At 63.9% G+C, this 114,576-nt stretch carries 99 protein-coding genes, 2 pseudogenes and 1 riboswitch (2 of these 102 cut by a window edge); of the genes and pseudogenes, 54 read left to right on the top strand and 47 right to left on the bottom strand.

The window, feature by feature from the left end; genetic code table 11:
* A protein-coding gene (gene hppD, locus F6X62_RS12665) for a 4-hydroxyphenylpyruvate dioxygenase (protein WP_063544992.1) crosses the window boundary here: on the bottom strand, window positions 1-1,050 show its 5' portion. It extends 27 nt beyond the left edge of the window; 1,050 of the gene's 1,077 nt are visible here — the first part of the coding sequence; it begins with the start codon at window positions 1,048-1,050; its stop codon lies beyond the left edge, outside the window.
* A 308-nt stretch (window positions 1,051-1,358) separates the two neighbouring features.
* On the opposite strand from hppD, the gene F6X62_RS12670 reads away from it, so the two are divergent.
* Window positions 1,359-2,945 carry an EAL domain-containing protein gene (locus tag F6X62_RS12670; protein WP_153773713.1) on the top strand — a complete coding sequence of 529 codons (1,587 nt, stop codon included), beginning with the start codon at window positions 1,359-1,361 and terminating at the stop codon, window positions 2,943-2,945.
* A gap of 33 nt (window positions 2,946-2,978) precedes the next feature.
* On the top strand, window positions 2,979-3,866 hold the full coding sequence (gene rarD, locus F6X62_RS12675) for an EamA family transporter RarD (protein ID WP_153773714.1): 888 nt from the start codon (window positions 2,979-2,981) through the stop codon (window positions 3,864-3,866).
* Here the strand turns inward: rarD and F6X62_RS12680 are convergent.
* The gene (locus F6X62_RS12680; RefSeq protein ID WP_153773715.1) at window positions 3,829-5,400 is read right to left on the bottom strand and encodes a TerC family protein; all 1,572 of its coding nucleotides are present in this window, start codon (window positions 5,398-5,400) and stop codon (window positions 3,829-3,831) included. The two genes, rarD and F6X62_RS12680, sit on opposite strands and share 38 nt — an antisense overlap.
* A gap of 262 nt (window positions 5,401-5,662) precedes the next feature.
* On the opposite strand from F6X62_RS12680, the gene F6X62_RS12685 reads away from it, so the two are divergent.
* Window positions 5,663-6,247, top strand: a complete 585-nt coding sequence (locus F6X62_RS12685; protein WP_153773716.1) for a LysE family translocator — start codon at window positions 5,663-5,665, stop codon at window positions 6,245-6,247.
* 5 nt (window positions 6,248-6,252) lie between these two features.
* Here the strand turns inward: F6X62_RS12685 and F6X62_RS12690 are convergent, their stop codons facing one another.
* A complete protein-coding gene (locus F6X62_RS12690) occupies window positions 6,253-7,032 on the bottom strand; it encodes an AraC family transcriptional regulator (RefSeq protein WP_153773717.1) in 780 nt (259 codons plus the stop codon).
* Window positions 7,033-7,042: 10 nt separating this feature from the next.
* Window positions 7,043-7,585, bottom strand: a complete 543-nt coding sequence (locus F6X62_RS12695) for a helix-turn-helix domain-containing protein (protein WP_065863688.1) — start codon at window positions 7,583-7,585, stop codon at window positions 7,043-7,045.
* Window positions 7,586-7,736: 151 nt separating this feature from the next.
* Between F6X62_RS12695 and F6X62_RS12700 the strand changes: the two genes are divergently transcribed.
* From F6X62_RS12700 to F6X62_RS12710, 3 genes are all read left to right on the top strand, one after another.
* The gene (locus tag F6X62_RS12700) at window positions 7,737-8,519 is read left to right on the top strand and encodes an aldolase (RefSeq protein ID WP_153773718.1); all 783 of its coding nucleotides are present in this window, start codon (window positions 7,737-7,739) and stop codon (window positions 8,517-8,519) included.
* 33 nt (window positions 8,520-8,552) lie between these two features.
* Window positions 8,553-9,443, top strand: a complete 891-nt coding sequence (locus tag F6X62_RS12705; protein WP_153773719.1) for a dihydrodipicolinate synthase family protein — start codon at window positions 8,553-8,555, stop codon at window positions 9,441-9,443.
* 135 nt (window positions 9,444-9,578) lie between these two features.
* Complete coding sequence (locus F6X62_RS12710; protein WP_153773720.1) at window positions 9,579-11,333, top strand: hypothetical protein; 1,755 nt, start codon at window positions 9,579-9,581, stop codon at window positions 11,331-11,333.
* Between the two features lie 27 nt (window positions 11,334-11,360).
* Here the strand turns inward: F6X62_RS12710 and F6X62_RS12715 are convergent, their stop codons facing one another.
* On the bottom strand, window positions 11,361-11,537 hold the full coding sequence (locus F6X62_RS12715) for a hypothetical protein (RefSeq protein ID WP_153773721.1): 177 nt from the start codon (window positions 11,535-11,537) through the stop codon (window positions 11,361-11,363).
* Between the two features lie 192 nt (window positions 11,538-11,729).
* On the opposite strand from F6X62_RS12715, the gene F6X62_RS12720 reads away from it, so the two are divergent.
* Window positions 11,730-12,506, top strand: coding sequence for a hypothetical protein (locus F6X62_RS12720; protein ID WP_153773722.1), 777 nt, complete (start codon window positions 11,730-11,732; stop codon window positions 12,504-12,506).
* A 22-nt stretch (window positions 12,507-12,528) separates the two neighbouring features.
* Here the strand turns inward: F6X62_RS12720 and F6X62_RS12725 are convergent, their stop codons facing one another.
* The 4 genes from F6X62_RS12725 to F6X62_RS12740 are packed head-to-tail and all read right to left on the bottom strand — an operon-like array spanning window position 12,529 to window position 15,368.
* The gene (locus F6X62_RS12725; RefSeq protein ID WP_112898343.1) at window positions 12,529-13,263 is read right to left on the bottom strand and encodes an amino acid ABC transporter ATP-binding protein; all 735 of its coding nucleotides are present in this window, start codon (window positions 13,261-13,263) and stop codon (window positions 12,529-12,531) included.
* Window positions 13,250-13,897: an amino acid ABC transporter permease gene (locus F6X62_RS12730; protein WP_054890698.1), complete on the bottom strand. Its 648-nt coding sequence runs from the start codon at window positions 13,895-13,897 to the stop codon at window positions 13,250-13,252. Before F6X62_RS12730 ends, F6X62_RS12725 begins: the two co-directional genes overlap by 14 nt.
* Window positions 13,898-14,563 carry an amino acid ABC transporter permease gene (locus F6X62_RS12735; RefSeq protein ID WP_054890699.1) on the bottom strand — a complete coding sequence of 222 codons (666 nt, stop codon included), beginning with the start codon at window positions 14,561-14,563 and terminating at the stop codon, window positions 13,898-13,900.
* A 22-nt stretch (window positions 14,564-14,585) separates the two neighbouring features.
* A complete protein-coding gene (locus F6X62_RS12740; RefSeq protein ID WP_153773723.1) occupies window positions 14,586-15,368 on the bottom strand; it encodes a transporter substrate-binding domain-containing protein in 783 nt (260 codons plus the stop codon).
* Window positions 15,369-15,646: 278 nt separating this feature from the next.
* Here F6X62_RS12740 and F6X62_RS12745 point away from each other — a divergent pair, with 278 nt between their 5' ends.
* Entirely contained in the window at window positions 15,647-16,330 is a 684-nt protein-coding gene (locus F6X62_RS12745) for a FadR/GntR family transcriptional regulator (RefSeq protein WP_054890701.1), read from the top strand.
* 177 nt (window positions 16,331-16,507) lie between these two features.
* Window positions 16,508-17,830, top strand: coding sequence for an MFS transporter (locus F6X62_RS12750; protein ID WP_063545000.1), 1,323 nt, complete (start codon window positions 16,508-16,510; stop codon window positions 17,828-17,830).
* A gap of 27 nt (window positions 17,831-17,857) precedes the next feature.
* Here F6X62_RS12750 and F6X62_RS12755 read toward each other — a convergent pair whose 3' ends face one another.
* Genes F6X62_RS12755 through F6X62_RS12765 form a run of 3 tightly spaced genes read right to left on the bottom strand, consistent with a single transcriptional unit; the run spans window position 17,858 to window position 23,483 of the window.
* Window positions 17,858-20,989: an efflux RND transporter permease subunit gene (locus F6X62_RS12755; protein ID WP_153773724.1), complete on the bottom strand. Its 3,132-nt coding sequence runs from the start codon at window positions 20,987-20,989 to the stop codon at window positions 17,858-17,860.
* Window positions 20,990-21,003: 14 nt separating this feature from the next.
* The gene (locus F6X62_RS12760) at window positions 21,004-22,209 is read right to left on the bottom strand and encodes an efflux RND transporter periplasmic adaptor subunit (RefSeq protein ID WP_153773725.1); all 1,206 of its coding nucleotides are present in this window, start codon (window positions 22,207-22,209) and stop codon (window positions 21,004-21,006) included.
* A gap of 47 nt (window positions 22,210-22,256) precedes the next feature.
* The gene (locus tag F6X62_RS12765; protein WP_153773726.1) at window positions 22,257-23,483 is read right to left on the bottom strand and encodes a TolC family protein; all 1,227 of its coding nucleotides are present in this window, start codon (window positions 23,481-23,483) and stop codon (window positions 22,257-22,259) included.
* A 216-nt stretch (window positions 23,484-23,699) separates the two neighbouring features.
* Between F6X62_RS12765 and aroQ the strand changes: the two genes are divergently transcribed.
* Complete coding sequence (gene aroQ, locus F6X62_RS12770) at window positions 23,700-24,149, top strand: type II 3-dehydroquinate dehydratase (protein WP_153773727.1); 450 nt, start codon at window positions 23,700-23,702, stop codon at window positions 24,147-24,149.
* Complete coding sequence (locus tag F6X62_RS12775) at window positions 24,146-24,994, top strand: shikimate dehydrogenase (protein WP_153773728.1); 849 nt, start codon at window positions 24,146-24,148, stop codon at window positions 24,992-24,994. The genes aroQ and F6X62_RS12775 overlap by 4 nt, the downstream gene beginning before the upstream one ends.
* 30 nt (window positions 24,995-25,024) lie before the next feature.
* Here F6X62_RS12775 and F6X62_RS12780 read toward each other — a convergent pair whose 3' ends face one another.
* Entirely contained in the window at window positions 25,025-25,594 is a 570-nt protein-coding gene (locus F6X62_RS12780; RefSeq protein WP_125929988.1) for a thioredoxin family protein, read from the bottom strand.
* The gene (locus F6X62_RS12785; RefSeq protein ID WP_153773729.1) at window positions 25,584-25,859 is read right to left on the bottom strand and encodes a DUF2790 domain-containing protein; all 276 of its coding nucleotides are present in this window, start codon (window positions 25,857-25,859) and stop codon (window positions 25,584-25,586) included. The genes F6X62_RS12780 and F6X62_RS12785 overlap by 11 nt, the downstream gene beginning before the upstream one ends.
* A gap of 217 nt (window positions 25,860-26,076) precedes the next feature.
* On the opposite strand from F6X62_RS12785, the gene F6X62_RS12790 reads away from it, so the two are divergent.
* The 4 genes from F6X62_RS12790 (at window position 26,077) to F6X62_RS12805 (ending at window position 29,444) form a co-directional block, all read left to right on the top strand.
* Window positions 26,077-26,817, top strand: a complete 741-nt coding sequence (locus tag F6X62_RS12790; RefSeq protein ID WP_054890710.1) for a response regulator — start codon at window positions 26,077-26,079, stop codon at window positions 26,815-26,817.
* A complete protein-coding gene (locus F6X62_RS12795) occupies window positions 26,814-28,115 on the top strand; it encodes a HAMP domain-containing sensor histidine kinase (RefSeq protein ID WP_153773730.1) in 1,302 nt (433 codons plus the stop codon). The genes F6X62_RS12790 and F6X62_RS12795 overlap by 4 nt, the downstream gene beginning before the upstream one ends.
* A 192-nt stretch (window positions 28,116-28,307) precedes the next feature.
* The gene (locus F6X62_RS12800) at window positions 28,308-28,934 is read left to right on the top strand and encodes a ferric reductase-like transmembrane domain-containing protein (RefSeq protein ID WP_054890712.1); all 627 of its coding nucleotides are present in this window, start codon (window positions 28,308-28,310) and stop codon (window positions 28,932-28,934) included.
* 15 nt (window positions 28,935-28,949) lie between these two features.
* On the top strand, window positions 28,950-29,444 hold the full coding sequence (locus F6X62_RS12805) for a DoxX family protein (protein ID WP_153773731.1): 495 nt from the start codon (window positions 28,950-28,952) through the stop codon (window positions 29,442-29,444).
* 124 nt (window positions 29,445-29,568) lie between these two features.
* On the opposite strand, the gene F6X62_RS12810 is transcribed toward F6X62_RS12805, so the two are convergent.
* The 5 genes from F6X62_RS12810 to F6X62_RS12830 form a co-directional block, all read right to left on the bottom strand.
* Window positions 29,569-30,273 (bottom strand): DUF2063 domain-containing protein, encoded by a 705-nt coding sequence (locus F6X62_RS12810; RefSeq protein ID WP_153773732.1) that lies wholly within the window; start codon window positions 30,271-30,273, stop codon window positions 29,569-29,571.
* Window positions 30,266-31,099 (bottom strand): DUF692 domain-containing protein, encoded by an 834-nt coding sequence (locus tag F6X62_RS12815; RefSeq protein WP_153773733.1) that lies wholly within the window; start codon window positions 31,097-31,099, stop codon window positions 30,266-30,268. Before F6X62_RS12815 ends, F6X62_RS12810 begins: the two co-directional genes overlap by 8 nt.
* Before the next feature lie 315 nt (window positions 31,100-31,414).
* On the bottom strand, window positions 31,415-31,975 hold the full coding sequence (locus F6X62_RS12820) for a DUF4174 domain-containing protein (RefSeq protein ID WP_153773734.1): 561 nt from the start codon (window positions 31,973-31,975) through the stop codon (window positions 31,415-31,417).
* 201 nt (window positions 31,976-32,176) lie between these two features.
* Window positions 32,177-37,063, bottom strand: coding sequence for an NEL-type E3 ubiquitin ligase domain-containing protein (locus tag F6X62_RS12825; RefSeq protein ID WP_178117549.1), 4,887 nt, complete (start codon window positions 37,061-37,063; stop codon window positions 32,177-32,179).
* Between the two features lie 109 nt (window positions 37,064-37,172).
* Window positions 37,173-39,533: a DNA polymerase II gene (locus F6X62_RS12830; RefSeq protein ID WP_153773736.1), complete on the bottom strand. Its 2,361-nt coding sequence runs from the start codon at window positions 39,531-39,533 to the stop codon at window positions 37,173-37,175.
* Window positions 39,534-39,731: 198 nt separating this feature from the next.
* Here F6X62_RS12830 and F6X62_RS12835 point away from each other — a divergent pair, with 198 nt between their 5' ends.
* Window positions 39,732-41,885, top strand: a complete 2,154-nt coding sequence (locus tag F6X62_RS12835) for a TonB-dependent siderophore receptor (protein WP_153773737.1) — start codon at window positions 39,732-39,734, stop codon at window positions 41,883-41,885.
* A 27-nt stretch (window positions 41,886-41,912) separates the two neighbouring features.
* Here F6X62_RS12835 and F6X62_RS12840 read toward each other — a convergent pair whose 3' ends face one another.
* Window positions 41,913-42,392, bottom strand: a complete 480-nt coding sequence (locus F6X62_RS12840) for a VOC family protein (RefSeq protein WP_153773738.1) — start codon at window positions 42,390-42,392, stop codon at window positions 41,913-41,915.
* Window positions 42,393-42,607: 215 nt separating this feature from the next.
* On the opposite strand from F6X62_RS12840, the gene F6X62_RS12845 reads away from it, so the two are divergent.
* The 3 genes from F6X62_RS12845 (at window position 42,608) to F6X62_RS12855 (ending at window position 45,198) form a co-directional block, all read left to right on the top strand.
* Window positions 42,608-43,177 (top strand): ComF family protein, encoded by a 570-nt coding sequence (locus tag F6X62_RS12845; protein WP_153773739.1) that lies wholly within the window; start codon window positions 42,608-42,610, stop codon window positions 43,175-43,177.
* Complete coding sequence (locus F6X62_RS12850; RefSeq protein WP_178117550.1) at window positions 43,177-43,851, top strand: hypothetical protein; 675 nt, start codon at window positions 43,177-43,179, stop codon at window positions 43,849-43,851. Before F6X62_RS12845 ends, F6X62_RS12850 begins: the two co-directional genes overlap by 1 nt.
* A gap of 144 nt (window positions 43,852-43,995) precedes the next feature.
* On the top strand, window positions 43,996-45,198 hold the full coding sequence (locus F6X62_RS12855; protein WP_153773740.1) for an MFS transporter: 1,203 nt from the start codon (window positions 43,996-43,998) through the stop codon (window positions 45,196-45,198).
* Window positions 45,199-45,202: 4 nt separating this feature from the next.
* On the opposite strand, the gene F6X62_RS12860 is transcribed toward F6X62_RS12855, so the two are convergent.
* Both F6X62_RS12860 and F6X62_RS12865 read right to left on the bottom strand, forming a co-directional pair.
* Window positions 45,203-45,826 carry a LysE family translocator gene (locus F6X62_RS12860; protein WP_153773741.1) on the bottom strand — a complete coding sequence of 208 codons (624 nt, stop codon included), beginning with the start codon at window positions 45,824-45,826 and terminating at the stop codon, window positions 45,203-45,205.
* A 118-nt stretch (window positions 45,827-45,944) separates the two neighbouring features.
* Window positions 45,945-52,292 (bottom strand): non-ribosomal peptide synthetase, encoded by a 6,348-nt coding sequence (locus F6X62_RS12865; RefSeq protein ID WP_153773742.1) that lies wholly within the window; start codon window positions 52,290-52,292, stop codon window positions 45,945-45,947.
* A 416-nt stretch (window positions 52,293-52,708) separates the two neighbouring features.
* Between F6X62_RS12865 and F6X62_RS12870 the strand changes: the two genes are divergently transcribed.
* Window positions 52,709-53,473 (top strand): helix-turn-helix transcriptional regulator, encoded by a 765-nt coding sequence (locus F6X62_RS12870; protein ID WP_153773743.1) that lies wholly within the window; start codon window positions 52,709-52,711, stop codon window positions 53,471-53,473.
* Between the two features lie 16 nt (window positions 53,474-53,489).
* Window positions 53,490-54,884 carry an efflux transporter outer membrane subunit gene (locus F6X62_RS12875; RefSeq protein WP_153773744.1) on the top strand — a complete coding sequence of 465 codons (1,395 nt, stop codon included), beginning with the start codon at window positions 53,490-53,492 and terminating at the stop codon, window positions 54,882-54,884.
* 51 nt (window positions 54,885-54,935) lie between these two features.
* Here F6X62_RS12875 and F6X62_RS12880 read toward each other — a convergent pair whose 3' ends face one another.
* The 4 genes from F6X62_RS12880 to F6X62_RS12895 all read right to left on the bottom strand — a co-directional run bounded on the left by F6X62_RS12880 (window position 54,936) and on the right by F6X62_RS12895 (window position 58,762).
* Window positions 54,936-55,916, bottom strand: a complete 981-nt coding sequence (locus tag F6X62_RS12880) for an LLM class flavin-dependent oxidoreductase (protein ID WP_153773745.1) — start codon at window positions 55,914-55,916, stop codon at window positions 54,936-54,938.
* A gap of 104 nt (window positions 55,917-56,020) precedes the next feature.
* Window positions 56,021-56,932: a LysR family transcriptional regulator gene (locus F6X62_RS12885; RefSeq protein ID WP_125929999.1), complete on the bottom strand. Its 912-nt coding sequence runs from the start codon at window positions 56,930-56,932 to the stop codon at window positions 56,021-56,023.
* 28 nt (window positions 56,933-56,960) lie between these two features.
* A complete protein-coding gene (locus F6X62_RS12890) occupies window positions 56,961-57,728 on the bottom strand; it encodes a TraX family protein (RefSeq protein WP_256674033.1) in 768 nt (255 codons plus the stop codon).
* Window positions 57,677-58,762 (bottom strand): metal-dependent hydrolase, encoded by a 1,086-nt coding sequence (locus tag F6X62_RS12895; protein ID WP_153773746.1) that lies wholly within the window; start codon window positions 58,760-58,762, stop codon window positions 57,677-57,679. Before F6X62_RS12895 ends, F6X62_RS12890 begins: the two co-directional genes overlap by 52 nt.
* 191 nt (window positions 58,763-58,953) lie before the next feature.
* On the opposite strand from F6X62_RS12895, the gene F6X62_RS12900 reads away from it, so the two are divergent.
* The gene (locus F6X62_RS12900; RefSeq protein WP_054890732.1) at window positions 58,954-59,838 is read left to right on the top strand and encodes an alpha/beta hydrolase; all 885 of its coding nucleotides are present in this window, start codon (window positions 58,954-58,956) and stop codon (window positions 59,836-59,838) included.
* Window positions 59,839-59,853: 15 nt separating this feature from the next.
* On the opposite strand, the gene F6X62_RS12905 is transcribed toward F6X62_RS12900, so the two are convergent.
* Window positions 59,854-60,585 (bottom strand): hypothetical protein, encoded by a 732-nt coding sequence (locus F6X62_RS12905; protein ID WP_054890733.1) that lies wholly within the window; start codon window positions 60,583-60,585, stop codon window positions 59,854-59,856.
* 169 nt (window positions 60,586-60,754) lie between these two features.
* A riboswitch (cobalamin riboswitch) is annotated at window positions 60,755-60,978 on the top strand.
* A gap of 98 nt (window positions 60,979-61,076) precedes the next feature.
* Here F6X62_RS12905 and F6X62_RS12910 point away from each other — a divergent pair.
* The 7 genes from F6X62_RS12910 to F6X62_RS12940 all read left to right on the top strand — a co-directional run bounded on the left by F6X62_RS12910 (window position 61,077) and on the right by F6X62_RS12940 (window position 67,579).
* On the top strand, window positions 61,077-61,262 hold the full coding sequence (locus F6X62_RS12910; protein ID WP_063545029.1) for a CbtB-domain containing protein: 186 nt from the start codon (window positions 61,077-61,079) through the stop codon (window positions 61,260-61,262).
* A gap of 10 nt (window positions 61,263-61,272) precedes the next feature.
* Entirely contained in the window at window positions 61,273-61,962 is a 690-nt protein-coding gene (locus tag F6X62_RS12915) for a CbtA family protein (RefSeq protein WP_054890887.1), read from the top strand.
* On the top strand, window positions 61,962-62,357 hold the full coding sequence (locus F6X62_RS12920) for a cobalamin biosynthesis protein (RefSeq protein ID WP_153773747.1): 396 nt from the start codon (window positions 61,962-61,964) through the stop codon (window positions 62,355-62,357). Before F6X62_RS12915 ends, F6X62_RS12920 begins: the two co-directional genes overlap by 1 nt.
* Window positions 62,358-62,388: 31 nt before the next feature.
* The gene (gene cobM, locus F6X62_RS12925; protein WP_153773748.1) at window positions 62,389-63,141 is read left to right on the top strand and encodes a precorrin-4 C(11)-methyltransferase; all 753 of its coding nucleotides are present in this window, start codon (window positions 62,389-62,391) and stop codon (window positions 63,139-63,141) included.
* A 63-nt stretch (window positions 63,142-63,204) separates the two neighbouring features.
* Window positions 63,205-63,456: a DUF1272 domain-containing protein gene (locus F6X62_RS12930; protein WP_153773749.1), complete on the top strand. Its 252-nt coding sequence runs from the start codon at window positions 63,205-63,207 to the stop codon at window positions 63,454-63,456.
* A gap of 221 nt (window positions 63,457-63,677) precedes the next feature.
* On the top strand, window positions 63,678-64,292 hold the full coding sequence (locus tag F6X62_RS12935) for a response regulator transcription factor (protein ID WP_054890738.1): 615 nt from the start codon (window positions 63,678-63,680) through the stop codon (window positions 64,290-64,292).
* 11 nt (window positions 64,293-64,303) lie between these two features.
* A complete protein-coding gene (locus F6X62_RS12940) occupies window positions 64,304-67,579 on the top strand; it encodes a transporter substrate-binding domain-containing protein (RefSeq protein WP_153773750.1) in 3,276 nt (1,091 codons plus the stop codon).
* On the opposite strand, the gene F6X62_RS25650 is transcribed toward F6X62_RS12940, so the two are convergent.
* The 3 genes and pseudogenes from F6X62_RS25650 to F6X62_RS12950 form a co-directional block, all read right to left on the bottom strand.
* On the bottom strand, window positions 67,554-68,048 hold the full coding sequence (locus F6X62_RS25650; protein ID WP_370672098.1) for a methyl-accepting chemotaxis protein: 495 nt from the start codon (window positions 68,046-68,048) through the stop codon (window positions 67,554-67,556). The two genes, F6X62_RS12940 and F6X62_RS25650, sit on opposite strands and share 26 nt — an antisense overlap.
* A gap of 42 nt (window positions 68,049-68,090) precedes the next feature.
* Window positions 68,091-68,873: pseudogene (locus tag F6X62_RS25655) on the bottom strand (PAS domain-containing protein); the annotation flags it as partial.
* Between the two features lie 127 nt (window positions 68,874-69,000).
* A complete protein-coding gene (locus tag F6X62_RS12950; RefSeq protein WP_153773752.1) occupies window positions 69,001-70,020 on the bottom strand; it encodes a LacI family DNA-binding transcriptional regulator in 1,020 nt (339 codons plus the stop codon).
* Between the two features lie 195 nt (window positions 70,021-70,215).
* Between F6X62_RS12950 and F6X62_RS12955 the strand changes: the two genes are divergently transcribed.
* From F6X62_RS12955 to F6X62_RS12965, 3 genes are all read left to right on the top strand, one after another.
* A complete protein-coding gene (locus F6X62_RS12955; protein WP_054890742.1) occupies window positions 70,216-70,755 on the top strand; it encodes a gluconokinase in 540 nt (179 codons plus the stop codon).
* A gap of 111 nt (window positions 70,756-70,866) precedes the next feature.
* Window positions 70,867-72,219: a GntP family permease gene (locus F6X62_RS12960; RefSeq protein ID WP_065863646.1), complete on the top strand. Its 1,353-nt coding sequence runs from the start codon at window positions 70,867-70,869 to the stop codon at window positions 72,217-72,219.
* Between the two features lie 85 nt (window positions 72,220-72,304).
* Window positions 72,305-72,604 (top strand): hypothetical protein, encoded by a 300-nt coding sequence (locus tag F6X62_RS12965; RefSeq protein ID WP_112898371.1) that lies wholly within the window; start codon window positions 72,305-72,307, stop codon window positions 72,602-72,604.
* 3 nt (window positions 72,605-72,607) lie between these two features.
* On the opposite strand, the pseudogene F6X62_RS12970 reads toward F6X62_RS12965, so the two are convergent.
* Window positions 72,608-72,802: pseudogene (locus F6X62_RS12970) on the bottom strand (helix-turn-helix domain-containing protein); the annotation flags it as partial.
* Window positions 72,803-72,906: 104 nt separating this feature from the next.
* Entirely contained in the window at window positions 72,907-73,803 is an 897-nt protein-coding gene (locus F6X62_RS12975; protein WP_054890745.1) for a LysR family transcriptional regulator, read from the bottom strand.
* A gap of 112 nt (window positions 73,804-73,915) precedes the next feature.
* On the opposite strand from F6X62_RS12975, the gene F6X62_RS12980 reads away from it, so the two are divergent.
* From F6X62_RS12980 to F6X62_RS12990, 3 genes are all read left to right on the top strand, one after another.
* A complete protein-coding gene (locus tag F6X62_RS12980) occupies window positions 73,916-74,311 on the top strand; it encodes a RidA family protein (RefSeq protein ID WP_153773753.1) in 396 nt (131 codons plus the stop codon).
* A 295-nt stretch (window positions 74,312-74,606) separates the two neighbouring features.
* Window positions 74,607-75,704 (top strand): carboxynorspermidine decarboxylase, encoded by a 1,098-nt coding sequence (locus F6X62_RS12985; protein WP_054890747.1) that lies wholly within the window; start codon window positions 74,607-74,609, stop codon window positions 75,702-75,704.
* Between the two features lie 31 nt (window positions 75,705-75,735).
* Window positions 75,736-76,980, top strand: a complete 1,245-nt coding sequence (locus tag F6X62_RS12990) for a saccharopine dehydrogenase family protein (protein ID WP_153773754.1) — start codon at window positions 75,736-75,738, stop codon at window positions 76,978-76,980.
* Between the two features lie 42 nt (window positions 76,981-77,022).
* Here F6X62_RS12990 and F6X62_RS12995 read toward each other — a convergent pair whose 3' ends face one another.
* Both F6X62_RS12995 and mqo read right to left on the bottom strand, forming a co-directional pair.
* Window positions 77,023-77,421 (bottom strand): RidA family protein, encoded by a 399-nt coding sequence (locus tag F6X62_RS12995; protein ID WP_153773755.1) that lies wholly within the window; start codon window positions 77,419-77,421, stop codon window positions 77,023-77,025.
* Between the two features lie 134 nt (window positions 77,422-77,555).
* Complete coding sequence (mqo, locus tag F6X62_RS13000) at window positions 77,556-79,130, bottom strand: malate dehydrogenase (quinone) (RefSeq protein ID WP_153773756.1); 1,575 nt, start codon at window positions 79,128-79,130, stop codon at window positions 77,556-77,558.
* Window positions 79,131-79,385: 255 nt separating this feature from the next.
* Between mqo and F6X62_RS13005 the strand changes: the two genes are divergently transcribed.
* From F6X62_RS13005 to F6X62_RS13015, 3 genes are read left to right on the top strand one after another with little or no spacing between them, the layout of a single operon-like run.
* On the top strand, window positions 79,386-80,606 hold the full coding sequence (locus F6X62_RS13005) for a putative DNA modification/repair radical SAM protein (RefSeq protein ID WP_153773757.1): 1,221 nt from the start codon (window positions 79,386-79,388) through the stop codon (window positions 80,604-80,606).
* On the top strand, window positions 80,597-81,430 hold the full coding sequence (locus tag F6X62_RS13010) for a TIGR03915 family putative DNA repair protein (RefSeq protein WP_153773758.1): 834 nt from the start codon (window positions 80,597-80,599) through the stop codon (window positions 81,428-81,430). Before F6X62_RS13005 ends, F6X62_RS13010 begins: the two co-directional genes overlap by 10 nt.
* Window positions 81,431-81,483: 53 nt before the next feature.
* Window positions 81,484-81,702, top strand: a complete 219-nt coding sequence (locus F6X62_RS13015; RefSeq protein WP_054890753.1) for a DUF2970 domain-containing protein — start codon at window positions 81,484-81,486, stop codon at window positions 81,700-81,702.
* A 293-nt stretch (window positions 81,703-81,995) separates the two neighbouring features.
* Here F6X62_RS13015 and F6X62_RS13020 read toward each other — a convergent pair whose 3' ends face one another.
* Window positions 81,996-83,075, bottom strand: coding sequence for an ABC transporter substrate-binding protein (locus F6X62_RS13020; RefSeq protein WP_153773759.1), 1,080 nt, complete (start codon window positions 83,073-83,075; stop codon window positions 81,996-81,998).
* A 214-nt stretch (window positions 83,076-83,289) separates the two neighbouring features.
* Here F6X62_RS13020 and F6X62_RS13025 point away from each other — a divergent pair, with 214 nt between their 5' ends.
* The 3 genes from F6X62_RS13025 to F6X62_RS13035 all read left to right on the top strand — a co-directional run bounded on the left by F6X62_RS13025 (window position 83,290) and on the right by F6X62_RS13035 (window position 87,124).
* On the top strand, window positions 83,290-84,942 hold the full coding sequence (locus F6X62_RS13025) for a nitrite/sulfite reductase (protein WP_054890755.1): 1,653 nt from the start codon (window positions 83,290-83,292) through the stop codon (window positions 84,940-84,942).
* Window positions 84,926-85,420 (top strand): DUF934 domain-containing protein, encoded by a 495-nt coding sequence (locus F6X62_RS13030; protein ID WP_054890756.1) that lies wholly within the window; start codon window positions 84,926-84,928, stop codon window positions 85,418-85,420. Before F6X62_RS13025 ends, F6X62_RS13030 begins: the two co-directional genes overlap by 17 nt.
* A 126-nt stretch (window positions 85,421-85,546) precedes the next feature.
* Window positions 85,547-87,124, top strand: coding sequence for a hypothetical protein (locus F6X62_RS13035; protein ID WP_153773760.1), 1,578 nt, complete (start codon window positions 85,547-85,549; stop codon window positions 87,122-87,124).
* Window positions 87,125-87,188: 64 nt separating this feature from the next.
* Here the strand turns inward: F6X62_RS13035 and ureG are convergent, their stop codons facing one another.
* From ureG to F6X62_RS13075, 8 genes are read right to left on the bottom strand one after another with little or no spacing between them, the layout of a single operon-like run.
* Entirely contained in the window at window positions 87,189-87,812 is a 624-nt protein-coding gene (ureG, locus tag F6X62_RS13040) for an urease accessory protein UreG (protein WP_054890758.1), read from the bottom strand.
* A gap of 11 nt (window positions 87,813-87,823) precedes the next feature.
* The gene (locus F6X62_RS13045) at window positions 87,824-88,498 is read right to left on the bottom strand and encodes an urease accessory protein UreF (RefSeq protein ID WP_054890759.1); all 675 of its coding nucleotides are present in this window, start codon (window positions 88,496-88,498) and stop codon (window positions 87,824-87,826) included.
* Entirely contained in the window at window positions 88,498-89,043 is a 546-nt protein-coding gene (locus F6X62_RS13050) for a HupE/UreJ family protein (RefSeq protein ID WP_063545045.1), read from the bottom strand. The genes F6X62_RS13045 and F6X62_RS13050 overlap by 1 nt, the downstream gene beginning before the upstream one ends.
* Window positions 89,044-89,070: 27 nt before the next feature.
* Window positions 89,071-89,538 (bottom strand): urease accessory protein UreE, encoded by a 468-nt coding sequence (gene ureE, locus F6X62_RS13055; protein ID WP_153773761.1) that lies wholly within the window; start codon window positions 89,536-89,538, stop codon window positions 89,071-89,073.
* Window positions 89,539-89,548: 10 nt separating this feature from the next.
* Window positions 89,549-91,252, bottom strand: a complete 1,704-nt coding sequence (ureC, locus tag F6X62_RS13060) for an urease subunit alpha (RefSeq protein WP_153773762.1) — start codon at window positions 91,250-91,252, stop codon at window positions 89,549-89,551.
* Window positions 91,249-91,566, bottom strand: coding sequence for an urease subunit beta (locus F6X62_RS13065; RefSeq protein ID WP_054890763.1), 318 nt, complete (start codon window positions 91,564-91,566; stop codon window positions 91,249-91,251). The genes ureC and F6X62_RS13065 overlap by 4 nt, the downstream gene beginning before the upstream one ends.
* A gap of 19 nt (window positions 91,567-91,585) precedes the next feature.
* Window positions 91,586-91,888 (bottom strand): urease subunit gamma, encoded by a 303-nt coding sequence (locus tag F6X62_RS13070; RefSeq protein ID WP_054890764.1) that lies wholly within the window; start codon window positions 91,886-91,888, stop codon window positions 91,586-91,588.
* A gap of 11 nt (window positions 91,889-91,899) precedes the next feature.
* Window positions 91,900-92,733: an urease accessory protein UreD gene (locus F6X62_RS13075; protein ID WP_153773763.1), complete on the bottom strand. Its 834-nt coding sequence runs from the start codon at window positions 92,731-92,733 to the stop codon at window positions 91,900-91,902.
* Between the two features lie 370 nt (window positions 92,734-93,103).
* On the opposite strand from F6X62_RS13075, the gene F6X62_RS13080 reads away from it, so the two are divergent.
* Together F6X62_RS13080 and F6X62_RS13085 are read left to right on the top strand one after the other, a co-directional pair.
* Window positions 93,104-93,514 carry a DUF2946 domain-containing protein gene (locus F6X62_RS13080; RefSeq protein ID WP_153773764.1) on the top strand — a complete coding sequence of 137 codons (411 nt, stop codon included), beginning with the start codon at window positions 93,104-93,106 and terminating at the stop codon, window positions 93,512-93,514.
* A 62-nt stretch (window positions 93,515-93,576) separates the two neighbouring features.
* A complete protein-coding gene (locus F6X62_RS13085) occupies window positions 93,577-95,730 on the top strand; it encodes a TonB-dependent siderophore receptor (protein ID WP_153773765.1) in 2,154 nt (717 codons plus the stop codon).
* 86 nt (window positions 95,731-95,816) lie between these two features.
* Here the strand turns inward: F6X62_RS13085 and F6X62_RS13090 are convergent, their stop codons facing one another.
* Window positions 95,817-96,857, bottom strand: coding sequence for an Ldh family oxidoreductase (locus tag F6X62_RS13090; protein WP_153773766.1), 1,041 nt, complete (start codon window positions 96,855-96,857; stop codon window positions 95,817-95,819).
* 416 nt (window positions 96,858-97,273) lie between these two features.
* Here F6X62_RS13090 and F6X62_RS13095 point away from each other — a divergent pair, with 416 nt between their 5' ends.
* The 5 genes from F6X62_RS13095 to F6X62_RS13115 all read left to right on the top strand — a co-directional run bounded on the left by F6X62_RS13095 (window position 97,274) and on the right by F6X62_RS13115 (window position 104,229).
* Entirely contained in the window at window positions 97,274-98,086 is an 813-nt protein-coding gene (locus F6X62_RS13095; RefSeq protein WP_153773767.1) for a gamma-glutamyl-gamma-aminobutyrate hydrolase family protein, read from the top strand.
* Between the two features lie 402 nt (window positions 98,087-98,488).
* Entirely contained in the window at window positions 98,489-99,400 is a 912-nt protein-coding gene (gene kdgD, locus F6X62_RS13100) for a 5-dehydro-4-deoxyglucarate dehydratase (protein WP_054890769.1), read from the top strand.
* A gap of 103 nt (window positions 99,401-99,503) precedes the next feature.
* Entirely contained in the window at window positions 99,504-100,859 is a 1,356-nt protein-coding gene (locus F6X62_RS13105) for an MFS transporter (protein ID WP_054890770.1), read from the top strand.
* Window positions 100,860-100,938: 79 nt separating this feature from the next.
* A complete protein-coding gene (garD, locus tag F6X62_RS13110; protein WP_125930023.1) occupies window positions 100,939-102,492 on the top strand; it encodes a galactarate dehydratase in 1,554 nt (517 codons plus the stop codon).
* Window positions 102,493-102,648: 156 nt separating this feature from the next.
* On the top strand, window positions 102,649-104,229 hold the full coding sequence (locus F6X62_RS13115) for an aldehyde dehydrogenase (NADP(+)) (RefSeq protein ID WP_054890772.1): 1,581 nt from the start codon (window positions 102,649-102,651) through the stop codon (window positions 104,227-104,229).
* A gap of 207 nt (window positions 104,230-104,436) precedes the next feature.
* On the opposite strand, the gene F6X62_RS13120 is transcribed toward F6X62_RS13115, so the two are convergent.
* From F6X62_RS13120 to F6X62_RS13130, 3 genes are all read right to left on the bottom strand, one after another.
* Window positions 104,437-106,491, bottom strand: a complete 2,055-nt coding sequence (locus F6X62_RS13120) for a pyridoxamine 5'-phosphate oxidase family protein (protein ID WP_153773768.1) — start codon at window positions 106,489-106,491, stop codon at window positions 104,437-104,439.
* Between the two features lie 165 nt (window positions 106,492-106,656).
* Window positions 106,657-107,406: a FadR/GntR family transcriptional regulator gene (locus F6X62_RS13125; RefSeq protein ID WP_054890774.1), complete on the bottom strand. Its 750-nt coding sequence runs from the start codon at window positions 107,404-107,406 to the stop codon at window positions 106,657-106,659.
* A gap of 80 nt (window positions 107,407-107,486) precedes the next feature.
* Window positions 107,487-108,266 (bottom strand): helix-turn-helix domain-containing protein, encoded by a 780-nt coding sequence (locus F6X62_RS13130; RefSeq protein ID WP_151924562.1) that lies wholly within the window; start codon window positions 108,264-108,266, stop codon window positions 107,487-107,489.
* A 108-nt stretch (window positions 108,267-108,374) separates the two neighbouring features.
* Between F6X62_RS13130 and F6X62_RS13135 the strand changes: the two genes are divergently transcribed.
* From F6X62_RS13135 to F6X62_RS13160, 6 genes are all read left to right on the top strand, one after another.
* Window positions 108,375-109,190, top strand: coding sequence for a sulfite exporter TauE/SafE family protein (locus tag F6X62_RS13135; protein ID WP_218572553.1), 816 nt, complete (start codon window positions 108,375-108,377; stop codon window positions 109,188-109,190).
* A 92-nt stretch (window positions 109,191-109,282) separates the two neighbouring features.
* The gene (locus F6X62_RS13140; RefSeq protein ID WP_153773769.1) at window positions 109,283-109,933 is read left to right on the top strand and encodes a DUF998 domain-containing protein; all 651 of its coding nucleotides are present in this window, start codon (window positions 109,283-109,285) and stop codon (window positions 109,931-109,933) included.
* 74 nt (window positions 109,934-110,007) lie between these two features.
* On the top strand, window positions 110,008-110,337 hold the full coding sequence (locus tag F6X62_RS13145; protein WP_054890776.1) for a hypothetical protein: 330 nt from the start codon (window positions 110,008-110,010) through the stop codon (window positions 110,335-110,337).
* A gap of 332 nt (window positions 110,338-110,669) precedes the next feature.
* Window positions 110,670-111,137 (top strand): (2Fe-2S)-binding protein, encoded by a 468-nt coding sequence (locus F6X62_RS13150; protein ID WP_153773770.1) that lies wholly within the window; start codon window positions 110,670-110,672, stop codon window positions 111,135-111,137.
* Window positions 111,137-113,386 carry a molybdopterin cofactor-binding domain-containing protein gene (locus tag F6X62_RS13155; protein WP_153773771.1) on the top strand — a complete coding sequence of 750 codons (2,250 nt, stop codon included), beginning with the start codon at window positions 111,137-111,139 and terminating at the stop codon, window positions 113,384-113,386. Before F6X62_RS13150 ends, F6X62_RS13155 begins: the two co-directional genes overlap by 1 nt.
* A gap of 13 nt (window positions 113,387-113,399) precedes the next feature.
* Window positions 113,400-114,576: the 5' portion of a cytochrome c gene (locus F6X62_RS13160; protein WP_153773772.1), read on the top strand. The gene runs 167 nt beyond the window's last position; only the first 1,177 of its 1,344 coding nucleotides appear in the window; the start codon lies at window positions 113,400-113,402; its stop codon lies off the right edge, out of view.

The following is a 114,576-nucleotide window of genomic DNA, read 5'->3' on the forward strand; positions in this document are numbered from 1 at the left end:
AACCTGATCGCGCTCAATGGACTCGAACAGCGCCTTGAAATTACCTTCGCCAAAGCCATCATCGCCCTTGCGCTGGATGAACTCGAAGAATACCGGCCCCAGCAGGGTTTCCGAGAAGATCTGCAGCAACAGGCGTTTGTCGCCAGGCGCGGACGCACCATCGAGCAGAATACCCCGAGCCTGTAGCTGATCGACGGGCTCGCCATGCCCCGGCAGGCGCTCTTCGAGCATCTCGTAGTAGGTCTGTGGCGGCGGGGTCATGAAACGCGTGCCGATGGCCTTGAGAGCATCCCAGGTCTTGAGCAGGTCGTCGGTCAGGAAGGCCACGTGCTGAATACCTTCTCCATTGAACTGCATCAGGAACTCTTCGATCTGGCCCGAGCCCTTGGACGATTCCTCGTTCAGCGGAATACGGATCATGCCGTCCGGCGCAGTCATGGCGCGCGAGGTCAGCCCGGTGTACTCGCCCTTGATGTCGAAATAGCGGATCTCGCGGAAATTGAACAACTTCTCGTAAAAGCCTGCCCAATAGCTCATTCGCCCACGGTAGACGTTGTGCGTGAGGTGATCGATGATTTTCAGCCCCGCGCCTGCCGGATTGCGGTCAACGCCTTCGATAAAGTTGAAGTCGATGTCATAGATCGAGCTGCCTTCCTCGAAACGATCGATCAGGTACAGCGGCGCACCGCCGATGCCCTTGATCGCTGGCAGCCGCAGCTCCATCGGGCCCGTTTCGATTTCGACCGGCTGAGCCCCCAACTCCAGCGCGCGGGCATAGGCTTCATGCGCATTGCGCACGCGGAATGCCATACCGCAAACGGACGGACCATGCTCGGCAGCAAAGTAGGAAGCGATGCTCTTGGGCTCGTTGTTCAGGATCAGGTTGATGCCACCCTGGCGATAGAGGTGGACATCCTTGGAGCGGTGAGTGGCCACCTTTGTGAAGCCCAATGCCTGGAATACCGGTTCCAGCACGCCAGGAGTGGGTGAAGCGAACTCGATGAACTCAAAGCCCATCAGGCCCATCGGGTTGTCGAAGATATCAGCCATGTTCGTGTCCTCATCTACAGCAAAAAAAACGGTGTCAAACGCTTGGGATGTCGGACAGATGAGGTGGCGAGCAGGGAATACCCCTCACGCTGCGGGAGAGGAAATCGCCATAGAGAAGCTTGAACCCGTGATATGCCATATGAACCTGGTCTCGGCTGGGTCGGCTTTCCAGAAGGGAAAGACCTTATTCTTGTATTCGTAAACTGATTCTACAGTGCGTAATTTCCTTTGTCGCGCATTAGTTCGGTACTCCGCCGAAGGTCCGAGCTATCCTTGTGCAACCACCAGTCATACAAGTCTAGACCCGCATGCCTCTAACGGTTAAACGCCAAGCTCGCTGGAGCTGGCGCCGCCTGCTGCCCTGGGCGGTCGGCACACTGCCAATACTGTGCGGCCTGGCGATCATGCACTGGCAGATCGAACGCGATCTGCGAGACAACAGCCAGGCCACCGTCCAGCAGGTCGTCAACCATGTGGAGCGTATCCTGGATGGTGTCTCCAAGGCGGCGCAAGCGCTGTTGCCTCTGGCCGGACGCCCGTGTAGCGAAGTCACACTGGCTTTGCGCGAGCAAGTGACGCGCAATGCGTTCGTACGCTCTACCAACCTGTTTGACCACGACACCCTGTATTGCTCCTCGCTGTTGGGCGATTACGACGAACCGGTCAACCCCCTCGACTACACCGAAGGTCAGCTGTGGCTGATGGATGGCAATTCGATCACGCCCGGCCATCCCCTATTGGTGTATCGCACCGGTCAGGAGGGCCGCGGAGCCATCGCCACGGTCGATGGCGACCACCTGCTCACGGCCCTGCGCTTGATTGCCGATGACGAAACGCTAGGGGTTCAGATCGGCAGGCACTGGTTGGGTGCCGACGGCCTCGTGCATACCGGCACCCCTCCGACAGCCGCCAGCGCACACGCCTCTCAATACTCGGCACGCTACCCGTTCAGCGTCCACGGTGGCTATGGTCCGGACAAACCGATGGAAGTGCTGCGCAGCCAGTACCCGGCGCTGCTGGGCCTTCTATTGGTCATTGGCGCGTTGATCGGTCTGGCCTGTCGTTGGCAACTGCGACGTGCCTCGTCGTCAAGGGCCGAGTTGAACCGGGCGCTGGAGGCGAACGAGTTCATCCCATACTTTCAGCCGGTGGTGCGCAAGGGTGACTACCGCTGGGCCGGCGCCGAGATACTGATGCGCTGGCAACACCCGCACGAGGGATTGGTGCGCCCCGACCTGTTCATCCCCTACGCCGAGCACAGTGGGCAGATCGTGCCCATGACCCGTGCCCTGATGCTGCTTACCGCCCAAGGCCTGGCGCCCTATTCGGCGCTGATGGAGGACGGCTTCCACATCGGCATCAACATCACCGCCGACCACTGCCGCGACCTGGGACTGCTTGACGATTGCCGCACCTTTCTCCAGCACTTTCCACCTGGCCGAGTGATCCTGACCCTGGAGTTGACCGAACGCAAACTGATCGAAGCGACGCCGATCACCCTGGAGCTGTTCGAAAAGCTTCACCAGATGGGCGTGATGATTGCCCTGGACGACTTCGGCACCGGCCAGTCCAGCCTCAACTACCTGCGGCAGTTCAAGATCGATTACCTGAAGATCGACCAGAGTTTCGTCGCCATGATCGGCAGCGATGCACTGTCACAGCACATCCTCGACACCATCATCGACCTGTCGACCAAGCTGGGGCTGGGCATTGTCGCCGAGGGCGTGGAAACCGACGTTCAGCGTGATTACCTTGCGCGACAACAGGTGGATTTCCAGCAAGGCTACCTTTACGCCCGGCCAATGCCGCTGGAAGAATTCCTTCAGGCGCTCGCTGCACAGCCTGCCAGCTTGCGGTTGCCCCAGGGCGTCCCCCCTGAGATCATGCCCGGCTGATTCGTCCGTTTACTTTCTGCAACCGAGGCTTTCGTGTCAAAAGGCATCATCTCGTCTGTCATGGCATCCTGTCTGTTCGCCGTGATGTACTTCTATACCTCCATGCTCGCACCGCTCGACGGCGAGGAGATCTTCGGCTGGCGCACCCTGCTGACCCTCCCGTGCCTCACCCTGTTCATGCTGCTCAGCAAGGACTGGAAGCATGTCGGCGAGCTGCTGGCGCGCGTTCGCCAGACCCCTCGCCTGTTACTGGGCATGGTCGGCACGTCATGGCTGCTGGGTGTCCAGCTATGGCTGTTCCTCTGGGCGCCGCTGCACGGGCGTAGCCTTGAGGTGTCGATGGGGTATTTCCTGCTGCCGCTAGCCATGGTCCTGACCGGCAGAGTGGCCTATGGCGAGCGCCTGTCACGCTTGCAGAAGCTGGCGGTAGGCTGCGCCGCGCTTGGCGTTGGTCACGAGCTGTACCAGCATGGCAGTTTCGCCTGGGAGACGCTGGTGGTTGTGATCGGCTATCCGATCTATTTCGTGCTGCGCCGACGCTGCCGCACCGACCACCTGGGCGGCTTGTGGTGCGACATGTGCCTGTTGCTGCCATGGGCCTTGTACTTCGTGATCCAAGGCCCGCTGTCGAGTGCCGACCTGGCTGCACATCCAGGTCTGTACGCCCTGATCCCGCTGCTGGGAGCGATCAGCGCTTCGGCGCTGATCGTCTACGTGCCCGCCAGTCGCCTGCTGCCGTTCGGTCTGTTCGGCCTGCTCAGCTACGTCGAACCGGTGCTGCTGGTCGGCGTAGCCCTGCTACTGGGCGAGAGCATCGCGCCTGACCAGTGGCTGACCTACCTGCCGATCTGGGCTGCGGTGCTGGTGCTGGTGCTCGAAGGCATCAAGCACCTGCTGCGTCAGCGTCGTCGGTCGGTGTAAGACGCACCTGGCGCACCCGCCTCTCCTCCACCGCCACCACCGTCATGGTCCAGCCGTTCCAGGCCAGTTGATCGCCTACCACCGGCAGGCGATCCAGCAGGCTCATCACCAAGCCCGCCAGGGTCTGGTAATCCTCGGTGGCGCGGGCGACGAAGCCGGTACGCGCCTGAACCTGGCTCAGGTTCAGGGCACCACTGACCACGAAACCGCCCGACTCCTCGACGATCCCCGGTCCTTCCACCTCACTGGCGTCTGGTAATTCGCCAGCAATGGACTCGAGGATGTCGGTCATGGTCAGTACGCCGGTGAAGTCACCAAATTCGTTGACCACGAAGGCAATGTGGGTGGACTGGCCACGCATCTGCTCCAGCGCGTTGAGAATACTGAAACTCTCCAGCAGGTTCAGCGGTGTACGCACCATGCTTTCAAGGTCTGGCTGGTTGCCCGAAAGCAATTCCTTGAGCAACTCCTTCTTGTGCACAAAGCCCAGTGGCTCGTCGATACGACCGTCACGAATCAACGGCAGTCGCGAGTATGGCGAGTTGACCAAGACCTGCGTAATGGCTTCATCCGACAGCGCCAGATCAATGGCATCCACCTCGGCACGCACGGTCATCACGGTGCGTATCGGTCGCTCGGCCAGGTTCAGCACACCGCTGATCATCACCCGCTCGCGGCGGTCGAACAGCACATGCTCTTCCCCCCCTTCGACCAGGTCGGCGATCTCCTCGCCCACTTCATCGGCCTCGATGCGTCGCCCACCCAGCAAGCGCAGTACAGCATGCGCGGTGCGCTCGCGCAGCGGCTTGTGCTGCTGCAGGCTGCGTTTGCGGCGGGCCCGTGCCACCTGGTTGAACAGCTCGATCAGGATCGAGAAACCGATAGCCGCATACAGATAGCCTTTAGGGATATGGAAGCCCAGGCCTTCGGCAGTCAGGCTGAAACCGATCATCATCAGGAAGCCCAGGCACAGCATGATCACCGTCGGGTGGGCGTTGACGAAACGGGTCAGCGGCTTGCTGGCAACGATCATGATACCGATGGAGAAGATCACTGCGATCATCATCACCGAGAGCTGCTCGACCATGCCAACGGCAGTGATAACCGCATCCAGCGAGAACACCGCATCGAGTACGACGATCTGCGCGACGATGGGCCAGAAGGCAGCGTGACGCACAGCGCCGGTGCTCTGGGCCACATGCCCTTCCAGGCGCTCGTGCAACTCCATGGTGGCCTTGAACAACAGGAACACACCACCGAACAGCATGATCAGGTCACGGCCAGAGAAGCTCTTGCCCCAGACCTCGAACAACGGCGCGGTCAGGGTCACCATCCACGAGATGGAGGCCAACAGGCCCAGGCGCATCAGCAATGCCAAGGTCAAACCGATCACCCGGGCACGGTCGCGCTGATGCGGCGGCAACTTGTCGGCGAGGATGGCGATGAAGACCAGGTTGTCGATACCCAGCACCAGCTCGAGGACGATAAGCGTCAACAGGCCTAGCCAGGCCGTGGGGTCAGCTAGCCATTCCATTAGCGGGTACTCTCGGGAGAAACGTCACGAAGACGCGGAAAGGATGGCCAGGACGGCCGAAGACTGGGGGGCTCCGCGAAGGTGCTCATAAATACCTTGATAGAAATTTGGGAAGGTGATCCTACAATCGAAGCAGGTTTTCCTGACAGTGTGAAACTATTACAAAAGCTGTAACAGCTCCGTTTGAGCACTTTCGTTCAATACCAGGGCCTCAAAGGTGAGCCAGGATGCGTGACCTCATTCGACATCAAGGAAGCCTTTCATGAGCCTGTCACTGTCCATGGCCGCCTTCGCCTTGGCGGCCTCGATTTCTCCTGGCCCTGTGAATATAGTCGCCCTCGGCAGTGGTGCACGTCATGGGCTGCGTGCCAGCCTGGGCCATGCTGCCGGCGCCAGCCTGGGGTTCTGCCTGCTGCTGGTACTGATCGGCCTGGGGCTGCATGAAGTGCTGCTGCGCTGGCCAGTGTTAAGCCGCCTGCTGCATTGGGGTGGGGTGCTGTTCCTGTTGTACATGGCCTGGAAGCTGTCCAGCGACAACGGCCAGCTGAACGCCAGCCATCAGACGCAGGCGCCCTCGTTCTGGCACGGTGCTGTGATGCAGTGGCTCAACCCCAAGGCCTGGCTGGCTTCAGTGGCCGGAATCGGCGCCTATACCGGCGGCGACCAGCAACTGCTGTGGCTGTTCACCTGGCTGTATGCACCCATCTGCTTCGTCTCAGTGGCCAGCTGGGCGTGGGCTGGCAGCGTGATCAGTCAGTACCTGGGTAACCCACGTCGCATGCGTCTGTTCAATCGCGGGTTGGCGGTACTGCTGGTCGCCAGCGCGGTGTACCTGGTACTGGGCTAACGCGCTCAACCGCCGCTGCGGTAATGCCCTGGCGTGGCGGCCAGATGCTGCTTGAAAGCCCGCTGCAGATGCGCCTGATCGGCAAAGCCCGCCTCCAGCGCCACCTCGGCGATCCCGCGTCCGCGACGCAATTGCGCCCGGGCGTGCTGTACCCGCTGGTCGACCAGATACCCATGGGGCGTCAAGCCAAAGCGTCGACGGAACGCGCGAATCAGATACGCCCGCGACAACCCCGCGGCGGCGCAGATATCGTCAAGGCTCAAAGGGTCGAGGCGATGGGCACGAATGAAGGCCGCTGCCGTCTCCAGACGCGGATGTGCCTGCGAATGCACGCCGGGCGCTGCCTCTAGGTATCCCGGCAGTGCCTTGAAGAACGCCTTCAGCATCGTTTCACTGACGTCGGTATCGCCATCGAACAGCCCGGCGAAGAGCTGCAACAGACGCGCATAGAGCGCTGGCGACTCGCTGTAGGTTGCCTGGGGCAGGACGAAGCCCTGCGCCTCAAGCCAGGGCAGGTCGACGTACAACATCAGGTACGACCAGACCTCACCCTCGATCGGATTGCACGCATGTACCACACCGGGGTTCATCAGCACCGTAGCGCCGGCCGCAAGCTCGCGCCAGGTACCGCCGGACAGATAGCTGCTGCGCCCGCCCGTCACCACACCCACGGAAAAACCTTCATGCGAATGCGGGCCATAGCAGACCTGGCGCCCATCTCCCACCCGCCGCGCCTCGACGAAGGGCAGCGCTGGATCGCGCCAGAACCGCGACACCTCGATCATCGTCCGCGCCTCACGCCTCACCGCCTTGTACCACGACCAGCAACTGCGCCTGGCATTCACCGACCGAGCGCAGCCGATGCGGTGTCTGCGCGTTGAAATGCAGGGCATCGCCCTGCTCCAGCAACACCCGCTCAGACATGAAATCGACCTCGACCTGGCCCGCATGGACGAACAGAAATTCCTCGCCCTGGTGCTCCTTGAACGTGGGATCACTGAAATCGCGGGGTGGCTGAACAAGAAAGGGTAACAGGCTGCGCTGCCCGATCTGTGACGTCAGCACCGTATAACCCGGGCCAGCACCATCACCCACCAGGGCCTGGCGCTCACCGCTGCGCACCAGGCTGTAGCGCGCCTGGAGGTTGTGATCTTCGGCAAACAATTCTTCGACATTGACGTTCAATGCCCTGGCCAGCTTCAACGCCGCCGCGATCGAAGGGGTGTTCAACCCACGCTCGACCTTCGACAGGTAGCTCTTGGTCATGCCGGATTTCTCAGCCAGCACCTCCAGGGTAATGCCCAGTTTCTTTCTCAGCAGTTTCAAGCGGATAGACATGCGGCGCGGTTTTCCCGTGTGAACGGCCTTGCTAATGACACTTTGTGTCATGTAGATTGTTTTGTGTCATGTGATTGACCGCCCCTCTCCCGATCAAAGCAGCGGGGCGGGCAAGCACTGGCATCATCAGCACGCCACAGAGGATATCCCCATGGCCAACACCCTGACACTCGGCAAAGAGCAACTGGTGCACAAAGCGCTGGCACAGATGCAAGGCTCACTCGCCGATAATACGTGGACTGTACGCGAAAAGCTGGCCCTGGCCTGTCGAATTCTCTTCGACCATGGCCATGATTCAGGCCTGGCCGGGCAGATCAGCGCCCGTGGCCCGCAACCCGGCACGTTCTACACCCAGCAACTGGGCCTGGGCTTCGACGAGATCAGTGCCAGCAACCTGCTGCTGGTCAACGAAGACCTGGAGGTGCTCGAAGGCCAAGGCATGCCCAACCCCGCCAACCGCTTTCACAGCTGGGTGTACCGCGCCCGGCCAGATGTGAACTGCATCATCCACACCCACCCCACCCACGTTGCCGCCCTGTCGATGCTGGAGGTGCCGCTGCAGGTCTCACACATGGACCTGTGCCCGCTGTACGACGATTGCGCGTTCCTCGGCGCCTGGCCTGGCGTACCGGTGGGCAACGAAGAAGGCGAGATCATCAGCCAGGCCCTGGGTGACAAGCGCGCCATCCTGCTTTCGCACCACGGCCAGCTGTCCACCGGCACCAGTATCGAGCAGGCTTGCGTCTATGCCCAATTGATCGAACGCGCCGCGCGCCTTCAGTTGCTGGCGATGTCCGCCGGCAGCATCAAATCCATCGACCCGCAGCTTGGTCGTGAAGCCCACGACTGGATCGACCGCCCCAAGCGCCACGGCGCCTCGTTCAACTACTTCGCCCGGCAGAGCCTGCGCAAACACGCCAACTGCCTTGACTGACCCCTGAATGCCTTGCTTGCGGAGCCACCCATCATGACCACAGAATTCCACGGCATCATCGGCTACACCATCACCCCATTCAGCCAGGACGGCGAACAGCTCGACCTGCCTGCCCTGGGCCAGTCCATCGATCGCCTCATCGACAGCGGCGTACACGCAATCGCCCCGTTGGGCAGCACCGGTGAGGGCGCCTACCTGAGCGACAGTGAATGGCATCAAGTCGCTCAATACAGCCTCGAACGCATTGCCAAGCGCGTGCCCAGCATCGTCAGCGTCTCCGACCTGACCACCGCTGGCGCGATCCGCCGCGCCCGCTTCGCCCGGCAGCACGGTGCCGATGCGGTGATGGTGCTGCCGTCAGCCTACTGGAAGCTCAGTGCAGCCGAGATCCTCACGCACTACCGCAGCATCGGCGCTGCGGTCGACCTGCCGATCATGCTCTACAACAACCCCGCCACCAGCGGCACTGATATGCCGGTGGAACTGATCCTGCGCATTGTCCGCGAGGTGGACAACGTCACCATGGTCAAAGAGAGTACTGGCGACATCCAGCGCATGCACAGGCTGCAGTTGCTCGGAGAAGGCCAGGTGCCGTTCTACAACGGCTGCAATCCGCTGGCGCTGGAGGCTTTCGTGGCCGGAGCAAAAGGCTGGTGCACTGCAGCGGCCAATCTCATTCCACAACTGAACCTGCAGCTGTACCAGGCGGTACTCGACGCCGACCTCAAGCAAGCACAGGCGTTGTTCTACCACCAATTGCCATTGCTGGACTTCATTCTCAAAGGCGGCTTGCCAGCGACCATCAAGGCCGGATTGGCCATGACCGGGCTGCCGGTGGGTGAACCACGTCGACCGGTGTTCGGGCTCGATGAGCAAACTCGCGACACCTTGGAGCGCCTGCTGCACGACCTGCGCAGCCATTGAAGGCCTGGAGATCACTGCACGCCATACGATTGATAGGTGTGACTCCCCCCTACAACTGACAAATTTGCCAGTTGTAGGGGCGAGAAAGCCGAGCTTAAATTCCGCCCAACATCCAACAAGATGAAGGGGCGCGACATGCCAGGCAAGGCTCGAGTCTTTGTATATTGCTGTGCCATTTTTGGCGTATTTGGCCAACTGCCCTCCTTCGCCGCCGCCCCCCCTAATGAACAGCAGGGCGAGCAAGGACCCAGCCAGGCGGCGCCCGCCACGATCCTGGACCAGTCCACGCTGCAGATCGCCGAGCAACCATCGCTGATCGACCGGCTCAACCTGCGCTACAACAATGTAGTGGAGCACTGCGATGACGGTGCTTCGGCCTTGCACTGCAGCGGTATCATCCTGCGCCGCTCCACCTTCAACCCCAACTTCAGCTTCTGGACTCACAGCCCTGCGGCCAAAGCACTCGGTTCGGTGACTTTTTCCTGGTTGCGTGCCGACGGCACCAGCAACAGCAACGACTTGTCCAGCGGTTTCATATTCATGGATAACAGCACCGCGCGTGCTGCTGGCTATGCACTGCAGACGCCGCGTTGCATCTACCCGTTCATGGCTGGCACCCAAGGGGCCGCCGCGGGTCGATGGCTGCATGGGTGCGGCCCGACCAAAACCGAGATCTGGCAACACAAGGACGGAAGTTCCTGCATGATCAAGGCCACACCCGCGACCGACCCAGACGGTTGGGCTGCCGATTTCAAAGGCGGCGGGTTGGATCGCAGCAAACAGTGCTCTCTAAGTGTCCAGGTACCGGAACAACTGATCACCAGCCTGAAGGTGCGGGCGTCTCACAGTGACATTGCCAAGGCCTATGGCAACGAACTGCTGATTCCCACATGGGACGAAAATTACTCAAAACAGCTGCCGATCGAGGCGTTTTTCTACAACACCGCCAAAAGCGGAGCCTTCGAAAATTCCCTCAACTTGCGCGATGCCTTCTACAAGGAAACCTTCCGCCTGGTCCCCATCGTAGGGCTGGACCTTGGCGCCACTGACAAGCAAGTTTTCAAACCGCTCAGCCGCGATCAGCAAGGCATAGCAACTGCCAATGGCCTGAACCTGCGTTATGCCAACACACTAAACGATTGCGAATTCAAGGCGCCACTCTACTGCGCCGGCGTGATCCTGCGCACCACGACATTCTCCCCCAACTTCCGAGCATGGAATCCAAGCCAGAAATCCGTAGACAGCGGCGCAGTGTCGTTCTCGTACCTGAGAACGGATCTGGGTATCACGACGCTTGCATGGAACACGCTGAACCAAGGGCTGATCTTCAACGAGCTCGACGCCGTCAAGCAACCGCGCATGTATCCGATCACACCGCTGTGCATGTACCCCACCGATGCCGCAAGTTGGAATCGAGGTGCGAATGGCTGTGGCATTCATAGTCAATATGGCGCGATCAGCGACAAATGCGCACCGCAGAATATTACAAACCTGGAACAACTTCAGCGTCACTTCCATTCGGTAGCCGACAACGGTGCCTACTTCAACGAGCGCAACAAACATCAATGCAGCCTTGCCATCAACCTAACTGAATTCAATCTCGCGTCGGTATCGCGCAAGTCCATGCTCAATGCCCAACAGCAACTTCACCATAACGAGCTGATCGTGGGGACCTGGCCGCAAAACATTCCTGACCTGCTGCCGCTTGAGGCGTTCTTCTATCAGTACAAGGATGACAATACCGCCAAACCAGCCATTGAGCAGGCCAAGGGCATGCAACAGGACTTGCTGACCACTGCCAACGGCCTGTGGAAGCCCGTGATCCGCCTCAATCTGGCAGCCCCAAGCGGTGGTGCGTTCGCGACATACCGGGCACAAGATCAGAACTGATCGTTCCTCGCCTGTCCCGGACTTGCTTCATACCGACGCCGTCATCCCGATGAAGTTCGCCAGCTCTGCCGTGCGCGGAGCGGCGAACAGTGCGTTCGGCTCCCCCACTTCATGGTTGAGCTGATCCTGCCAGTGGGCGAGCCGCGGCGGCCAGTGTTCGGGCTGGATGAGCAGGGTCGTGGCGTGCTGAAGGATCTGCTGCACGACTTGCAGGATCGTTGAAAGCCCAAAAGCTTGATGGTTGTGCCATGATTCTCGTGGCTGCGGGCTCGGAAGGGCCCGCAACACCCTGAAAAATCTTCGCCAGCCCTGAATTTTGCCTCAGCTCGTCCGTTCGATATGCTGCCCCTCCAAAACGGACCATGACGGTTCCGTCCTGCTATCAAGGATGTGTTCGTGCCAGATCCACGCTTGTCCCTTGCATTGCTCGGCCTTGCCACTATCCTGCTGCTCGGTGGCTGCCAGAGCGGGCCCAAGGCCGACGCTGCGCCACCTGTCGACCCCAAAGCTCGCCAGGCCTTCATCGAGCAGACCATGGGCATGCTGCACCACGACATGCTGGCTGCCACCGGCGGCCAGATGGCTGGAGTGCTCAACCTGAAAGTCACCCTGGATCGCGACGGCCGCCCGATCGCCTGCAGCACCCATCGCGCCAAGACGAGCCTGGCCATGCAGTTCCCTCAAGACATGACCGCCACCGACCGCAAACTCTTGGCCAGTACCGTCCAGAGCCAGTGCTGGAAAACTGTCTATCCCAAAGTGCCCGCCGGGATGCAGGGTGACAAGGGAGAGGCGCAACTGGTCGCGCCGTTGGTCCTGCTCAGGCCGCCCTATGTGTCGGAACTTGAGCAGCAACGACGCCAGCAGCATGCCGATAATCAGTTTCTGTGGCGGACGCTGATGCGCGATGAACCAGTCGACAGCGTAGGTCTGGCCCTGATCCGCTACCAGGCAGATGCGGCAGGCCGGGTAACAGGCTGCCTGGTTGAGCTTGCTCCGCACCCGGTGCGCAAGGACGCGTTTCGCATGGACGGAGCCCTCCAGGCACGGCTCAACCGGCAGTGCCTGAACCTCGACCTGGGGCAGATGCCAGGGTTCGCGCCAGACGCGCATGGCAATTTCGCCGGTAACGGGCTGCTCCAGTACGCGCCCTGGAAAGTCGGCCGTGATTAGGCTGTGTCTGGTCCCGAGGCATTCAGGTCGGTACCGTCATGCCAATGAAGTTCGCCAGCTCCGCGGTACGCGGAGCGGCGAACAGCTCGCCGGGATCGCCCACCTCATGCACCTTGCCCTGATGCATGAACACTAGCTTGTCGCCCACCTCACGGGCGAAGCGCATTTCGTGGGTGACCATGATCAAGGTCATGCCTTCGCTGGCCAGTTGCCGCACCACGCCCAACACCTCATTGACCAGCTCCGGATCCAGCGCCGAGGTAATCTCGTCGCACAGCAAGACCTTGGGCGACATCGCCAGGGCGCGGGCTATCGCCACCCGCTGCTGCTGCCCGCCCGAGAGGCGATCCGGGTAGGCGTCGAATTTCTCCGCCAGCCCAACCCTGGCCAGCATGCGCTCGGCCAACTCACGCGCCTGCGCCTTGCCGGTGTTCTTCACCACCTGCGGCGCCAGCATCACGTTCTCGCCCACGGTCAGGTGCGGGAACAGATTGAACTGCTGGAAAACCATCCCGACCTTCTGCCGCAAGGCGCGCAAATCGGCACGGCTGGCGTCGAGGTATTCACCGTCCACCTCGATCACCCCGTCGCTGATCGACTCAAGGCCGTTCAGCGTGCGCAGGAAGGTGCTCTTGCCCGAGCCACTGCGGCCGATGATGGCGACCACTTCGCCCTCTTCGATGCTCAGGTCGACGCCCTTGAGCACGTGATTGTCGCCGTAGTACTTGTGCAGCGCGGACACTCTAAGCAGGGGCATGCAGCCTCCTTTCCAGATAACGGGCGCTCAGCGAGAGCGGATAACAGAGGATGAAATAGCCCAGTGCGACCAGGCCATAGACCATGAAGGGTTCGAAGGTGGCGTTGGCGATCATGCCGCCAGTCTTGGTCAACTCGGTGAATCCGATGATCGAGGTCACCGCCGTGCCCTTGACCACCTGCACCGAAAAGCCCACGGTCGGCGCGATGGCGATGCGCAGTGCCTGGGGCAGGATGACGTGGCGCAACTGCTCCATACGGCTGAGTGCCAGGCTGCCGGAGGCCTCCCACTGGCCACGTGGAATCGACTCCACGCAACCCCGCCAGATCTCGGCGAGAAACGCACTGGTGAACAAGGTCAGGGAGATCGCCGCCGCCATCCATGCCGAGACGTCGATGCCAAACAGCGCAATGCCAAAGAACACCATGAACAACTGCATCAATAGCGGTGTGCCCTGAAACAGCTCGATGTAGCCACGGGCCAGGCGCCTTGGCAGTGCCCGCTCGGAAATGCGCCCGATCAGTACCAGCAACCCGGCCAGGCCGCCACAGGCGAATGCCACCAGCGACAAGGCCAGTGTCCATTGAAGGCCCGTCAGCAAGTTGCGCAGGATGTCCCAGAAGGTGAAGTCCATTCAGCGTTTCCCCATCAGCAGGCGCTGCCCGATCCAGCTCAGCAACTGGCGCACGAGGATGGCCATCAGCAGGTACAGGACGGTGGTCAGCAGGTAGGTCTCGAACGCACGGAAGTTGCGCGACTGGATGAAGTTGGCGGCGAACGACAGTTCCTCGGTGGCAATCTGCGAGCAGACTGCGGAGCCGAGCATGACGATCACGATCTGGCTGGTCAGCGCCGGCCAGACCTTGGCCAGCGCAGGCCGCAGGACCACGTGGCGGAACGCCTCGAACCGGCTCATGGCCAGGGCCGCTGCGGCTTCCAGTTGCCCCCGGGGAATCGCCTGGATACCGGCGCGAATGATCTCGGTGGAATAGGCCCCCAGGTTGATCACCATCGCCAGCACTGCCGCCTCCCATTCACTCAGCCGCACGCCCAATGCGGGCAGGCCGAAGAAGATGAAGAACAGCTGCACGATGAACGGCGTGTTGCGGATCAGTTCCACGTACAGGCCGAACAGCAGGTCGAACGGGCGCAGGCGCCAGGCCCGCACACCGGCGCCGATCACGCCGATGGCAAGGCCGAGCACAGTGCCGATGGCGGTCAGCTGCAGGGTGAACAGGGCCCCCTTGAGCAGCAGGTCACCCTGGGCGAGCACGGGGGCGAAGTCGAATTGATAAGCCATGGCTAGAGGTGTCCGCAGCCGCTCAAAGATCGGCTGGGAGAGGTTGCTTGAGCCATTTCTCGGCATTGCGGTTCAGGCTACCGTCGGCCTTCGCCGCGGCCAGGCTGCTGTTGACCTTCTCCAGCAGCGCCGCCTCGTTCTTGGCCACACCCACATAGACTGGCGAGTCCTTCAGCTTGACCTTCACCACCGGCACCTTGGCCGGGTTCTTCTCGGCGATGGCCGACATCACCACGCTGCCGCTGGCAATCAACTGGACCTGCCCGGAAAGGTAGGCGGCGATGGTCGAGTTGTTGTCTTCGAAGCGCTTGATCACCGCATCCTTGGGCGCCACGGCGGTCAGGGCCATGTCTTCGATCGAGCCGCGGGTGATGCTGATGGTCTTGCCGGCGACCGCGCCAATGTCATCGATCTTCGCCTCGGCTGGGCCGAACACGGCCAGGTAGAACGGCGCGTAGGGCTGCGAGAAGTCGATCACTGCCTCACGCTCAGGGTTCTTGCCCAGGCTCGAGATCACCAGGTCGACCTTGCCGGTGGTGAGGAACGGGATACGGTTGGTGCTGTTGACCGGGGTCAGGGCCAGCTTCACACCGAGCTTGTCGGCCAGCAGTTGCGCGGTATCGATATCCAGGCCACGGGGCTTCATGTCCGGGCCGACCGAACCGAACGGCGGGAAGTCCTGGGGCACGGCCACCTTGAGCACGCCACGGGCACTGATATCGGCCAGCGCGTCGGCCTGAGCCAACGGCAGGGCCAAGGAGGTGCCACAGAACAGGGTTGCCAGGAGCAGGGAGCGGAACGTCATGGGTAGGCCTCGCAGGAACTCGGGTGATGGGACTGACCTGGCCATTGCAGGGGGCATGCCAGTCTGCGCCCCACACCGTTGCGAAACGCTGCCAGGCCCGTGACTGCAAGGTCTTACTGGTCTGAACAGTTGCAGCGCATGGTCGTCCTCTCCCCCGCAATGCGCCCTGCTTTCGTGCAGGGCCTTGGGGGGCTGCGCCAGGTTGGCGCAACGCTTGCCAGCACGGTCGGTTCACCGTAAAACGTCAGCGTCATTGCCCTCTGACTGGTCTGAACAGCATGCTCGACACCCTCCCCCGCGCCGTCCCGGAACTGGCCCTGCAGGCCATCCGCAAGCTTATCGATGAAGGCGGTTACCAGCCGGGTGATGCCCTGCCCTCGCAACGCGATCTGGCCGAACGGCTTGGCGTCAGCCGCGCCTCACTGCGCGAGGCGCTGTCGTCGCTCAGTGCCCTGGGGCTGGTGAGCGTACAGCCGGGCAAAGGCGTCTTCGTGCAGAGCCCGACACCCAGCGGGTTCTCATGGCCCTATGCCGAACAGGTATCGGCGGCTGATACCTTCCAACTGCGCTATGCGCTGGAGGGTTTCGCCGCCGGGCAGGCTGCGCTGGCACTGACCGCCGATCACATCGACAGGCTCCAGGCCAACGTCGAGGCCATGCGCCAGGAGCTGCGCAACGGACGCTTCGAGCAGGCGGCGCGGCTTGATTTCGAGTTCCATCAGTTGCTGCTGCAGGCCTGCGGCAACCAGGCGATGCTGCAGGTGATCACCACCAGCCAGGAAATTTTCCTGGAGAGCCAGAAGCTGCCGTTCATTCGCCCTGAGCGGGCCATGGAGACCTGGCAGGAACATCGCAAGATCCTCAAGGCCCTCGAGCGCAGGTCGCAAGCCGGGGCGCAGCGAGCGATGCAGGAGCATATCCGCAATGCTGCCTCGCGTACCGGGGTGGTATTCGCCGTCTGAGCGAGTACTGCCGTGCGCTGGTTCGCGACAGATTACCGGTTGAAACAGATATCCCGGTGTCGCCCTCAAGGATGCACCGCCCCCCGCCCTCCGCTCTACTGGCCCTGACAACAAGACGACACGGCTCGACCGTGTCCAACCCCGCCAGGCTGCCTATGACAACCGGAGAGCATTCGCATGTCTGTATCCCATGAGGTATCCCCCGCCACCCTGCGTCGGGTGATTGCCGCCTCGGCCATCGGCAACTTCGTCGAGTGGTTCGATTTCGCGGTATACGGTTTTCTCGCCACGCTGATCGCCAGCCAGTTCTTCGCCAGCCAGGACGCCAGCGTCGCCCTGCTCAAGACCTTCGCCGTCTTCGCCGTGGCCTTCGCCCTGCGTCCGCTGGGCGGCATCGTGTTCGGCGCACTGGGCGATCGCCTGGGACGCAAGCGCATCCTGTCGTTGACCATCCTGCTCATGGCGGGCTCCACCACGCTCATCGGGCTGCTGCCGACCTACGCCAGCATCGGCATCGCCGCGCCCGTACTGCTGACCCTGGCGCGCTGCCTGCAAGGTTTTTCCGCCGGTGGCGAATACGCCGGGGCCTGCGCTTACCTGATGGAGCATGCGCCTCGGGAAAAACGTGCGTTCTACGGTAGCTTCGTGCCGGTCTCGACCTTCTCGGCATTCGCCTGCGCGGCGGTCATCGCCTATGCCCTTGAAGCCAGCCTGACGCCGGACGCCATGAACACCTGGGGCTGGCGCGTGCCCTTCCTGATCGCCGCGCCGCTGGGTCTGGTCGGGCTCTACCTGCGCTGGCGCATGGAGGAAACACCGGCCTTCCGCGAAGCCATCGCCGAGGGCCGCGAGCACGAACATTCGCCACTCAAGGAAACGCTGCGCCACCATGGCCGGGCGATCCGCAACCTGGGCGCGTTCATCTCACTGACGGCGTTGTCGTTCTACATGTTCACCACCTACTTCGCCACCTACCTGCAACTGGTCGGCAACCTCAGCCGCGCCCAGTCGCTACTGGTCACCACCGTGGCGCTGCTGTTCGCAGCGGCTGGCTGCCCGCTGGCAGGTGCCTTTTCCGACTGGATCGGACGCCGCCGGACCATTGGCTTCACATGCCTCTGGGTGATGGTCTGCGTGTTCCCGGCTTACTGGCTGGCAAGCTCCGGCTCGATGGCGGGCGCGTTGCTGGGGGTGATCCTGCTGGCGGTAGGCGCTTTGTCCAGCGGGGTGGTCACCGCGGCCTTGCTGTCGGAGAGCTTCCCGACCCGCACCCGCTACACCGCCTCGGCCATCACCTACAACGTCGCCTATACACTTTTCGGCGGCACCGCGCCGCTGGTGGCGACCTGGCTTATCGGCCAGACCGGCAGCAGCCTTGCGCCGGCCTTCTACCTGGTGGTTATCGCCCTGGTGGCGCTGGTTGGCGGGCTGGCGCTACCGGAGACTTCACGCATCTCCCTGCATGAGGAATCGCTGGGGAGCCAGCCAGCCTCGGTCTGACATCACCGGAGCCGGCTGGTAGCCCTCTCAATCTTCCTCCCGCCGGTACGCCCAGCGATAGAGCGCGGGCAACACCAGCAAGGTCAAGGCCGTCGACGACAAGACCCCACCGATCACCACTGTCGCCAGCGGCCGCTGCACCTCGGCGCCCGTGCCGGTGGCCAGCGCCATCGGGATGAACCCCAGCGACGCCACCAGCGCGGTCATCAGTACCGGCCGCAGACGGGTCAACGCGCCCTCCTCGACCGCCACCCGCAGCGATCGCCCCTCTTCTCGCAGGCTGCGAATGAAGGCGATCATCACCAGGCCGTTGAGCACCGCCACCCCCGACAGCGCGATGAACCCGACCCCTGCCGAAATCGACAATGGAATATCCCGCAGCCACAGGGCCAGCACCCCTCCGGTCAGGGCAAACGGAATGCCTGTGAACACCAGCAAGCCGTCACGCAGGTTGTTGAACATCATCAGCAGCAACGCCATCACCAGCAGCAGTGAAACCGGCACCACCACCCGCAGCCGCTCGGCAGCCGACTGCAACTGCTCGAACTGCCCACCCCAGCGTGTCCAGTATCCAGGCGGGACCTGCACCTGGTCGATCAGGGTCTGCTCGGCCTGCTCGACGAACGAACCCAGGTCACGGCCACGCACGTTGGCACTGACCACCACCACGCGCTTGCCATCCTCGCGGCTGACCTGGTTCGGCCCCAATTGCAGGTTGAGGCTTGCCACCTGCGACAACGGGATAAAGCCGATCTGAGTGGCGCCAGCACTGGCCGGCACCGGTATCAGCAGGTTCGCCAGGCCGTCGACGTCTGTGCGCAGCGCCTCGGACAGGCGCACCACCATGTCGAAGCGCCGGTCCCCTTCGTACAGCGTCCCCGCCTTGCGCCCGCCGACAGCGATGGCCACCGCATCCTGCACCTGGGCAACGTTCAGACCGTGGCGTGCCGCCTTGTCGCGGTCGATATCGATGGTCAGTACCGGCAGCCCGGTGGTCTGCTCGACCTTCACCTCCGATGCCCCCGGCACCTGCTGCAAGGTGGTGGCAATTTTCGCCGCCGTGGCGTTGAGCACGTCCATGTCGTCGCCGAAGACCTTCACCGCCACATCGCTGCGCACCCCGGAAATCAGCTCGTTGAAGCGCAGCTGGATGGGTTGCGACAGTTCATGGTTGCTGCCCGGCACACTGGCGGCAGCCTGCTGCACCTCGGCAATCAACGCGTCGCGCGGTTTGCCTGGATCACGCCACTGCTCACGCGGTTTGAGCATCACGTAGGCATCGGAGATGTTCGGCGGCATCGGGTCCGAGGCGATCTCGGCGGTCCCGGTGCGGGCGAACACCCGCTCGACCTCGGGTACCTGGGCGATGATCGCCCGTTCCAGGCGTTGCTGCATGTCCACCGATTGGCTCAGGCTGGTGCCCGGCACGCGCAGCGATTGCAGAGCGAAGTCGCCCTCGCTGAGGCTGGGAATGAACTCACTGCCCATGCGACTGGCCAATACACCCGACAGCAGGACCACGCTTGCGGCAGCGGCGAAGGCCAGCTCGCGTCGACGCAGTACCCAGGCGAGCACCGGGGCGTAACGCTGGCGAGCCGTGCGCATCAGCACACCCTCTTCCTCCTTGACCTTGCCTGTGACGAACAGCGCAATCGCTGCCGGCACGAAGGTCACCGAAAGAATCATCGCCCCCAGCAAGGCCATGACCACGGTGAACGCCATGGGGTGGAACATCTTGCCTTCGACACCGGTCAGGGCAAAGATCGGCAGGTACACCACCATGATGATCAACTGCCCGTAGATCAGGGGCCGGCGTGCCTCGCGGGCAGCCGCAAACACTTCATGGAACCGCTCGGCACGGGTCAGCATGCGCCCGTGCTTGTGCTGGGCATGGGCCAGTCGACGGATGGCGTTCTCGACGATCACCACCGCACCGTCGACGATGATGCCGAAGTCCAGCGCCCCCAGGCTCATCAGATTGGCGCTGACCTTGTTGGCGAACATACCGGTGAAGGTGAACAGCATCGACAGCGGAATGACCATGGCCGTGATCAACGCTGCACGGATGTTGCCCAGGAACAGGAACAGCACGGCGACCACCAGGATGGCGCCTTCGACCAGGTTCTTCTTCACCGTGGCGATGGCTTTTTCCACCAGGTTGGTGCGGTCGTACACCGTGACCGCCACCACGCCCTCGGGCAGGCTGCGGTTGATCTCGGCAAGCTTCGCCGCGACGGCCTGGGACACCGTGCGACTGTTCTCGCCAATCAGCATGAACACCGTGCCCAACACCACCTCGCGACCATTTTCGGTCGCCGCTCCCGAACGCAGTTCTTCGCCCAGGCCGACCTGGGCCACATGGCTGACACGAATCGGCGCACCATCGGCACTGGAGATGACGATGTTGGCAATGTCCTCGATCGACGCCACCTGCCCCGGCGCACGCACCAGCAACTGCTCGCCGTTGCGCTCGATGGCACCCGCGCCGACGTTGGCATTGTTGCCCTGCAACGCCGCGATCAGGTCATCGAGCGTGAGCTTGTAGGCCGCCAGGCGCTTGGGATCCGGTGCAATCAGGTACTGCTTGGCGTGGCCACCGATGCTGTTGACTTCGGCCACCCCCGGCACATTGCGCAGTTGAGGTTTGATGATCCAGTCCTGGATCACCCGCAGGTCGGTGGCGGTGTAGGGCGTACCGTCCTCCTTGAGTGCACCGTCCCGGGCCTCGACCGTCCACAGGAAGATCTCCCCCAGGCCCGTCGAGATGGGCCCCATGCCCGCTTCGATGCCCTCGGGCAATTGTTCGCGGGCGACTTGCAGGCGCTCGTTGACCAGCTGCCGGGCGAAGAAGATATCGGTGGCGTCATCGAAGATCACGGTCACTTGCGACAAACCCGAACGCGACAGCGAACGGGTCTGCTTGAGCCCGGGCAGGCCGGCCATGGCCGTTTCGATGGCGTAGGTGATGCGCTGCTCGGTTTCCAGCGGCGAATAGCCTGGTGCAGCGGTATTGATCTGCACCTGCACGTTGGTGATATCGGGCACCGCGTCGATCGGCAGCTTCTGGTAGCTGTGGATGCCCACCGCAGCCATCAGCACCACGGCGAGCATCACCACCAGGCGTTGCTCGATGGCAAATTGAATCAGGCGTTCGAACATGAGGGTTTCCCGGATCAGTGACTGTGCTCGGCCGAGCCCTTGCCCAGCTCGGACTTGAGGACAAAGCTGCCTGCCGCCGCCACCTGGGTGCCGCGGGCCAGGCCTTCGGTGATTTCGACGAAGCCGCCATCGCGGCGGCCGGTCTTGACTGGCAGCGCCTGGAAGCCATCAGGGGTGCGAGCGAACACCACGCTGCGCTCTTCGAGGGTCTGCAGTGCAATCTGGGGGACCACCACGGCCGCCTCTGCTTGCTCGACGGTCACCGCGATATTGACGAACAACCCGGGGCGCCAGGCCCCATTGGGGTTGGCCAGCGTGGCGCGGGCAGTGGCAGCGCGGTTCTGCTCGCCGAGCAGGTTGCCGACATAGTTGATGGTGCCCTCGACTTGCGCATCGAGGTCCGGCGAACTCACGGTCACGGCGCGGCCGCTGGTGACCTTGTCCAGATCGCGCGGGGTCACGGCGAACGTGGCCCAGACTCGGTTCAAATCGGACAGGGTGAAGGCATTGCTGGCCTCACTCACCACTTCGCCGACGGTCAGGTGTTTTTCCACCACCACCGCATCGAACGGTGCACGCAGCTCGTAGCGATTACCCACCCCCGCCGGGGCCACGGCCGCAACCTTCTGCCCGGCATTGGCCAAGGCGATCTCAGCTTCCTGCAAAACCTGGCGAGCCTGCAGGTAATCCTGCTCGGCGCTGATGCGCTCCTGCCACAACTGCTTTTCACGCTCGAAGGTCAGCCGCGCCAGCTCGACCCGCCGCTGCGCCGCCTGCTGCTCGCTGCGCAGCTCGGAGATCTGTTGGCTGGCGATCACCGCCAGCACCTGGCCACGCTTGACCGGCTGGCCGAGGTCGGCCTGCACCGACTCGACCACACCCGGAACACGCGGCACCACGTGGGCGGTACGGTCCTCATCGAAACGAATCTCGCCAGGAAAACTGATCGCCGTACCCAGGGCACGCGGGCCGGCGGTCACCAACTGGACCCCGGCCGCCTCGATCTGCGCTGCAGAAAGATGCAGCTCGCCCTCTTCATCGTGACCTTCCTCGCCGGACGCAGCAGGCGCGCTGCCGTGGTCGTGGCCGTCATCGCCATGCTCGTCATGGCCTGATTCGCTGGTCTTTGCGGGGGCGAGATTGCCGGTCCAGGCCAGCCCACCGACGCCGATCACGGCGACCAGGGTGGCAAGGATGGCGAACTTGCGTGTGGTGTTCATGGGGGCTCCTGCTGCAAATGAAGAAGGTAGAACGCTCGATCCGCGCCTCAGCGCCCGGTATCCAGCTGGCCATAGATCCGCTCGATCTGTGCCCGGGCATCGCTTGCCGACGCCAGGGCGTCGAGGTACTGCCCGCGGGCCTCGATCAGCGTGCGCTGGGCGTCCAGAACGTCGAGGAAAGCGAACTTGCCGCGCTCGAAGCCACGCGTAGCGGTATCTACCGCCTGGCGTGCCGAGGGCAGGATGGTGCGGTCGTAGGCGTTGACCTCGGCCATGGCCATGGCCCACTGGCTCAGTGCGCTGCGGGTATCGCTGCGCAGGCGCAGTTCCACTGCGTTGCGCAGGTCGCGGGCCTGGTCGGCGCGACGCGAGGCCGCCAGCACGTTGCCCTGGTTTCGGTCGAACAGCGGCAGCGGCATGGACAGCCCGACCACGTTGACCCGTTCACGGTCCTCGCGGCTGTACTGGCTGCCCAGGCTGACCGTGAGGTTGGGGATCCGCTGGGCCTTTTCCGAACCCAGCGCGGCTTCTCCACGCTCGATCTGCGCGGCCGCAAGGCGCCACTCGACGGTCTGCTCGACCTTGCCCAGCAAGACCTCGGCCTGTGGCGCCGGGCCAGGCAACAAGCCGTTGCCATCAAGCTGCGTGAACGCCACATCGGCGCTGCCAATCAAGCGCGACAGCGCCTGCCAGGCCACCGTGCGATCCGCTTCGGCACGGCGCAGTTGCGCCAGAGCCTGGGCCAACTGCACGTCGGCGCGAGTGGCCTCGACCGGCGATGACTGGCCCGCCGCAACCCGCGCCTTTACCACCCGCAGGCCCCGTTCGGTCAAGGCCTTGGACTGCTCGGCCAGCTCCACCGCAGTCTGCGCCCGCAGTGCAGCATGGAAAGCCTGGGTCACATCGGCACGCAGGCCATTGCCCTGGCGCTCGAGCTCCAATCGGGCGATATCCTGCCCGGCCTTGGCCACCTCGACACGCGCGCCACGCTTGCCACCCAACTCGAGCGCCTGGCTGAGCATGACCGTGGTGGTGCTGGTATCGCGGCGAGTGTCTTCACGCTCCCAGGAAAGCTCCGGGTTGGGTATCAGACCCGCCTGGCGCCGTTCGCCTTCGGCAATGCCGAGCGCCTGGCGCACGGCAGCCAGGTCCGGATTATCGGCAAACGCCGCATCGAGCGCCTGGTTCAGGGTCAGGCCCTGTCCTGCCTGGGCGACAGCACTGGCCGACAGCAGGCAAATCAGGGCGAGGAAGCGGGAGGGTTTGAACGGCACGGTCTGGGGTCCTCGACGGCTGGCGATTGCTGGCGAGGGACTCTAGGACGCGGCGGTTATCGTGGCGGTGGCGTGAAGATTACGATTCTGTAATCCAGCCGGAACGGCGGGCGATTATCGCCCCCGATTTTCATACCGAGCGGCGCCAGCTGATTTACAAAACTAACCGGATAGTACAAAACTTGCTGCATCCAACAATAAAAGCGATGCTCCGCCATGCCATGCCCAATCCTCGTACTCAACGGCCCCAACCTCAACCTGCTCGGCACCCGCGAACCTGGTCACTACGGCCGGGAAACCCTCGCCGACCTTGCCAATCTGTGCGCTGCCAGCGCCCGTGAGCTGGGCCTGGAAACCGAGTTTCGCCAGACCAACCACGAAGGTGAACTGATCGACTGGATACATGGCGCCCGTGGCCGCTGCGCCGGCATCCTGATCAATCCCGGCGCCTGGACCCACACCTCGGTTGCCATCCGTGACGCGCTGCTCGCCTGTGAACTGCCGGTGATCGAGGTGCACCTGTCCAACGTCTACAAGCGCGAGCCGTTCCGGCACCTCTCGTTCGTATCGGCGGTGGCCGTGGGGGTGATCTGCGGCTTGGGCAGCCAGGGCTATCGCGCAGCGCTTGCCCACTTCCAGCAACTGCTGCAGGAGGTCGCAGCATGACGCCGCACAGCATCCTCGCTGGCCTGATCGGGCGCGGCATCCAGGCCTCGCGCACACCCGCGCTGCACGAGCACGAAGGCGACGCCCAGGCCTTGCGCTACCTGTACCGGCTGATCGATGCCGACCAGCTGGGTGTGGACGACAGCGCCCTGCCCCGCTTGCTCGACGCGGCGCAGCACACCGGTTTTACCGGGTTGAACATCACCTTCCCGTTCAAGCAGGCGATCCTGCCGCTGCTCGATGAGCTCTCGGACGAGGCGCGCGGCATCGGCGCCGTCAACACCGTGGTGTTCAAGGACGGCAGGCGCATCGGCCACAACACCGACTGCCTGGGTTTCGCCGAAGGCCTGCGCCGAGGCCTGCCCGGCGTTGCTCGGCGCCAGGTAGTGCAAATGGGCGCTGGCGGCGCAGGGGCCGCGGTGGCTCATGCGTTGCTGGCCGAGGAAGTCGAGAGCCTGGTGCTGTTCGAGGTAGACCACGCACGCGGGCAAGCGCTGGTGGACAACCTCAGCGCACGCTTCGGGGCCGGCCGCGCGCAGTTGGGCGAAAACCTGGCCCACGCCCTGGCGACAGCCGACGGGCTGGTCAATACCACGCCGGTGGGCATGGCCAAGCTGCCGGGTACGCCGTTGCCGGTCGAACTGCTGCACAGGCGCTTGTGGGTGGCCGAGATCATCTACTTCCCACTCGAAACCGAGCTGTTGCGCCACGCCCGGGCGCTGGGCTGCCAGACACTCGACGGCGGCACCATGGCCGTGTTCCAGGCGGTCAAGGCATTCGAGCTGTTCAGCGGTCGCAAGGCCGACCCGATACGGATGCAGGAACACTTTGCCAGTTTGCGCTGAGTGGCCCGCTGCAGCGGCGCTAGCCGGCGCCTACGTCGACGGCTCGGCCAGCAGCTCGCGGATCACCTGTTCCTGGCCAGCGTAGTCCCCTTCACCGAAATGCACATGGCGCACTTGCCCCTTGCGATCGACGAAGTAATGCGCCGGCCAGAACTGGTTGCCCCAGGCATTCCAGATCCGGTAATCGTTGTCGACCGCCACCGGATAACCGATGTCGAGCGAGCGTACCTTCTGCCTGAGATTGCCCACATCATGCTCGTAGTCGTACTCCGGCGTATGCACGCCCACCACCACCAACCCCTGGTCGGCATAGCGCTTGGCCCACTGGTTGACGTACGGCATGCTGCGCTTGCAGTTGATGCAGTCCCAGGTCCAGAAGTCCACCAGCACGACCTTGCCCTTGAGCGCAGGCGCATCCAGCGGCGGCGAGTTGATCCACGCCTGGGCACCTGCCAGCGAAGGCATCGGCCCCAGGTCGTCGCGCGCCAGCAGGTGCCCGGCCAGGCCCAGGCCTGCGAGCGCCAGGATCACACCGCCCACCTTGAGCCAGCGACGTCGCCAGGGGCGGCCTGGCTCGGCCTGGCTACGATCAGTTGTCATGGCAACCGCCGGTGGCGTAGGTACGGTACTCGACGCTCTGTGCCTGACCGTGCGAGTCCAGGTAATCCATGCGGGTATTGACCACGCCACAGGCGTTGCTGCGATCGTTCTTCACCGACAGTACGCGCTTGACGTCCAGGTGATCGCCGTAGCGGTACTGCATGGCCTGGCTGTCGGGCATCGGTTGGGTGCTGGCCTGGGCGGCGATGGCGCCGAAGCCGAGTACGGCGAACAGGCTGGCACTGGCAAGGGTCTTGAAGTTCATGGTGTATCTCCTGCGGGGCTTTAGGTGGGGAGCAGTTCACTCCCCGGTCGAGAGCCATTTGAAGCCCGCCAGGTATCGGCCATGTGTCGAGAAACGCGCGTGCTGCTTCGTTCTGTATCTGTGTCGCCGACAGATACACTGCAATACAAACACCCGCAGGCAAGCGAGCCGAGCCTCGTTACACTGTGCCCATCGCACTCATTACAGGACCACCATGATGGAACACGTCGATCACATCCTGATCGTCGACGACGACCGCGAAATTCGCGAGCTGGTCGGCAACTACCTTAAGAAGAACGGTCTGCGCACGAGCATCGTCGCTGACGGTCGGCAGATGCGCAGCTTTCTCGAGGGCAACTCCGTCGACCTGGTCGTGCTCGACATCATGATGCCCGGCGACGACGGCCTGTTGCTGTGCCGCGAATTGCGCGCTGGCAAGCACCGCAACACGCCAGTCTTGATGCTCACTGCACGCAACGACGAAACCGACCGCATCATCGGCCTGGAAATGGGCGCCGACGACTATCTGACCAAACCGTTCTCCGCCCGCGAGCTGCTGGCGCGGATCAATGCAGTGCTGCGCCGCACGCGCATGCTGCCGCCCAACCTCACCATCAGCGAAAGCAGCCGGCTGATCGCTTTCGGCCAATGGCGCCTGGACACCACCGCCCGTCACCTGCTCGACGACGAAGGCACCCTCGTGGCCTTGAGCGGCGCCGAGTACCGCCTTTTACGGGTATTCCTCGACCATCCGCAGCGGGTGCTCAGCCGCGAGCAACTGCTCAACCTCACCCAGGGCCGCGAAGCCGACATCTTCGACCGGTCCATCGACTTGCTGGTCAGCCGGTTGCGCCAGCGCCTGGGCGACGACGCGCGCGAACCGACCTGCATCAAGACCGTGCGCAGCGAGGGCTATGTGTTCTCGCTGCCGGTCTCGCTGATCGAGTCGCCGACATGAAGTGGCCGGGCACCCTCGCTTCGCGCCTGGCGCTGATCTTCCTGACGGGGCTGGTGCTGGCCTACGGCTCCTCGTTCGGCCTTCAGTTCTACGAGCGCTATGTCAGCAGCCGCTCGATGATGCTGAGCAACCTGGAAATGGACGTCGCCACCTCGGTGGCCATCCTCGATCGCCTGCCCGCCGCCGAACGTGCTGGGTGGCTTGCGCGCCTGGAGCGTCACAACTACCGCTACCGCCTCGACCAAGGCCTTGTCGGCCAGAGCATGCCCAGCGCCGACCCGCCCATGGCAGCAGAGTCGATCGTCAAGGCGATCGGCAAGGACTATCACCTGACCTTCCAGGATATCCCCGGGCCGAACCCGCACTTCCAGGCGCACCTCAAGTTCGCCGACGGCGCACCACTGACCATCGACGTCACCCCGGCGCCGGTGCCACTGGCCACCTGGCTACCGGTGGTGCTGTTGTTCCAGCTGGCGATCCTGCTGCTGTGCACCTGGCTTGCGGTACGCCTGGCGATCGGCCCGCTGACGCGCCTGGCCCAGGCCGTCGACCACCTCGACCCCGACAAGCCCGGGCCACAGCTGGATGAGAGCGGCCCGCGCGAGGTGAAGTACGCCGCCGTCGCCTTCAACGCCCTGCAGGCACGCATCGCCGCTTATCTCAAGGAGCGCATGCAATTGTTGGCCGCCATCTCCCATGACCTGCAGACACCGATCACGCGTATGAAGCTGCGCGTGGAAGTGATGGACGACGGACTGGAGAAGGACAAACTGTGGAGCGACCTGAGCGCCATGGAGCATCTGGTGCGCGAGGGGGTAGCCTACGCCCGCAGCATGGACAGCAGCACCGAACAGCCATGCAAGGTCAATCTCGACGCGTTTCTCGACAGCCTGGTATTCGATTACCAGGACAGCGGTGCGCAGGTCGTACGCTGCGGCGACACCGACACGGTGCTGCACACCCGCCCGCATGCCCTGCGCAGAGTCCTGGTCAACCTGCTGGACAACGCCTTGAAGTTCGCCGGCTCTGCGCGCCTGGAAGTCAGCCACCGGAGTACCGGCGACACCCTGATCCGGGTGCTCGACGAAGGTCCGGGGATTCCCGAGCAGGAGTTGGGCGAGGTGCTCAAACCCTTCTATCGGGTCGAAGGTTCACGCAATCGCAGTACCGGTGGGACCGGGCTTGGGCTGGCAATTGCCCATCAACTGACCCAGGCCCTGGGTGGGCGACTGAGCCTGAGCAATCGTGAAAGTGGTGGGCTGTGCGCCCAGATAGAACTGCCACCCTCGCACCTGTAGAAATAACCCTGTCTGTAGGAGGGGTCTCCCCTCCTACCCTTGGGTCTTGTACGGTTCTGTAGCACACCCGCCTAACGGTACACGCCGATACACAATCCGCGCCTCGCCGACACACTGCAGATACCCCTTCCCAACACACTCCCAGCCACAACAACGCGACGGCATTCGCCGTCGACGACCTGGGAGCTGCTCATGAAAAACCTCGCGTTACCCTCCGGCTGGAAGCTGTTCGCTGCCCTTGCCGGCCTGACCCTGCTGATGACCGGACTGGCACTGTGGATGCACCCCGTCGGCTCTGCCGATGCCCTGCGCACCGCCATACGCGCCACCGCGCGAAGCTCCTTCGCGCTGTTCCTGCTGACGTTTCTGGCCTCCTCGCTGGTGACCCTGTTGCCTGGTGCCTTCAGCCGCCAGGTGCTGCGTGAGCGACGCTTCCTCGGGTTGGCCTTCGCCTTCTCCCACACGGTTCATGGCGTGCTGATCTACCTCTATGCGCAACGCTTCCCGGAACTGTTCTGGGCCGGCCGCACCGCAGTGGCCAACATTCCTGGCAGTGTCGGCTACCTGTTCATCCTGCTGCTGACCCTTACATCGTTCAAAGGCGCCATGCGCCTCCTAGGCGGTCGCCTGTGGCGAGGCCTGCACAGCACCGGCACCTGGGTGCTGGCCGGGGTGTTCTGCCTGTCGTTCTACAAGCGCATCCCGATGGGCGGCTGGTACCCGCTGGCATTCGCCCTGATGTTCGCCGCCATCGTCCTCAAGCTCACCGCAAAGCGCGCTCAACACCTGCGCCGCGCCAAACCCGCCCTTTCCTGCTGAAGCGAGACCTGCACCATGACAACACTGATCAATCGCACCCTTGCACGCATCGATAACACCGGCAACTGGAGCGCGGACCTGCCCCTGCGGCTGTTCCTGGCCTGGGAGTTCTTCGAGTCGGGCCTTGAAAAGTTCAACGGCAACAACTGGTTCGTCGACTTGCAGGCCAACTTCCCCTTCCCGTTCAACATGCTGCCCGCTGAGTTCAACTGGCAGGTGTCGATGTGGGCCGAGCTGATCTGTCCGTTGCTCCTGCTGCTGGGCTTCGGTACACGCCTGGCCTCGGTCGTGTTGGCCGTGGTGACGGTCGTCGCGATCGCCTCCGTGCACTGGCCGGCACATTGGTCATCACTGACTGAGCTGGCCCAGGGCTATACCATTACCGACCGCGGCTTCGGCAACTTCAAGCTTCCGCTGATCTACCTGGTGGCGTTGCTGCCCCTGATACTCAAGGGATCGGGTCGTCTGAGCCTGGATTATTGGCTGACTCGCCGCTGGCAGCACGGCTGACCAAGGGTCTGCAGAACACAAAGCCCACGCCTGTTACCAGGTGTGGGCTTTGTGTTTTTCGCGAAGTGGAAACACCCGTGGATGGGCCCGCACGATTGATACGGGCACCTGTTGAGGCGCCCCGTCAGGGCGCCCGGGTTCCAATGATCACACCCTGGGCGCGCAACCCTTCGAGCATTGCTCTCCCGCCCTCGAGCGACGCCTCGCCCCCCAGCGCCAGCAAGCGCTCACGCCCGCTGCCCGAGGCGTTCAACAGCTGCCAAGCCAGTGGCGCCAGGCGGGAAAAGTGCACCTTGAATCCTGCATCGCGGTGTACCAGCAGCAGGGACGGCATCTCTGGCGCCTGTTCAGGCTGGTAGCCTGGGCCGATTTGCTCCACCGGCCATTGGTAAGCCAGCACCTGGGCTACACAGGACAGCAGTGGCTCCCCGTCGAGCAGATCGCCGTCTGGATCGTGTGCCGGGTCCTGCGCATCAGTGAGGCTCAGGTACGCCTCGATCCACTCGTAATGCGCCAGTTCCAGTTGCCAGGGTGCATCCAGCTCGACACCTTGCAGATAGTCGATGAAGCACTCGGCAATCTCGGTGAACAACGGGGTCTGGCTGCGATAGTTGGCGTAGAAGTCGCGCACCCGGGCATGCCAGACCTGATCGCCCAAGGTCCTGCGCATCACCGGGAAACTGCCGGCCAGCAAGCCCTCGATGGCACCGTAGAATAGCTCGCGGTAAACCCTCAACCGCCGCGCCTCGATACCGGGTGGCGCCGGATGGCGCTGCGGGTCGCGCAGGTGAAGGGCCAGGGTGAATTGTTGCTCGCGCAGCTCAGTCATGGCGCAACCCTCCGGCAGCCTGCTGCAGCGCCCGGATGCGTGCAGTCTCGGCCAGCAGCTCGGCGATGGGCGGGTAGTTGAAATCGCGCTCCAGCACTGTCGGCTGATTGCCGAAACGCTGGCAAGCGATCGAGAACAGCGTCCATACGTCTTCCTTCACCGCAGCGCCGTGGGTATCGACCTTCAAGTCCGGCGCCTCGTCGTAGTGCCCCGCCACATGCATGCCAACCACCCGTTCGCGCGGCAGCCCTTCGAGAAAGGCCAATGCGTCGTATCGATGGTTGCAGGCATTGACGAAGACGTTGTTGACGTCCAGCAGCAGGTCACAGTCGGCTTCCTCGAGCACGGCGCGGATGAACGACAACTCGCTCATCGCCTGGTAGGGCGCGGCGTAGTAGCTGATGTTTTCCACCGCGATACGCCGGCCCAGACAATCCTGGGCCTGGCGGATACGCGCAGAGACATGGCGGACAGCTTCGTCGGTGAAAGGAATAGGCATCAGGTCGTAGAGATGGCCATCATCGCTGCAATAACTCAGGTGTTCGCTGTACAGCTTCACCCGGTATCGGTCCATGAAACGGCGGGTGCTATCGAGCAGCTTCAGGTCCAGCGCCTCGGGGCCGCCCAGCGACAGTGACAGGCCATGGCAAGCGATTGCGAAACGTTCGGCGAGCTGCGCCAGGCCATGGCCAAAGGCGCCGCCGACATTGATCCAGTTTTCCGGGGCGCACTCGAGAAAGTCCACGGTGCCTGGCTCCAGTTTCAGCAGTTCGGCAAGCAGGCCGCGTCGCAAACCAAGGCCGGTGAGCAAGGGTTGGGAATGCATGAGAGAAGTCTCCGCAGGGGCCGGAAACGACTGCGGGGCAAGCCGCCTTCCGTTGAACGATGGAAGATGGCTTGCCCCGCGCGCTAACCGGCGAGAGGTCAGATTTGTCGAATGAAACGGCAGAACGGCGGGAGAAGATTGCAGATAGCGGTCATGGCAAGGCTCCACATCGGTCGAAAGGTCAGCTCATTTCGCCGCAATGGTGTGTCCTTGGTGTATCGGGCAATGGCGGAATTTGTATGGCAATCGGTCACCGGGGCCCGGTGATACAGTGCGATACAAAAACGCCGGTCTGCAAAGACCGGCGCGGGGGGTTCAGTCGTCCAGTGGCTTGGGCGGTGCTGCCGGCTTGGCCGGTCTGGTGGCCTTGCCAGTCTCTTTCGCTTTGGGCTCTGCGGCCGGGGCGGCGGCTACCGGCTCGGGTGTCGCGATGGCTTTCTCAGCGGCGGGCAGTTCGTCAACCGCCTTGAAAATCGCCTGCGGGTCGATCTTCTCACCGCTTTCATCATCCTTGAGCATGTGCCGCTCGCCATCCTTGCCGATCAGGATCACCTTGGTGCCTTTGCTCGCGCCAAGCTTGAGCTCGCGGATCAGCGCCATGGTGGTCTGCTGCTCAAGGTTCTTGTCTTCGCGTTTGCCCATCATCTGGGCAACGCTGAACAGCACCAGGTTGCGCTCCTTGAACCCGGCCTGGGTAGCTGGATCTTTCATGGCCTCTTCCAGCCCGCGCAAGGTCGGGTCGGCGCTGCTGGGGGCGATCACGACCAGTGGCCGTGCCTTGCCCAGCTCCTTGGCCAGGGGCGCATCGCTGTCTGCCGCCAACAGCGGGGCGGCGACGGCAAGCAGGGTGGCGAGGGTCAGTGACCGGACGAGCATGTGTATCTCCTTGTTCTCTCGATATATCAATGACTACAGATCATAGAGAAAGATCCGAAACGGAGCCTAAACCACCTGCGGTGGACCATGCGCTGTGCAAAGGTAACTTCCGGTGTCCAGGCCTTCGCTCAGGAGGTACGGAAATGGCCGGCACCCACTGCAGAGCATAGCCCAACAATGAACGCCGGCCCCCTTCGCCGCTCAGCCCATGCCGCTGCCACGGCTTGGTCCAGGCTGCGGCTCGGAAGCACCCGGTTCCAGCTGGGATGGGTTCTGCGCCAGTGCGGCTCGGGTCAGTTCTATGATCCGTGCCTGCACCGCCGCATCGTGCTCGGTCGACAGCAGGTCCATCGTCTGGCGAAAGGTCTGTGAATCCATGCCTGTGCCAAGCGCGCGCATGCGCTCGGCGAATTCGCTATCGACCAAGCGCATCTCAAGGCTGGCACGCTGCTCGCGCAGTTGCCGGTCGATATCGGCCTGCCGCTGCTGATGGTCCTCCAGGGCGTCCCCGCTCAGGCCGTCGGCTTGAAGGCTCAGTTGGCCGGACTGCGCCTGCAGCCGCTGCACCTCGTCACGCAGGGCTTGCAAGGTGTCGTCATAGGATCGAGCGCCTGATGAATCATCGCCAGCCATCTCCTGAACCACCTCGATACGCTCGAAGAACGGCTTCTTGATGGCGTCGAACTCCGCTTGATGGCTGTTCTTGAGATGCTCGGTCCAGAATTCACGCATGAACAACGACTCGACCATGGCCTGCTCGGTTTCCCCCTCGCGCAGCCGCTGGCGGGCGGCTGCCAGACGCTCGGGAGTCAAGCCGGCAGTCTGCTGATAGGCGATGTCTGCCGGTTGTGCAGGCAGATCGAAGTCATCGCGCAGCATGACACGGTAGGCCAGTTCCACCTCGACTTCATCGGGATCACGCCCCGCGACCACACGAGCGGCAATGTCATCGACGGCAATCCGTTCGATTTCATCCAGGCGCCACAGCTGCCGGCCCAGGCGAACCAATGCCGCATCTTGGGCACCCGCCTTGGCGTCGACCAGCGCCTTCCAGACCAGCATGCGCACTTCCAGTCGGCTGAAGTTACCGATGACACTGTCCTGGCAGGTCCTGGGCAACATCGCCTGGGTGAACAGTTCCTCGCGCAACTCGGCATGCTCGCGCATCGCAAGCATCATGCTGGTCACTCGCCGCCCGAGATCCGCGCCATGGTTGCGAAAATCCAGTGTCTCCAGCAGGCGGCGCAACAAGTCCATGAAGTCGGCGCTGCCCGGCGCCTCGGCCAGCCCATTCCAGTACTCGTCGAACTGTGCGGTGGCGCCTGATTCGATCACCCGTTGCCAGGTATTGCGGGCACTGTCGAGCGCAGCAGCACCCTCCTCCGCTTGATCACTGACATTTTCGGCTTCCAGCTCCTCTTCAATTATGAGTTGATGACGAATCATGAAGCTGCGCAGTCGCTGGGTCGACGTGGCGCTCAGCGGGTTCTCGCTCAACAGCACCGCGCGGGCGTACCACCTGGGGGCACTGAAGAAGTGATCGGGAAGTTCGACAATTGCGTTGTGACGCAGGTCAGCGACCACCAAAGAGCCTCGACTCAGCAAGCCCTCGGGCAACTCGCTGATTCCGGTATGCGCCAACTGCAGGGAGTTCAGATGCGGCATGCCCGCCACGGAAAAACTACGCCCCAATGGGTTGTACGACAAATCCAGCAGCCTCAGGTGCGTCAGCTGCAGCAGCGTGGTCGCCTGGCCATCGTCCAGCATGATCTGATTGCCGGTCAGGTCCAGCTCACGCAGTCGCGACAGGTGACGTAACCGGGGCGGCAGGCGGGTAAGCCTGTTGTTGGGTAACTCGAGGACTTCCAGGCGACTGAACGCCCGCATGAATGTGCTGGAAATCTCGGTCAGGCCAATGCCGCGCAACGACAATGACACCACCTGATCGAAGCGAACCTGTTGCGAAAGCTCCGGGAGCGACTGCAGCGACACGGTCCACAGGTTCAGGCGTTGGCCGATCACGCGCCCGTTCTGGTCGTACACCCTGGGCAGCGTGCGCCGCCAGGCCGCAAGCAAGGCGTCACGCATGTAGACTCTTTCGCCACGGGCGCTCAGGCTCATGGGCTGATTGGTCCACAATTGCAGGTCCGTCTCCAGCACTGCCAACTCATCCTCAAGCCGACTCAGCTCGGTGTGAAAGTTCCCGCCGCTGTTGCCAAGCGTCACCAGCCAGGCTCGTACATCGTTGTCGCTCAGGTTCGGGTAGAGGTTACGCACTCTGGCGAACAACGGCCGGCCTCGCCCCCGCCCGCCCCCGCGACCACTCAACGGGTAACCGACCCGGCCATCCGCCAGACGTTGCGGCGCGCGGAACCAGCCTGCAGAGTCCCGCCTGCCGAGCATCGTCTGGACGTCCGCCCGACGGGCCGCGGTCGCGCGCGCCAGGGTTACACGCAGGTTGTGGGCCAGGGGCTCGCCCAATCCCAGCGCCTCCCGCTGAGGACCATCCATCGCACTGCTCAGGACCTCGAACAACTCCCCTTCCCCGAGCACCGCCTCGGTTGCCCCGTCGAGCAATAGGAAGTACCCATCGGTGTGAACCAGTGTCAGTGTGCGAACGGCCTGTGTGCGGTCTATCGACAGCAGCACCGGGCCGTTCGCAGAGCGCTCGCACAAGCGCCAGGCCACGTTGCGCGAAGCACCCGGCAGGGCGTCGAGCACCTGCAGCGCAACACGGGCAAGGTCGGCATTCTGGCTAGCGTCCAGGTACAACCCTTCGAACACTCGGGCCACTCTGATACGCCACACCGCAGCGCCCGCCTTTGAAGCAAGGTCCACCGCAACCCGGCCGTCATCCAGCAAGCGCTGGCGATCCACAACACTGGCTTCGCGCATCAGTTGCGCAGCCGCTCGACCGTGCAATGAAGCGAACTGCCGACACAGACGCTGGACGCCTGCGTCCCCCGGTGGCTGCTCCAACGCATACAGCTGCTCGAACAGACGCCTTCGTTCGGACCAGATCAACTCCGCCAATACCTGGTCCGAAGCACCAGCGGCGCCAGGCAGTAACCGCGCCTGATCAAGCACGGCCTCTTCGGTGGGCATGACCCCGCCGCGCAATTGCCTGACCACTCGACGGATGCGCAGGTCCAGCCGATACCGAACGACACTGTCCTGCCATTCGCCATGGGCCACGCCCCCCTCGACATGTACCGCTCGCAGATGCTGGGCCTGTATGTCGTGGGCGAGCAGAATCTCATCGATCTGGTCGTCGTCCAGTTCGGCAAAGTCATGACCCAAGCGCCGGAAAGAGCGCCGAGGGTCATCCCACTCCAGCGGTTGCTCCCACCACAGCCGCCAGCTACCCGCGCCGTTGTGTCTGAGCACCGGCGCATGGTTGTCGTCACCCTGCAGGCGCCAGCGCTGATCGCTGCCCTGCGCAACGCGATAGTACTGGCCATCCATTTCAACCCAGCAGCCTTCACCTGCCCGGTATACACCCAGGTCGTCACGCACGGCCCCCGCAGGCGGCGCACTGCGAAAGGGTGTGAGGTCTTCTTTCCACAGCCGCGTGCTGCCGTCCTCCAGCCGCACCGGCAATAGGCTATCGACGAGTGCCGAACGGCTCCAGGCCGCTCGCGCCAGCTGCGCACCTGCCGCCGTAGCCGCAATCATGGCGACATCGCCGGCGACGTTGAGCAGGTGATCGAGTGCCTCGCTGCTGTCCCCCTCGTGCCAGGCCTCGACACCGTGGTAGACCTCACCCAGCAGTTGCCATGCGCTCACCGCGAGCAACACCGCGCCCAGGGCCGGCACGAAAAGCCCCGCTATGTTGAGCAAAGCCCAGCCCTCTGCGGACAAGCGCTGATCGTGCTCACGCCGGACCTGTTCATCCACAGCAGCCGAGGGCACGGCGATCATCGCCGCATCGGCCTTGACCTGCGCGATGCGCGCACGACCCAGCGCAATGAACAGCGAGCCCTCCAAGGTACTGGCGGTGGCCTGGTCGCTGATCTCCCAAGGATGCATGTGCTCTTCCAACGCAATGTTCGCCAGGTCCGACACACCCTGGTAGCCCGAAGCCACAGCAGAAAAGAACGACTGCGCATCGCGGCGCAACACGAAGCGGCTGAAGAAACGCTGATACCCGGGCAGCCGCAAGCGCTTGCCCAGGTCATTGGCAAAGTAGCGCAGGTTGGGAAACGCGCTCCATGGGGTCGCGGGATCGCCCGGAATATGGACCAGCACCCGGTGGCTGGAGCTGTACAGGGGGCTGAGGGTCTCATCGCGCACATCCAGCACCACGATCTGCTCCAGGGTGCACGCCAACAGGCTCAGGCGCTTGCACTGCACCGGTCGTCCTTCGAAGGTCAACGGGGCTTTCTGCGCGCAGAGATTCTTCACCAGCACGTATTCGTTCTCGCTCAGGACGCCCTTCAGCCGAGCGACACAGGCATCGGCCAGCATGCCGTAGCGACGGGCACGGCCGAACACCGAGTCGGCGCCAGCCTCCGAGTCGCTGTTCTGCTCCAGCACCGTGTGCAAATGGCGCTGGTACTGACCGCCCAGGTCCAGTGACCGGCACAGCGCAGCGAAATGAAGCGCGCTGGGCAGACGTGCAGAGCTATTGCCAGGATCGGCAAGCCGGTTACCGGGTAACTGCCCGCCGTCCTCGGTTTCCTCCTCGCGGAAGTTGCCCAGCGCCGCCTCGAGCAGGGGGATTTGCGTGTACACCGGCACCGTCACCGGGTAGCCGATGGGTATCGAGGTGTGCACCGGCTCGCGGTGCCCACGTCGAAACTGCAGTGTGCGGACATCGAAAGGCTCGTCGACATGGGGCTTGAGGGCCTCGGCCAGACGAGTCTGGGCAAAGCTGTCCAGGGGTTCCAACTGCCCCATGATGGCTCGAGCCCGCGTCTGGAAGTACACGCTGAGCTGCATCGCCTCGTGCAGCTGCTTGACCTGTTCCGGGGAGGCCTGACGTAGCCAGTCCGGCAAACGCTGCCCAATCACGGCGTCCTGATGCAAGGCCGGAAAATCGTGGGCGGTAGGGACGCCTTCTTCTCGCTGTTCGGGGGGGATCGTCATGGCATCGCGCTCCTTGAAAAAAGAAGCGCAGGCTAGGTAGCAGCGTCCTAGCTCGGGCATTAGATAGATGCCACCCCGACAGCGACGCACCGAACGAGCGGCGGTTCTTTCAGAAGAGCAGGAGCTGACGATCGGTCAGGCTGGCGAAATCATCCCCAACGAACGGCAAGATCGCATCCGCCACCGGCTGCAACTGCCGGCTCAGGTAGTGCTCGTGATCGACTGGCGACTGCAGGTTCTCCAGCGGCTCCGGGCCTGCCGTGGTGATGAGGTAGCTGATCCAGCCCCCGCGCTGGTACTGCAGTGGACGGCCCAGGCGCAGGTTGTATTCATCGGCAAGGCGCGCGGCGCGCACATGGGGAGGCACGTTGCGCTGGTAGTCCTGCAAGGGACGACGCAGCCGCTTGCGATACACCAGCAGTTCATCCTGTTCGCCCAACAGCGTGCGTCGTACATAATCGCGCACATAGTCGCGGTAGGGTTGGCCCCGAAAGATCCGGCCATACAGCTCCTGCTGGAACTGCCGGGCCAGCGGCGACCAGTCGGTGCGTACCGACTCCAGCCCTTTGTACACCACCTCGTCCTGGCCGTCCGCGCGCTGTACCAACCCGGCATAGCGCTTCTTGCTGCCCTCCTCGGTGCCGCGGATGGTCGGCATCAGGAAGCGCCGGTAGTGGGTTTCGAACTGCAGCTCCAGCGCACTGTGCAGCCCCAGCTCTTGATCCAAATGCTCGCGCCACCACTGGTTGACCTCAGCCACCAGTGCACGCCCGATACGCGCCGCCTGCTCCTCGTCGTGCGCCCCCTTGAGCCAGACGAAGGTGGAATCGGTGTCGCCATAGATCACGTCATAACCACGTGCTTCGATCAGCGCCCGGGTCTGGCGCATGATCTGATGCCCGCGCAGGGTGATCGACGATGCCAGGCGCGGATCGAAGAACCGACAACCGCTGGAGCCAAGCACGCCGTAGAAGGCATTCATGATGATCTTCAGGGCCTGGGACAACGGGGCGTTACCCGCTTTCTTCGCCGCTTCGCGATTCTGCCAGACCCGCTCGACGATGGCTGGCAAGGCGTGGCGGGTACGCGAGAAGCGGGCGCCACGAAAGCCCTCGACCGAGCTTGTCTGATCGGGCTCGCGCAGGCCTTCCACCAGGCCCACCGGGTCGATCAGGAAGGTACGGATGATCGACGGGTACAGGCTCTTGTAGTCCAGCACCAGCACCGATTCGTACAAGCCTGGCCGCGAATCCATGACGAACCCGCCTGGGCTGGCCTCGCCCTCGCGGCTGCCCAGGCTCGGCGCGACGAAGCCCAGCCGGTGCATGGCCGGGATGTACAGGTGACAGAACGCCGCCACCGAGCCGCCGCTGCGGTCCACCGGCAGGCCAGTCACCGTGGCACGTTCAAGAAGGAAGTCGAGCAGCCGGGTGTGCTCGAAGATGCGGGTGACCAGCTCGCAATCCTTGAGGTTGTAGCGCGCCAGGGCCGGCTTGTCCTCGGCGAACATCCGGTTGATCTCATCCATGCGCTGGTAGGGAGTGTCGATGGCCTTGCCTTCGCCCAGCAGGGTCTGGGCGACGTTTTCCAGGCTGAACGAGGGGAAGCTCCAGGTCGCCGAGCGCAGGGCTTCGATGCCGTCGATCAATAGCCGCCCCGGCGCATCGGCGAAGAAATGCGTGCGGCTGCCATGCTCGCGCAGGGTCATCGGCGCACCATCGCGGCCCAGGCACAGAGGCACCTGCAACTGCCGAGCGTGATCGTGGAGGATACGCAGGTCGAACTGCACCAGGTTCCAGCCGATGATCGCATCCGGGTCGTGACGCTCCAACCAGCGGTTGAGGCATTCGAGCAACTGGCCACGGTCGGCACAGTAGTGCAGGTCGAAATCCTCCACCTGCATTGGGCCGTTGGGAGGTCCGAGCATGTAGACCTGGCGCTGGCCGCATCCCTCCAGCGCGATGCTGTACAGCTCGCCCCGTTCGCTGGTCTCGATATCCAGGGACACCAGGCGCAGGCTCGGGCGGTAATCCGGATGAGGCTTGAGCTGGGCATCCACGACCGTTCCCTGGGCATCGACACGACCACCGAACAAGACCGGCGCGGTAATGAAGCGCTCCATCAGATAGCGCTCCGGCGGTCGGATGTCGGCTTCCAGCACCTCGATGCCGGCCGTGCGCAAGCGTTTGTCCAAGGCCATCAGTTGGCGGTGTTGGCGGCAGTAAAGGCCCATCACCGGCCGCTGCTGAAAGTCGCGCAGTTCAAGGGGGCGCAGCTCTGCGCCCGGCTCATCGCCGAGCAACAGTTGTGCATGTGCGGCCTGCTGCGCTGGCACGAACGCCACCGAAACCTGCGCGCCCAGGCGTACACGCCGGGGGCCCTGGTCGGTGGCCAGCCAGAACTCCACACACGTGCCGTCGGGGGTGTCATGCCAATGGCGGGTCAGGACAAAACCCTGCTGCAGCTCCACATGGACCTCACACACTTGATCAAGCGCGAATTCTACCCGCTTTGCGCAAGCCCCGGGACGTCTGGCGATTCTGCAACACGCGGGCAGATGTGAAAAATTTGTCGATTTTTTGGCATACCACGCTTTCGAGGCGCGACAAATCCTGACAAACTTATTGCCAATCATTCTCATAAGCACTAGCAACAAGGATATCCAGGCATGACCCCTGCTGCTCCGCCTCGTCGTTTCGCGCTCAACCTGCTGGCCCTGGCCGTCTGTCTCAGCACCCTGCCCCATGCCATGGCTGACGACCAGCAACCACCCGCGACGCTGGAACTGGGCGCCACCGAGATCAGCGACAACCGGCTGGGCAGCACCACCGAAGGCAGCACGTCCTACACCACCGGCGCCATGAACACCGCGACCAAGCTGCCGTTGACCATGCGCGAGACCCCGCAGGCGGTCACCGTGATCACCCGTCAACGCATGGACGACCAGAACATGACCAGCATCAACGACGTGGCCCGCTACACCCCGGGGCTGTTCCTCAACCAGTCCAGCGGCCCCGGCCGCCAGAGCTACACCGCCCGAGGCTTCGACGTCGACAACCTGATGTACGACGGCATCCCTAGCGCCTATACCGGTTGGGTGGTTGGCGCCCAACCCAACCTGGCGATGTTCGACCGCGTCGAAGTGGTTCGCGGCTCCACCGGTCTGGTCACAGGCGCCGGTACACCATCAGCGGCCATCAACCTGGTGCGCAAGCGCCCACTGGCCGAACAGAAAGTCACCGTTACCAGCGCGGCCGGCAGCTGGGACAACTACCGCGGCGAGCTCGACGCCTCCAGCCCGCTCAACGACAGCGGCACCCTGCGCGGCCGGATAGTGACCTCCTACCGCGACGCCAACGGATTCCGTGATGGTCAGGAAGAAAACCATGGGCTGTTCTATGCCATCAGCGAAGCCGACCTGAGCGACGACACCACCTTGACCCTGGGCTTTTCGCACCAGAAGGACAAGACCAATTTCTTCTGGGGGGCCATCCCGACCGACCTCAGCGGCCATCACCTGGATGTGTCGCGTTCGTACAACCCCGGCACCGACTGGGAAGACAAGGACCAGGAGATCAACACCCTCTTCGCCGAAGTGCGCCACCACCTGGCCAATGACTGGAAGCTGCAGGTCAACGCCAACTACAGCGAGCAGAACGCGCTGTTCCGCGGCTCTTACCTGTCGCGCTGGAACACCGCCAAGACCCTGAGCAGGACGGTCTACCAGTCCGCGCACGACGAGAACCAACTGGGTCTCGACGCCTTTGCCAGCGGCCCCTTCGAGCTGCTGGGCCGCAGCCATGAATTGGTGCTGGGTGCCAGCAAGCGCATCTACGACATGAACGAGCGCGAATACAGCCCCTATGACACCGACTATCCGCTCGATAGCGGCAAGCCGAACTTCCTGCACACTGGCAACAGTCGCTACCTGATCAACCAGGAAGGCGTCTACGCCACCACCCGCCTGAGCCTGGCAGACCCACTCAAGCTGATTCTCGGCGGACGCCTGGACTGGTACGACTACGACCAGCGCGACAACAACGACGGCGACTACAAGGTGACCCGCAACGTCACTCGCTACGGCGGCCTGATCTATGACCTGGACGAGCATCATTCGGTGTATGTGAGCTACACCGACATCTTCACTCCGCAGAGCGGGAAGGACGTCTCCGGCAAGCCGATCATCCCGATCGTCGGCAAGAACTATGAAGTCGGCATCAAGGGCGAATATTTCGACGGTGCCCTGAACGCCAGCCTTGCGGTGTTCCGTATCGACCAGGAAAACCGTCAGGTCCAGATCGGCGCGGCCAACTGCCCGCAGATGACCTGCTATGAAGCCTCGGGCGAAGTACGCAGCCAAGGTATCGATTTCGAAGTGCAGGGTGCACTGACCGACCATTGGCAGATCGGCACCGGCTACACCTACGCCCGCGTGCACACCATCAAGGACGAGAAGAACCCGGCGAGCGTCAACAAGCCGCTCAAGTCCGACACGCCCGAACACCAGTTCAAGCTGTTCACCACCTACCGCTTCCAGGGCCCACTGGAAAAACTGCGAGTGGGCGGCGGCATCACCTGGCAGAGCCGCATGTACAACGACATCCCGGTCAATGGCGGCAACTATCGATTGGTACAAGGTAGCTACGCAGTCACCGACCTGTTGGCCGGCTACCAGGTCAACCAGCATCTGGACCTGCAGCTCAACGCCAACAACATCTTCGACAGGAAGTACTACTCGTCCATTTCGAAGTCGGTGGACTACGGCGGCGACACCTTCGGCGATCCACGCAACCTGATGCTGACGGCCAAGTACAGCTTCTGACCCTCGCGGGCTGGCGGGCCAGGCCTGTCAGCCCTTGATCGCGCGCTCGATCGTGGCGATGTCGATCTTGTCCATCTTCATCATCGCCTCGAACGCCCGCTTGGCTGCCGCGCGGTCGCTACCGCCGACCGCGTCGGTCAGCACCCGCGGGCTGATCTGCCACGACAGCCCCCATTTATCCTTGCACCAGCCGCACACGCTGGCCTGGCCACCGTTATCGATGATCGCGTGCCAGTAGCGATCGGTCTCGGCCTGGTCGTCAGTGGCCACCTGGAACGAAAACGCCTCGGAATGCTTGAACGCGCCCCCACCATTGAGGCCCAGGCACGGGATGCCCATCACGATGAACTCCACCGTAAGCACATCACCCTCTTTGCCCGAGGGGTAGTCGCCCGGCGCCTTGTGCACGGCCACCACACGGCTGTCGGGGAAAGTGTCGGCGTAGAACTGCGCCGCCGCCTCGGCATCGCTGTCGAACCACAGGCAGATGGTGTTCTTGCTGGGCATGGCAGGCTCCCGGATCGGTGGATGATCCTGAGCAGTCTAGCCGGGCCCGTCACAGGTAACTGACGAGGGCGACACACGGACAGCTCGGAATTTTCCTACGCAAGAAACGGAAAGCGAGAAGTCGAAATTGGGACTTCCCCGTCGCAACATTGCCACCGCGGCTGATTGATAGCCGTTCGAACATCTCTGGCATATCAACGACAAGGAAGCCCCACATGGACATTCGCGAACTGCCGGGCAACGACGCCTGGGATTACGGTATCAGCCTCGACAAACATGTCCTCTACAGCGTGCCGGTCGGCGAAAACGCCCAAGGCTACATGCAGTTCGACACCACCCGCACCGCCATCGGCGAGGCTGTATTCCAGCTCAAGTACCGCGACGACTACGACCTGGTGGACTTCCTCGCAGAATCTGTCGTCCAGGCGATACAGAATGTCCCGGTGGATGTCGTGCTGCCCATGCCCGCCAGCCGCCAGCGTACTCGCCAGCCCGTGCACGCGGTGGCAGAACGGGTAGCCCAGTTGCTGGAGCTCGAGTACTGCGACCAGACACTGATCAAGCACAGCAGCACCGTCGCAATGAAAGACCTGGCGACCTATGAAGAGCGCTGCGCCGCGCTGCAAGGTTGCTTTGTCACCCACGACAAACTCCACCCGTGCAATATCCTGCTGCTCGACGATCTGTTCGACACTGGCGCCTCGCTGGAAGCCGCCTGTACCGCCCTGCGCGGATACGCTAGCATCCGCTCAATTGCAGTCGTCACCCTTACACGGAGGCATTGATGCCGAAGGTTTTCATCTCCGGCTCGATCACGCTCAAGCGTCTCGACTCCCAGGTCGAGGCGCGGCTCGACAATATCGTTGCCAGCGGCCATGAAGTTCTGGTCGGTGATGCCGCAGGCGTGGACCAATGCGTGCAGCAGTATTTCGCCAATCGCCAGTACGCCGCCGTTACGGTGTACTGCACCGGTGACACGCCTCGCCACAACCTTGGTGCGTGGCCACTCGTGGCTGTCTGCCCACCCGCCAATGCCAAGGGCCGCGCGTTCTACACCGCCAAGGACCTCGAAATGGCCGAAGCAGCCGATTTCGGCCTGATGATCTGGGACGGCAAAAGCCCCGGCACCTTGAGCAACGTCTTCGAACTGCTGGACAGAGCCCGGAAGTCGGTGGTTTACCGTCAGGCCGCGGGATTGTTCTGCAACGTCCATTGTCTGGACGATCTGCAGGCGCTCATCGCCCAGATGGACGAGCCGGCTCGCCTGGAGGCCGACAAGAAGGTCGGCTTGTCCAGGCGGATCGAACGGCTGTCGAGGAAAGTCGAAGATCCGGTAACCATTCGTCAGCAGATCGATGAACACCTCACGGCCATCGCCCGTCACCAACGCCGGGTGGCCGAGTTGCAAGCCAAGCTGGACGCGATCTCTACATCCACCGGCGCCGACCTGTTCTCCTGAAGGCAACCGGCCGGGCGCCGGTTGCCTGTGGAACGGTTTGAACATTCAGCCAGCACACGACTCAATACGGGATTGACGCCCTTTTCGGACATCCGTACGATTTATTCGTACATCCGTACGAAATTATTCCAGCGAGTCTGTACCATGCCCGCCACTCACCGCCTGGCCCGCTACGCCTTGTATCTGCTATTTCTGCTTCCTGGCCTGACCCTCGCCAGTTGGGTCACCCGCACCCCAGCCCTGCGCGACGGCCTGTCGGCCTCCACCGAACAGATGGGGATGATCCTGTTTGGATTTTCAGCCGGAGCGATGTGCGGGATTCTCAGCGCCGGACGCCTCATCACCCGCTTCGGTGCGCACCGAATGATGCGCATCGGCCTGCTCGGCCTGTCCGCCGGCATGCTGGTGCTCGCCGGCAGCAGCGAGTTGGCCAGTGCCTGGTGCGCCTTTGCCGGGCTGTTCATCTACGGCATCGGCATGGGCTGGGCGGACATCGCAGTGAACATCGAAGGTGCCGCCGTGGAGCGGGAAATCGATGCGCCGATCATGACCACCCTGCACGGATTCTTCAGCCTCGGTACCCTGGTGGGCGCGCTGGCCGGCATGGGCATGACTGCGCTGCAGGTCCCCCTGGACCTGCACCTGGTCGTCGCGGCACTGCTTTCGGCCGGCGTGACCCTGGCCCTCGCCCCCCACGCTCCTCGGGCCAGTGAACGAGCAACGAGCCAACCGACAACGCAGGCAGCAGAGTTTGCCTGGGGCGCCCTGCTCAGCGACCGGCGCCTGTTGCTGATCGGCTTCGTGGTGCTGGCGATGGCGCTTGCCGAGGGTGCGGCCAATGACTGGCTGCCGCTGCTGATGATCGACGGCCACGGATTCGCAGAAACCACCGGCACGCTGATCTACCTGGTGTTCACCATGGGGATGACCCTGGGTCGATTCGCTGGAGCGCCGGTGGTGCGCCGCTTTGGCCGGGCGCTCACCTTGCGTGCCAGCGCACTGCTGGGTGCAGGCAGCCTGGCGCTGGTGGTGTTCTGCGAGGTGCCGTGGATCGCCGCAGCCGCCGTGATGCTCTGGGGCATTGGCGCATCGCTGGGTTTCCCCCTGGCGATCTCGGCAGCCGGGGAAAGCGGTGCACACAGCGATCAGCGGGTAAGGCTGGCGGCAACGGCGGGGTACCTGGCGTTTCTGGTCGGCCCGCCCTTGCTGGGTTTCATCGGCGAGCATCATGGCTTGCGCCTGGCGATGCTGCCGGTCCTGACATTGGTGGCCCTGGCGTTCGTCGTGGCGTCGGCGCTACGCGAGCAAGCCCCGTTGCCTGCCGATACCTGCGAAAAGGCCAGCTGAGGGGTTATCGCCGTGCAGCCAGCAAGCCAAGCCCTGCACACCCCAGCAACGAGGCGCTGATCCGATTGAACAGCCGCCTTGGTCGCGGCTGGTTGAACCAGCGCTGCAGGTAGGCACCCAGCGCCGCATAGATCGCGATCGCCGCCCATTCCAGCAACAGGAACCACAACCCCAGCCAAAGGAACTGCTCGCCCACGGGAGTGGGACTGCCGATCGACACGAACTGCGGCAGGAAGGCTGTGAATATGAGAATCGCCTTCGGGTTGCCCGCCGCCACCCAGAACTCCTGCCGTGCAAGGCGCCAGGTACCTCGCGACTGCCCGCCGGCATGGGGCGCCTCTGCCACGGGCGCCCGCCACAGCTGCCAGGCGATATAGAACAGGTAGGCCGCGCCCACGAGCTTGATGCTCAAGAACAGGTATTCGCTGGTATGCAGCACCACCGCCAGCCCCATCGCCGCCAAGGCGATCATGCCGCTGAAGGCGAGGATACGCCCGCTTCCTGCCAGGCAGGCAGTGCGCAAGCCGTGGCGGCTGGCGTTGTGCAAAGACAACAGGTTGTTGGGCCCCGGCGCCATGTTCAGGGCGAAGCAGGCGGGGATGAACAGCAACAGGCTCGACAGGTCCATCGTTTTTCTCCATGCGGACCCCGGTAGCCTTGCGCCCTGGCGCCATGCGGTCAAGCACAGTGGCGTGATCATTCGCCGGCACAGTGAGTCCGGGGCTGCGACGCAGCCCCTGCCCGCCTCAGATCCTGCGTCGTGCCTTCAGCCCCGGGATGGTAGTGGCTGCGATCTCGACCTGCGGCTTTTCCCACCCGGTACTGGCCGCCAGGCCTGCCAGCGTCGGCTGGCGGAACAAGGTGCGTGCGTCGGCTTGCAACCCCGCCTGGCGCATGCGCGCCACCAGATTCACAGCCAGCAGTGAATGCCCGCCCAGTTCGAAGAAGTTGTCGTCGCGCCCAACCTGCTCGACTTTCAGCACTTCGCTCCAGATCTGCGCCAGGGTCTGCTCCAGCGCGTTGCGTGGCGCCGCGTAGGCGCGGCTGATCACCGACTCCGCACCGGGCTCGGGCAGTGCCTTGCGGTCGATCTTGCCGTTGGGGCTCAGCGGCATCTCGGCCAGGGCGACGAAGGCCGAGGGCACCATGTACTCCGGCAGTCGCGCCAACAGATGGCTACGCAACGTATCCAGCGCCGGAGCGGGTTGCCCCTCTCGGCAGGTGAAATAGGCGACCAGGCGCTCGTCGCGCACCAGGACCACGCTCTGGCCCAGCGCAGGATGCCCACCCAGCAGTGCCTCGATTTCACCGAGCTCGACGCGCAGACCGCGCAGCTTGACCTGGAAGTCGTTGCGCCCGAGGAACTCCAGCTCGCCATCCTCGCGGTAGCGCACCAGGTCCCCGGTGCGATACAGCCGATCGCCCTCGACGAACGGGCTGTCGATGAAGCGCTCGGCCTGCAGCACCGGCAACCCAAGGTAGCCGCGTGCCACGCCGACGCCGCCGATGTGCAACTCTCCTGCCACGCCCATCGGCACCGGCCGGTCATGGGCATCGAGCACGTAGAGCCGGGTATTGGCGATCGCCCGGCCGATCGGCGGTGGCGTGTGCGGCAGCGGCTGATCGGGTTCGAGCGTCCAGGCCGTGCTGTCGACCGTAGCCTCGGTCGGCCCATAGACATTGTGCAAGCGCACCTGCGGCAGGCGCCGGCGCACGCTGGCAGCCAGCGCCAGGGTCAACTCACCCCCGCCACAGAAGATGTCGATCAGGCTCGTACAGCGTTCGACGCCCGGCTGCTCGAGAAACTGGTGCAACAACGCTGGGACGAACTTGATCGTGGTCACCTGGTGAGTCTGGACCAGTTGCACCAGATAAGCCGGATCGCGATGGCCGTCTGGGCGGGCCAGCACCAGGCGCAAGCCTGCACACAACGGCCAGAACAACTCCCAGACCGAACCGTCGAAGCTGAACGGCGCACGCTGCAACAGCGCATCACCCGGACGCGGCGGGCAGATGCTCGAGCCCCAATGCATGAGGTTGCCCAGCCCGCGGTGCTCGATCATCACGCCCTTGGGCATGCCGGTCGAGCCGGAGGTATACATCACGTAGGCAAGGTTCGAAGGCGTCAACGCCGGCACCTCAGGGGCCTCGGCAGGCTGCGCTTGCCAGCCGCCCTGGTCGAGATCCACCAGCGGCACCGCCAACGGATCGAACAGGCCACGTGTCGCCCCATGGACCAACACTGCCAGCGGTGTACTGTCCTCGACCATGTAGCGCAGGCGTTCATCCGGGTAACCAGGATCCAACGGCACGTAGGCACCGCCGGCCTTGAGCACGCCCAGCAGCCCGACCAGCAGCGACAGGCCGCGCTCGATGCAGACGCCGACACGTGTGTCAGGCTGTACGCCAAGGGCCACCAGGTGATGGGCCAGACGGTTGGCCTGCTCGTCGAGTTCGCGGTAGCTCAGCGCCGCCTCGTCGGTCTGCAGCGCCACCGCATCCGGCGTGCGCAGCACCTGGGCCTGGAACAGCGCCGGCAGGGTCTGGTGCATCAACTCGTGGGGCTCCTCGGTGGCATTGAGTTCGTGCAGCAGCCGTTGCAGCTCGTTCTCAGGCACACTGCACAACTGTTCGATCGGTGCCGAACCGCGCTGCTCCAGCGCCTCGACCAGCCCCTCGAGGGTACGCTCGAGGTAGGCCAGCACACGCGCTGCACCCAACGCTCGCGGCGCGCGAACGTTCAGGTGCAAGGCCTCGTCCTGATCATCCACCGACAGCACCAGCGCATGGCTGTGTACTTCGCTGGCTTCCAGCAAGCGGGCACCTGGTAATGTCGATTGCCCTGCCACCAGCCCATGGCGGAAATTGATAAGGCTGTTGAACAGCGGCACACCCGCTGGCAGCCCGCTGCAACGCTGGGCCAGCAGCAAGGGGGCATCTTCGTGGCCCAACAGCGCGGCAAGGCCGGCATGGGTGTCGGCCAGCGCCTGTGCCACGCTACGCCCAGCCAGGCTCACCCGCAGGGGCAAGCTGTTAATGAACATGCCCAACGCCCGATCGGCACCCTCACCCGCCATCATCCGCCCCAGCAACACGCTGCCGAACACCACGTCGTCACGGCCGCCCAATGCCCCCAGCACCTGCGCCCAAGCGAGGTGGAACAAGCTGGCCAGGCCCACATCCTGCTGCCGGGCCAGGCGGCGCAAGGCCTCGGTCAACACGAGCGGAACCTCATGCGCAAGGCTCTCCAGCGCGCCCACCTGCACCTGATCCTCGACCATGCCCGGCAACGTCGGCGGTGCCTCGACACCTGCCAGCAATGCCCGCAGGAACGCCTCGTGCCCTTGCTGCCGCGCCTCCGCGCCGCTGAGCGCGACATAGTTGCGATAAGGCACAGGCGCCGGCAGCGTATGACCCTCATCGCTCATCAGGGCCCGCAGCTCACCGAGCAACACCTGCACCGACACGGCATCGTTGACCAGATGGTGGAAACGCAACAGCCCCAACCAACGACCGTGCTCACGGTCTTCGGCACCCGCCAGCGCCATCATCGGCGCACGACGCAGGTCCAGCGGGCGTTGCGCCGCAGAGTAATGCGCAGCCAACGCCTGCGCCGTATCGTCCGGCCCGGCCCGCAATACCTCCACGGGCAATTGCGCCTGACGCCAGACCACCTGCTGCGGTTGTTCGAGCCCTTCCCAGGCCAGGCTGGTGCGCAGGATGTCGTGACGCTCGACGACCTGTTGCAACGCGTGGGTGAATGCCTCGAATGCCGTCTGGTCGGTAAAGGCGAACAGCGCCTGTTGCTGATAAGGATCATGGCTGTCGCGCAGGTGGTGATAAAGGAGCCCCTGCTGCAAAGGCGCCAAAGGGTAGATTTCCTGCACATTGCCCGCACCACCCGGTATCCCCGCGACGATCGCGTCGATCTCGCCCTGGGTCAGCGACACCAGGCTGAGCAGCTCCGGCGTGATGTGGCTGCAATCAGCAGGCACACGGTTGTCTTCCACCTGAGCGAGGGAACGCTGGCTGGCCGCGGCCAGACTCGCGAGGGTCGGCTGGCCGAACAGCACCTGCACGTCAGCCTGCAGGCCTTGCTGGCGCATGCGCTCGACCAGTTGCACTGCCAGCAACGAATGGCCGCCCAACTCGAAGAAGTGATCGTGACGACCAATGCGCTGTACTCCCAGCAACTCGCTCCAGAGTGCCGCCAGGCGAACCTCCACGTCGCCGCGGGGTGCTTCATGGGCGCGGCGTACCGACGCGGTTTCATCCAGCGCCGGCAAGGCGCGGCGGTCGAGCTTGCCATTGGCGGTCAGCGGCCAGTGGTCGACGCGCTGGTAGCCGACCGGCAGCAGGGCCGCAGGCAGAAGGCCGCGCAGGTGCTCATGCAGGTCGCCGGGGGTGACCGCATCTCCGATGAACCAGGTCTGCAGTTGGCCATCGCGCAGCAGTACCACTGCTTCACGCACCTGTCCGTGGCTGGCCAGCGCAGCCTCGATTTCGCCGAGTTCGACACGCACACCGCGGATCTTCACCTGATCGTCGTTGCGCCCCAGGTATTCAAGGGTGCCGTCGGCAAGCCAGCGCACCCGGTCGCCGGTGCGGTACATCCGTGCGCCGGCTTCGTCACTGAACGGGTCGTCCAGGAAACGCTCGGCAGTCATCTGCGGGCGATTCAGGTAGCCGCGAGCGACCCCCAGGCCTGCTACGTAGAGCTCACCCGGTACGCCGACCGGCAATGGCTTGAGCTGCGCATCGAGCACATACAACCGTGTATTGGCCACAGGCGTGCCGATATGCAGCGCGCCACCCGCCATCACCCGCCCGGAGCTGGCGACCACCGTGGCTTCGGTAGGGCCGTAGTTGTTGATGACCGCATAGGCCCGCTCACGCGACAGGCTGCGCAGCCGGTCGCCCCCCACCAGCAGGGTGCGCAGGGTCGGATGATCATGCTGGGTGAAAGCATGTTCGGCCACCGGGGTTGGCAGGAAACTGACCTGCAGTGGCTGGGCCCGCCACCAGCGCAGCAGCTTGTCGATATCCTCGCCACCTTCGCTGGTAGGCGCCAGGTGCAGCGTCGCACCCGCGCACAAGGCTGGCCAGACCTCCCAAGCCATGGCATCGAAACCAAAACCAGCGAGGCTCGACGTGTGTCCGCCGATGCCCAGGTCAAAAGCCTCGCAATGCCAGTCGACCAGGTTGGCCAGCATGCGGTGTTCGACCATCACCCCCTTGGGTTGGCCGGTGGAGCCTGAGGTGTAGATCACATAGACCAGGCTCTCGGCCACAAGCCCCGCCACGCGAGGATTGTCCAAGGTGGCCGCGGCTGCCGGGCAGGCGTCGAGCTCGATCAACGGCAGTGCATGGCGTGGCAGACGCGCCAGCAGATCCTGCTGTGTCAGCAGTGCCACTGGTGCGCTGTCTTCGAGCAGGTATGCGATGCGCTCACGCGGATGTGCTGGGTCGATCGGTACGTAGGCCGCACCCGCCTTGAGCACCGCCAGCAGGCCCACGAGGGTATCCAGGCCACGGCGGGCAACCACCGCAACGCGCTGCTCGGGCCTCACACCTCGCTCGATCAGACGCAGGGCCAGTGCATTCGCGCGCTGATTCAGCTCGCCGTAACTCAGGCTGCGCTCTTCGTGCACGGCGGCAATGGCCTCGGGCATCAGCGCCGCGTGTGCCTCGATTCGGCGATGCACGAGCGGCTCGCCAACTGCACGCCCCGTCGCGTTCCATACCTGCATCTGCCGATGCTCGGCAGGTGTCGGCAGATCGAAATCGGCAACCGCCAACGCGGGTGTCGCCAAGCCTTGATCCAGCACGTGCAGCAGCCGCTGTGCCAACGCCTCGGCCTCGTCGCTCGCCAGCCAGGCGCGGTGATGCACCAGGTGCAACCAGGCCTTGTCGTTATGGCGGTTGCTGCGCAGGTGGATGGCCAAGGGCGTGGATTCGTGGCTGTTGGAGACCTTCACCGTGTGGGCGCTGGCCGCGCCGTAACGGTAGTCGTGATCGTCCTGCTCGTAGGAGACCGACACCTCGAACAGTTGCCCGCGCTCTTCGCGCAACAGGCCCAGTGCTCGGTTCAGCTCGCTCACGGCCAGCCGCTGATGGCGAAAATCGCGGCGCAGGGTGTCGCGTATCGCGACCACCAGTTCGGCGAAACCCAGTGCCGGAGAGAACGCCAAGGGCACCGCGCTGACCTGCACGAAGGTACCCAGCGTAGCCTTGAAACGTGCGCCGCCACGATTGAGCAGCGGCAGGCCCACCACCCAACCCTCGCGTTGTGCGCTGCGAGAGAACAGCACATGCAGTGCAGCCAGCAGTACATGGAACGCCGAGGCCCGGTGAGCTTCGGCCAGGCGCTTCATGCGCTCGTGCAACGCATCGGGGAACGCCTGAACCCAGGTGCGCGACGGTGCTTCATCGGAGGCTCGACGGTAATGGTGACGCGCTGCCAGCAGCGGTTCCGGCACGTTGGCGAAGCGCTTGAGCCAGTATGCGCAATCACGGGCCTGGCGAATCGAGCCCTGGTACTGGCGGTCTTCGTCGATGAAGTCGGCATAACCGGCCTGGGCCCGTGGCGCCTCGCCGCCTTCGAGCAGCGCGGTGTAATGCTCGCCCAGTGCCTTGAGCATCTGGCCGAAGCCCCAGCCGTCGAGAATCAGGTGATGGGCCTGGGTTGCCAGCCAGTGGTGCTCCGGCCCCAGGCGAATCAGGGCAAAACGCAGCAGTGCCGTGCCGTCGAAGCGATAACCCTGGCCCATTTGCGCCTGAATCAATGCCGTGGCCGCCGCTGCCGGGTCAGCTTCAGCCGACAGGTCCAGCAGGGGCAACGCCAGGGTGGCATGCTCGGCGAAGCGCTGCACAGGGAGGCCGTCGGACCCGGCACCTGGCAACAGCTCGGTGCGCAACACCGGGTTGGCCGCTACCAGTTGCTGCAACGCTTGGCGCAGGGTGTCCGGCCGCAGGTCGCCCGTGAGTTCGACATAGCCGCCGATGGTATAGAGCGGAGAATCGCCGTTGCTCAACTGGTCGAGCCAGATGTCCCGTTGAGCGCTGGTCAGGGGGTAGGTATCGGCGGCAGGCATGGGCTGGGAGGGTCCTTCTCCGTTGATCGTCCGCGGATTCAAGCATCGCTTCCCTACCCTGTATGGCCCCGGAAACCCGGACAGTCGCCCGCGCATCCTCGGTCGCTGATTTTCCTGTAGGAAATCAGCTACATATCAACCCCTTCGATAGCCTACCCGCAGGGCCAACCGTGGCAAACGTGATGGCAACAGCAGCTTTATGACGTCAATTTGCCGACTACTGCCGAAACATCTGCATTTAGTCTGTCCGAATCATCCCCCCACTTTGTCCGATTTGATGCCATTTTCTGTCCCCGGTTTCCACTACAGACGCAGGCGTCAGGCCCAGGCTTGAATAGCGCCACCCTCGACCGGCCAGGGCGTAAGACCATTCGCCACCCCGCCTGCGCAGTACCCGATTCAAGGATGAACAGGACATGAAGCTGACCCGCAGCCTCGAACATCACCACGACGCGCGCCTCTACCTGCAACTGGGAGAGCTGATCGCCAGCACCGGCGAGGATCATTTTGCCGAGCGCATGCTCCAGTTGGTCGACAGCCTGGTGCCAGTGCACCGGCTCGACCTGAGCGAGTGGACCCTGGATGCCCGACAGACCGGCGTCAGTCGGGTCAAGGTGCTGGGCGGCGCGGGGCTTGCCCAGGAGTTTCCTCCACCTGATCAGCCCAACCACCCGCTGCTGCAGAACATCCTGCAGATGAACGATCCCTTGCTCATTCAGGTAAAGGCGCCTCACGTCACCGGCAACCCGCAATCCAGTGCTCACCAGTGCAACCTGGTGTCGTGCAATGGCGACCGCCGTTGGGTCATCTGCTTCCATCGCCTGCCCAGCCAGATGGCCTTTTCCCTCGGCGAACTGTCGCTGCTCAAACGCCTCTCCGACACCTTGCTGCCTCTGCTTGAACACCATGCGCAGCACCAGGTGCACGTGCAGGGTGAAGGTTCGGCGACGCCCGACACCTTGCGCCACGGCTTCGACGAGCGCCTGGCCCAGGAAGCCGTGCAACTGTCGAGCCGTGAGCAGGAAGTCTGCCTGGGGCTGCTCACCGGTGGCACCGTACCGGAAATGGCCCAACGCCTGAACGTGAAGAACAGTTCGGTGGAAACCTACCTAAAACGCGCCACCGCCAAGCTTGGCGTCAGTGGGCGCCACGGCCTGGCCAGATGGATGGCCGGTGCCTGACTCCAGAGAACCCGCGATGCCCAGATACCCTGCTGCCGTGTTGGCGGTGTTGCTGACCGGCTGCACCCTGGCCCCCGACTATCAACGCCCCGCCCTGCCTGTCGCACCTCGATTCCCGGGAGAAGCCAGCCAGGATGCCATGGCTCCCAGCCGCCAGCACGACGACTGGCACCAGGTGTTCCAGGATCCGTTGCTGCGCCAACTGATCGACAACGCACTGCTCAACAACCGCGATCTGCGCGTAGCAGCGCTCAACGTCGAAGCCTATCGTGCGCAGTTTCGTATCCAGCGCTCGGAGTTGCTGCCCAAGGTCTCCGCCGACGCCAAGGGCCAGCGCCAGTACCTGCCGCGGCGCATGACCGGGACCGGCGACGGAGCCATCACCCAGACCTACGCCGCCACGCTCGGGGTGAGCGCCTATGAGCTTGACCTGTTCGGCCGCCTGCGCAGCCTGAGTGACAAGGCCTTGCTGACCTATCTCGCCAGCGAACAGGCCCGGCGCAGTGTGCAATTGGGGTTGGTGGCCAGCGTGGCGAGCAGCTACATGACCTGGCGAGCCGACCTGGAGCTGCTCGAACTGTCACGCCAGACCCTGATCGCCGACCAGGAAAGCCTGCGCCTGACCCAGGGTCAGCGTCGCGCCGGCACTGCGTCGGCATTGCAGCAGATCCAGGCGCAGACCAGCGTCGACACCGCTCGTGCCGCAGTAGCCCGCTACCAGCGACAGGTTGCCCAGGATATCAACCAGCTGACCCTGCTGGTCGGCGCGCCCCTCGATGAGCGTACGCCCAATCTGCCGCTGGCCTCGCAGCAGATCGTCGGCTTGCCGCCCGGCCTGCCCTCGGCACTGCTGCAACGTCGCCCGGACATCCTGGAAGCCGAATACCAGCTGCGTGCGGCCAATGCCGACATCGGTGCCGCACGGGCAGCGTTCTTTCCCAGCATCAGCCTGACCGCCAACGCAGGCTCCAGCAGTCGCGAATTGTCCGGGCTGTTCGACGGCGGCAGCGGTACCTGGTTGTTCCAGCCGCAGATCAATCTGCCGCTGTTCACCGCCGGCAGCCTGCGGGCCAGCCTGGACTATGCGCGCCTGCAAAAGGAAATCGAGGTGGCCCGCTACGAGAAATCGATTCAGGGTGCGTTCCAGGAGGTGTCTGACGGCCTCGCGGCGCGCGCCACTTATCAGCGGCAACTGGTGGCCCAACGCGACCTGGTGGCCTCCACTCAGCGCTACTACGACCTGGCCCGCAACCGCTACCGCATTGGCGTGGACAGCAGCCTGACCTTTCTCGACGCCCAGCGCTCGCTGTTCAGTGCCCAGCAGGGCTTGATCAACGACCGGCTGGCGCAATTGCTGGCAGAGGTGAACCTCTATGCCGCGTTAGGGGGAGGCTGGACAGACGCGCACTGAAGGCAGGCCGTGGCCCGCGGCCGCGCCTTGGCGCCTGCCGCCCAGGTCGAGTCAGGCCAGGTCGGCAAGGGCCTGGGCCGCATATGCGTGGGAGCGCAAGCGCGCCAAGGGGTCATGGATCCGGCAATCGATCATCAACTCATCGGCGCCAGTCTGTTCGATCAGTGTGCGCAACCCATCCCTCACCCGCTGCGGCGCACCGGCCACGGTACAGGCCATCACCTGTTCCAGCACCGCCCGTTCATGGCCCGGCAAGCCCTCGACATAACCTTCCTGCGGCAGGGGCAGCAGGCCGTGACGTCCGACATGCAGATCGAGCATCCATTTGCGGTGCGAGCTGGCGAGATAATCGGCTTCGGCATCGCTGGCTGCTGCGAACAGATTCATGCCCACCATGACGTAGGGCTTGGCCAGTTGCGCCGAGGGTTGGAAGTTCGCGCGGTAATGGGCGATGGCCTGCAGCAGGTAGCGCGGGGCGAAATGGGAGGCAAAGGCGTAGGGCAAGCCGAGCCGTGCCGCAAGGTCGGCGCCGAACAGGCTGGAACCCAATATCCACACCGGCACCTCGTGCTTGCCCGGCACCCCGCGCACCGATCGCTGGCCGTTGTCGGCCAGGTAGTCGCGCAACTCGGCGATGTCCTGGGCAAAGTCACGCTCGGGCGCGACGCCGCGCAAAGCACGGACGGTCGGGCCGGAGCTGCCGGGGGCACGCCCCAACCCCAGGTCGATACGCCCCGGGTGCAGGGCATCGAGCGTGCCGAACTGCTCGGCGACCACCAGCGGAGCATGATTGGGCAGCATGATGCCACCGGCACCCACGCGAATATGCCGCGTGGCATTGGCGATCTCGTTGATTACCAGCGCTGTGGCGGCAGAGCCGATGCCGGGCATGTCATGGTGTTCGGCGATCCAGTATCGAGCGTAGCCGTGCTGCTCGACATGGCGTGCCAGTTGACGGGATTCCTCGATCGCATCGGCCAGGGTCTTGCCCTCGCCAATCATGACCAGGTCCAGGACAGACAACGCAGTCATGGCGTCTCCATAAGTCGTGACGGATATGACTGCACAGTGTCCAGGGCCACGCCTGGGCGATAAACCGCAAAACGGGCCCTACACACGGTCCCTGCATTCCCCAATCAGCGTTCCCAGGGCACTCCATGCTCCCAGCGGGCGACCAGCAGGTCGATGAAACCTCGCACCCGTGGCGACAAATGGCGCTTGCTGGGGTAGACGATACGAATCGGGTCCGCTGGCGGCCGGTAATCCGCAAGTACCTCGACCAGCGTTCCAGCGCGCAAGTCGTCGCCGGTGATGTAGGTGGGCAGGTGAATCAGCCCGAACCCGGCGCGGGCGCCATCGAGCATGGCCTCGGAGCTGTCGATGTTCAAGCGCCCGGGCTCTTCGCACAGGTGCAGCCCTTCATCGGTGTGGAAGCGCCAGGGGCTGGCCTTCTCGCCCGCCAGAAAAGCGATCTTGTCGTGCCCATACAGGTCTGCCGGTACCTGGGGCACCCCATGACGCTGCAAGTACTCGGGTGCAGCGCAGGTGACGAACTGCTGCCACGCCACGGTGCGTGTCAGCAGTTGCGAGTCCTCCTTGGGCGCACCGATGCGTACCGCAACGTCCACCCCCTCCTCCACCAGATCGACGAAACGGTCGGTGAAGCGGATATCGGCGCGCAGTTCCGGCCATTGCTTGAGGTAGACATCCAGGATCGGCAGCACATGACGCTGGCCGAACGACAGCGGCGCAGTCAGGCGCAGAGTGCCGGTCGGTCGTCCACGGCGCTGGGCCATCGTGGTCTCGACTTCGTCCAGGTCTTCGAGGATCTGCCGCCAACGCTCGAACGCGACCTGGCCTTCATCGGTCAGGCTCAGTTTGCGCGTGGTACGGTTGAGCAGGCGCACGGCCATGCGCGATTCGAGGCGCGCGATGCTCTTGCCCACCGCCGAGCGGGTCAGGCCCAGGCTCGCGGCGGCTGCGGTGAAGCTGCCGACCTTCACGGCACTGACGAAGGCGGCGATGTCGCCGAAGCGGTTGGGTTCCATGAAGCTGTTCCTGGATATCCGAGGCTGCCTAGGATGGGGGCAGATCGAGGTATTGCAAGGCCTTGATCGCCATCAGGTGCAAGGGATAGAACCCGTAGGCCCAGCGTCCCACAGGCACGATTGAGGCGCCCTGGTACGCCAGCATGCGCAAACCCAATGGCAGCGCCATTGCCGCGGTGGCCAGCACCAGCAGGGAAAAGGGCTGCCAGGGATGCGCCCATAACCAACTGTTGGTCAGGTTTGCGCCCATTGCCAGCAGACAGGGCACCAGCCAGCCGGGCCGACCTCGCGACCACAGCATCAGGCAGGCCGCCGGCAGCAATACCCCCGGCAGGCCATACATCAGTCGATCACTGAAAACCAGCGCCAGCCCGGCACTACCGATCCCGACGATGCGCGCAGCAGGCTGCGGATGCCTCACCCCCCAGGCGACCAGCAGGCCAAGGGTCAGGGTGGGCATGACATTGAGCGTGTGCGAGCCATTGTCCAACCAACGGTACGGGCCCTCGGCAAGTACCGAGAAGGCCAGCATCCAGCTCAGGTAGCGCGCGTTGGCTGCCGTGTACAGCGCGCCTGGCTGGGCGCGTGAGACATGACAGGCGATCACCAGGCAGAACAGTGGAAACGCCAGGCGCCCGACCACGAACAACCCGTCGGCACTGGGCCACAGGTAGCGCAAATGATCGGCGACCATGCTCAGGATCGCCGTCCACTTGACCAGGTCGAGCCCGGCCGAGCGGCCGTTCAGGGCGCCACCCCGGATTGCGGCGGGGGATTCAGGTAGCGTGTGGTCCAAGCCGCCAGGGGCAGCGGAGGTTGCTGTTGGAGGATCCGACGCCAGATCAGCCCCAGGTCATGGCCGTTGAACATCGCGGCACCGTCACTCCAGTTGGCTGGGGTATCGACCACCCACTGGCCTTGGCTGTCGCGATGCGCCATGCGGAAACGGAAGGTGTAGTTACCGGGAATGCCCATGCGCAGGTCGGTCACCACCAGCACATCGCCGACCACGTCATAACGCAGCCAATCATCGGTGAACCAGCGCAGCCGCTCGTGCAGCGCGACGCCCTCGAGCACCTTGGCGGCGTCCAGGTTCAGCGACAGGCGCTGCATCTCGGGTGGTTCGCGGTCGAAAACGCTGCTCACGCCCTCGTAGTAATGACCATCCGCCGTCTTGGCCAGCACCCGCCAGACCAGGCTGTTGAAGGCCATGGGCACTGCCCGCACATGATCGACAACAACGCCCTGGCGGCCCAGGGCCTCATGGAAACGCTGCTCGACCGCCATGCGCCCGGCCAGCCCGAACCCCAGATACGCCGTACTGAACAGCAGAGCCGCTGCCATCAGGGGTATCGCCCGGCCACTCAGCCCCCGCCACGCGGCGTAGATCACAGCGACCAGCAGCGGCACGGTGTAGATCGGGTCGATGATGAACACTGCCGCCCAGCTTTCGGGAGTGAACGGCAGCGGCCAGAACAATTGCGTGCCATAGACCGTGAAGGCGTCCAACAGGGGATGGGTGACCAGCACCAGCCAGAACGCCACGAACAGTCGGGGCCAACGGTAGCCTCTGTCGGGCCGGCGCCTCTGCCCTACCCAGGCCACCAGCCACGCCAGCAGCAGCGCCAGGCCGGTAAGGACGAAGATCGAATGGGAAAAACCGCGGTGATAGGTCATCTGCGAAACAGGGTCCGCATACCGGATCACCACATCGAGATCGGGCAAGGTGGCCAGCGCGGCACCGTACAACAGCGAACGGCGGCCCTGGATGCGGCCGAGCACGGTACCTTGCAGGGCGGCGCCAAGTAGGGCTTGGGTAATCGAGTCCAAGGTAAGTCTTCCATCGACAGGGTCAGGGAAACCTACCCCTCGGCGCCCGCTGCGGCAAGCGTGCAGATCCCCTCGAGGGCGCTGGGGAAACAGCTTGCAAACATGTGTCAGCACCGCTCGGGAAAAATTGCCTGCAGCGAGGCCATGGCTTCTGTTAAAAACGACGATTTCCAGCACGCCTGATGACACCCATGACCGACACCCTGCTCACTCACTTCAAACGCCGCTGGCTCACCTGGCTGGCCATGGCCTTGCTGGTGGTGGGCCTGCCCGCGGGTTGCGCGGTCTTGCAGCACAAGGAGCGCGAACTGGTGTTTCGTATCGAGCCGGGCCAGGCCAGTTGGTTCAGGGGCCTGCCGGCCGGCGTACAGGAGCTGGACCTGCGCCCGCGCAGCTTCACCGACGGCCAGAGCCTGCACGCCTGGTGGTGGCCGGCCAAACGCGCCGATGCGCCAGCGATACTCTACCTGCACGGCGTACGTTGGAACCTCACCGGTCAGTTGTTCCGCATCGAGCAGCTGCACGCCATGGGCTATTCGGTGCTGGCCGTGGACTACCGCGGGTTTGGCCAGAGCCAAGGCGACCTGCCGTCCGAGGCCACGGTATACGAGGACGCCCGAATTGCCTGGGAGCGCTTCGCCCAGTTGCAGCCGGTGCCAAGCAAGCGCCTGATCTTCGGCCATTCGCTGGGCGGTGCGGTCGCTGTCGAGCTTGCGTCGGAGCTCGCACGCCAGGCACGCCAGCAAGGCCAGCCCGTACCTGCGCGCGGCCTGATTCTCGAATCCACCTTCACCTCCCTTGGCGACGTGGCAGCATCGGTGGCCGATACCGCACTGCCGGTACGCTGGCTGCTGTCGCAGAAGTTCGACTCGCTGGGCAAGATCGCCGATATCGATTTACCTCTGCTGCTGGTGCACGGCCTGGACGACCGCTATGTGCCGCCACGCTTCAGCCAGGCGCTGTTCGAGGCCGCGCAGCAGCCCAAGACCTTGCTGCTGGTGCCGGGGGCAAGCCACAACAACAGCATGAGCCTGGCAGGCCAGCGCTATCGCCGCGCCATCGAAGCCTTGCTCTGAGGCCCGCGGCGATGATCACTGTACGGGCAGGAAATTCATCAGCAGCAGGCTCTGCGCATAGTTGAGGCCGATCCGTCGGTAGCGCTCATCGAGCATCTGCGCCAGCAGGTCGAGACGTGCGACGATCTTGCCGAACTCGACGGCAAAACTCAGGTTGCTGCCCTCTTCCGAGATCTCGTTGGAAAACAGCAGCAACACACCATTGGCATCCTGGCGCTGACCGAGCATCCAGGTGGCCTTTTCGATGTTGCGCGCGGCGTTATTGACGAACAGTGGGTCGATGGCGTCGGTCATGTAGAACTCGGTGCGCCCACCGTGGGCGGTAATCAACATGCTGCCGATCGCATAGATGAACGCACCGACCCGATCACCGCGAAACTCCGGGCTCAAGGCATAGCTCAGCGCCGCCAGGTCACGGCGCTCGCCCAGTTGCGGCAACGACTGGCGCTGCTCGATGGCCTGGCGGATCTGGCGCTCAGCGGTGGCGGCATCCAGGTATCCGGACTGCTTCCACTGACTGGGGTTGCGCAGGTAGAGCTTGTTCATCAGCAGATACAGGCTCTGCAGGTTGTCGCGCATGGACAAGGTCGCCATGCGGTCGACACTGGTCTGGAACAGCTCGCCAGGATGCCCATTACCCAACTGGGTGAATACGTCATGCCCCTGCTGCCCGGTGCACCCGCACAGGGCGATCAAGACACCCACCAATGACAGGCGGGCATGGCGGCGAAAGGCAGGAACAGGCATTTGCACCGGGGTCCAGGGTTAGCGGCCGGGCCGTGAATCGGCGCAGCCTGGCCATGCATAGAGCCCCTGAATGTAAAAAAGTGCGACGTTCAAGGCTGACTGAGGATTTTCAGCCCGCCCATTTGCTCAATTCGTAACAAGAATTGACGACCAAAGCGTGGCCGTGATCTCCTAATACATTACGTAGGGTGCCCCTTTGCAGGGGTGAAACGGGAAACCGGTGCGTCACAGGCCCTTCATGGGTCTGGCAAGTCCGGTGCTGCCCCCGCAACGGTAAGCGAGCGAGCGTCTGATCCACTGTGCCTGCAGTGCGGCATGGGAAGGTGACGCTCTCCCCAGGAGCCAGGCTCCTGCTCGTCAGCCCGGAGACCGGCCCGACGTCTTGTGATCACACCCCGCGGTGGGCGGGCGCTGTTGCATGTCCCTGGGCGGTTCTCGCCTGGGGTTGCCGCGCTTCCTGTCGCCCATGAAAAAAAGCAGAGGAATGCGTCATGTCCGTCACCAGCGCCAAACACAGCATCGCCACCCCCGTCAGCCTCAGCCAGCGTCTCGTCGTTGCGGTCGGCGCCAGCCTGCTGGGCTTGTGCCTGGTGTACTTCGCCGGGTTCTCGCACCTGGAGGCTGTGCACAACGCTGCCCACGATACCCGTCACAGCGCCGCCTTCCCTTGCCACTGAGTGTCCGATGATGATCAAGCGTATCGCTCGCACTGCAGGCTTCAGTGGCCTGCTCGCCGCACTTTTGCTGACGCTATTGCAGAGTTTCTGGGTCGCTCCGTTGATCCTTCAAGCCGAAACCTATGAAAACTCGGCCCCCACCGAGCAGCACGAGCACGCCGGTGAAAGTGCCGCTGGCCATGAGCACGGTGCAGAAGCCTGGTCACCGGAAGACGGCTGGCAGCGCGTGCTGTCGACCACCGGCGGTAACCTGGTGGTGGCAGTCGGTTTCGCGCTGATCCTCGCCGCACTCTACAGCCTGCGCGAACCCGGTCGAGTCAGTACTGGCGCCTTGTGGGGCCTGGGCGGCTTCGCCGTGTTCTGCCTGGCACCGACCCTGGGCCTGCCACCCGAACTGCCTGGCACCGCCGCGGCCGATCTGGGTCAACGCCAGACCTGGTGGATCGGCACCGCCGCCGCCACTGCTGTGGGCCTGGCGTTGCTGGTCTTCGCGCGCCACTGGCTGCTCAAAGTGCTTGGCGCTGCGCTGCTGGTGGTACCGCACCTGATCGGCGCCCCTCAGCCACTGGTGCATGAAAGCCTGGCGCCCGAAGCGCTGGAAGCACAGTTCAAGGTTGCCTCCTGGCTGACCAACGCAGCCTTCTGGGTCGCACTGGGTCTGCTGAGCGCCTGGCTGTACCGCCGCTCCGCGCAGGCCTGATGGCCGCGCTCTATGTCGGTTTCGGCTGCCGCCGGGGTTGCCCGGCGGCGGTTCTGGAAACCCTGCTGCACCTTGCCCTGGCCAGCAACGGCCTGACGCTGCCCGCGTTGCGAGGTATCGCCAGCATCGATCTCAAGGCTCAGGAGCCCGGCCTGCGGCAACTGGCCGAGCAGCTCGGCCTGCCCCTGACGGTGTACAGCGCCCGGCAACTGCAGCCCTTCCTGCCGTTGCTCAGCCACCGCTCCGAAATGGCCTTCAACACCACCGGCTGTTGGGGAGTGGCAGAAAGCGCGGCGCTGGCACTGGCGGCGAGCGAGGGTCAGCGCTCGCCGATCCTGACAATCACCAGGCAGGTGCTCGGTGACGCTACCCTGGCGCTGGCCAGCAACGGATAATCGCACTTCATTTCACCTTCAAGGACTTGCCATGACGGTCTATTTCATCGGTGCCGGCCCCGGCGATCCGGAGCTGATCACGGTCAAGGGCCAACGCCTGATCCGTCAATGCCCGGTGATCATCTACGCCGGCTCACTGGTACCGCCCGCGGTACTCGAAGGTCATACCGCCAGTACCCTGATCAACAGCGCCGAACTGCACCTGGAGCAGATCATCGGCGCAATCCGAGAAGCCCATGACAAGGGTATGGATGTGGCCCGTGTACACAGCGGGGACCCGAGCCTGTATGGCGCCATCGGCGAACAGATCCGCCACCTGCGCGAACTGGGCATCGACTACCAGATCATTCCTGGCGTTACCGCCACAGCCGCCAGCGCCGCCCTGCTCGGCTGCGAACTGACGCTGCCGGACATCTCGCAGACCGTCATCCTGACCCGCTACGGCGATCGCTCGCCGATGCCGGTAGGTGAGCAACTGGCGGACCTGGCGCGCCACCGCAGTACCTTGGCCATTCACTTGGGGGTACGCCATCTGCCGCGCATCGTCGAGGAGCTGCTGCCGCACTATGGGGCGGATTGCCCGGTGGCAGTGATCCACCGCGCCACTTGGCCGGACCAGGACTGGGTCAGGGGCCGTCTCGCCGATATCGTCGAGGGTGTTGCCAACAAAGGCTTCCGGCGCACGGCACTGATTCTCGTCGGCCATGTTCTAGGCGACGCACCGTTTGCCGACTCGGCCTTGTACCGCGCCGGCCACGCCCATCTGTATCGCCCCGGCGACTGAGGATTGCCAGCCAGCGTCCAGCGACCGACACTGGCGCATCTCTGTCCGCACCGGAGTTGCGCCATGCTCGAGCTACGCCCCAATTGCGAATGTTGCGATACCGATTTGCCCCCCGACACCCTGGACGCGCTGATCTGCTCGTTCGAGTGCACCTTCTGCCGCCGCTGCGCTGAACAGCATCTACAGGGACAATGTCCGAATTGCGCGGGGCAATTGCAGCAACGCCCGACACGGGTCGGTGCTGCGCTGCTCAAAAATCCCGCGTCGACGCATCGCGTGAATAAACCGCATCCCGCCTGTGCGCGCCCGACCTGAGCGCCCTTACCCCACACCCGCCCGCGAGGGTCTCATCGCCCCTCGCCCCTAGTTTCTTTTGTAAGACTTTTCACCAGCAAATGGCGGCTTTTTCCACACGCCTATACTCGCCATTATCAAAGCGTTCTGATGGACGTATCGTGCCCGCAGCCAGATTGGCCCTACAGACGTATTCCTGGATAACGTCAGGAACGAACATTATTTCGTACAGGAGTTTTCCAATGACCACCGTACTGATGGTCGATGATCACCCTACCGTCCGCCTCGCCGTGCGTATCCTGCTCGAGCGGGAACGCTTTGAGGTTGTCGGTGAATCGGGCAATGGCATCGAGGCCGTGCAGATGGCACGCCAGCTTGCACCGAAGGTGGTGATTCTCGATATTGGGTTACCGGGCCTGGATGGCATGGAAGTGATCAAGCGTTTGCAATTGCTCGATCCTGCACCAAAAATCATGGTACTCACCGGGCAGTCCTCTGATCTCTACGTCCGTCGCTGCCTGGATGCAGGAATCTCGGCCTTCGTCAACAAGGACGAAGACCTCGATGCCCTGTTGTTCGCGCTCAAGGCCCTGGTCAAAGGCTATTCGACCTTTCCGCAGATGTCGGTGAACAGCAGCACCCTGGAATCGGAAACGGTGAGGCTCAACAGCCTGTCGAATCGGGAAATGGAAGTCCTGCGCAGGCTCGCGCGGGGAGAGAACAACAAGTACATAGGGACGGCCATGAACCTCAGCGCCAAGACCATCAGCACCTACCGCGGTCGAATCGGAGAAAAACTCAAGACCGAGTCGCTGGTCGAAATGGTCGACCTGGCCAAACGCAACCAAGTGAACTGAGCCTCGCGACGATGAGGCACACCCTTGGCGGCCTGCTACTGGCAGCGGCGGCCCTGCTGATATCGGGCGCCGCCATTGGTGAAAGCGAACCGCGACACTTGCTGGCTCGCTCGATCAGTGCCAGTGTCGCGCTGCCGCTGAGCGACAGCGACCGCCAGTGGCTGCGCGAGCGCAAGGTGCTGGTCCTGGGCAGTTCGCGTCCTGACTACCCCCCCTTTGAAATCAATGTCAGCCCAAACGACTACGAGGGGTTGAGTGCGGACTATGCTGGCCTGATCGGCGAGCAACTGGGCATGCCGATCGAAGTACGCCGTTTTGCCAGTCGCACGGCGGCCATCGAAGCCCTGCACCAGGGGCAGATCGACCTGCTTGGCAGCTCCAATGGCTTCGAAGCAGCCGATGCCAAGTTGTCCCTGAGCCAAACCTATGCCGACGACCTTCCGGTGATCGTCACACGTCAGGACCGCCCCCAGTTGCACAGTGAGGATCTGGCCGGCCTGCGCCTGGCCATGGTCGATCACTACCTGCCCAAGGCGGCTGTCCAAGCCCTGTATCCCCAGGCGCAGCTGATCCTCTACAGCTCGACCTACGCAGGCCTCAGCGCAGTGGCGCAGGGTGATGCCGATGCCTACATCGGCGATGCCATCAGCTCGGACTTCGCTATTGGACGAGCCTATCAAGGCCTGGTGCGCATCGACCATTTCGTCCAGGCACCCGCAGGCGCTTTCGCCTTCGCATTGGACCAGCACAACACCAGGCTACTCGGCCTGGTCGACCAGGCGTTACAGAGGATTACCGACAGCGAGCGCCTGAACATCCTGCGCCGCTGGTCCAGTGGCAACACCAGCCTGCTCCTGCAGCGTCGCCTTTCCACGCTCACCGATGAAGAACAACGCTGGCTGGCCAGAGCCCCCAGGATACGGGTACTGATCAACCCAAGCTTTGCACCAATCACATTCAACGACACCCAGCAGCAACCCAACGGCATTACACTGGACGTTCTCAAACAGATCACTTTGCGCACCGGCCTGCGTTTCGACATCGTTGAACGCAACTCCGTGGCGGCCATGGTCGATGAGGTGGCACGGGGTGATGCACAGCTGGTCGGAGCCCTGGACTACAGCCCGTCGCGCGCATCGCGCGTGCGTTTCACCCGCCCCTACCTGGTCAGCCCCAACGTGCAGGTCGTGCGTCGCACCAGCACGCAAGCCGGCCCACAGAACGCACAACGCATCGCGCTGGTGCGTGACGGTTCCCAGGAGGTCGCGCTGCGCCAGCGTTATCCGCAGGCTCATGTGGTCGAGGCCAGCAACACGTTGGCGATGATGGAGTCGGTGGCCAAGGGCAATACCGACGTTGCGCTGATCAGCAACATCAGCGCGTCCTACTACCTGACTCATGTGTTCAAGGACAGGTTGCGCATCGCCGGCTTGCAGGACGACAGCCAGACAGCAATAGCTTTTGCCGTGGCGCCCGATCTGCCGCAACTTCAGTCGATCATGGACAAGGCGTTGCTGAGTATCCCGCCGGAAGAACTGGACCAGTTGATCAACCGTTGGCGTACCAGCACCATCGTCAGCGATAGCCTGTGGGGCAACTACCGCTCGCTGGCGTTGCAGGTGCTGGTGCTTTCGGCATTTTTGCTGGCCGGCGTGGTGTTCTGGAACGGCTATCTGCGCAAGTTGATCCACCAGCGCAGCGAGGCACAACGGGCGCTTCAGGCCCAGCTCACGCTCAGCCGCAGCCTGCTCGAACAGTTGCGCCAGGCCAAGGAGGATGCCGAGCGTGCCAGCCAGGCCAAAAGCAGCTTCCTGGCAATCATGAGTCATGAGATCCGCACCCCCATGAACGCGGTGATCGGGCTGCTGGAACTGGCACTCGAAGACAACCGTCAAGGCCACAGCGACCCGCAGGGCTTGCAGACTGCACACGATGCCGCACTCGGCCTGCTCGAGCTGATCGGCGATATCCTCGACATCTCGCGCATCGAGTCCGGGCACATGGTCTTGCAGCCCGTAGCCACCGACCTGGTCGAGCTCGTCCGCTCGACCGTACGCGCCTTCGAAGCCAATGCCAAGGTCAAGGGACTGACGCTTCAAACCAGGCTCCCAGAGTCGCCGATCTGGGCCTCTGTCGATCCGGTAAGGCTACGCCAGGTGGTGTCCAACCTGCTCAGCAATGCGATCAAGTTCACCGAGCAAGGCCAGGTCGAAGTCGGTCTGATCGTGCAGGCACAGACCAAAGATGTCCTGCAGGTGGAACTGCAGGTGCAAGACAGCGGCATCGGCATCAGCGAAGCCGATCAGGCCAGGCTGTTCCAGGCCTTCGCCCAACTCGACGGCCAGCGCGCACGCCATGGTGCCGGGCTGGGTCTGATCATCAGCCGTACACTGTGCCAACTCATGGGCGGCGTCCTGCAACTGCAGAGCCTGCAGGGCGTCGGCACCCGAATCGATATAAGCCTGTCGCTGCCGAACGCCGAGCCCCTGGTTGCGCAGCCCCTGCCCGAGCTACTCGGCGACACTGCCCAGGCCGGTCCTTTGCATGTCCTGGTCGTGGATGACTACCCGGCCAACCTCATGCTCCTCGAAAAGCAACTATGCACTCTCGGGCACAAGGTGCGCCTGGCTGAAAATGGCCAGACGGCCCTGGCGCTCTGGCAGGCTGAAGCGTTCGACCTGGTGATCACCGACTGCAGCATGCCCGTGATGGATGGCCACGAACTGACACGACGCATCCGTACATTGGAACGCGAACGCGGTGCCCAGCCCTGCCGAATCCTCGGCGTCACGGCCAACGCCCAGGCCGAAGCCAAGGCACAGTGCCTGGCCGATGGCATGGACGAGTGCCTGTTCAAACCGATCGACCTGCGTACCCTCAAGGCCCACTTGCCCCAGGCGCCGACTACCGAGGCAACGCCCCCGGAAGATGCACCGCCTGACAGTGGTTTCGACATTGCTCAGTTGCGCCATCTCACCCAGGACGACGTAGAGCTGACTCGGCGCCTGCTCGAACAACTCGCCCAGAGCACCGCGCAAGACCTGCAGGCCCTGCGCGAACTGGCCCCGGGCCACACATCGGCGCAGGTGAAAACGCTGGTGCACCGGATCAAAGGCGGTGCGCGCATGCTCAAGGTCAGGGGTGTGGTCCGCGATTGCGAAACGCTGGAACAGGCACTGGCCGATGGAGCGCCCAGCGATGCATTGCTCGCGCGCCTGGAGGCAAACCTCCAGGGCCTGGAGCGTCAGTTGCGCGAGGGGCTCAATGCAATTGCAAGGTCGAACTGATCTGGCTGATTGCATCGACCACGTGACGTGAGCCTTGCTGGATCTCCATGATCACGGTACCGGCCTCGTTGGCCAGCTCCACGCCCAACCCCGTGCGCGACAGGCTCGACTGCATGCTGGCTACCGCCGTCAGTGACAGGTCGTGATTCTGTCGCACCACCTCGACGATCTCCAGCGTGGCTTTGCTGGTCCGCGCCGCCAGGCTGCGCACCTCGTCAGCCACAACCGCGAAACCGCGCCCGTGCTCACCGGCCCGGGCGGCCTCGATGGCGGCATTGAGTGCCAACAGGTTGGTCTGGTCGGCAATCCCGCGAATGGTCAGGACGATCTTTCCGATCAGCTCCGACTGCTTGCTCACCGCATCGATGCTGCGCGCCGCGTCGTTGAGCTCCTCGGAAATCTGCTCGATCACCTGCACCGTCTGCTGCACCACCTGGGTTCCCTTGCGCGCGCAGGCGTCGGTCTGCACGGAGCTTGCGTGAGCCGCATCGGCCGCGCTCTGCTGGGTGCTGACCTGATTGGTGATGTCGCTGGCGAACTTGACCACCTTGTACAGGCGGCCCTTGCCATCGAAGATCGGATTATAGGAGGCCTCCAGGTACACCGTCTGGCCTTGCTTGTTGACCCGTTCGAAGCGGTGGGAGTGATACTCGCCCCGGTTGAGCGATGCCCAGAACTCCCGGTACTGGGGCGATTCGCGCTCATGGGGCAGGCAGAACAACCCGTGATGACGCCCCGTGACCTCCTCCAGGCGATAGCCCATGGTATCGAGGAAGTTCTGGTTGGCCGTGATCACCCGCCCCTCGGGGGTGAACTCGATCACCGCCATCGAGCGACCGATGGCCTTGAGCAGGCTCTCGCTCTCATGCTCTTCGTTGACCCTGCGGGTGATGTCGGCCGCGACCTTGATCACGCTGGTAACCTGCTGTTGATCATCGAGCACTGGCATGTAGCTCGCCTCCAGCCACACCTCGCGCCCGGCCTTGTCGATACGTTCGAACGTACCGCTGATCGCCTTGCCCTGCCCCAGCTCGTGCCATAACTGCTGGTACTCGGCGCTCTTGGCATAGGTTGGGTCGCAGAACAGACGGTGGTGCTTGCCGCGGATCTCATCGGCGCTGTAGCCCATCGTTGCGCAGAAGTGGTCGTTGGCGTCGAGGATGGTGCCATCCGGGGCGAACTCGATCATCGCCATGGAGCGACTGATCGCGGCCAACTTGGCTTCCATGCCTGCCAGTGCCTGGCGGCTACGCTGAATCTCGATCAGGTCGGACTTGCGATGGTACTCGAACATGCGCCGGGCCTCCTTGTGTGCGCAGGGGTTTCCTGAGCATAGATGGGCCCCGCCGCCATGCAAGCGATCTGATATCACCTTGTGATTAGGCGGTTTCGAAGGAAGATTCGACCGTATCCACGTCCGGTCAGGTGCTTTCCCGCACCACCAACTCGAAGCCCATGTCCTGCTGCTGCTCCACGTCCCGCTTGCCGTCGAGCAGACTCAACAGCGCCTGCGCGGCAGTGCGCCCCACAGCGGCCCTTGGCGTACGGATCGAGGTCAGGCGCGGCACCATGTGCGCCGAAGCCGGCAGGTCGTTGAAGCCGACCATCGCCACCTGCCGCGGAACCTCGACACCTTGGCGCAACGCCTGGAGCACCGCGCCCTGGGCCAAGTCATCGTTGCAGAAGAACAGGCCGTCGACATCCGGTGCCTTGGCCAGCAAACGGCTGAACAGCTCGCCACCAAGGCCGATCGATGAGGGTTGTGGGTCCAGCATCTCCAGCTCCGGTGCCTGCAAGCCGGCCTCCAGCAAGGCCTGGCGAAACCCCTCGGCGCGCTGCATCACCCGCGGATCGAGCTGCGCCGCGATGAAGCCCAGGCGCCTGCGGCCACGCTTAATGAGGTGGCGAGCGGCGGCGCGACCCGCCTGCTGCTGCGAAAACCCCACCGACAGCGCGCCCGGCTCCCCGCCAAGCTCCATCATGTGAACACAGGGAACGCCGCTGGCTGCGAGCATCTGCCGCGAAGCATCGCTGCGCTCGAAACCGGTCAGCAGGATGCCGCAGGGCTGGTAGGCCAGGTAGTTGCGGATCAGGTTCTCTTCCTCGGCGCTGTCGTAGTGATAGTTGCCGATCAGCACTTCCAACCCGCGTGGACGCATCACCTCGTGAATCGCCTCCAGCGTGTCGATGAACAGTTGGTTGGACAGCGATGGAATCAATACCACCACCGACTGGCTGCGTGCCGATGCCAGGGCACGGGCGGCCGGGTTGGCCACGTACCCCAGGCTCGCTGCGGCGGCAATGACCTTTTCCACCAACTCCGGTGCAACCGTGCTGACGCCGCGCAGCGCGCGCGAAGCGGTAATGGGAGAAACCCCTGAAAGCCTGGCGACTTCGGCCAGAGTGGGACGACCTGTGGTGCGGGAGCCGGTGCGGGTCATGAATGTTGTAATTATACTACTTGCAAGAAGTGGGAACGGTCACTAAGGTAGCGCTGTCTCAGGACGCAGGCAACGTAATAATTGCCGCAGCATCCATACTGCGTATCACAAGATCAATAACACCCGGGAGGGTGGCGCTTGCACCACTGCTCGTCGAGCGTGAGACAGCGCTGTCTTACCCCGCAGGAGGTACCGATGAACCTTTCCCCTTGCGCCATCGTGGTCATGGGCGTGGCAGGCTGTGGCAAAAGCTGCGTCGGCCAGGCCGTTGCTGCACGTAGCGGCGGACGCCTGATCGAGGGCGACGCCTTCCACCCTGCCGAAAACATCCAGAAGATGAGCGCCGGCATTCCCCTGGACGACAACGACCGTGCCGGTTGGCTGGTACGCCTGGGCGAAGAGCTGCAGGCCATTCTCCAGGCCGGTGAACGCCCGATCCTCACCTGCTCGGCGCTCAAGCGCCGCTACCGCGACACCCTGCGCCAGGCCGTGCCAGGCCTGGGCTTCGTCTTTCTCGAATTGAGCCCTGAAGAGGCCGAGAAACGCGTGCTCGCCCGCCCCGGCCACTTCATGCCGGCAAGCCTCATCACCAGCCAGTTTGCGACCCTCGAATCGCCGCGTGGCGAACCGCTCACGCTGGCGCTGGACGCCACGCGTCCGATCGAAGCACTTGCCGAATCCGTGCACGACTGGCTAAAGCCCTGCGGTGACCGGCACCTGGCGCGAACTGCCTGATCCGGCGGTTTTCCGGCTCACCAAAGACAGCGCTGTCCCGACGCCTGCGGGCGTCAAAAGTTCACTCAAGTTTCGCCATTACAACAACGACAAGACCGAGGCATAGACACCATGTTCGGACTGGCTACTGATACCTACCTGCTGCTCGACGCGCTCGTTACCATCGTCGGGCTCATCCTGCTGATCACCCATTTCAAGGTCCACCCCTTCGTCGCACTGACCCTGGCCGCAGGCTTCCTCGGCCTGACCTCCGGCATGCCGGTGGCCAAGGTCATGAAATCGTTCCAGGACGGCTTCGGCGGCGTGCTCGGCTTTGTCGGCATCGTCCTGGCGCTGGGGACCATGCTCGGCAAGCTGATGGCCGACTCCGGCGGCGCCGACCAGATCGCACAGACGCTGATCCGAGCCTTCGGCAAGCAGAAAGTGCATTGGGCGATGATGTTCGCCGCATTCCTGGTGGGCATCCCACTGTTCTTCGAGATCGGCTTCGTGCTGCTGATCCCGCTGGTATTCATCGTCGCCCGCCGCTCCGGGGTGTCGCTGGTGAAGATCGGCATCCCGCTGCTGGCAGGGCTCTCGGTGGTGCATGGCCTGGTGCCGCCGCACCCTGGGCCATTGCTGGCGATCGGCATTTTCCACGCCGATATCGGCAAGACCATCTTCTACGGCCTGCTGGTGGCGCTGCCTACTGCAGTCATCGCCGGGCCGCTGTTCGGTAACTTCATCTCCCGCTACATTCCGGGCAACCCGTCCCAGGAGCTGATGGACCAGATCGCCCGCGACTCCGACCAGAAAAACCTGCCCAGCTTCACCATCACGCTGGTCACCGTGCTGCTGCCAGTGGCGCTCATGTTGCTCAAGACCTTTGCCGACGTGGTACTCCCGACTGACCATATCGTGCGTCAGTGGATGGACCTGATCGGCCACCCCATCACCGCGCTGCTCGCCGCCTTGCTCCTGGCGTTCTACACCTTCGGTTCGGCCCGCGGCTTCAGCCGTCAGCAGATCATGAAGATGCTCGACCAGAGCCTGGCGCCTACCGCGGCGATCGTGCTGATCGTCGGTGCAGGCGGCGGCTTCAAGCAGATGCTGGTGGACACCGGCGTTGGCAACGTGATCGGACAGATGGCCGTGCAGGCTGAAATTTCACCCATCATGCTGGCCTGGCTGGTGGCGGCGGTGATCCGCATCGCAACAGGTTCGGCAACCGTGGCGACCATCACCGGCGCCGGTATCGTCGCGCCGGTGATCGAACTGGTGCCGGGGGTGAACCGTGAGCTGCTGGTACTGGCCACCGGCGCTGGCTCGCTGATTCTGTCCCACGTCAACGACGCCGGGTTCTGGCTGGTCAAGCAGTACTTCAACATGACCGTGGCCGAGACCTTCAAGACCTGGAGCATGATGGAAACCATCCTGTCCGTGGTCGGCATCATCTTCATCATGCTGTTGTCGATGGTGGTATGACCGTCGGTCGGGATGATGGCACCTTGCTGAGCAGGACGGGGCCCAAAAGAAAGATGCCCCTGTCCTGCGCAAAGGAGTTTGCCCCATGAAGCGATCCCTGACCCGTACCTGCCTGCTCGCCGCCCTGCTCTGCTCACCACTGGCCATGGCGGTTGGCACCGGCACCACCTACCCGGACGATCCACATAACCCCGCGCCACAACCTGGTGTAGACAGCACCCTCAACCCGGTTGAGAAACCCATGCCGCGCGATACCGACCCGCGGATCCAGGGCAACGACCCGGAAAGCCCGCCGGCCCGGCAGAACGACAACCGCGACCTGCCCGGCATGGACGGCAGCGGCTCGGAGGGTAATGGTAGCCAGGGCGGCAGTGGCAAGCCCTGACGGTCACCACTGCCGCTTGTCAGGCCTGCTCAACCCCAGCTTTTCGATCTTGTAGCGGAGCATGCCGCGTGACGGCCCCAGCAAGCGTGCCGACTTGGTGACATTCCGGTCGGTGCGCTCAAGGGTTCGGTAGACCCTGTCGCGCTCCATGTCCGGCAGGCGGGCTCCGGCCTCGGGGCGCTGGGGTTCGTAGACAGCGTGATGAGCCATGAACCGGCTGCAAGGTGTGCTTGAGCCCCAGCACGACCGGCGGTGTTGCCTGACCGCCAACGCGCGCTCTATCCGGTCGGGAAAGGCCCTGATCAGCGCCCCATCACCTCCACCACCCAGTCGATGAACACCCGCAACCGCGCGCCCACATGCCGATTCGGCGGATAAGCGACGTACAACGGCATCGGCTCCAACTGCCAATCTTCGAGCACCCGCACCAGCGCACCGCTGGCCAGTGGCGCGCGGGCCATGTAGTCCGGCAGCCACAGCACCCCAAGCCCAGCCACCCCGGCCGCCAGGTAGGCGTTGCCATCGTCCACCGCCAGCACTTGGGTACCGCGAACCTGCAGCCGCTCGGTGCCGCGAACGAGGGCATAGGGCAGCGGTTTGCCGGTACGTGCCCAGAGAAAACCTACCGTACGGTGGTCAGAACCCTCCAGGTCCGAAGGATGGGCAGGGGTGCCAAGGCGTTCGAGGTAAGCCGGCGCCGCATACACCCCCAACTGCAGGTCGGCAACCTTGCGCGCCATCAGCGACTGGTCCAGCAGTTCGCCTCCGCGCACCACGCAATCGACATGCTCGCCAATGATGTCGACGATACGATCGCTGACGCCCATGTCGATCTGGATGTCCGGGTAGCGGGCATGGAAGTCCGGCAGCGCCGGCACCAGCACCAGGCTTGCCAGCGGGCTCGGTACATCGACCCGCAACTTGCCACGCGGCAGGCCGGCAGCGCCGCTGAGGCTGCTCTCCGCATCCTCGAGCTCCGCCAACAGGCGCAACACCCGCTGGTAGAACTGCTCGCCATCGCGGGTCACACTCACCTTGCGCGTGGTGCGGTTGAGCAGGCGCACGCGCAGGCGGGTTTCCAACTGCTGCACCAGCTGGGTCACACTGGTGCGGCTCATGTGCAGCGTCTCTGCAGCCTTGGTGAAGCTGCCCGCCTCTACCACCCGGGCAAAGGCACGCATTGCGTCGAACCGGTCCATCAGCGCCTCGATTGTTTGGAATAAACAAACAATGATAACCAGACTGGCACGTTTATCGAACAGGTCCGGGCTCGTACAGTCGCCCCATCACCCCCTTGATGGAGAAAACACCATGAACCAACGCGACGTAGTATTCCCTGCTGGCCGTCAGGCCCTGTACGACATCAATCACTACTCCCCGGCCGTGCGCAGCAACGGCTTGCTGTTCGTCTCCGGGCAAGTTGGCAGCCGCGAGGACGGCTCACCCGAGCCGGGCCTGGAAAACCAGGTGCGCCGGGCCTTCGCCAACCTCGAGGCGATTCTCGCCGCCGCCGGTTGCAGCTTCGCTGACGTGCAGGACGTGACCCTGTTCATCGTCGACCCACAAAACAAGTTCCAGAGCATCTGGGACTTGGTGCGCGCTGAATTCTGGGGGCCAGCACCTTACCCAACGGTGACGGCTGTCGGGGTAACCTGGTTGTACGGCTTCGATTTCGAGATCAAGGTGGTGGCGCGGTTGCCGCAGTGATGTAGCGAGGCAGATGGCCCTATCGCGGGACAAGCCCGCTCCTACAAGAGCGCCGCAACTGCTGCATACTGCGGTGTCACTTGTGGGAGCGGCGGTTCGGCGCCCCGACTTGTCCCGCGATAGGGCCATCTGCCTCCACAACGATTAAGACAGTCACATTCCCCTGCTCTACTCCCCTCACGCGGCCCGCAGCCTGCGAGCTCGGACGAAATGCGCATCGCGCCCTTTCGATATGCGGCAAGTGAAGGCACAATGCGTGTCCTTTTTTTGGCCGGCCTGGCCGGGGGCCTTTGAAATGATCAAGACGCCGTACTACCTCATCGACAAAACCAAGCTGCTGGGCAACCTGGAGAAGATCGCCTACGTGCGCGAACACTCCGGCGCCAAGGCCTTGCTCGCCCTCAAGTGCTTCGCCACCTGGTCGGTATTCGACCTGATGGAGCAGTACATGGACGGCACCACCTCCTCCTCGCTCTACGAGCTCAAGCTCGGCCGCCAGAAGTTCGCCGGCGAGACCCACGCCTACAGCGTGGCCTGGGCCGACGATGAGGTCGAGGAAATGCTGGAGAACTGCGACAAGATCATCTTCAACTCCATCGGCCAGCTCCAGCGCTTCGCCGAGCAGTCCGAAGGCAAGACCCGCGGCCTGCGCGTCAACCCTCAGGTGAGCAGCTCCGACTACCTGCTGGCCGACCCGGCGCGTCCGTTCAGCCGCCTGGGCGAATGGGATCCGGAAAAGATCGAAAAGGTGATCGGCACGATTTCCGGCTTCATGTTCCACAACAACTGCGAAAACGGTGACTTCAGCCTGTTCGACAAGATGCTCTCGCACATCGAAGAGCGCTTCGGCCATTTGCTGCACCAGGTCCAGTGGGTCAGCCTCGGCGGCGGCATCCACTTCACCGGCGAAGGCTACGCACTCGACGCTTTCTGCGCCCGCCTGAAAGGCTTCTCCGAGAAGTACGGCGTGCAGGTCTACCTGGAGCCCGGTGAAGCGGCGATCACCAACAGCGCCTCGCTGGAAGTCACCGTGCTCGACACGCTCTACAACGGCAAGCACCTGGCCGTGGTCGACAGCTCCATCGAAGCGCACATGCTCGACCTGCTGATCTACCGCCTCAACGCCAAGATGGCCCCCAACGACGGCGAGCACACCTACATGGTCTGCGGCAAGTCGTGCCTGGCCGGCGACATCTTCGGCGAGTACCAATTCGATCGTCCTTTGGCCATCGGCGATCGCCTGTCGTTCATCGACGCGGCGGGTTACACCATGGTCAAGAAGAACTGGTTCAACGGTCTGAAGATGCCGGCCATCGTCGTCAAACAGCTCGACGGCAGCGTCGAGGTCAAGCGCGAGTTCGGTTTCGAAGACTACGTTTCCAGCCTGTCGTAAGACCGGCTTTCAGTAAGGAGCAAGGGATAAATTGAAGAAGAACGTTCTTATCATTGGTGCAGGAGGTGTCGCCAAGGTGGTGGCCCACAAGTGCGCACAGCATAACGACGAACTCGGTCGTATTGCGATTGCGTCACGGAACATCTCCAAATGCCAGGCCATCATCGACAGCGTCAAGGCCAAGGGTAGCCTCAAGGTACCCGCAGACATCCAGGCCTTCTCGCTCAACGCCCTCGATGTCGAGGCGACCAAGGCACTGATCCGCGAGACCGAATCGCAGATCGTGATCAACGTCGGTTCCGCCTTCCTCAACATGTCGGTGCTGCGTGCCTGCATCGATACCGGTGTCGCCTATCTCGATACCGCGATTCACGAAGAACCGGGCAAGATCTGCGAAACCCCGCCCTGGTATGGCAACTACGAGTGGAAGCATCTCGAGGAGTGCCAGCAGAAGAACATTACCGCCATTCTCGGTGTCGGCTTCGACCCGGGTGTGGTGAACAGCTACGCGAAACTCGCGCAGCAGCAGTATTTCGACCGCATTGATTCGATCGACATTCTCGACGTCAATGCCGGTTCCCACGGCAAGTACTTCGCCACCAACTTCGACCCGGAAATCAACTTCCGCGAGTTCACCGGGCAAGTATGGAGCTGGCAGAACAGCCAGTGGACCAGCAACACCATGTTCGAGGTCAAGCGCACCGACGACCTCCCGGTGGTGGGTTCGCAGAACCTCTACCTGACCGGTCACGATGAAGTACATTCGATCTCGAAGAACCTGAACGTACCCAATGTGCGTTTCTGGATGAGCTTCGGCGAACACTACATCAACGTGTTCACCGTGCTGAAGAGCCTCGGCCTGCTCTCCGAGCAACCGGTCAAGACCGCCGAAGGCCTTGAAGTCGTGCCGCTGAAAGTGGTCAAGGCCGTACTGCCCGATCCAGCATCCCTGGCTCCGGGCTACACCGGCAAGACCTGCATCGGCGATCTGGTCAAAGGCACCAAGGACGGCCAGGCACGCGAAGTGTTCATCTACAACGTCGCCGACCACGAAGAAGCCTACGCCGAGACCGACAGCCAGGGCATCTCCTACACCGCTGGCGTGCCGCCAGTGGCCGCAGCCCTGCTGGTCGCCCGCGGCGAGTGGGATGCCGGGCGCATGGTCAACGTCGAGGAACTGCCCGCCGAGCCGTTCCTCAAGGCGCTGGACGTGATGGGCCTGCCGACCCGCGTCAAGGATGAAAAAGGCGATCGTCCATGGGACGCTGAAGCCTAAGCAGCAAAAAGAAGGGGCGCCCGTTGGCGCCCCTTCTGCATTTCACCCCTGGCGCCCAACCGCCACGCACTTGATCTCCACCAGCAGCCCGTCATGGGCCAGTTCGCTGACACCAATACAGGTCCAGGGGCATGTACCCCGCGGGAACAGCTCGTCCTTGACCTCACGAAACACCGCCATGTGCTCGCGCAAGCCGACATGATAAGTGGTCAGTTCCACCACATCCGCAAAATCACAACCGGCAGCCGCCAGCACGTCCCTCAGGTTTTCCCACGCCGCGTAAAACTGCTGCCGCGGGTCGGCAATGACCTGCAGATCCGCCGTACGCCCCACCTGACCGGCCAGATACAACGTATTACCGACCTTCAAGGCCGGCAGATAACCGGCACGTTCGGCAAGTTTCTGCTGCGAAGGGGGAATGATCGGGGTGCGGTCGCTCATTGAGGATGTCCAGTGCTTGAGAGTGGACGCATCTTAGCAAGCGAACGCGAAAGCGAGCTGCGGCATGGCGGCACGCTTTCGAGACGATAGCTCCGCATCTGGCGGCCCCGCACCAGGGCCGCCAACCGCCGGGCTCAGCCCGCTGGCGAAGTCAGAGGCTGCAGCTGCAGCACTTCATTGGTGTAGTCCCACTCCTCCTGCACCTTGTCAGGATGCTCGTTCAACTTGAGCCCGTAGCTTGGGATGATCTGGTGCAGCTTCTCCTGCCAGGGTGGTGAAGCGACCTTGTCCTTGAACACCTTGCGCAGCAGGTCGAGCATGATCGGTGGCGCGGTCGAGGCGCCCGGCGAGGCACCCAGCAGGCCGGCAATGGTGCCGTCGGCAGAGGTCACGACCTCGGTGCCAAGCTTGAGCACCCCGCCCTGCTCAGGGTCGTTCTTGATGATCTGTACGCGCTGCCCAGCCTGCCACAGGCGCCAGTCTTCTTTCTTGGCATGGGGGAAGTAGGTCTGCAGCGCAGCGAAGCGGTCGTCGTCCGACTGCATGACCTGGCCGATCAGGTACTGCACCAGGTCGAACTCGCGGACCCCGACACGTACCATCGGCCAACTGTTGTGTAGCGTCATGCTGCCGAACAGGTCGAGTAGCGAGCCTTCCTTGAGAAACTTGGTCGAGAAGGTTGCAAAGGGCCCGAACAGAATCACCCGCTTGCCATCGAGCACCCGCGTATCCAGATGCGGCACCGACATCGGCGGCGCCCCCGTCGAGGCGATGCCATAAGCCTTGGCCATGTGGCGCTCGGCAATGGCAGCGTTCTCGGTCACCAGGAACGATCCCCCCACCGGGAAACCTGCGTACTCCTTCGCCTCGGAGATGCCTGACTTCTGCAACAGAGGCAGCGCCGCGCCACCGGCGCCGATGAACAGGAACTTGGCATCGGTGGCCGACGTGCTGCCATCCTTGAGGTTCTTGTACTCCACATGCCACGAGCCGTCGTCGTTGCGGGTGATGTCCTGCACTTCGCTGGAGAGCTTGAGGTCGAAGTTGGGGCGGGTCTGCAGGTACGTCACATACTGACGGGTGATCTCGCCGAAATTGACGTCTGTGCCGATCGGCGTCCAGGTCACCGCAAGCTTCTGGTTCGGGTCGCGCCCCTCCATCATCAACGGCACCCACTTGGCGATCTGTGCGTTGTCTTCCGAATACTGCATGGGCTTGAACAGCGGGCTGGCCTGCAGCGCCTCGTAGCGCTTGCGCAGGAAACGGATATTGTCATCGCCCCAGACAAAGCTCATGTGCGGTGTGGCGTTGATGAACGAACGTGGGTTCTTCAGTACCCCCTGCTTGACCTGCCAGGCGAGAAACTGCCGGGTGACCTGAAACGACTCGTTGATCTCCACCGCCTTGCTAATGTCGATCTTGCCGTCCTTTTCAGGGGTGTAGTTCAGCTCGGCCAGCGCCGAATGCCCGGTACCGGCGTTGTTCCAACCGTTTGAGCTTTCCTCGGCGACCTTGTCCAGCCGCTCGATCATCTCCATCGACCAACCGGGCTCGAGCTCGTTGAGCCACACGGCCAGCGTGGAGCTCATGATCCCGCCGCCCACCAGCAGCACATCGACCCGCTTGCTCTCGGCGGCCTGGACGGCCGTGAGGCCAAAGGCCAAGGCCAGGCCCGCAAGGGCCGGTTTGAATGCGATTCCTCTGTTCATGTGCTCCCTCCGTCGAGGCACCGCTGGCCCCGATCCTGTCCGTGAATGTGCCTTGCCCCTGGTCCGAGTGTTCGTGCCTGTGGCGTACGAAATCCCAGGCAAGCTTAGCTGAGTGATTCACTCAGGTTAGCCGCTCGCGCATTCAGGCTGTGGTGGTGGAACCGAGGTCAAGCCGTCAGGCAACTTCAAGAAGCCTCTTGCAACTCGACCGCTCTGCAAATACTGTATGAAAAACCAGTATCTCGAGACATCCCCATGCAACTCATCGCCAAGCTCGGCATTCTCGCCGACGCCGCCAAATACGATGCATCCTGCGCCAGCAGCGGCGCGCCCAAGCGCAGCTCGCGGGGGCGTGACGGGCTTGGCGCCACCGATGGCATGGGCATCTGCCACAGCTATACCCCTGACGGGCGCTGCGTGTCGCTGCTCAAGGTGCTGCTCACCAACTTTTGCCTGTACGACTGCCAGTACTGCGTCAATCGCCGCTCCAGCAACGTGCCTCGCGCACGCTTCAGCCCCGAGGAAGTGGTGCGCCTGACCCTCGACTTCTACCGGCGCAACTGCATCAGCGGGCTGTTCCTGAGCTCGGGCATCATCCGCTCGGCCGACTACACCATGGAGCAGTTGAACCGCGTTGCCAGGCTGCTGCGCGAAGAGCATGGTTTCCGCGGCTACATCCACCTCAAGACAATTCCCGACGCCGACCCGCTGCTGATCGAAGAAGCCGGGCGCCTGGCCGACCGGCTGAGCGTCAACGTCGAGCTACCCACCGAGGCCAGCCTCAAGCGCCTGGCGCCGGAAAAACAGGCACACACCATCCGTCAGGCCATGGGCGTGATTCACCAGGGCCAGCAGGCCGTGGCCGGCGAACCGCGGGCGCCGCGTTTCACACCGGCCGGGCAGAGTACCCAGGTAATCGTCGGTGCCGATACCACCGACGACCGCACCCTGCTGCGCAACGCCGAATCGCTGTACCAGGGCTATGGCCTCAAGCGCGTGTACTACTCCGCCTTCAGCCCGATCCCGGACAGCCCGAACAGTGTGCCGCTCGCCGCACCGCCGCTGCTGCGCGAGCACCGCCTGTACCAGGCCGACTTCCTGATGCGCGGCTACGGCTACAAGGCCGGCGAGCTGCTCGGCCAGGCCGGTAACCTGGCGCTGGACATCGACCCCAAGCTGGCCTGGGCCCTGGCCAACCGCGAGGTCTTTCCGCTGGACCTGAACCGCGCCGAGCCCGCCCTGCTCGCCCGTATTCCCGGTATCGGCCTGCGCAGCGTACAGCGGCTGGTGGCGCTGCGACGCGAGCGGCGGATCCGCTACGACGATCTGATCCAACTGCGCTGCGTGCTGGAAAAGGCCCGGCCGTTCATCGTCACCAGCGATTACCGCCCGGCCCAGGCCGAACTGCGCAGCGGCTTGCTGCGCCAACGCCTGCGCGAACCGCAGGCACCGGTGCAGATGGGGTTATGGGCATGATCGCGCTGGATTGCGACGACCTGTTCGGCACCTGGCGCGACCAGGCGCGAGTCCTTCTCGGCCATGGCATCGACCCGGCCGAGGTGACCTGGGGCCAGGGGCCGATGGACGACCTGCTCGCCATCCCCACGCCTTTGCCACAAGGACCCGGCCCCTTCCGTGCGCGGGTGCCCGCGGCCTTGCTGGCACAGCTTGAGCAGGCCGCTCGCTATCGCGGCGAACAACGCTGGAACCTGCTGTACGAAGTCCTCTGGCGTGTCGCCCATGGAGATCGCACGGCAATGCTCGCCGGCGACCGCCTTGGCAGCGAGTTGCAGCGGCGTATCAAGCAGGTCTCCCGCGAGGCGCATCACCTGCACGCCTTCGTGCGCTTCGTGCCATTGCCGGAAGCGGTCGCCGAGCGCCTGCAACTGGACCTGGTGGCCTACCACGAACCTGCCCATGACATCCTTGAAAGCGCCAGTGGCCATTTTGCCGACCGCCTCGGGCGCCAGCGCTGGCTGATCGCAACGCCCACCGATGGCATACGCTTCGACGGCAGCAAGCTCGACTACCGTCGGCAGTGTCCGCGTGAATGGGTGGACTGGGCGCGCCATGCCGAAGATCCCGGCGCCGAGCTGTGGCGTACCTACTACCGCTCCACCTTCAACCCGGCGCGGCTGAACCCCGACGCCCTGCGCCTGCACATGCCGGGGCGTTTCTGGCGCCACCTGCCCGAGGGCATGCTCATTCCCCAGCTCGAAGGTTTGGCGCGCCAAGGCAAGCAACGTGACGGGCAGGCACTGGAGGTTGGCTTGCAACGTGGCAAGCGGGTCGGGCGCTGAGCGCCGTTGTTGCCTACACTTTCGCTGATTGCCTCTGATTTCCGGGAGCCACCATGGACGATTCCAGCCAAGGCAAGCCACCCACCTTCTGGCAGATGCTGCACAGCATCCTGGCTGCCGCCTTCGGCGTGCAGAGCGGCAAGAACCGCGCGCGCGACTTCACCCACGGCAAGGCCAGCCACTTCATCGTGATGGGGGTGATGTTCACCCTCGTGTTCATCCTGGTGCTGGTGGGGCTGGTGCAGTTGGCGATGCATCTGACGGGGCGGTGAAACAGTCATTTTGCGTGCGCAAGCCAGAACGCACCCGCCCGCGGAATTCCCTCCCGCGGGCGGCTCAGGTTGCAGTTCACGGTCTGAAGTTTGCGTTACTGATGGCTGACCCAGTACACAGCGGTCACGACAACCAGCACGATCAGGCACAGGATCGCCCAGGCGTCGACACTGCTGTCAGGCTTGCGGAGCTTGGTCGGGTTTCCCATTGCATTGCCTCTTGTAGTGGTTATGGGAATGCACGTCACACCAGCAGTTAAGTCTAGCAATGCCCTTTGCTCAAGCAGGGTCTTTCAATAATCGACGGGTGACGTCAGGAACGGGTAGCGATAGTCGGTGCCGCGCCCCTCTGCGCTGTAGCGGCGAAAGTCGATGCCATAGCCTTTACGGGCGCTCAGTTCCAGCCAGCGCTGCGCCTTCACCGCATCGATGGCCTGCAGCACTGGCAGGCGGTACAGGTGTTGCCCGTCGCGGTCCATCGCCAGGCCCCGGGCGTCGTCATGCAGCATCACCATGGCCCAGCCGCCCAGGCTGAAATGCCCGCCCATGAGCACGCTCAGCCGCCCATCCACGCGAGCCTGCAAGGCCTCGGGCGAACTGTTGACCGCGCTGAACAACACATCGCGCCCCGGCACCAGGCCAACCGCCTCGAACGCCTGCATTGCACCGAACGCCATCTGGTCGTTCGCCGACCACACCAGGCGCACCCGCGGATAGCGCTGCAGCAGCAACTTGGCCTGCTCGAAGGCCCGTTGGCGGCTCCAGCCGCCATACACCAGCTGGCGCAAGCGTACGTGCGGAAACTCGACCAACGCCCGCCGCATGCCTTGCTCGCGCAGTTGCGAAGCAGGCGTGGTGCTGATGCCGGAAAACGCCAGCAGCTCGATCGGTTCGCCTGTTCGGGGCAGGCTGGCGACCAGGTCGTGCAGCATCTGGTAACCCGCCTGTTCGTCATTGCCGACCAATGAGCCGAGCAGCGGCGCGTACTTGCCCGGCTGTGCCTGAATCTCTTCGGCCTGTCCCTCGGTCAGGCCGTTGTTGACCAACAACAGCTTGACCCCGCTGCCCTGCGACAGGCGCATGATCTCTGGCGCCACATACTGCTCGTTGACCAGCACCAGGTAGTCGGGCTTGTGCTCGCCCTGCAGGATCGCCCGCGCCTGCTCCAGTTGCCGCTCGGCCTGGCGCTCGCCGTACTCCACGCGCAGATCCATGCCCAGGTCGTCGGCCGCCGCTTGCATGAACCGCGAATAGCCAACCCAGAACGTCTCATCGGACAACCCGGGATTGAGAAAAACCACCGAAGCGGCTTGGGCGCTTGCCACCAGTGGCAGACCCAGGCACAGGCTGCGGCACAGCGTCCTGATGACCATGCGAGACATCCCTGCAAAAGCAAAGGATACAGTATAACGGCGCATGGCCATCACGGATAAATAGCAGCCAGTCTCACTTAGTCCAAATGGTTCTTTTCATATGCAAAAACATCACTTTAGCGCATAAATACAACCTGTTATCGTTCCCCCGCTCCGACCCGGAGTGCGCGGCCGTGCGCGCGATTAGCTGCATGCAGCCTGAGACAGGACTTTTATGTACGTATACGACGAGTACGATCAGCGGATCATCGAGGACCGCGTCAAGCAGTTCCGTGATCAGACCCGCCGCTACCTGGCCGGTGAGCTGAGCGAAGAAGAATTCCGCCCTCTGCGCCTGCAGAACGGCCTCTACATCCAACGTTTCGCCCCGATGCTGCGCGTCGCCGTGCCCTACGGCCAGTTGAACGCGCGCCAGGTCCGCATGCTGGCCAAGATCGCCCGCGACTACGACAAGGGCTACGCGCACATCTCCACCCGCCAGAACGTGCAGTTCAACTGGCCTGCGCTGGAAGACATCCCGGACATCCTGGCTGAACTGGCCACCGTGCAGATGCACGCGATCCAGACCAGCGGCAACTGCCTGCGCAACACCACCACCGACCAGTTTGCCGGTGTTGCCGCAGACGAGCTGATCGATCCACGCCCCTGGTGTGAGATCGTCCGTCAGTGGACCACCTTCCACCCGGAATTCGCCTACCTGCCGCGCAAGTTCAAGATTGCGATCAACGGTTCGAAGGAAGACCGCGCGGCCATCGAAGTGCACGACATCGGCCTTGAGCCTGTGCGCAACGAAGCCGGCGAGCTGGGCTTCCGCGTGCTGGTCGGTGGCGGCCTGGGCCGCACGCCGGTGGTCGGCTCGTTCATCAATGAGTTCCTGCCCTGGCAGGACCTGATCAGCTACCTCGACGCCATCCTGCGCGTGTACAACCGTTACGGCCGTCGTGACAACAAGTACAAGGCGCGGATCAAGATCCTGGTCAAGGCCCTGACGCCAGAAGTGTTCGCCGAGAAAGTCGAGGCCGAAATGGCCCACCTGCGTGGCGGCAACAGCACCCTGACCGAAGCAGAAGTCCAGCGCGTCTCGCGTCACTTCATCGACCCCGAGTACCAGGCCCTCGACAATGTCGACTACAGCGCCCTGGACCAGGAGCACCCAGGGTTCGCCCGCTGGCGTTCGCGCAACACCCGTGCGCACAAGAAGCCTGGCTATGTGGCCGTGACCCTGTCGCTCAAACCTACCGGCGTCGCTCCAGGCGACCTGACCGACAAGCAGCTCGATGCCGTGGCCGACCTCGCCGAGCGCTACAGTTTCGGCTTCCTGCGTACCTCGCACGAGCAGAACATCATTCTCGCCGACGTCGAGCAGCGCCAGCTGCACGCGCTGTGGCTGGAACTGCGTGAAGGTGGTTTTGCCACACCGAACATCGGTCTGCTGACCGACATCATCTGCTGCCCAGGCGGCGACTTCTGCTCCCTGGCCAACGCCAAGTCGATCCCGATCGCCGAGTCCATCCAGCGCCGCTTCGACGACCTGGACTACCTGTTCGACATCGGCGAGCTCGACCTCAACATCTCCGGCTGCATGAACGCCTGCGGCCACCACCACGTGGGCCACATCGGCATCCTCGGCGTGGACAAGAAAGGCGAGGAGTTCTACCAGGTGTCGCTGGGCGGCAACGCCGCGCGCGATGCGAGCCTGGGCAAGATTCTCGGCCCCTCCTTCGCTCAGGACGACATGGCTGACGTGATCGAGAAGCTGATCAACGTGTACGTCGAGCAGCGCAACGAAGACGAGCGCTTCATCGACACCTACCAGCGTATCGGCATCGACCCATTCAAGGAACGCGTCTATGCAGCGAATCATTAAGAACAACCAGCTCATCGACGAAACCTGGCACCTGCTGCCCAAGGAAACCTCGTTCGACGAGCTGACCAACTGCGACGACTACATCGTTCCACTGCAGCTGTGGCGCGACCATGCCCATGCCCTCAAGGCCCGCGACGGCGGCCTGGGCGTGTGGCTGGACAGTGACGAAGAAGCCGAGGAAATTGGCGAGGACGTCCAGCACTTCCAGGTCATCGCCCTGAACTTCCCGGCCTTCACCGACGGGCGCAACTACTCCAATGCGCGCCTGCTGCGTGATCGCTACCAGTACAAGGGCGAGCTGCGCGCCATTGGCGATGTACTGCGCGACCAACTGTTCTACATGGCCCGCTGCGGCTTCGATGCCTTCGCCATCCGTGCCGACAAGGACCCGGAAGACGCGTTGCAGAGCCTGAAGGACTTCTCGGTCACCTACCAGGGTGCCACCGACGAGCCACTGCCGCTGTTCCGCCGCCGCTGATCGCCGCCTGCTGTAACGAACGGCCCGCCTTCTGGCGGGCCGTTTCGTTTGCGCGTTTTTTCTAATGTTGAGTGCTGGCCTGCCGATATCACTGGTGTACCCGTATCTCTATTCGGCAGGACGCTAATGAATCCGATAACAGCTGCACAGCGCCTGGCCCCGGTCCTGACTGCCCCGCAACCGGCCCCGGCCAGCGCCAGCAACCCGACCGGCATCGCCAGTGTCTCGGCAGTCCCGAGCACCAGCGTGATTCTCGGCCAGAGCAACACCATCAGCGATTCCGAGACCTACTCGCGCCAGGGGCTGCTGCCAGGCCAGGTCCGCTATGTCTGGGAAAAGGACAGCCAGGACAAGCTCGCCACCACGCTGCAGACCGCCTTCCAGTCGTCCAGCAGCGCGGGCCGCTTCAAAGGCATTGGTGCGGCCTTGATCGAACAGCTCGCACAGAACGGCGGCAAGAACATCTCGCAGTCGGTGTTCGCCTTCAGCGACGACTCTCCAATCGACCCTGGCGTGCTCAAGCTGCAGCAGCAGCGCCTGCGCGAGAATCCCGACAGCGGCGTCACCTTCAGCCTGACCACCGCGTCCGGCGCGACCATTCGCTTGTCGCTGGCCAGTAGCGAAAAGGGCCTGGCGGTGAGCGCGGAAGTCGAAGGCGGCTCGCTCAGCAGCGAAGAACTCAAGGGCCTGGGCAACCTCGCCGACTCCTTCCAGTCCACCATCGATGGCCTCAACGAGGTGCCACCCCAGCTCAAGCTCGGCGCACTGGTCAAGCTCGATCCGAAGCTGTTCAGCGCCTTGCAGATGAGCAGCAAGTTCGAATCCCTGAGCGGCGAGCAGACCTTCTCCCTGAGCCTCGATGACAAGGCGCGCAGCCTCAGCCTGCAGGGCCCGACCGGCCAGGTGCAACTGAGCCTGGACACCCAGGACGCCGAGCTGCTGGGCAAGTCGGCGCAGCGCAAGGCGGCGATCGACAACTACCTGACCCAGTTCGACGCCGCCCAGCGCCGTGGCCGTGGCGACGAGAACCTGATGAACCTGTTCAAGAACGCGTTCACCCAGCTCAACAGCATCGACGACAATCGCCAACCTGCGGTGCAAAGCCCGACGGCCCTGAACGACAAGGACCGTGCCCTGCTCAGCGGCCTGGCCGACTTCAGCGCCTCGATCAGCGAAACCACGCGCAGAAGCAACCCGATGCGCCTGGACGAAACCGACAGTTTCACCTTCAGCACCTCGCAGAGCACCACGGTCAAGAACCGTGGCCTGCAGGACCGGTCGGTGGAGCAGAACCAGCAGAGCAAACTCACCGCCTCGTTCCACCGCGGCCTCAATCCGCTGACCAACCTGATGCTGGGCAGCGACCGCGAGTCGCAAAACTACAGCTACCACCTGATCGATGACCAGGCCAGCACCACCACCCGCCTGACCTATGACAAAGGCCAACTGGTGGAAGCCAGCGCCACCCAGCAGGCGAGCCAGAAAGAGCGGATCCTCACCTATGTCGATGGCCACCTGAAAAGCGACGTGACTACGCCCAAGGCAGTGACCCAGTCGCGCAACGTGCTGAACCTGCTCAGGGATGCATTCGAGCAGGACCGCATCGCCCAGCGCGATCGCGGTGTGTCGCTGCTCGAGGGGCTGCTGCAGTCGCAGCGCAGCCGCTGGTTGCTGCAGACCGATCCGTCGAAGATCGCGGCCTGACAAAGGACCTGTGGGGGCGGCGAACCGCCGCCGCCACAGGGACTGAGTCAAGCTCAGAGAAGGCTTACCCCCTCACCCCCAGCATCCCGCGATCGACGATGAAATCGATCACCGCCTGCAACCCGTCACCCTTCTTCAGGTTGCTGAACGTCCAGGGTCGCTCGGGGCGCATGCGGTTGGTGTCGCGCTCCATCACTTCCAGTGAAGCACCGACATAAGGTGCAAGGTCGGTCTTGTTGATCACCAGGAAGTCCGACTTGGTGATGCCCGGCCCGCCCTTGCGCGGGATCTTCTCGCCTTCGGCCACGTCGATCACGTAGATGGTCAGGTCGGCCAGTTCCGGGCTGAAAGTCGCGCTCAGGTTATCGCCACCACTCTCGACGAAGATCACCTCCAGGTTACCGAACTTGCGCGCCAGCGCTTCCACCGCCGCCAGGTTCATCGAGGCGTCTTCGCGAATCGCGGTGTGCGGGCAGCCGCCGGTCTCGACGCCAACGATACGCTCAGGCTCCAAGGCCCCGGCCTCGGTGAGGATGCGCTGGTCCTCCTTGGTGTAGATATCGTTGGTCACCACGGCGATGTGGTAATGATCACGCATGGCCTTGCACAGGGCCTCGAGCAGCGCGGTCTTGCCGGAGCCGACCGGGCCGCCGACACCGACGCGCAGGGGTTGCTGATAGCTTTGCATGTTGGCAGTCCTCAGGAACGGAACAAACGGGTGTATTGGGTTTCGTGTCGTGACGAGGCGATGGCCAGCAGCGGCAGGCCGCCGCCCAGTTCGTCATCGCCAAGGGTCAGGGCCTGGTCGAGCACGGCGGGCAACTCGGCGCCCAAGTCGCGCAGCAATGTCTGGGCCGCCTGCTGGCCGAAAGGCACCAGCTTGACCCCGGCCATGACCGCGCCTTCAAGCCAGGCGAAGCCATGGCCGAGGGCCAAGTCGCGCAGCGGGATCGACCAGTGCGCGCCCAGCCAGGCCATGCCACCGAGCTGGGATAGCTCGATGCTCTCACGCCAGGCCGGCGCCTGGGCCAGTTGCCAGCCATCGAGCAGCCGCGCCAGGGCGCTGCCCCGCTGGCGCTCTTCAAGCCGCAGCTCGGCCGTCTCGCGGTTGGCCAGCAGAAATTGGGTCCAGCGTGCGAAGGCCTCGGCATCATCGTCCTGGCATGCGCGGTAGAGGCGCGCCAGCAACGGCCAATCGAGACACCCCAGGGTGTCGTGCAACTGCTCACGCTGCCAGGCACAAAAGCCGGCCGTGTCACGCACCCAACCGGCCTCGACGGCCCACTCCAGGCCTTGCGAGTAGGTGAAACCACCCACCGGCAGGCCCGGGCTCGCCAGTTGCAGCAGACGCAACAGCGCCAGGTCGCTGCTCATCAGCCGGCCAGCACGAACGCGGCGCCGGCCAGCAAGCCACCACCGAACAGCTTCTGCAGCTTGCTGTGGCGGCGCAGCAGGCAGCCAACGCCGAACCCGACCACCAGCAGCAGCGCACTGACGGTGACGAAGCCTGCACTGAACATCCAGAACGCGCTGGGCGTCGCTTCCACGCCGTGGGCCCAACCATGGAACAGGGCGAACACGGGCATGGCCAGGGCCAGCAGCACCTGGCGGTTGGGCAGCAGCATGGCGCAGGCGGCCACCACCAGCGAGATGGAGATCATGGTTTCGACACCGACCAGGTCACCGAACAGATGCCCGAGCACCGCGCCGCCGAACATCGCCGAGAGCGTGGCCAGCGGCAAGCTCAGGTTGCGTCGGGTCAGCGCGGCCAATACGCCGGTACCGAGCAGCATGAGCAGGTGGTCCAGACCTGTCAGCGGGTGCAGCAGGCCATCCTGCAGCGGGTTGTTGTCGTGGCCGGGGTGGGCGAAGGCTGGCAAGGCAATCATCAGTAACGCCAGGGCAAGGGCTTTTTTCATTGTGTGCTCCAAAGCAATTCGGAAGGATTACAGGCGAACGAAGGGATGATCGTGGGCGTGGCCGTGAGGGGCGCTCTGGTAGGCGCCCGCCTCCGGCTCGAACGGCGCCTGCTCGATCAGTACCTCAAGGCCCAGGCCGCGCACCATTTCGTCCAGCACATGATCATGCTGGTAGCGCAAAAAGCCGGCCTCGATCTGCAACGGCACATGGCGATTGCCCAGGTGATAGGCCGCACGCGCCAGCGACAACGGATCGGCGCAGCGCACCGTGGACACACGCTCCGGTGCCGCCAGCACCTGCACCAGATGCTGGCCGTCGGCATCGGCGAGCAGTTCGCCACCGCGCAGCAGATGGCCGCGCTCGAGCATCAGGCCGGCTTCGCGGCCATCGTCGAGGGTCACGCGCAGGCGGCTCTTGATTCGGCTGTCCACATCCAGGGTGACAGTACCGGTGACCGAGGCAGCCTCGGCGACACGGCGGGTCAGGACAATCATGCTTGCTCCTTCAAAACAGGAAATAACGCTGGGCCAGCGGCAGTTCGCTGGCCGGTTCGCACACCAGCAACTCGCCATCGGCGCGCACCTGGTAAGTCTGGGCATCGACCTCGATCAACGGCTGCAGGCCGTTATGCACCATGTCGGCCTTGCGCACCCGGCGACAGCCGCGGGTGACCCCGATCAGGCTGCGCAGCCCGAGCTCCTCGGCCAACCCACGGTCCATGGCGGCCTGGGGCAGGAAAGTCATGCGCGTGGCGTGGCGAGCTGCACCGAAGCTTGCGTACATCGGGCGGTAGTGCACCGGCTGCGGGGTCGGGATCGAGCCGTTGATATCGCCCATGGGCGCCGTGACGATCAGGCCGGCCTTGATCACCGCCGACGGCTTGACACCGAAGAACGCTGGCGACCAGACCACCAGGTCGGCCAGCTTGCCTACCTCCACCGAACCGACCTCGTGCGCGATGCCATGGCTCAGCGCCGGATTGATGGTGTATTTGGCGATGTAGCGCTTGACCCGGAAGTTGTCGCTGTAGCTGCCGTCCGGCGCCAGGGGCCCACGACGCACCTTCATCTGGTGGGCCACCTGCCAGGTCCGCAGCACCACTTCGCCGACCCGGCCCATGGCCTGGGAGTCGGACGACGTCATGGAGAACGCGCCCATGTCGTGGAGGATGTCCTCGGCGGCGATGGTCTCACGGCGGATACGCGACTCGGCAAAGGCCACGTCTTCGGCAATGCTCGGGTCCAGGTGGTGGCAGACCATGAGCATGTCCAGGTGCTCATCCACGGTGTTGATGGTGTAGGGCAACGTCGGGTTGGTCGAGGACGGCAGCACGTTGGCCTGCCCCGCCGCGCGAATGATGTCCGGCGCATGACCACCGCCCGCCCCTTCGGTATGGAAGGTGTGGATGGTGCGATCGCCAATCGCTGCCAGGGTGTCCTCGATGCAGCCGGATTCGTTGAGCGTATCGCTGTGGATCGCGACCTGGATGTCCATCTCTTCGGCCACGCTCATGCAGCAATCGATGGCCGCCGGCGTCGAACCCCAGTCTTCGTGCAGTTTCATGCCCATGGCACCGGCGGCGATCTGCTCGCGCAGCGGTTCAGGCTTGGAGACGTTGCCCTTGCCGAGAAAACCGATGTTGATCGGCAAGCTGTCGGCAGCCTGGAGCATGCGCGCCAGGTACCAGGGCCCCGGCGTACAGGTGGTGGCGTTGCTGCCGGTCGCAGGGCCGGTGCCGCCACCGATGAAGGTGGTGACGCCGCTGGTCAAGGCTTCATCCACCTGCTGCGGGGAGATGAAGTGGATGTGTGTGTCGATGCCGCCTGCGGTGACGATCTTGCCCTCGGCGGCGATCACTTCCGTCGCTGCGCCGACCGGGATGGTGACGCCGGGTTGAATGTCCGGGTTGCCCGCCTTGCCGATGGCGACGATACGCCCTCCGCGCACGCCGATGTCGGCCTTGACGATCCCCCAATGATCGATGATCAGCGCATTGGTCAGCACCAGGTCCACGGCTTCGGCAGCCAGCATCTGGCCCTGCCCCATGCCATCGCGAATGACCTTGCCACCACCGAACTTGACCTCCTCGCCGTAGATCGTGAAGTCCTTCTCGACTTCGACCCACAGCGCCGTATCGGCCAGGCGCACGCGGTCGCCGACGGTGGGCCCGAACATGTCGGCGTAGGCCCGACGGGAAATACGGCTCATGCCTTGCCCTCCAGCGCGCCCATCACCTTGCCCTGGAAGCCATACACCTCACGCTTGCCAGCGTAGGCCACCAACTGCACGGTACGTGACTGGCCAGGCTCGAAACGCACGGCGGTGCCGGCGGGGATGTCCAGGCGAAAACCCCGGGCTGGTTCGCGCTCGAACACCAGCGCATCGTTGACTTCGTAGAAGTGGTAGTGCGAGCCGACCTGCACCGGGCGGTCGCCATGATTGGCAACGCTGACGCTGACCGTTTCACGGCCGACATTGAGCTCGATGTCGCCTGCGGCGACCTGGATTTCTCCGGGAATCATGAATGCCTCCTGGGCAGCGTCAGACGATAGGCTCGTGGACCGTCACAAGCTTGGTGCCATCGGGGAAGGTCGCTTCCACCTGGACGTCGGGGATCAGCTCCGGCACGCCCTCCATGACCTGGTCACGGCTGAGCACCTCGCGGCCCAGGCTCATCAGCTCGGCAACCGTGCGACCGTCACGCGCACCCTCCATCACTGCGGCGCTGATCAGTGCCACAGCTTCCGGGTAGTTGAGCTTCAATCCACGGGCCAGGCGGCGCTCGGCGACCAGCGCGGCCGTGAACAGCAGCAGTTTGTCTTTCTCTCTCGGGGTCAGCTCCATGGGAGGCTCTCTCAGGTGGCCCAGATGCGCGGCGGGCTCGGCGCCAGGCCCAGGACGGCCGGGCGCAACAGATGCCAGAGGCGCTGCAGGGTACGTTGCACATGTTGGTTGTCGTTATCGAGCAGGCGAATCACCAGCAACGGCCCGAGCAGGGTCACGCCAGCCGGAGTGTCCACGTCGTCGAGCACCTGGCGTACCTGCTCGAGCAGGTGCGTATCGGCAGGTGCGGCGCAGAAGGTCGCGACCAGCGGATAACCGCCGAGTTTTTCCAGATGCCCGCCCTCTACGCGCAGGCGCTCGTGGAGCCCCGGCTCGTGGGGCAGCTCGACCTGCAGCCGGCTGTCGAGGGCGCCATGATCGAAGTGCTCGTTCATCACCGGACGGCCCAGGCACAAGGTTTCCCAGGCCAGCAGGCGAGCGCCGGGTGCAAGGGTGAAACGGCTGTCGAGCCGGGCGCGGGCGCCGTCGAAGAAGATGCTGTCGTGAGGCAGCCATTCCAGCGTGCTGTCAGCCGCCAGGTGGAAGCGTTGCGCCAGCTGCGCGGTCGGACCGATGCTGCGGTAGAACTTGCTCGCGCCAGGCATGGTCAGCAGCGCGTGGCTGCCAGGCTCCAGATGGATATCGAGTTCGAGCCGGTCACCTGCGACGATGCCGCCGGGCGGGTGAAGGATGTAGACATGACACGGCGCGCCTTCAGGATAGAACGGGCGCTGCACCAAAAGAGGGCCGTAATGTTTGCGCGCACCAAGGCGAGTCACGTCCCCGCGCTTGACGAAGCGCAATTGCAGGTGAGCACTCCAGCCGCTATCGCCTTCAGATTGTTCGAATTGTTGCGCGGACGACATCCTGCAGCCCCTGAAATCCGTGGTGTGGCTAAATATTGGCTGATCTGTCGCGTTTACCTACGATGGGGTACGCAATGACCGCTTGTCTGAATTGCTGAACTGATATAGCAGGTTGCGGGCCAACTCCGCAGATGAACGAAGATGAAATTTTTCGGTCGCCGCTCCGGGATAGGGCGCCGCGCACAACCACGGAGCGGCCTTGAGCCCGGTTTCGGTGCTTATGGGCCCCAGGGGCTGCGTCAGTGGCTGCAGAGTGCTTCAAGCAGGCTTACCCGCGAAAACGGCACCGCGATATTCGCCACGGCGCTGCGACAATCGACCACACCAACACCGCCACCCTCCCCGCCATCCGAATGGTAGATTCGCGGCCATGAAAACCACCCGTCGGACACGTTCGCTGACCGCCTGGACGCTCTATGCCAGCGTTCTGTTCAGCCTGTTGCTCTGTGGCCTGCACCACGGCCAGATGAGCGGCCTGCGTCTGTCGGGCCTGGACGGTGGTTTCTGCGCCCTCGACAGTACCGGCAAAGGCCCGGCCATCGACCTGGGCGACAGCAGCAGCGACCAGCACATGGCCCAGCTCGATTGCCCGGTGTGCTCCTCCTTTGCGCTGGCCGTGCCGCTGACCGGTAGCCTGTGGTCATTCCCAGCAGCACACAGCGGGGTCCCCTCGCCGATCATCGTGCGCAGTTGGGCGCAGCCGCCGCCGCGCTACCTGCGCCCCGCCATCCCGCCCCGCGCATCCCCTTCCGATTTCCCCGCAGCAGCGCCCCTCGCCTGACCCCAGGCGGGCACGCCCGTGCCCGCGGGTCAGCCATGACCTTTGCGTGGAATCACTACAACATGATCCGCAACACTTCTCTGGTGCTCCTGATGGGCACCACCTGCACCTGTGCCTGGGCCGACGTCGCCCCCGTGCAGCTCGACGCCACCACCATCGACGCCGAACAGCAGGCGCCCTCCGGCGTGCAACTGGACGAACCAATCCGTACCGGCTCGCGCCTGGGCCTCACCGCACGGCAGACACCCGCTTCGGTCAGCGTCTCGGACCGCCGGGTGATCGAGCAGCGTGACGCCAAGGACAGCCAAGACGTGATCAACGCCATGACCGGCGTCAACGCCTCGGCCAACCCCGGCTACGGTGGTTTCGTCGCCTACCGTGGCTTCACCCAGAACCAGGTGACCCAGCTCTACAACGGCATCAACCTGGGCTACAGCAGCGCCACCCGTCCGGTGGATGCCTGGGTGCTGGATAGGGTCGAGCTGATCGGCGGACCGTCGTCGTTTCTGCATGGCGCCGGTGCCGTGGGTGGCTCGATCAACTACATCACCAAGCTCGCCAGCCGCGAAGCACAGACCCTCGACGGGCGTATCCGCTATGGCAGCTACGACGACTCGGAAGTCGCCTTCGGCATCAACCAGGCCCTGGCCGAGAACCCCGCCGATGCCCGTCACTTCGCACGCCTGGACTTCAGCCACAGCCAGGGCAATGGCTACATTGACCGCAACCAGCGCAACACCGACAGCCTGGCCTTCTCGTTGCTCAGCGACCTCTCGCCCAACCTCACCCACACCCTGGCCCTGGAGTACCAGGAAGACAAAGAGGACAGCCCCTACTGGGGTTCGCCCATCCTGCCGGGGCGCAGCACCATGAAGATCGACAAGAGCCGCCGCTTCGAGAACTACAATGTCGCCGACGGACGCTACGAGCAGCGAGTGCGCTGGCTGCGCTCGATCCTCGATTACCAGGTGAGTGACAGCACCAGCGTGCAGAACACCCTCTACCACTACAATGCCCAGCGTGATTACCGCAATCTTGAAAGCTACCGCTACAACAGCGCCGGCAACGTGGTGCGCTCCAGCCCCTACCTGCAGCGCCACCAGCAGAGCGTGATCGGCGATCGCGTCGAGCTGCGCCACGACAACAGCCTGTTCGGGCTGAGCAGCCAGTGGTCGCTGGGGCTGGACTGGTCGAGCATGCACCAGACCCTGTACCCGACCTCGGGCGGCTACAGCGACGTGGTCGATCCGGATCACTTCGACCCCGGCAGCTTCTACGACATTCCGGGCGTCAATCGCGGCCTGACCAAACAGCGACGCAACGAGGTGCTCAATCGCGCGCTGTTCGCCGAGAACCGCCTGCAACTGACCGACCGGCTGGCCCTGCTGACGGCCCTGCGCTACGACTACCTGGACATGCAGGTCACCAACTATGGCCCGGTCAGCCCCAGCTCGCCAGCCTACTTCGAGCGCCGCTGGGAGCCGCTGTCCGGACGCATCGGCCTGACCTACGAGCTGACGCCGACAGCCAGTGTCTATCTGCAGTACAGCAACTCCGCCGACCTGCCAGCCGGTTCGCTGGCATCGGCGACCTATTCCAACGTCGGCTTGTTCGATCTGTCCAAGGGCGAGCAGTGGGAAGCCGGCAGCAAGTTCGACTTCCTTGACGGACGCGGCGCCGCCACCGTGGCGGTCTACCAGATCGTGCGCAAGGATTTCGCGGTGCGTGACTCCAACGACCCCAACCTGACGGTGCAGGCGGGCCAGCAGACCTCGCGCGGTATCGAGCTGTCCGGGCGCCTGCAGGTCACGCCCAAGCTGTTGGCCGAGGCCAACTACGCCTATGTCGATGCCCGATACGATGAATTCAACGAAGCGGTGGGCGGCGTGTCGGTATCTCGCAAAGGCAATGCGCCGGTCAACGTGCCGGCCAACGTCGCCAACCTGTGGTTGAGCTATGCCTTCACTCAAGACTGGTCGGCCGGCGTGGATGCTCGCTACGTCGACTCGGTCTACGCCGACAACGCCAACAGCCTGAAGGCCCCCGCCTACACCCTGTTCGGCGCCTTCGCCCGCTATCGCCTGGACCAACACACCACCCTCACCGGTCGCGTACGCAACCTCACCGATGAGGTATATGCCAAGCAGGCTTATGGGCAGCAGTACTACATGGGCGCGCCGCGCACCTTCGAGGTGGCGATGGATGTGAAGTTCTAGCGCGGCTACGCGCAGAGCAAAGCGTCTGAATGCTGGCGTGCCCCCTGTGGGAGCGCGCCAGCTTGATGCTCGCAAGGGTGGGTACGCTACAGCGGTCGATCCGACGCCAACAAGCGCTCGAGCCCCTGCCACTCCTGCTCGCTGACCGCAACGCCTTCGCGCTGCGAAACCGCCCGCTCCCTGAACCGCCGTTCCCCCGGCAAGCGCGACAACCCCGCCGCGTGCATCTGCTCCACCAATGCACGACTGCGCTCGGCAAAACGCCCGCCTTCGGCCTTGCTCGGGTCGATGACGATGATCAACTGCCCGGTCCAGGGGGTCTTGGCGCCTGGATGCTGCGACCAGTCGAACTCCCAGGAAAAATGCCCGCCCGTCAGCGCCGCCGCGAGTAGTTCGACCATCATCGACAGCGCCGAGCCCTTGTGCCCACCGAACGGCAGCAAGGCGCCGCCTTCGAGAATCGCCTTGGGATCGGTGGTCGGCTCACCTTCGGCATCGACGCCGACACCTGGCGGCAATTGCTCACCCTGGCGCGCAGCGATCTGTACATCGCCATGGGCCATGGCACTGGTGGCCATGTCGAAGACGATCGGGGCAAGCCCCTGGCACGGCGCCGCGAAGGCGATGGGATTGGTGCCGAACAACGGTTTGCGCGCGCCGTGGGGCACCACGCAGGTCATGCTGTTGACCACGCTCAATGCAACCAGGCCCCCTTCGGCAAAGGGTTCCACATCTGGCCAGAGCGCCGCGAAATGGTGGGAGTTATGGATAGCCAGCACGGCGATACCCGCCTGGCGCGCCTTCTCCACCAACAGCGTGCGTGCCGCCGCCAGGGCTGGCTGGGCGAAACCGCCCCTGGCATCGACCCGCACGAAGGCCGGGGCGACATCCGTGACCTCGGGCACCGCAGCGCCATCGACCCAGCCGCTGGCCAGGGTCGAGACATAACCCGGCATGCGGAACACGCCATGACTGTGGGCACCATCGCGCTGGGCGCTGGCGCAGTTGGCGGCCAGCACTGCGGCCACTGCCTCGCTGCATCCATGACGCTGGAAGATCTGCTGCAACCGCTCCTGCAACTGCGCAAGAGGAACACGTACGACAGGACCTGTGGACGGTGCGGACATCTGAAGCTCCCTTTATTGGATTTGGAATGGCGATGGCCCAGGGCACTGCCTGCCACTCTTCCCTCGGCGAGGGTGTGCTGTCAAATCCGGCCAGCGCCGCAAACGCCAGGTTTATTGCAGCGCTGCAAAGACCCGACTGCATCGTTAAATATTATTGACCTACTCCCCTGCCAAAGCCTTGTCGGCTCAGGCTTGCAGCAGGTAAAGCCCCCGAAAACAGGCCGATTACCCCATGAAACCGACGCGTCAGTCGTTTGACATATTAAACGGCTCTGGCAAGCTATGAAGCATGTCCCGACCGGTTCCGCAGCCTTCAGGCCGCGCCGGCAGTGCTCGGGACCACAGGTCACGCATCAAGGGCCCAAGGCCGCGGACCTGCACAACAACGACAGGTAAAACCTGTCCCAAGGTGACATATGTCCAACAGCAACATTGGCAACAAGCAACCCTCCCTGCGCAAGCCCATCGTCCTGATGACCATGGGCAGCCAAGAGCGCAAAGGTCACGACTATCAGGTCATGACCCATAAATACATCACTCCCCTGGTCGATTTCGCCGACTGCATCCCGGTCCTGGTCCCGACCTGCTGCGGCACCGACGCCCTCGAGGCGTACCTGGACATGGCCGACGGCATCTACCTGACCGGCGCCGGCAGCAATATCGATCCGGCTCTCTATGGCCAGGAGAACGAAACCCCCGGCAAGGCCCAGGACAAGAACCGCGACCTGTTCGACATCCCCCTGGTGCAACTGGCCATCGCCCGCGGCCTGCCGATCTTCGGCATCTGTCGCGGCATGCAGGAAATCAACGTGGCCCTGGGTGGTGACATCTACCAGAAGGTCTACGCCGAACCAGGCTTCAACGACCATCGCGAAAACCCTGAAGACCCGGTCGATGTGCAGTACGCCGCCTCCCACGGGGTGAAGATCAAACCCGGCAGTTGGCTGCGCGAAACCCTGGGCACCGACGAGATCCGCGTGAACTCGCTGCACGGTCAGGGCCTGCGCAACCTGGGTGAAGGCATCGAGCCGATCGCCCACGCCGAAGATGGCCTGGTCGAGGCCATTCATGCACCGAGCATTTCGCCCTTCCTGTTCGCGGTGCAGTGGCACCCCGAGTGGCAAGCGGCGAAGAACCCGGATTCGATCAAGATGTTCCAAGCCTTCGGCGACGCCTGCCGCGCCCAGGTCCGCAAATCCCAGGCCAGCAAGCGCCACCAGGCGGCCTGACCCCTCTTCGTTAGCTTTGATCGCGGGGCGGCGCAAGGTCGCCCCCGCTTCCCCGGTCACCCTCTGCTGGTCCCAGAACACCTCCCGTGGAAGCGGGCGGCGGGCTTGTGCCTGTCTCCGCGATCTTTTTTCCCCGAAGACATACGATGACTGATCGGCCGCAGCGCACGATCAGCCGTTTCGGTTGGCTGTTGCGGCGCTATCGCGGGACGAGCCCGCTCCCACAAAAGCGCGGTTCCAGGTGATCTGCCGGCAGCTGCCGCGCACCGCGACAGCGCCCAGCGGATAGGCATCGCTGCAAAAATTTCTCGGGCAGGGCTAGTCATCGCACAAGTTGTACGATAACTTACCTCTCACCTTGGTACACCTTCTTACCCAAGCGCCCACAGGATGCCTACAACAATGAATCCACAAGAACTGAAATCCATCCTCTCCCACGGCCTGCTGTCGTTCCCTGTCACCGACTTCAACGCCCAGGGCGACTTCAACCCCGCCGGCTACATCAAGCGCCTGGAATGGCTGGCCCCCTATGGTGCCAGCGCACTGTTCGCCGCCGGTGGCACCGGTGAATTCTTCTCCCTCGCTGCCAGCGAATACAGCCAGGTGATCAAGACCGCCGTCGATACCTGCGCCACCTCCGTACCCATCCTGGCTGGCGTGGGCGGTGCTACCCGCCAGGCCATCGAGTACGCCCAGGAAGCCGAGCGCCTGGGTGCCAAAGGTCTGCTGCTGCTGCCGCACTACCTCACCGAAGCCAGCCAGGACGGCGTAGCCGCCCACGTTGAGGCCGTGTGCAATTCGGTGAAGATCGGTGTGGTGGTCTACAACCGCAACGTCTGCCGCCTGAACGCTGCGCAGCTCGAAAAACTGGCTGAGCGCTGCCCGAACCTGATCGGCTACAAGGATGGCCTGGGTGATATCGAGCTGATGGTGTCGATTCGTCGCCGCCTGGGCGATCGCTTCAGCTACCTGGGTGGCCTGCCGACCGCCGAGGTGTATGCTGCGGCTTACAAGGCGCTGGGCGTGCCGGTCTACTCCTCGGCCGTGTTCAACTTCGTCCCCAAGACCGCAATGGACTTCTACAACGCCATCGCCCGCGACGACCACGCCACGGTCGGCAAGTTGATCGATGACTTCTTCCTGCCATACCTGGACATCCGCAACCGCAAGGCCGGTTACGCCGTGAGCATCGTCAAGGCCGGCGCCAAGCTTGCTGGCTACGATGCAGGCCCGGTACGCACCCCGCTGACCGACCTCACCGGCGAAGAGTATGAAATGCTCGCCGCCCTGATGGACAAGATGGGCCCGCAATAAGCGCAGCCCCGCGGCCTGCCAATGCCGCTGCCGGAGTGCCACCCGCGCTCCGGCCCACAATCCGAATGCCCCGCACAACAATAAATAGTGGGAGAACACCAGCATGCAAGCGACGAAAAAGACGCATGTACGCTACCTGATCCTGTTCATGCTGTTCCTGGTGACCACGATCAACTACGCCGACCGCGCCACCATCGCCATCGCCGGTTCAAGCCTGCAGAAGGATCTGGGCATCGACGCGGTCACCCTCGGTTACATCTTCTCCGCCTTCGGCTGGGCCTACGTGGCCGGGCAGATTCCCGGCGGCTGGTTGCTAGACCGCTTCGGTTCGAAGAACGTCTACGCATTCAGCATTTTCACCTGGTCGCTGTTCACCTTGCTGCAAGGTTTCGTCGGCGGCCTGCCGGTGGCCTGGGCGGTCGTCACCCTGTTCACCCTGCGCTTTCTGGTCGGTTTCGCCGAAGCCCCGTCGTTCCCGGGCAATGCCCGGATCGTTGCGGCCTGGTTCCCCACCGCCGAACGCGGCACGGCTTCGGCGATCTTCAACTCGGCGCAGTACTTCGCCACCGCGCTGTTCGCACCGCTGATGGGCTGGATCGTGTTCACCTTCGGCTGGGAGCATGTGTTCGTGGTCATGGGCGCCCTTGGCATCCTGTTCTCGATGGTCTGGATGAAGACCATCTACAACCCTCGCCAGCACCCACGCATCAGCCAGGCCGAACTCGAGCACATCGAGCAAAACGGCGGCCTGGTGGACATGGACCAGAAACGCAGCAACGACGGCCCGAAATGGGGCTACATCAAGCAACTGCTGACCAGTCGCATGCTGCTGGGCGTGTACTTGGGCCAGTACTGCATCAACGCCATCACCTACTTCTTCCTGACCTGGTTCCCGGTGTACCTGGTGCAGGAGCGCGGCATGACCATCCTCAAGGCCGGCTTCATCGCCTCCTTGCCGGCCATCTGCGGCTTCATCGGTGGAGTGCTGGGCGGAGTGCTGTCGGACTGGCTGCTGCGCCGCGGCAACTCGCTGACCTTCTCGCGCAAGCTGCCAATCGTCTGCGGCCTGTTGCTGTCGACCACCATGGTCTTCTGCAACTACGTCGACGCCGAGTGGATGGTGGTCGGCTTCATGACCCTGGCCTTCTTCGGCAAAGGCATCGGCGCCCTGGGCTGGGCCGTGGTCGCCGACACCTCGCCCAAACAGATCGCGGGGCTCTCGGGTGGCCTGTTCAACACCTTCGGCAACATCGCGTCGATCACCACGCCGATCGTCATCGGCTACATCATCAGCGCCACCGGCTCGTTCAAATGGGCGCTGGTGTACGTGGGCGCCAATGCGCTGGTAGCGGTATTCAGCTACCTGGTGATCGTCGGCCCGATCAAGCGCATCGAGCTCAAGGAAGAAGCCGGTCCGCAAGCGGCGCCGAACGCCGAACTGGCCGGCTCGCGCCAGTGACCTGAAGCACACCGACGCCCCGCAACGGGCGTCGGTAACCGGATAAAAGCCTGAAAGAAATGACAAGAAGGGCCTGACCATGCAGTTGATCGAACATTCCGAGTCGCCCCGCTACGTCCGCCTGCACGATGACGACAATGTCGTGGTGGTGGTCAATGACGGTGGCCTGGGCGAAGGTGCGCGCTTCGCCGATGGCCTGACCCTGGTCGAGGGCGTGCCGCAAAGCCACAAGGTCGCCACCGTGGATATCCACCAGGGCGAGCCTGTACGCCGCTATGGACAGATCATCGGTTATGCCCTGCAAGACCTGCGTCAGGGCAGTTGGGTTCAGGAAACCCAGTTATCGATGCCCGCCGCCCCCGAACTCGACAGCCTGCCGCGCTGCGACGCAGTGCCCGCGGCCCTGCCACCTCTTGAAGGCTTTACCTTCGAAGGCTATCGCAACGCCGACGGCACCGTCGGTACCCGCAACATCCTCGGCATCACCACCACCGTGCAATGCGTGACCGGCGTGCTCGACCACGCGGTCAAACGCATCCGCGACGAGCTGCTGCCCAAGTATCCCAACGTCGACGACGTGGTCGCCCTCACCCACAGCTACGGCTGTGGCGTGGCGATCAATGCGCGTGACGCCTATATCCCCATCCGCACCGTGCGCAACCTGGCACGCAACCCCAACCTGGGCGGCGAAGCCCTGGTCATCAGCCTGGGTTGCGAAAAGCTGCAGGCCGGCCAGGTGATGCACGAAGACGACCCGTCCGTGGACCTCAGCGAGCCCTGGCTGTATCGCCTGCAGGACGCTTCGCTGGGTTTCGTCGAGATGATCGAACAGATCATGCAGCTGGCTGAAACCCGCCTGAAGAAGCTCGACCAGCGCCGTCGCGAAACGGTGCCGGCCAGTGAGCTGATTCTGGGCATGCAGTGCGGCGGCAGCGACGCTTTCTCCGGCATCACCGCCAACCCGGCGCTGGGCTATGCCGCCGACCTGCTGGTGCGCGCCGGTGCCACGGTGATGTTCTCGGAGGTCACCGAGGTCCGCGATGCCATCTACATGCTCACCTCCCGCGCCGAAACCCCGGAAGTGGCCGAAGCGCTGGTACGCGAAATGGACTGGTACGACCGCTACCTGCAACAGGGTGCAGCCGACCGCAGCGCCAACACCACGCCGGGCAACAAGAAAGGCGGGCTCTCGAACATCGTCGAAAAGTCCCTGGGCTCGATCGTCAAGTCCGGCAGCGCTGCGATCCAGGGCGTGGTCGGCCCAGGCGAGCGCGTCGCACGCAAAGGCCTGATCTTCTGCGCGACGCCGGCCAGCGACTTCGTCTGCGGCACCCTGCAACTGGCAGCGGGCATGAACCTGCACGTGTTCACCACGGGTCGCGGCACACCTTACGGGCTGGCCATGGCCCCCGTGGTCAAGGTCTGCACCCGCAGCGAACTGGCCCAGCGCTGGCCGGACCTGATCGACATCGATGCCGGGCGCATCGCCAGCGGTCGAGCAAGCATCGAGGAGCTGGGCTGGGAGCTGTTCCACTATTACCTGGACGTTGCCAGCGGCCGCAAGCAGACCTGGGCCGAGCGGCACAAGCTGCACAACGACATCACCCTGTTCAACCCGGCACCGATTACCTGACAGCGTTCTCTCTGTGGGAGCGGGGTTACCCGCGAACACCGGCGCCGCCGGTGCCATACACCGAGTCGTCTGCTTCGCGGGTGAACCCGCTCCCACTGGGGGGCAAGCGAACCCGCCCAGACAACATTATTCCTTCAGCGACTACAGGAGCACCCCATGCCTGAGATCCTCGGCCACAACTTCATTGCCGGCCAGCGCAGTGCCGCCGGCCAACAGCGCCTGCAGAGCCTGGACGCCACCACGGGCGAGGCCCTGCCCTACAGCTTCATGCAAGCCACCGAAGACGAAGTCGATCAAGCCGCCAAAGCCGCTGCCGCTGCCTTCGCCGAGTTCCGCCAGTTGCCGCCAGCCCGTCGCGCCGAGTTCCTCGACGCCATTGCCGCCGAGCTGGATGAGCTGGACGACAGCTTCGTCGCTATCGTTTGCCGCGAAACCGCCTTGCCCGCTGCCCGCATTCAGGGCGAGCGCGGCCGTACCAGCGGGCAAATGCGCCTGTTCGCCCAAGTGCTGCGCCGGGGTGATTTCCTCGGTGCCCGTATCGACCTCGCGCTGCCGGACCGTCAACCCCTGCCACGGGTCGACCTGCGCCAGATGCGCATCGGCGTAGGCCCGGTGGCGGTGTTCGGTGCCAGCAACTTCCCGCTGGCCTTTTCCACCGCAGGCGGCGACACCGCAGCTGCCCTGGCCGCCGGCTGCCCGGTGGTGTTCAAGGCGCACAGCGGCCACATGGCCACCGCCGACCTGGTGGGTTGCGCCATCGTCCGTGCGGCCGAACGCACCGGCATGCCCAAGGGCGTGTTCAACATGGTCTTCGGCGGCGGCGTGGGCGAGTGGCTGGTCAAGCATCCGGCCATCCAGGCGGTCGGCTTCACCGGCTCGCTCAAGGGCGGCGACGCCTTGTGCCGCATGGCCGCCGAACGTCCACAGCCGATCCCGGTATTCGCCGAGATGTCGAGCATCAACCCGGTGATCGTGCTGCCTGGCGCATTGGCCAAACGCGGCGAGACCATCGCCCGTGAACTGGCAGGCTCCGTGTGCCTGGGCGCCGGTCAGTTCTGTACCAACCCAGGGCTGGTGATCGGCCTGCAGTCGGCGCCGTTCAGCCAGTTGCTCGCCGACCTCGGCCAGCACCTGGCGCAGCAGGCTGGGCAGACCCTGCTCAATGCCGGGGGCCTGCGCAGTTATGTGAGCGGGCTGGAACACCTGCAAGCGCACGTCGGCATCGAGCACCTGGCCGGCCAGGCGCAGGTAGGCAGCCAGGCCCGCGCCCAGCTGTTCAAGGCCGACGCGCGCCTGCTGGTGGACGCCGACCCGCTGCTGCAGGAAGAAGTGTTCGGCCCCACCACCGTGGCCGTCGAAGTCAGTGACGATGCTCAATTGCGCGCCGCGCTGCTGGGCCTGCGCGGCCAGCTCACGGCCACCCTGATCGGCGAACCCGAAGACTTCGAGGCCTATGCCTGGCTGGTGCCGCTGCTGGAAGAAAAAGTCGGACGGATTCTGGTCAACGGCTACCCGACCGGTGTGGAAGTGAGCGATGCCATGGTGCACGGCGGCCCCTACCCGGCCACCTCCGATGCCCGCGGTACTTCGGTCGGCACCCTGGCCATCGATCGCTTCCTGCGTCCGGTGTGCTACCAGAACTATCCGCAGGCCTTGCTGCCGAAGGCCCTGCAGGACGGCAACCCACTGGGGCTGCGACGCCTGGTCAATGGTCAGTGGAGCGACCGCGCGCTCTGACGCGCGCTTGTAGGAGCGGGCTTGCCCGCGAAAAAGATAGCGCGCTGCCTGGCACGGGCTACGCCCGTGTTCGCGGGCAAGCCCGCTCCCACAGGGATTGGGCTGGCTTCTGGATTTTGAACAAGACAGTTGCCCTCACAGGGATTAGGCTGGTCTTTAGATTTTGAACAAGACAGTTGCTCCTACAACCGAAGAGACAGTTTGTTATCACAACGCCAGATGCAAGGGCCCGGATCCGTCAGCCGGCCTGGCGCAGCAGATCAACGCCTCGTCCTGCGCCACGGCGAACTCCGGTGCCTCGGCATAGGTGACCGCCCCCTTGAGCACACGGGTCCGACAACTTCCGCACGACCCGCCACGGCAGCCAAAAGGCGGCTCGAGACCACGCTGCTCGGCCAGTTCCAGCAGCGAGCCATCCCCCGGGTTCCAGCGCGCCTCTTTCGCCGAGTCCATGAACATCACCGCAACCGACTCAGTGGCCACCGCCGGCAAGGCCGGCGCAGCCTGCTGTTCTCTGCGCGTGCGGCGCAGGCTCGATGGGCCGAAGGCCTCGGCGTGGATCCGTGCATCGTTGATATCCAGTGCGCGCAGGCCGTCGTACATCTGCTGCATGAACCCCTGCGGCCCGCACAGGTAGAAGTCGTAGTCGTCGAACGGCAGCAGCTCGCGCAACAGGTCGACGCCCAGACGCCCTTCGCGCTCATAATCCACGCCTGCTACCGCACCGCTGGCGTCGCTGAGCAGGCGCACATGCCTGAGCTTGCCTTCGGAGGCAGTCACCAGCGCTGCAAATTCACTGGCAAAGGCCAGTTGCGCCCGGTTCGACGCCGATTGAAACACCCAGGCCGGTCGGGCGTAGCGTGTACGCCGCCCCTCATTGACCAGGTGCCTGGCCATGGCCAAGACGGGGGTCACCCCTACGCCCGCGGCCAGCAAGACTACCGGACGGCGCACCGTAGCATCGAGGGTGAAGGCTCCGGCCGGCGCACGCGCCTCGATCAGGTCGCCGATCCTGACCTGCTCATGCAGGTGCCGAGAGACCACACCCTCGCGCTTGACGCTGATGCGCAGTGCATTATCGGCCGGCGCGCCAGACAGGGTGTAGGTGCGCACCAACGGCGCCTGCTCTCCAGGCAACCGTACCCGGATCGGCAGGTGCTGCCCCGCCTGGCGCACCGGCAAGCCCAAACCATCGTCGGGTGCCAGGTGGAACGAACGGATGTGCTCGCTCTCGTCGACGATCTGCGTTACCCGGTACGGACGCCAACTTTGCTGCAACGCCGCGGCCTTCAGGCGCGCCTGCATGTCTTCCCAACTGCCGGTCATCAACACATTGGGCGAGACGCCGTCATCCATGTCGACCCAGCGCAGCGCCAATCCTCCCGGTCGGCGCACGATCCGCTCGGGGTAGAACCGCCACATGCGCTCGGCGCCGATGAAGGCGAGTGTCTGTGGATCGTCGACGATCACTTCGGTGCGCCCGGTCATCTGCAGCAGATCGCCGCTGCGCATGTCGACGAACACCAGCCCGGCACGGGGGTTGAGCAGCATGTTGCCCAGGGTATTGAAGAACAGGTTGCCATTGAAATCAGGCACGCTCAGCGTGCCTTCGACGTCGATGTGGACGAAGCCAGGCTTGCCGCCACGGTGCGAGACGTCCACCTGGCGCACGCCATCGCGCACCACGTACGAGGCAACGTAGAAGGAGTCGGCGGCGGCCACCATGGCGCGGTCCGCTGCGTTCAGCTCGGTCGACTCGCTGGGCTCGCCGGGCGCGCTGTCATCGAAGACATAGCGGCGCAGATTGATATAGCGCGGGCAGTTGCCATAGGACTGGGTCGGCTCGATGGTAAAACCGCTGTCGTCTGCCCGGCGCACGAAGCCGTTCAGGCGATTGCGTCGGCGGGTGTGCAACTCGATGCCGAGCATGCCGACGCCGTCACCGTCCTCCAGCCCGGCATCCGCAGGATCGGCTGGCTCACGGGGAAGGTCCAGGAGCAGCCGACGCGGATCGGGGGATTGCATGAAACCGGGCTGGCCGGTGCGCAGCGTTGCCCACGCATCGCCGTGCGGGTCGACGCTGCCGAGCACCACTAAAGGCAGTTGGGCATAGAACTCGCGGTGCTGGTCGGGCATGAAGTCACGCGACATCTGCACCTTGCCAGTCCCCACCATACGCTCGACCGCACCGACGCTGCGTTGCAGCGCAAGCTCGCCGTCGTGCCAGGGAGAGGGCTTGAGGTCCGACGGAGGCTGGTTCATGGTGGCACCTGAACGGTTGAGTGAGGGTGTATCAATCCTTACTCATTCGCCCGACACTTAGAATCACTGCTTGTGGCAATTGATTATTTCTCTTCAAGAAACAGTCGTGAGCCCTTCCCCGCCCACAAGCGCACCGATGAGAGCATGTTGACGTGTTGAAGCCTGTCAGACGCCCTGTGCTTCTGCCGCCTCATGCGCTTGGCGCAGCCGCTCGCGGCTGTTGCTCAGGTGCAGGCGCATGGCCATTTTCGCTCCTTCGCTGTCGCGTCGGGCAATGGCTTCATAGATGGCCTCGTGCTCATGGCTCAGGCGGCTCATGTAATGGGCCTGGTCATCGTGGGCCAGGCGCGCCGAATTGAGCCGGGTGCGGGGAATGATGCTGGTACCCAGGTGATTGATGATGTCAGCGAAATAATGATTGCCGCTGGCCTGGGCGATGCGCAGGTGGAACTGGAAATCCGCCGAGACCGCATCGGAGGCATGCGCGGCGCCTTCGTTGATTTCGTCGAGCGCAGCACGCATGCCGGTCAGTTGTTCGTCGCTACGGCGCTGGGCGGCGAGCCCGGCCGACTCGATCTCCAGGGCGATGCGCAACTCCAGGACGGCCAGCACCTCGCGCAGGGTGACGATGGTCGCCGGGTCGATACGGAAACCACCGGTGCTCGGCGCGTCGAGCACGAAGGTGCCGATGCCGTGGCGGGTCTCCACCTGGCCGGCGGCCTGCAGCCGCGAGATCGCCTCGCGCACCACCGTGCGGCTGACGCCCTCCTCGACCATGATCTGCGATTCGGTCGGCAGTTTGTCGCCACGTTTGAGTTGGCCGCTGCGAATACGTTCGGTCAGCACTGTGACCAGTTCCTGCGCCAGACTGCGCGGTTTGCGTCGGGTCCGTGCCTGTAGTTGCTGCTCTGTCATGCCCTGTACGTTTCATCGTGAAAAGACAGCCGTCATCATAGCTCATGCAGTTGTACGATCACATACATCCGCCAGGGTTTTCATCTCGCCGCCAATGCCTTGTGCCGAACCGCCGAGGGCGCCTCGCCCATGACCCTGCGGTACATGCTGGAAAACGCACTGGGGCTGTCATACCCAAGGTCGAGGGCAACCCGGGTGACCGCCTCACCCGCTGCCAATCGCGTGACGGCTGCCATCAGGCAGGCTTGCTGGCGCCATTGTCCGAACGACAGCCCGGTCTGTTCGCGAAAGCGCCGGCTGAACGTCCGCGGGCTCCAATTCAGGTGCATCGCCCAGGCCTCGGCCGTCGTGCTGATCGAAGGCGCCGCGAGAAACGCCTGGCACAAGAGCGCCAGGCGCGGCTCCCCTGGCATCGGCGCGAACAGCGGCAGGCGCTCGGCGCTGCGCAGCTCATGCAGGATCAGGCCAACCAGTTGGCCGTCGCGCCCTTGAGGGTCATACAACGCGGGCAGTTCGGCACTGGCCAGCAGCAACTGATGCAGCAGCGGCGTGACCAGCAGCGCCTCGCAGGCCTGTCCCAGTCTCGGCGCCGCAACGGCCTCGATGTACAAGCTGCGCGTGCTCACCCCTCGCATCAGCACCTGATGGGGCTTGCCCGACGGAATCCACACACCGCTGTAGGGTGGAACGACCCAGGCGCCATCGTCAGTCAGTACTTCCATCAAACCGCTCATGCCATAAAGGAACTGCGCACGCCGGTGCACGTGGCGTGGCAATAGCGTGTCAGGCGGATAATCGGTAGCGATCGCCAACACCGGACGTGGCGTGGCATCGACCTGGCACAGCGGCACATTGCGCATGGGGATCTCCGTGGCTGAAACGCACGGATTATTGGCCAATGCTCGAATGCTGGCCAGCCCTCGTCTTCCTACCCTGCATCTCCACTCCCCTGACAAAGGCTGGCGATCATGCTGTACCCCTTGCTCGGTGTCTTCGGCCTGTGTGCTGGCGTCACCACGCTGCTGTTCGGCTTCGGCGGCGGTTTCTTCGCCGTGCCCTTGCTCTATGCGTTGCTGCTCACCAGCCATGCGGCGGGCTCCCCGGTGGCGCTGCACGCCATGCAGATCGCCGTGGCCACCTCGGCCATGCTGATGATCTTCAGCAGCGCCCTGGCCACCTGGCGGCACCAGCGCGCCGGCACGTTGCGCTGGGACCTGGTGCGCCCACTGGCTCCGGCCATCGCCCTCGGGGCAATGGCTGGCGCCTGGGCCGCCCTGTACCTGGACAGCACCTGGCTGCGTTGGCTGTTTATCGGCTACTTGCTGCTGAGCCTGCTCGATGCGTGGCTGCGTCCAGGTTTCATGCGCGTTGGCAACCAAGGTCCGGTGCCGCTGGGCAAGGCTGCGGCTGCCTTGGTCGGCCTGCCGATCGGCGCACTGGCAGCGCTGCTGGGGGTCGGCGGCAGCGTGATGACCGTGCCGCTGATGCGCAGGCGCGGCGCCAGCATGGGCACCGCCACCGCCATGGCCAACCCGCTGTCATTGCCCATGGCGCTGGCCGCCACCCTGGTGTATGCCCTGGTGCCGGCGCCAGAAGCGAACCTGGGTGCCGGGCTGCTGGGCTATATCGACCTGCGTGCGGCACTGGCAATGGCTGCAGGCGCCTGGCTCGGCATGCACCTGGCTGCGCCGCTGCTGGGCCGCCTGAGCGATACCCTGCATGCGCGGGCCTATCTGGCACTGCTGGCCTGCGTGCTGGTGGTGATGCTGGTGACCGGCCTCTGATGCGAAACGACTGGCGAATCGCCCGTCGAGGCCTGTAGTGTGCGGGTTTACGTGCCGCCAGATGACGCGGCACGGCCCAAGGAAGGCATTCTATGACGACACTCGACCGAGCCCTGCTCACCACCGGCCTGTTCATCCCACCCTGGTTGCTACTGGGGGTTTGGTTTACCGCCCAGGCTTACCCCGGTTACCAGCACCTGCAGCAGGCCATGAGCCAACTCGGGGCGACAGGCGCACCGACCGCGGCATTTTCGCCCTGGGTCAACAACTTCCCTTTGGCACTGCTGTTTGCCTTGTTCGCCTGGGGGCTGGCCCGCCGTTGGCGTCGTTCGAACGTCGCCCTGGCGAGTGCGCTGCTGGTGTTGTTGCACGGCGTTGCGAGCCTTGGGACTGGGGCATTCGGCTGCGATCCGGGTTGCACCCCCACCGAGCCGTCGTTCTCCCAGCACATGCATAACCTCAGCGGCCTGCTGATGTTTCTGTCGCTGACCCTGGCCGCCCTGCTGTGGGTCTGGCTGGCATTGCGCATCGCTGATTCACGGCTGCTGGCCAGCGGCTCCCTGCTCTGTGCGGTGGTCTCCATCGGCACGGTGGCGTTGATGGCAAGGGCAGCCGAAACAGGCCAGCTCTTCGGCCTCTATCAACGAATCAACTACGGCGTGGCGGTGCTCTGGATAGCCGGGCTGGCGTGGTACTCCTTGCGTCAGCCTGTCTCGGGCCAGGCGAAGCTGCCCGTCGCCTGACGGCAAATTGCTGGCCCCCAGGCGCGAAAAGCGAAGGCAAACTCCCTTTTCCTTCAGACGCTTAGGACAGCAACATGCGGGTATTTCTAGCAACCCTGGCCAGCTGTGTGTTGGCGGCCACCGCATTCGGCGCCCAGGCCAGGCCGCTGAGCCAGAACGATCGCAGCGTGTGCGGCTGGGGCGCGCAGATCGCCTCGGAGGCGCAGCACGCCAAGCTCTCCGGGGTGACGCTTTATGCAGCGCGCAAGAAGCTGCAAGTGCGGCGCTTCGCCAAACCCTGGATGCGCATGACAGCGTTCGGCATCACCGAGCAAACCTACAACAGCAGCTCACGCCTGCCGCCAAAGGCCATCAAGCAGACCTACTACGAACAGTGCGTCCAGCACGCCGTCGCGCGCCGATAACCAACGCGGGCGGTTCATCAACAACCCCTGGTTCAACTGGCCTGGATGCCGACATCCGATATCGATGCCGGCATTTTCCCTACAGCGTGGGCGCGACAGCTCCCGCTGCGACGTCCCCGCCCGATCCTGCCACTAGCGCAATCCACCTGATTTCTTGCCTGATTCTCTGAACATGCTGCCCGATGGATAGGAAACCTGCCCGCCAGGGTCTAGAGTTTTCAGATCGGAAACCCGCCCCTGCGCGCGCGCGGCGTTCCTCTCAGGGCACTGCCTCGACGCACCGCCCTGCCTATAACGACGAAACACCAACCGATGATCAGCGGGTGAACGCCATGGAACTACGCATCAACCAGAAGACCTATCAGGTCGACGCCGACGCCGATACCCCACTGCTGTGGGTGATCCGCGATGACCTGGGCATGACCGGCACGAAATATGGCTGCGGCCTGGCCCAATGTGGCGCCTGCTCGGTGCTGGTGGACGGCAACGTGGTGCGTGCCTGTGTCACGCCGGTGGCCGGTGTGGTTGGCCGTGAAGTGACCACCATCGAAGCGATCGAGGCCGACCCGGTGGGCAAGCGAGTGGTCTCAGCCTGGGTCGAGCATCAGGTCGCCCAGTGCGGCTACTGCCAGTCTGGCCAGGTGATGGCCGCGACCGCGCTGCTCAAGCACACGCCGGCGCCGAGCGACGAGCAGATCAGTGCCGCAATGGTCAACCTGTGCCGCTGCGGCACCTACAACGCGATCCACGCCGCGGTGCATGAGCTCGCCGCCCAGCCTGCCGCCAAGGAGAGCGTCTGATGAACTCGCCCATCGACATCCCGTCCGAACTGCGCGACCTGAAACTGGATCAGCCGGTCAATCTTTCGCGCCGCCGCTTTCTCGCGGGTAGCGCCATCGGTGCGCTGGTGATCGGCTTTGGCTTGCCGCTCGGCTCGGCCCGGGTGCAGGCCGCCACCGCGGTGGCCGCAGAACGCGGCACGCAGGTGCCGGCATTCCTGGAAATCCGCCCTGACGGCACCGTGCGCCTGCTCTGCCCCTTCATGGAAGGTGGCCAGGGCACATTCACCGCCATGGCGCAGATCGTCGGCGAAGAACTGGATATGGACCCGGCCAGCTTCCTGATCGATGCTGCACCGCCCGGCGAAGCCTACGTGGTGATGGAAAATGGCCTGCGCATCACCGGCGGCAGCATGTCGGTGCGCATGAGCTACCCGACCATGCGCCGCCTTGGCGCGCTGGCCAGGGCGATGCTGCTGCAGGCCGGTGCCGACACCCTGAAGGTGCCGGTCAGTGAGCTGAGCACCGAGCCGGGCAAGGTGGTGCATGCTGCCTCCGGCCGCTCGGTCGCTTATGGCGACCTGGCCGAGCGCGCCATGGACCTGCCAGTCCCGGATCCGGCCAGCATCAAGCTGCGCGATCCCAGCCAGTTCCGTTGGATCGGCAAGCCGGTACGCCGTGTCGATGCCTATGACAAGTCCACCGGCAAGGCCCTGTACAGTATCGACCTCAAGGTCGACGACATGCTCCACGCAGCGGTGCAGCACGCGCCACGGCTGGGCATGACCGTGGGCGGCCTGCGCAACGAAGCGCAGGTCAAGGCGATGAAGGGCGTGCATTCGGTGCACGTACTGCCGGGTGCCGTGGCGGTGGTCGCCGAACGCTGGTGGCATGCCAAGCGTGCCGTGGAGGCGGTACAGGTCGACTGGCAGGAGCCGGGCGCCGATTCGAAGGTGCGCACGATGCCAGCCGACTTCTCCAGCGATGCCTATCGCGATCACCTCGCCGCGCAAACCGGCCCGGCACGCGATGACGAGAACGAAGGCGATGTGGCGGCTGCGCTCAAGGGGGCCAAGACCCAGGTGGAAGCCACCTACCACAACCAGTACCTCAACCACGGCCAGCTCGAACCACCGTCGGCGCTCGCGCGCTTCAATCCCGATGGATCGCTCGAAGTCTGGCTGCCCAACCAGGCCCCGGACATGTTCCGCGACGACATCGCCAAGCGCACCGGCCTTGCCAAGGAGCAGATCATCCTGCATTCGCCGCTCCTGGGCGGCTTCTTCGGGCGCCACTTCCTGTACGACTCGGCCAACCCCTACCCACAGGCCATTGCCCTGGCCAAGGCGGTCGGGCGCCCGGTCAAGCTGATCTGGACCCGCGAGGAAGAGTTCGTACGTGACGTGCTGCGGCCCGTGGCAGTGGTCAAGTTCCGCGCCGGGCTCGACGAGAAGGGCCTGCCCGTTGCCATCGAAGCGGTCAGCGCCACAGAGGGCCCGACCGAGGCAATCGCCGGCAAACAGGGCGAGAAGATCGACCCCACTGCCGTGGAAGGTTTGGCGGGCAAGTCCTATGCCATTGCCAACAAACGCATCGCGCAAATCTATGTCAAGGGCCCGGCCATGCTGGGCTACTGGCGTTCGGTCGGTAATTCGCTGAACGACTTCTTCTATGAGTCGTTCCTTGATGAACTGGCCGACAAAGGCGGGCACGACCCGTTCGAGCTGCGCCTGCACCTGTTGCGCGATAATCAACGCCTGACCACCCTGCTGCAGGCAGTCGGCGAATTGTCAGGTGGCTGGAAACGCGGGCCATTTACCGCCGAGGATGGCACCAAGCGTGCCCGCGGCGTGGCCATGGCTTCGCCGTTCGGTTCGGAGGCCGCGGTGATTGCCGAAGTGTCGATCGAGAACGGCCAGGTCAAGGTGCACGACATCTGGCAGGCGATCGACCCGGGCAGCATCGTCAACCCGGCGATCGTCGAGCATCAGGTCAACGGCGCCGTGGCGTTAGGCCTGTCGCAGACGCTGGTGGAGGAAGCGGTGTGGGTCAACGGCATGCCGCGTGCGCGCAACTACGACCTGTACCCGATCCTGCCGCCATCGCGCATGGCCCGGGTGCATGTGCGCATCGTCGAGAGCGGGGCGAAGATGGGTGGCATCGGCGAGCCGCCGCTGCCGGCGGTGGCACCAGCGGTGGCCAACGCCGTGGCGCGGCTGACCGGCCAACGCGCGCGCAGCCTGCCCCTCAGCCGCCATACCTTTGCCTGACACGGAAGCCCTCATGAAAAACAGCCGACTGGTAACCACCACCCGCTGGCTCGCGCTGCCGTGCCTTGTCGCGGCAGGCCTGCTGGCCTGGTATGTCACCCGCGAGGTCACCTCGCCCTTCGAGCAGGAAACCCCAAGCCCCGACCAGGCGCTGATCGCCCGCGGCGAATACGTCGCGCGCCTGAGCGACTGCGTGGCGTGCCACAGCCTGCCGGGCAAGGCGCCGTTCGCCGGCGGCCTGGAAATGGCAACGCCCTTGGGCGCGATCCATGCCACCAACATCACCCCGGACCGCAACAACGGTATCGGCAGCTACAGCCTCGCCGACTTCGACCGCGCCGTGCGCCACGGCGTCGCGCCGGGCGGGCGCCGGCTGTACCCGGCCATGCCCTACCCGTCTTACGCCAAGCTCAGCGATGACGACATGAGGGCGCTCTATGCCTTCTTCATGAAGGGCGTGCAGCCGTCAGACCAGGCCAATATCCCCAGCGATATTCCCTGGCCGCTGAACCTGCGCTGGCCGATCGCCTTGTGGAACGGCCTGTTCGCCGCCGACAAGCCCTACGCTGAAAAGCCCACCGAAGACCCCCTGTGGAACCGCGGCGCCTATATCGTCCAGGGCCCGGGCCACTGCGGCAGTTGCCATACGCCACGTGGCGTTGCCTTCAACGAGAAGGCGCTGGACGACTCCGGCAAGGCGTTTCTCGCCGGAGCCCTGCTCGACGGCTGGTACGCGCCGAGCCTGCGTCAGGACCACAACACCGGGCTTGGGCGCTGGAGCGAACCCGAGATCGTGCAGTTCCTCAAGACCGGTCGTAACAAGCATGCGGTGGTGTACGGTTCGATGACCGAGGCGTTCAACAACTCCACGCAGTTCATGAGCGACGAAGACCTGGGCGCGATTGCCCGCTACCTGAAGTCGCTGCCGGGCGACCCCCAGCGCGACGGCGCCCCCTGGCAGTATCAGGCCGTATCGGCGGCTACCCGCCTCGATGCCCCGGGCGCACACAGCTACGTGACCCGCTGTGCGTCGTGCCATGGCCTGGACGGTCAGGGCCAGGCCGAGTGGATTCCGCCACTGGCCGGCGCGACCTCGATGCTGGCCAAGGAAAACGCCTCGGCAATCAATATCACCCTCAACGGCTCGCAGCGTATCGTCGCCGCCGGGGTGCCGGATGCCTACCGGATGC

Source organism: Pseudomonas sp. MNR3A, assembly GCF_009650575.1.
GTDB classification, from domain to species: Bacteria; Pseudomonadota; Gammaproteobacteria; order Pseudomonadales; family Pseudomonadaceae; genus Aquipseudomonas; species Aquipseudomonas machongensis.

Coding starts and splice junctions, on each gene's coding strand:
- F6X62_RS12885 (WP_125929999.1), bottom strand. CDS start 56,932: ATGGAACCCAACCGCTTCGGCGACATCGCCGCCTTCGTCAGTGCCGTG.
- F6X62_RS13025 (WP_054890755.1), top strand. CDS start 83,290: ATGTACGTATACGACGAGTACGATCAGCGGATCATCGAGGACCGCGTC.
- F6X62_RS12960 (WP_065863646.1), top strand. CDS start 70,867: ATGTTCGGACTGGCTACTGATACCTACCTGCTGCTCGACGCGCTCGTT.
- F6X62_RS12980 (WP_153773753.1), top strand. CDS start 73,916: ATGAACCAACGCGACGTAGTATTCCCTGCTGGCCGTCAGGCCCTGTAC.
- F6X62_RS13020 (WP_153773759.1), bottom strand. CDS start 83,075: ATGGTCATCAGGACGCTGTGCCGCAGCCTGTGCCTGGGTCTGCCACTG.
- F6X62_RS12695 (WP_065863688.1), bottom strand. CDS start 7,585: ATGTCTATCCGCTTGAAACTGCTGAGAAAGAAACTGGGCATTACCCTG.
- F6X62_RS12750 (WP_063545000.1), top strand. CDS start 16,508: ATGTCTGTATCCCATGAGGTATCCCCCGCCACCCTGCGTCGGGTGATT.
- F6X62_RS12790 (WP_054890710.1), top strand. CDS start 26,077: ATGGAACACGTCGATCACATCCTGATCGTCGACGACGACCGCGAAATT.
- mqo (WP_153773756.1), bottom strand. CDS start 79,130: ATGAACAGAGGAATCGCATTCAAACCGGCCCTTGCGGGCCTGGCCTTG.
- F6X62_RS13045 (WP_054890759.1), bottom strand. CDS start 88,498: ATGAGCAGCGACCTGGCGCTGTTGCGTCTGCTGCAACTGGCGAGCCCG.
- F6X62_RS12680 (WP_153773715.1), bottom strand. CDS start 5,400: ATGGAATGGCTAGCTGACCCCACGGCCTGGCTAGGCCTGTTGACGCTT.
- F6X62_RS12685 (WP_153773716.1), top strand. CDS start 5,663: ATGAGCCTGTCACTGTCCATGGCCGCCTTCGCCTTGGCGGCCTCGATT.
- F6X62_RS12955 (WP_054890742.1), top strand. CDS start 70,216: ATGAACCTTTCCCCTTGCGCCATCGTGGTCATGGGCGTGGCAGGCTGT.
- F6X62_RS13010 (WP_153773758.1), top strand. CDS start 80,597: ATGGGCATGATCGCGCTGGATTGCGACGACCTGTTCGGCACCTGGCGC.
- F6X62_RS12705 (WP_153773719.1), top strand. CDS start 8,553: ATGACCACAGAATTCCACGGCATCATCGGCTACACCATCACCCCATTC.
- F6X62_RS12755 (WP_153773724.1), bottom strand. CDS start 20,989: ATGTTCGAACGCCTGATTCAATTTGCCATCGAGCAACGCCTGGTGGTG.
- F6X62_RS12710 (WP_153773720.1), top strand. CDS start 9,579: ATGCCAGGCAAGGCTCGAGTCTTTGTATATTGCTGTGCCATTTTTGGC.
- F6X62_RS13120 (WP_153773768.1), bottom strand. CDS start 106,491: ATGAACCAGCCTCCGTCGGACCTCAAGCCCTCTCCCTGGCACGACGGC.
- F6X62_RS13150 (WP_153773770.1), top strand. CDS start 110,670: ATGGAACTACGCATCAACCAGAAGACCTATCAGGTCGACGCCGACGCC.
- F6X62_RS12690 (WP_153773717.1), bottom strand. CDS start 7,032: ATGATCGAGGTGTCGCGGTTCTGGCGCGATCCAGCGCTGCCCTTCGTC.
- F6X62_RS12920 (WP_153773747.1), top strand. CDS start 61,962: ATGGCCGCGCTCTATGTCGGTTTCGGCTGCCGCCGGGGTTGCCCGGCG.
- F6X62_RS12820 (WP_153773734.1), bottom strand. CDS start 31,975: ATGCTCGTCCGGTCACTGACCCTCGCCACCCTGCTTGCCGTCGCCGCC.
- F6X62_RS12880 (WP_153773745.1), bottom strand. CDS start 55,916: ATGACTGCGTTGTCTGTCCTGGACCTGGTCATGATTGGCGAGGGCAAG.
- F6X62_RS12800 (WP_054890712.1), top strand. CDS start 28,308: ATGAAAAACCTCGCGTTACCCTCCGGCTGGAAGCTGTTCGCTGCCCTT.
- F6X62_RS13005 (WP_153773757.1), top strand. CDS start 79,386: ATGCAACTCATCGCCAAGCTCGGCATTCTCGCCGACGCCGCCAAATAC.
- aroQ (WP_153773727.1), top strand. CDS start 23,700: ATGCCATGCCCAATCCTCGTACTCAACGGCCCCAACCTCAACCTGCTC.
- F6X62_RS12910 (WP_063545029.1), top strand. CDS start 61,077: ATGTCCGTCACCAGCGCCAAACACAGCATCGCCACCCCCGTCAGCCTC.
- F6X62_RS12775 (WP_153773728.1), top strand. CDS start 24,146: ATGACGCCGCACAGCATCCTCGCTGGCCTGATCGGGCGCGGCATCCAG.
- F6X62_RS12905 (WP_054890733.1), bottom strand. CDS start 60,585: ATGCCTGTTCCTGCCTTTCGCCGCCATGCCCGCCTGTCATTGGTGGGT.
- F6X62_RS12795 (WP_153773730.1), top strand. CDS start 26,814: ATGAAGTGGCCGGGCACCCTCGCTTCGCGCCTGGCGCTGATCTTCCTG.
- F6X62_RS13095 (WP_153773767.1), top strand. CDS start 97,274: ATGTCCAACAGCAACATTGGCAACAAGCAACCCTCCCTGCGCAAGCCC.
- F6X62_RS12825 (WP_178117549.1), bottom strand. CDS start 37,063: ATGACGATCCCCCCCGAACAGCGAGAAGAAGGCGTCCCTACCGCCCAC.
- garD (WP_125930023.1), top strand. CDS start 100,939: ATGCAGTTGATCGAACATTCCGAGTCGCCCCGCTACGTCCGCCTGCAC.
- F6X62_RS13125 (WP_054890774.1), bottom strand. CDS start 107,406: ATGACAGAGCAGCAACTACAGGCACGGACCCGACGCAAACCGCGCAGT.
- F6X62_RS12815 (WP_153773733.1), bottom strand. CDS start 31,099: ATGCATTCCCAACCCTTGCTCACCGGCCTTGGTTTGCGACGCGGCCTG.
- F6X62_RS13075 (WP_153773763.1), bottom strand. CDS start 92,733: ATGTCGTCCGCGCAACAATTCGAACAATCTGAAGGCGATAGCGGCTGG.
- F6X62_RS12935 (WP_054890738.1), top strand. CDS start 63,678: ATGACCACCGTACTGATGGTCGATGATCACCCTACCGTCCGCCTCGCC.
- ureC (WP_153773762.1), bottom strand. CDS start 91,252: ATGAGCCGTATTTCCCGTCGGGCCTACGCCGACATGTTCGGGCCCACC.
- F6X62_RS13070 (WP_054890764.1), bottom strand. CDS start 91,888: ATGGAGCTGACCCCGAGAGAGAAAGACAAACTGCTGCTGTTCACGGCC.
- F6X62_RS12965 (WP_112898371.1), top strand. CDS start 72,305: ATGAAGCGATCCCTGACCCGTACCTGCCTGCTCGCCGCCCTGCTCTGC.
- F6X62_RS12735 (WP_054890699.1), bottom strand. CDS start 14,563: ATGGCTTATCAATTCGACTTCGCCCCCGTGCTCGCCCAGGGTGACCTG.
- F6X62_RS13155 (WP_153773771.1), top strand. CDS start 111,137: ATGAACTCGCCCATCGACATCCCGTCCGAACTGCGCGACCTGAAACTG.
- F6X62_RS12840 (WP_153773738.1), bottom strand. CDS start 42,392: ATGCCCAGCAAGAACACCATCTGCCTGTGGTTCGACAGCGATGCCGAG.
- F6X62_RS12850 (WP_178117550.1), top strand. CDS start 43,177: ATGCCGAAGGTTTTCATCTCCGGCTCGATCACGCTCAAGCGTCTCGAC.
- F6X62_RS12780 (WP_125929988.1), bottom strand. CDS start 25,594: ATGACAACTGATCGTAGCCAGGCCGAGCCAGGCCGCCCCTGGCGACGT.
- F6X62_RS13065 (WP_054890763.1), bottom strand. CDS start 91,566: ATGATTCCCGGAGAAATCCAGGTCGCCGCAGGCGACATCGAGCTCAAT.
- F6X62_RS13145 (WP_054890776.1), top strand. CDS start 110,008: ATGCGGGTATTTCTAGCAACCCTGGCCAGCTGTGTGTTGGCGGCCACC.
- F6X62_RS13090 (WP_153773766.1), bottom strand. CDS start 96,857: ATGTCCGCACCGTCCACAGGTCCTGTCGTACGTGTTCCTCTTGCGCAG.
- F6X62_RS12855 (WP_153773740.1), top strand. CDS start 43,996: ATGCCCGCCACTCACCGCCTGGCCCGCTACGCCTTGTATCTGCTATTT.
- F6X62_RS12940 (WP_153773750.1), top strand. CDS start 64,304: ATGAGGCACACCCTTGGCGGCCTGCTACTGGCAGCGGCGGCCCTGCTG.
- cobM (WP_153773748.1), top strand. CDS start 62,389: ATGACGGTCTATTTCATCGGTGCCGGCCCCGGCGATCCGGAGCTGATC.
- F6X62_RS12995 (WP_153773755.1), bottom strand. CDS start 77,421: ATGAGCGACCGCACCCCGATCATTCCCCCTTCGCAGCAGAAACTTGCC.
- kdgD (WP_054890769.1), top strand. CDS start 98,489: ATGAATCCACAAGAACTGAAATCCATCCTCTCCCACGGCCTGCTGTCG.
- F6X62_RS13035 (WP_153773760.1), top strand. CDS start 85,547: ATGAATCCGATAACAGCTGCACAGCGCCTGGCCCCGGTCCTGACTGCC.
- F6X62_RS13130 (WP_151924562.1), bottom strand. CDS start 108,266: ATGCGCAATGTGCCGCTGTGCCAGGTCGATGCCACGCCACGTCCGGTG.
- F6X62_RS12760 (WP_153773725.1), bottom strand. CDS start 22,209: ATGAACACCACACGCAAGTTCGCCATCCTTGCCACCCTGGTCGCCGTG.
- F6X62_RS12805 (WP_153773731.1), top strand. CDS start 28,950: ATGACAACACTGATCAATCGCACCCTTGCACGCATCGATAACACCGGC.
- F6X62_RS12845 (WP_153773739.1), top strand. CDS start 42,608: ATGGACATTCGCGAACTGCCGGGCAACGACGCCTGGGATTACGGTATC.
- F6X62_RS13050 (WP_063545045.1), bottom strand. CDS start 89,043: ATGAAAAAAGCCCTTGCCCTGGCGTTACTGATGATTGCCTTGCCAGCC.
- F6X62_RS13030 (WP_054890756.1), top strand. CDS start 84,926: ATGCAGCGAATCATTAAGAACAACCAGCTCATCGACGAAACCTGGCAC.
- F6X62_RS12865 (WP_153773742.1), bottom strand. CDS start 52,292: ATGCCTGCCGCCGATACCTACCCCCTGACCAGCGCTCAACGGGACATC.
- F6X62_RS12915 (WP_054890887.1), top strand. CDS start 61,273: ATGATCAAGCGTATCGCTCGCACTGCAGGCTTCAGTGGCCTGCTCGCC.
- F6X62_RS12670 (WP_153773713.1), top strand. CDS start 1,359: ATGCCTCTAACGGTTAAACGCCAAGCTCGCTGGAGCTGGCGCCGCCTG.
- F6X62_RS12745 (WP_054890701.1), top strand. CDS start 15,647: ATGCTCGACACCCTCCCCCGCGCCGTCCCGGAACTGGCCCTGCAGGCC.
- F6X62_RS13135 (WP_218572553.1), top strand. CDS start 108,375: ATGCTGTACCCCTTGCTCGGTGTCTTCGGCCTGTGTGCTGGCGTCACC.
- ureG (WP_054890758.1), bottom strand. CDS start 87,812: ATGCAAAGCTATCAGCAACCCCTGCGCGTCGGTGTCGGCGGCCCGGTC.
- F6X62_RS12950 (WP_153773752.1), bottom strand. CDS start 70,020: ATGACCCGCACCGGCTCCCGCACCACAGGTCGTCCCACTCTGGCCGAA.
- F6X62_RS12785 (WP_153773729.1), bottom strand. CDS start 25,859: ATGAACTTCAAGACCCTTGCCAGTGCCAGCCTGTTCGCCGTACTCGGC.
- F6X62_RS12870 (WP_153773743.1), top strand. CDS start 52,709: ATGAAGCTGACCCGCAGCCTCGAACATCACCACGACGCGCGCCTCTAC.
- F6X62_RS12875 (WP_153773744.1), top strand. CDS start 53,490: ATGCCCAGATACCCTGCTGCCGTGTTGGCGGTGTTGCTGACCGGCTGC.
- F6X62_RS12930 (WP_153773749.1), top strand. CDS start 63,205: ATGCTCGAGCTACGCCCCAATTGCGAATGTTGCGATACCGATTTGCCC.
- F6X62_RS12860 (WP_153773741.1), bottom strand. CDS start 45,826: ATGGACCTGTCGAGCCTGTTGCTGTTCATCCCCGCCTGCTTCGCCCTG.
- F6X62_RS13015 (WP_054890753.1), top strand. CDS start 81,484: ATGGACGATTCCAGCCAAGGCAAGCCACCCACCTTCTGGCAGATGCTG.
- F6X62_RS12730 (WP_054890698.1), bottom strand. CDS start 13,897: ATGGACTTCACCTTCTGGGACATCCTGCGCAACTTGCTGACGGGCCTT.
- F6X62_RS12810 (WP_153773732.1), bottom strand. CDS start 30,273: ATGACTGAGCTGCGCGAGCAACAATTCACCCTGGCCCTTCACCTGCGC.
- F6X62_RS13115 (WP_054890772.1), top strand. CDS start 102,649: ATGCCTGAGATCCTCGGCCACAACTTCATTGCCGGCCAGCGCAGTGCC.
- F6X62_RS13085 (WP_153773765.1), top strand. CDS start 93,577: ATGATCCGCAACACTTCTCTGGTGCTCCTGATGGGCACCACCTGCACC.
- F6X62_RS12725 (WP_112898343.1), bottom strand. CDS start 13,263: ATGCCCCTGCTTAGAGTGTCCGCGCTGCACAAGTACTACGGCGACAAT.
- F6X62_RS12900 (WP_054890732.1), top strand. CDS start 58,954: ATGACCGACACCCTGCTCACTCACTTCAAACGCCGCTGGCTCACCTGG.
- F6X62_RS12740 (WP_153773723.1), bottom strand. CDS start 15,368: ATGACGTTCCGCTCCCTGCTCCTGGCAACCCTGTTCTGTGGCACCTCC.
- F6X62_RS13105 (WP_054890770.1), top strand. CDS start 99,504: ATGCAAGCGACGAAAAAGACGCATGTACGCTACCTGATCCTGTTCATG.
- F6X62_RS12700 (WP_153773718.1), top strand. CDS start 7,737: ATGGCCAACACCCTGACACTCGGCAAAGAGCAACTGGTGCACAAAGCG.
- F6X62_RS12835 (WP_153773737.1), top strand. CDS start 39,732: ATGACCCCTGCTGCTCCGCCTCGTCGTTTCGCGCTCAACCTGCTGGCC.
- F6X62_RS13080 (WP_153773764.1), top strand. CDS start 93,104: ATGAAAACCACCCGTCGGACACGTTCGCTGACCGCCTGGACGCTCTAT.
- ureE (WP_153773761.1), bottom strand. CDS start 89,538: ATGATTGTCCTGACCCGCCGTGTCGCCGAGGCTGCCTCGGTCACCGGT.
- F6X62_RS13140 (WP_153773769.1), top strand. CDS start 109,283: ATGACGACACTCGACCGAGCCCTGCTCACCACCGGCCTGTTCATCCCA.
- F6X62_RS12975 (WP_054890745.1), bottom strand. CDS start 73,803: ATGGACCGGTTCGACGCAATGCGTGCCTTTGCCCGGGTGGTAGAGGCG.
- F6X62_RS12985 (WP_054890747.1), top strand. CDS start 74,607: ATGATCAAGACGCCGTACTACCTCATCGACAAAACCAAGCTGCTGGGC.